This is a genomic window from Streptomyces sp. NPDC051740, from assembly GCF_044453165.1.
GTDB lineage: Bacteria > Actinomycetota > Actinomycetes > Streptomycetales > Streptomycetaceae > Streptomyces > Streptomyces atrovirens.
The window spans coordinates 172,958-287,910 of record NZ_JBITCL010000003.1; the positions used below are offsets into that span (position 1 = coordinate 172,958).

The following is a 114,953-nucleotide window of genomic DNA, read 5'->3' on the forward strand; positions in this document are numbered from 1 at the left end:
GGGGGGGGGGGGGGGGGGGGGGGGGGGGGGGGGGGGGGCGGGGGGGGGCGCGGGGCCCCCGCCCGCCCCCCCCCGCGGGCCCCCCCCCCCCCCGGGGGGGGGGGGGCCCCCCGGCCGGCCGTCGGCGTCCAGGGTCTCCGGCATCTCCAGCCCCGCCCGCGGTCCCTCCGCCATGGCCGGCGCGACCGCGTGGTCGAGCGTCACCATGGGATCGGCGGGCACCATGCGTTCGAGCAGCCGGTGGAACGCCAGGATCTGCGGCCGGTCGGTGTCCTCCGCCCGCTCCGCCTCGTGGTGCACCGCGGCGATCGCCGCCTGGAGCCGGTACGGGCCGGGCGGTGCGGGCGCCTCTCACCGGTGGGTCGGAGCAGCCGGGCGGACCTCGGCATCCGCCTCGCGCTTTGTCGTGACACCCGCAGGTGAGTGGCGGGGCGATGGCGGTTACCCGGCACGGGTGGCCGAGGAAGGGAGCGAGCCGTGCGATTCCAGAGCCGTGCGCATGCCGGACAGGAGCTGGCCGTCAGGATGCTGGAGTGGGCGAGCAGCGGTGATCTCGCGAATGTGACCGTGCTGGCCCTGCCGCGCGGTGGCGTTCCGGTCGGGGCGGAGATCGCCCGGGCGATGCAGGTGCCCCTGGATGTCCTGGTGGTCCGCAAGGTCGGGGTTCCCGGATCCCCCGGGGTGAGTGTCGGGGCGATCGCCGGCGACGATCCCCCGGTCTTCGACCGTACGGGGCTGAGGGCCATGGACCTCTCGGAGGACAGGCTCGGCGCCGAGGTGGCCCGGGCGCGGGTCGAGCTGCACCGGCGGGAGGGTGTCTACCGGGGCGGGCGTCCCGCCCCGGACATCAGCGGTCACAGCATCGTGGTCGTGGACGACGGACTGGTCACGGGGGTCACCGCCCGCGCGGCGCTGCGGCACCTTCGGCGCGGCGGTCCGCTGCGGCTGACGCTGGCGGTGCCGGTGTGCGGTCACGGGACCGCCTCGGCGCTGCGGGACGAGGCCGACGACGTGGTCTCCCTGTACCAGCCGCAGCGGCTGCGATCGGTCGGCGAGTGGTACGAGGACTTCCGCCAGGTCACCGACCAGGAGGTACTGGACGCCCTGCGGGAACTGCACCCGGCCTAGGCACCTCTTGGCCGACGGTGGCCAGCAGGTTCGCGACCAGCGGGTTCGGGTCGTTCCTCCGCCAGGCGACGGCGACGCGGGTGCGGGCGGTACCGGGGGCGAGGGCGCGGAAGGCGACACCCTTGAGGCGGATGCGCCGGATGCTCGCCGGGGCCAGGGAGACACCGAGACCGGTCTCGACCAGGGCGCACACGGTCTGCCATTCCACCGCGTGCTGGGCGATCCGGGGTGTGAAGCCCGCCTCGGCGCACAGACCGGTGATCCGGTCGTGGAGCCGCGGGCCGACTTCGCGGGGCAGGAGCACGAACGGCGAGTCCGCCAACTGATCGAGACGCACGGTGCGCCGGGCGGCGAGCGGGTGGGCCGCCGGCAGGACGGCGACGAACGGCTCGGTCAGGATGGTCCGGAAGCCGATCCCCGTCTCCCCGTCGGGGGGTTCGCGCAGCAGGCCGATGTCGATGGTCCCCTCGCGCAGGGCGGCGGTCTGGGGCGCGGTGGTCATCTCGTGGATGTCCAGGTGCACGTCGGGGAACCGCTGCCGGAAGGTGCGCAGCAGGCCGGGCAGGACGGTCAGGGCGAGGGAGGCGGCGAAGCCGATCCGCAGGCGGCCCGCCCGGCCGCTTCCGGCGGCTCGGGCGGCGGACAGCCCGTCCGTGAGGTCGGCCAGGGCCCGTCGTACGGCGGGGAGCAGTTCGCGGCCGGCCGGGGTGAGGGTGACGCGTCCCGGTTCCCGGTGGAACAGCGGATGCCCGACCTTCTCCTCCAGGCGGCGGATCTGCTGGCTCAGCGGTGGCTGGGCGATGCCCAGCCGGGTGGCCGCGCGGCCGAAGTGCAGTTCCTCGGCGAGTACGACGAAGGCGTGCAGCTGCGGCAGCGGAAGTTCGGGGCGAAGCCCGGGACGCGTCATACGCCCAGGGATATCAGGTCATGCCTCTCCCGGTATTAGACGTATCGATGCTGGTCACATAGCGTCCCGTGTATGACAGAGCGACGTGCGGTCCTCAGCGGCTCGACGTTCGAGGAGCAGATCGGCTACGCCCGTGCCGTGGTCCACGGCGACTGGGTTCAGGTGTCCGGGACGACCGGTTTCGACTACACCACCATGACGATCTCCGACGACGTGGTGGAGCAGGCCGAGCAGTGTCTGCGCAACATCGGGGCCGCGCTGGCCGAGGCGGGGTGTGCCTTCGCCGACGTGGTGCGGGTGCGCTACATCCTGCCCGACCGGGACGACTTCGAGCCCTGCTGGCCGGTCCTGCGCCGCTGTTTCGGCGACGTCAGGCCGGCCGCGACGATGCTCGTGTGCGGTCTGGCCGATCCCCGTATGAAGATCGAGATCGAGGTGTACGCGCAGCGGTCGGCCCGGTGACGGCCGGCCCGGCGTCCCCGGTGTTCAGCTCTCGGCCGGGGTGAGCACGACGAAGTCCGCGCCGAAGGGGTCGAGGCAGACGGCCAGGCGGCCGACGCCTTCCGCGTCCGCCGGGCCCATCTGCACGCTTCCGCCGTTTCCGGTGACCCCGGCCACCGCGGCGTCGCAGTCGGTGACGTGGAAGACCGGGTGCCAGTAGGGCCGCCCGCCCGCCGGGGCGAGGTCCTCCTCGCGGACCTCCATGAGGCCGCCGTGCATCCGCTCCTCGGGCAGTCCGGCCGGGGTGATCAGGGTGTAGGTGCCCGCGCCGCCCGGCATCTCCGTGTCGCTGAACCGCCAGCCGAGGACACCGCCGTAGAACTCCTTGGCGGCCGCCGCGTCACTGGTGTGCAGCTCGGTCCAGGACAGTGAGCCCGGCTGGTCCACCAGGTCGACGCCCTTGCTCTCCCCCGGCTGCCAGACGGCGAACTGGCCACCCAGCGGGTCGCTGTACTGTGCCATCCGGCCCCATTGTTCGAGGTCCATCGGCGGTACCCGCACGGTGCCGCCGGCGCGCTCCACCGCCTGGGTCGTGGCGTCCGCGTCGGCGACGGTGTAGTAGATCATCCAGGCCGGGCGGGCACCCTCCTCGGTGAGCTTGCCGAGCCCGGCGACCATCTTGCCGTCCTTGCGGAACATCCCGCCTTCCATGTCCTCCCCGTCCCCCATGGGCTCGTAGTCCCAGCCGAGGACCGCGCCGTAGAAGGCCGCGGCGGCCCGGACGTCGGGGGACCCGAGGTCGAGCATGCAGGGGGAGCCGGGGGCGAAGTCAGTGGTGATCACCGCGATGTCCTTTCGCTGAGTCCCTTTGGCCTCAGCGTGCCACCGGGCACTGACACTCGCCCCTCGGCTACTCCTTCTCCGCCGCCTCGCGCTTCGTGAACGGCAGCACGAGCCGGGAGGGGTGCGCGGCGTCCCGGTAGATCTTGTGGGTGACGGGGCGGCCGACCGGCAGGTGGAAGGCGTCCGGCGGCAGCAGCGCGTTGTGCGCGTCGGCCGGCGGCTCGTCGTTGGACAGCTCCTCGGCCGGCACCGGGCCCAGAACAGTGTTCACGGTGTTGCTCCCGCCGCTCATGCCTGCCTCACGTGTGCGGGACAGGGGTGCTCGGCACCCTGTGGCTGCAGCGAGACCAGCCATTTGCTTTACATGACGTCAATGAAGTGAACGGCAAAAAGATCGAACGAGCAGTCGAGTAACTGACCATGCACGTCACTCAGGTGAGCTTGTACGAACCATCCGCTTGGCGCATGCAGGGCCGGCCCCTGACGCGTCAGCGGGCCCGGCGGGAGTTGAGCCGGGCGGCCTGGCGTGTCAGGTGGTCGCGCTCGGCGAGGTCGGGTGCCTTGTGGGCCGCCTCGGCGTACAGCCGTGCCGCCGTCGCCGGGTCGCCGTCGCGCTCGTGGAGGTACGCCGCCACCGCGGTGTGGCGCGGCAGGGAGGCGTCCAGCTCCGCGAGCGCCGCCAGCCCGGCGCGCGGTCCGTCGGCCTCGCCGACGGCGACCGCGCGGTTGAGCCGGACGACCGGGCTGTCGGTCAGGCGCGTGAGTTCGTCGTACCACTCGACGATCTGCACCCAGTCGGTCTCCCCGGCGGTGGGCGCGTCGGCGTGGAGGGCGGCGACGGCGGCCTGGGCCTGGAACTCGCCCAGCCGGTCGCGGGCGAGGGCCGCCTGCAGGATCCCGATGCCTTCGGTGATCGCCACGGTGTCCCAGCGGCCGCGGTCCTGCTCCGCGAGCGGCACCAGGCTGCCGTCGGGCGCGGTGCGGGCGGCGCGCCGGGCGTGGTGGAGCAGCATGAGGGCGAGCAGCCCCGCCGCCTCGGGGTGGTCGACGGCGGCCGCGAGCTGCCGGGTGAGCCGGATGGCCTCGGCGGCGAGGTCGACGTCCCCCGAGTAGCCCTCGTTGAAGACCAGGTAGAGGACGCGCAGCACGGTGGCGACGTCGCCGGGCCGGTCGAACCGCACACCGGACACGGTGCGCTTGGCCCGGCTGATCCGCTGCGCCATGGTCGCCTCGGGTACGAGGTAGGCGCGGGCGATCTGGCGGGTGGTGAGTCCGCCGACGGCGCGCAGGGTGAGCGCGACCGCGGAGGACGGCGTCAGCGACGGGTGGGCGCACAGGAAGTAGAGCCGGAGCGTGTCGTCCGCGGCCGGTGCGGGCCCGGGTGCCGGTTCCTCGTCGACGCGGTCCTCACGCCGGCGGCGGGCGGCGTCCGCGCGGGTCGCGTCGAGGAACTTGCGCCAGGCCGTGGTGATCAGCCAGCCCTTGGGATCCCGCGGCGTGTCGGCGGGCCAGACGCGGATCGCCTCGACCAGCGCGTCCTGTACGGCGTCCTCGGCCGCCGCGAAGTCGGCTCCGCGGCGGACCATGACGGCGAGGACGCTCGGGGTGAGGCTGCGGAGCAGGGCCTCGTCCATGGGTGGGGTCACTCCGTGATGGTGGGCGGCACTCCGTAGAACGGGCGCAGCTCCAGCCACTCGTGGATCGGCTTCCCGCCCGCCCCGGGGGCGGCCGACAGTTCCCCGGCCAGCTCGACGGCACGCTCGTGGCTGTCGACGTCGATCACCATCCAGCCGGCGATGAGGTCCTTGGTCTCGGCGAACGGGCCGTCGGTGACCGGCGGGCGCCCCTCCCCGTCGTACCGGACCCATGTGCCCTCGGGGGCGAGCGCCTGGCCGTCGACGAACTCCCCGGTCTTCTCCAGCCGGGCCGCGAAGTCGTTCATGTACTGGATGTGGGCCGAGATCTCCTCGGGCGTCCATTGGTCCATGGGAACGTCGTTGACCGCGGCGGGTGCGCCTCGGTAGTGCTTCAGCAGCAGGTACTTGGCCATGGTGTGCTCCTCGGTTCCGGTGCGGCCATTGTGGTCGCGTTCACCCCGGGGACGGAGCCGGACGCGGGTTCTCGACATCTCCGCCGGAATTTTTTTCCGGGCTCTCGTGCCGGGTCCCGTCAGGTCAGCAGCCGCACCCGGCTCGCGCCGAGTTCGTCGAGCATCTGGTCGCGGGTGAGCTTCCAGTCGGTACGGTGCCAGTGCTGGGCGACGTAGTCGAGCTGGGACACGGCGAGCACGCCCCGGAAGCGGCGCTGGTGGGGCTCGAACCGTCCGGCCGCCGTCAGCCCGTCCTCGATGTCGCCGACGGCCTCCTCCAGCCAGCGCTCGACCAGGTCGGTGAGTTCCGGGTCGATCACCGCGGCGTCGCGGCCGCTGCGGATGATCGGCCGGATGGCCGGCCAGATGTCGGCGGTCCGCCGCAGCCACGCCGTGATCGCGTCCGGCGTCCCCTCGGCGACGGTGGCGACGAGGTCCCGCGCCGTGGAGCCGGGCTCGGGGGAGCGGACGCGCCGCAGCGCCTCGTTGAGCCGCTCGTCGATGAGCGCCTTCATCAGTTCGCTGCGGGAGGGGAAGTACGCGTAGAAGGTCACGCGTGTGGTGCCCGCGGCGGTCGCGATGTCGTCGACCGTGGTGGCGGCGTACCCCTTCGTCTTGAACAGCTCGAGTCCCGACTCCAGCGGCAGGCGCCGGGTCATCCGCTTCTGCGCCTCACGAAGGTCCGCCATGCCGGAGATCCTGACGCCGCCCCGGCACGGAGAGCGCTCACCTTACGTACCGTAAAGCCTTCAGAGGAGCAGGTCGACGGCGAGTCGCTCCCGCAGCCGGGCGGCCGTGATGCCGTACGTCTCCAGGACGCGGACCCCCGTCGGGGCCGGGGGCGAAGACGCCGTGGTCGGTGTAGACGCGGTGGACGCAGGCGGCGCCGGTGAGCGGGCAGGCGCACTCGGGGACGGGCTCGGCGGCGCCGTCGCGGTCGCCCTCAGCGGTGCGGGGGCGGCGTTCACGGCGAACCTGCCGGGCGCGGGCCTGACGCCCGGTGAGGCCGCCGCGGCGGGCGGGCCGATCGCGGTGGACAGCCTGCCGCCCGGCACCCCCGGATCGGCGGCGCACGGTCTCGCCCTGGACGCCCTGGGCAGCGGCTTCGGCACGGCCTACCTGGTGTGCGGGGTGGCGGCGGCCGTCGCCGCGGCCCTGACCGCCTTCGGCATGACCGGGATCCGCGCCCGTCGCTCCTCGGCGGACGAGGCGTCCGGTGTCCTGCCGTCCGCGCCGGACGACAGGACACCGGACCCGGCCGCCGCGTCCTAACCCAGCGGCTCGATACGGATGTTGCGGTAACGGACCTTGTTGCCGTGGTCCTGCAGCCGGATGGCTCCGGCTGCGGGGCCCTCGGCGATTCCGCCACCCGTCGGACTGTCGACGGTCACGTCGTCGTGGATCCTCTTGCCGTTCCAGACCACGGTGACGCGGGCGTCGGCCGTCTTCTCGCCCTCGGCGTCGTAGCGCGCCGCGTGGAAGACGATGTCGTACGACTGCCAGGTCTCGGGTGCCCTGGCGGCGTTCACATCAGGGGCCTTCTTCAGGTAGATCGCTCCCGCTTCGTTGGTGTCGAGTGTGGTGTCGCCGTAGGAGTCCAGGATCTGGAGCTCATAGCGGTCCTGGAGGTAGACGCCGCTGTTGGCGCGGTCCTGGCCCGTCACGTCCGGGGGCAGCTGGGGCAGCCAGTACTCCACGTGCAGCTTGAAGTCGTCGTAGCTGTTCTTGGTGCGGATGTCCCCGCAGCAGACCTCCGTCGCGCCGTCGGTGACGGGCCACTGGACCGGGCGCCCGTCGGTGTGCTGCCACCGGTCGAGGCCGTCGCCGTCGAACAGGCCGACCGGCCTGCCGTGCCGGTCGACGCTGAGGAGGTCGAGGTTGACGTGGCCGGTGTCGCCCTCGTCGTACCGGTAGGCGACGCTGTTGTGCCCGGCGCGCAGCTCCAGTGCCTCGGTCTGTGTCGACCAGGTGTCCCAGTCACCGGTGCTGCGGAACTCGGTCTGCTTCACCTTCTTGCCGTTGACGTACAGGGAGAGGGACTTGGTGCCCTGGAAGGGGTTCGGGCCGTTGGAGTAGCGCAGCCCCAGGTCGTACGTTCCGCTCCTGTCCACCTCGACGTCGAAGGTCGTGGTGGTGCCCTGGGTGCCGTACCGGTCGACGAAGCCGCTGCCGGAGTAGCCCCGGTGGTCGGTGTTGATGCCGGCCGCGCCGGTGAGGGCCGCCTCCTCGGCCTCGTACAGCGGGCCCTGTTCGGGCTGCTTGCCCGGCATGGCGTTGAGGGTGTACCAGGCCTCCGTGCTCCACAGGGTCTCGCCCGACGCCGAGCTGAACGGGCGCGGGGAGCGGACGTGCACGACGCGGCCCGGCTTGAGTCCCTCGACGGCCAGGGTCACCTTCTTGCGGTCGCGCGACAGCTTGGCCGAGGTCACCTCCAGGGTCTCCTCGGCGATCTTGGGTCCGCCGTAGTCGCGCGTCGGGGTGTAGCGCCACTGTTCGGCCTCGTAGTGGCTGACAAGGTTGTCAGCGGTCTCCTGCGACAGCGGCTGGGTGTACTCCAGCTCGAAGCCGCCCTTCTTCACCCGCATGGCCTGGATGTCGAAGGTGTTGCCGCCGTTCGGCGTCAGCTTCTGGAGGCCGTACCTGAGCTTGCCCTCCTGGCCCCAGTTGCCGTCCGCCCCCAGACCGCCCGCGTAGATCGCGCCGTCGGGGCCCATGGTGATCCGGTTGACGCCGGCTTCGAGGCCCTGGGTGAAGCGGAAGACCGCGCCCTGGTACTGGCCCTTGACCTTCTCCAGGTAGGCGCGCTGGAGACCGCCGTAGGTGACGTCACCGAACAGCATCTGCCCCTTGAACCTGCCCTTGGTCAGGTAGAGGGGTGTGCTGGGCGAGTTGGCGATCTCGTTCTGCGGGAGCCAGAGCACCGGCTGGGTCACCGGCTCGGAGTCGAAGGGGCCCGCGGGGTTGGTGTAGTGGTTGAAGAAGCGGTCCTGCTTGATGTGGACCAGTTTCGACGAGGGGAGCCAGCCGCCCTGGTTGTCGGTGGCGAAGATGTCACCGCCGGGACCCCAGCCGATGCCGTTCGGGGTGCGCAGGCCGCCGGCGATGTAACTGACCTCGCCGGTCTTCCTGTCGACCTTGATGGTGGCGCCGCGGCCGGGTGCGGGCTGCGGGTCCGTGGTGGCGCCGCCGTAGTTGATGGCGACGGACAGGTTCAGATAGAAGTAGCCCTTGCGGTACAGCAGTCCGAAGGCGAACTCGTGGAAGTTGCCGCCGTAGGGCCAGGTGGCGATCGTCTTGAACTCGTCCATGACGCCGTCGCCGTCGCTGTCGCCCAGCTCCGTCAGCTCGTGCTTCTGGGAGACGAAGATGGTGCCGTCGACGACCTTGAGGCCCATCGGCTCCTTGAGGCCCTCGGCGATCTTCGTGGCCTTCACCTGGCCCGGACCGGTGGTGCCGGTGACCTCGTCCATGACGTAGACCTCGCCGGCGGTGTTGTCGGTGCCGCCCCAGGTGCTCACCACCAGACGGCCGTCGGGCAGCCAGTCCATGCCGGTGACCTGCGGCTGGAAGCCCTCGGGGCGCAGGTCGGTGAGGGTGTGGTCGGGGCGCACCGAGTTGAGCGGGAGACCGTCCCCCGGCGAGTCCCTGACGCCCTCGCACTCCTTGCGGCCCGGTGCGGTGACGCGGACCACGCCGGCGTCGGTGCTCAGGGCCGCGTTCGGCACGGTCGCGAAGTCGCCCGCGCCCGGCGGCCGCCAGGCCAGGCTGAGCACCTGGTCGCCGCCGCGCTCGAAGTGGTCGATGCGCAACGCGTGCATGCCCTCGGTGAGTTGGACGGTGCCGTCCTTGGGCTCGGCACCGTGCAGCCCGTCGTGGTCGATGACCAGCCGGTCGTCGATCAGCAGCCGTGAGCCGTCGTCGCTGGAGAGCCGGAAGGCGTACGAACCGTCGGCCGGCACATGGATGTTGCCGGTGACCTGGGTGACGAAGTTGTCGCTGAACCCGCCGAAGTCGCCGGTCGTGCTCCAGTCGACGGTCGGCATCAGCTTGTCGACGTTGGGGGTCTGTCCGGGCTTGAGGGTGCAGATCTTGTCGAGCGGGACCTGGACGTCGAAGACGCGCAGGGTGACGCCGGGCTCCTGGGGCGGCACCTCGGCCCGGAGTGCGGCGCCCGGTTGGGCGGACGCCAGGGGGGATCCGTAGATCCCGCCCGCGAGGAACGCGCCAACGAGTAGTCCTGTCAAGCGTCTTCGGGCGCGCCGGTACAGCCGTGCGTCCATGCTTCCTCCTGCTGGGTCGACCGGAGGGCCGGATGACTCCGGTGCCGAATGGGCGATACGCCAACGGTTGCGGCCGACACGCTAGGAGACTTCTGCTCAACCCGTCCATACTTTGTCATCGATGAGTTCAAAGTCCATCCGGTGGGCAGCATTCATCGATGTAATGGGTGTGCCGTGGAACCGGCGTGCGGTTACGGGGAGGGCGGGAGGCGGTAGACCGAGACGTGGGAGCGCGACTCGGCGGTGAACGTGGCGCCGTCCCAGTCCGCGTGCCTGGACTCCAGCTCGAAACCGGCCAGTTGGGCCATGAGGTCGAGTTCGGCCGGCCAGATGTAGCGGTGCGGGCTGCGGAACAGCTCCGCCTGCCGGCCGTCGTCGAAGTGGAAGTGGTGCGACACGACGCGCTGGCGCAGGACGTCGTAGGTGTCCAGGCCGATGTACCTGGGCTCGGACTGCCAGACCGTGGCCGTCTGCCCCGGTGTCAGTTCGCGTAGTTCGGGGACCCAGAGTTCGATCACGAACCGCCCGCCGGGTCCGAGGTGGCGGGCGGCGTTGCGGAAGCACTCGACCTGCTCGGCCTGGGTGAGCAGATTGGAGATGGTGTTGAAGACGAGGTAGACCAGGGTGTACTCACCGGGGGCGGCCGTGGTCGCCATGTCACCGATGATCACGGGGATCGTCGTCCCGTCGGCCTTGGTGCGCAGTTGCTCCACCATCGGCGGGGACAACTCGATGCCGGTGACGGGCACTCCGCGCCCGGTGAGCGGAACGGCCACCCGGCCCGTGCCGATGGCGAATTCGAGCGCCGCCCCGCCCTCGGCGAGCCGGGCGAGGCGGTCCACGGCCGGGTCCAGAACCTCGGGCGCGAACATGCCGGTGCCGGGCGTGTCATAGCGCCGGGCGGTATCGGCGTCCCAGATCTCCTTCTGCTCCATTGCGCCAACGCTCTTCGTCCACAAGGGAGTTGTCCAGCGAATTACGTCAGGGCTTGCGGGCGAGACCACCGTGCTCGCCGATGGGTTCCGGGGCGGGGGTGTCGCCGTCCGGGCGCCAGAGCGGGACGGAGACGACGCCGGGCTCGACGAGGTCCAGGCCCTCGAAGTACGCCGCGATCTGATCGATGGTGCGCAGGTTGTAGGGGACGGCACCGCTCTCGTTGTAGGCGTCCTGGGCCTGCTCGAAGACGGGGTCGATGCCGCGCGAGCCGTCGTTGACGGAGAGGTAGCTGCCGGAGGGCAGGGCGGCCATCAGCCGGGTGACGATGGAACGCGCCCGGTCGTAGTCGGCGATGTGCCCCAGGATGTTGCTGAGGATGAGGGCCGTGGGCCGCTTGAGGTCCAGCGTCTCGGCGGCGACCTCCAGGATGCGGTCGGGGTCCAGGATGTCGGCGTCCACGTACGCGGTCGCCCCCCGGGGGGTGGAGTAGAGCAGGGCGCGGGCGTGGGCCAGGACCATCGGGTCGTTGTCGACGTAGACGATCCGGGACTCGGGGGCGATCCGCTGGGCGACCTGGTGGGTGTTGTCGGCCGTCGGCAGCCCGGTCCCGATGTCCAGGAACTGCCGGATGCCCACCTCGCCGGCCAGATAGGCGATGTTGCGACGCAGGAAGGCGCGGCTGCTGCGGGCGATGGTGACGATCCCGGGGAAGACGGCGGTGTAGGCGTCGCCGGCCTCCTCGTCGACGGGGTAGTTGTCCTTCCCGCCCAGCCAGTAGTTCCAGATCCGGGCCGAGTGCGGCACCGAGGTGTCGATCTTCTGCTGCGCTGATCCGGGTGCTGCGGCAGGGTCGGTCATGAGTACCGTCCGTAGTCGTTCGGGGGCTGTTCCGGCCAACGCACAATCTACGGTCCCACAGCTCGCCGGCGCGGGCTTGTCCGCGGGGAGACAGGGCCGTTTCCCGCCCGGGTCAGCCGGAAGACGCGGGCCCCGTGACGAAACGGGTGAGGTGCTCCGCCGCTCCGCGCGGCAGATCCGCGACGGCCTCCGCGGGCAGCGTCGCGATCACGTCGCGCAGCCGCACGGCCAGGTCCGGGAAGAGGGCCCAGGCCGACGCCGGGGCCTCGACGGCCGTGAGCAGCAGATCCCCCTCGTAGAAGGTCGCGTCCAGCAGCGGCTCCTCCAGCAGCAGAGACACCGCGAACGGCAGCACGTACGGCAGGGCGACGCGCTGCCCGACGAGCATGCGCAGATCTCCCGGCCGGAGTTCACGCAGCGGGACGCGCCGCAACCCGTGCACCGTGCGGATCAGGTGGGTCGCGTCGGCGGCCGGATCCTCCCAGCGGGGCGGATCCAGCTCGTCGAGCGTACGGTCGAGGTGCAGCAGACGGTCCACGGCGACATTCTCGCCGACCGGACCGGCTCCCGGCTCCCGGCTCCCGGCTCCCGGCTCCCGGCTCCCGGCTCCCGGCTCAGCCGAGTTCCACCAGCAGGTCACCGCCCTCCACCTGCTGGATCCGGTTGATGGCCAGCCGGGCGACCGTGCCGGACCTCGGGGCGGTGATCGCCGCCTCCATCTTCATCGCCTCGATCGTGGCCACCGTGGCGCCGGCCGCCACCTCGTCGCCCTCGGCGACCGCGAGGGTCACCACACCGGCGAACGGGGCCGCGACATGGCCGGAGTTGGCGCGGTCGGCCTTCTCGGTGACCGGGACGTCGGAGGCCGCCGCCCGGTCGCGGACCTGGATCGGCCGCAACTGGCCGTTCAGGGTGGACATCACGGTGCGCATGCCCCGCTCGTCGGCGTCGCCCACCGCCTGCAGCTCGATGAGCAGCCGCACACCGGGATCGAGGTCGACGCGGTACTCCGTGCCGGGGCGCAGCCCGTAGAAGAAGTCCTTGCTGTCCAGGACGCTGGTGTCGCCGAAGGACTGGCGGTGCGTCTCGAACTCCCGGGTGGGTCCGGGGAAGAGGAGCCGGTTGAGGGTCGGCCGGCGGTCCTTCACCAGACCGGCGCGGTCGTCGGCGGTCAGTTCCCGGACCGGCTTGGGTTCGGCGCGGCCCCGCAGGGCCTTGCTGCGGAACGGCTCGGGCCAGCCGCCGGGCGGGGTGCCCAGTTCGCCGCGCAGGAAGCCGATGACGGAGTCCGGGATGTCGAACCGGCCGGGCTCCTCCTCGAAGTCCTCCGGGGAGACGCCCGCGCCCACCAGGTGCAGGGCCAGGTCGCCGACCACCTTCGACGAGGGGGTGACCTTCACCGGACGGCCGAGCATCCGGTCGGCGGCGGCGTACATCGCCTCGATGTCCTCGAAGCGGTCGCCGAGACCCAGCGCGATCGCCTGGGTGCGCAGGTTGGAGAGCTGCCCGCCGGGGATCTCGTGGTGGTAGACGCGGCCGGTCGGCGAGGCCAGGCCCGCCTCGAAGGGGGCGTAGACCTTGCGGACGCTCTCCCAGTAGGGCTCCAGGTCGCCGACGGCCGTCAGGTCCAGGCCGGTGGGGCGCCCGGAGTGGTCGGTCGCGGCGACGATCGCCGACAGGGAGGGCTGGGAGGTGGTGCCCGCCATGGAGGCCACGGCTCCGTCGACCGCGTCCGCGCCGGCCTGGACCGCGGCGAGGTAGGTGGCGAGCTGGCCGCCGGCGGTGTCGTGGGTGTGCAGGTGGACCGGCAGGTCGAACTCGCGGCGCAGGGCCGACACCAGGGTCGCCGCGGCGGGGGCCCGCAGCAGTCCGGCCATGTCCTTGACGGCCAGGACGTGCGCGCCCGCCTCCACGATCTGCTCGGCCAGGCGCAGGTAGTAGTCCAGGGTGTAGAGCCGCTCGGACGGGTCGGACAGGTCGGCGGTGTAGCACAGGGCCACCTCGGCGACGGCCGTGCCGGTCCCGCGTACGGCGTCGATGGCGGGCCGCATCCGGGAGACGTCGTTCAGCGCGTCGAAGATGCGGAAGATGTCGATGCCGGTCGCCGCCGCCTCCTGCACGAAGGCGTCGGTCACCTCGGTCGGGTACGGGGTGTAGCCGACGGTGTTGCGGCCGCGCAGCAGCATCTGGAGGCAGATGTTGGGCACGGCCTCCCGCAGGGCGGCCAGCCGCTCCCACGGGTCCTCGGCGAGGAAGCGCAGGGCGACGTCGTACGTGGCGCCGCCCCAGCACTCCAGGGAGAGCAGCCCGGGTAGGGTGCGCGCCACCACGGGGGCGACGGCGAGCAGGTCCTTGGTGCGGACGCGGGTGGCGAGCAGCGACTGGTGGGCGTCGCGGAAGGTGGTGTCGGTGACGCCGGTGACCGGCGAGTCGCGCAGCCGTCGGGCGAAGCCGTCGGGGCCGAGTTCGGCGAGCCGCTGCCGGGAGCCGGCCGGCGGTTCGCCGGCGGGCAGCGGCGGCAGCTTGGTGAGCGGGTCGACGAGCTGGGGCCGCTCGCCGTGCGGCTTGTTCACCGTGACGTCGGCGAGGTAGGTGAGCAGCTTGGTGCCGCGGTCGGCGGAGTGGCGGGCGGTGAGCAGCTCCGGGCGCCGCTCGATGAACGACGTGGTGACGCGTCCGGCCTGGAAGTCCGGATCGTCCAGGACCGCCTGCAGGAAGGGGATGTTGGTGGCGACGCCGCGGATGCGGAACTCCGCCACCGCGCGCCGGGCCCGGCCCACCGCGGCGCCGAAGTCCCGGCCCCGGCAGGTGAGTTTCACCAGCATCGAGTCGAAGTGGGCGCTGATCTCCGTACCGGCGTGGGTGGTTCCGCCGTCCAGACGGATGCCGGAGCCGCCGGGCGAGCGGTAGGCGCTGATCCGGCCGGTGTCCGGGCGGAAGCCGTTGGCGGGGTCCTCGGTGGTGATGCGGCACTGCAGCGCGGCGCCGCGCAGGGTGACGGTCTCCTGCGAGAGCCCGAGGTCGGCGAGGGTCTCGCCGGCGGCGATGCGCAGCTGTGCCTGCACCAGGTCGACGTCGGTGACCTCCTCGGTGACCGTGTGCTCGACCTGGATGCGCGGGTTCATCTCGATGAAGACGTGGTTGCCGTCCCGGTCGAGGAGGAACTCCACCGTGCCGGCGTTGCGGTAGCCGATCTGCCGGGCGAAGTTCACGGCGTCGGCGCAGATGCGGTCGCGCAGCGCGGGGTCGAGGTTCGGGGCGGGCGCGAGTTCGATCACCTTCTGGTGGCGGCGCTGCACCGAGCAGTCCCGCTCGAACAGGTGGATGACGTCGCCCTGTCCGTCGGCGAGGATCTGCACCTCGATGTGGCGGGGTTCGACGACGGCCTTCTCCAGGAACACCGTGGGATCGCCGAACGCGGACGCCGCCTCCCGGGAGGCCGCCTCGATGGCCTCCCTGAGCTGGGTGGGGTCCTCGACGCGGCGCATGCCGCGCCCGCCGCCGCCGGCGACCGCCTTGACGAACACGGGGAAGCCGATGCCGTCGGCGGCGCGGACGAGTTCGTCGACGTCGGTGGAGGGCGCCGAGGAGCCGAGCACGGGCACCCCGGCCTCGCGGGCGGCGGCCACCGCACGGGCCTTGTTCCCGGTCAGTTCCAGGATCCGGGCGCCGGGTCCGACGAAGGTGATGCCGGCCTCTTCGCAGGCCTTGGCGAGTCCGGGATTCTCGGACAGGAATCCGTAGCCCGGGTAGACGGCGTCGGCGTCCGCGCGGCGCGCGGCGCGGACGATCTCCTCGACGGAGAGGTAGGCCCGCACCGGATGTCCCGGTTCGCCGATCTCGTACGCCTCGTCCGCCTTCAGGCGGTGCAGCGAGTTGCGGTCCTCGTGCGGGAAGACGGCGACGGTTCGGGCGCCCAGTTCGTAGCCCGCGCGGAACGCCCGGATCGCGATCTCGCCGCGGTTGGCGACCAGCACCTTGCGGAACATGCTCGATCCCTTCAGCCTGCCGGTGACAAGGACCATCGTGTCGGCGGCAGGTCCGGGACGCCATGTGAGCCGGGCCACTCACACCGGGCGGCCGGGGCGGGACGCCCGGGTCAGGCCTGACCGGTCTCGAAGCGGGAGATGCGGCCGTCGTCGTCGACGGTGAAGGACCACCGGGTGCGCATCTCGCCCCAGGTGTCGTTGCTGTGGCGGGCGAGGAGGCGACGACCGCCGCCGGACTCGTTGTCGACCTCCAGATGCCCGTGGGAGGAGAAGATCTCCCGGTCGATCCACTCGGTGAGGTCACGCTCGGAACCGTCGTCCGCCATGGTCGCGTCGGGCGCCAGCAGCGACAGGAAACCGTCCCGGTCGTGGTTGTTGACGGCTGTGACGAAGGCGCGGACGGCGGGGTCGCTGAGACGGGTGCTCTGAATCGTCATGTCTGCCAGCGTCGTACCGGCCGCCGGGGCCCGCCACCCGCGTCACCCGAACGGCGACCGGTGGCGCGCCGGGCCGGTGGTGGGGGTGCGACGGTGGTCGGGCCAAGCCACTGCTCCGGGAGACGACGTGACCTGTTACGACCGACGTGATCTGGGCCTGCTGCTGCTCCGGCTGGGAACGGGCGGGGTGCTCGCGGCGCACGGCGCGCAGAAGCTGTTCGGCTGGTTCGGCGGGGGCGGCCTCGAGGGCACCGGTCAGTTCATGGAGTCCATCGGCTATGTGCCCGGCAGGGCGAGCGCCACGGCGGCGGGCCTCGCCGAGGCCGGCGGGGGTGTGCTGCTCGCGCTCGGTCTGGCCACCCCGGCGGCGGGCGCCGCGGCGGCCGGCGCGATGGCGGGCGCGTCCGCCGTGCACGCGCCCAACGGCTTCTTCAACCAGGAGGGCGGCTTCGAGTACGCCGCGTCCCTGGGCCTGACGGCCGCCGGACTCGCCGTCACGGGTCCCGGCCGGCTCTCCCTGGACCACGCCCTCGGCCACGCGGTCAACCGGAACTGGATGATCCCGGTGGCCTTCGCGGTGACCGCGGCGGCCACGACGATGACGGTGGGGGCGCGCGTCCGGCGGCTGCGGAAGGCCAAGGAGGGCGAGCAGGAGGCGCTGTTCGAGGAGTAGTCCGACGGGCCTGCGGCCTCAGCAGCCCGTCGGCTCCGCACAGGGACCGCCCTCGGGCAGATGCGTCTCGGCCCACTTGCCGAGTTCCTTGAGCGCGGGTCCCAGCGCCGCGCCCGACTCCGTCAGACGGTAGGTGACCCGCAGCGGTGGTCCCTCGTCGACCTTCCACGCTCAAGGCGTGGCTGGACAGCGTGGTCCTGATGGGCCGCACCGCGGGCGAGAACCCCTCCGTCAAGGGCACCCCGGTCACCGTGATCGCCAGTCGCGGCGGCTCCTACGCGCCGGGCACCCCGCGCGAGGGCTACGAGTACGTCCAGAACTACCTGCGGGCGGTGCTGGTCGACTTCCTCGGCCTCGACCTCGACTTCATCGTCCCGGAGCTGACCATGGCCGCGCAGAACCCGGCGATGGCCGAGCTGATCCCGCTCTTCGAGAGCTCCCGGGAGCGCGCCCACCAGGACGCGGCCATCAGGGCCAAGTCCCTCGCCGAGCGGCTGGCGGCGTAACCCGGCGGCGGCCGGCGGCGCACGGCCCACCGGGCCGGGTCCACCGGGCCGGGTCCACCGGGCCGGGTCCGCCGGGCCGGGTCCACCGGGCCGGGTCCACCGGGCCGGGTCCACCGGGCCGGGTCCACCGGCTCAGGACCGGCGCCGGGCGTCCTCCAGGTAGTGCAGCACGGCCGCGACCCGGCGGTCCGTGCGGTCGGTCGGCGCCAGGTCCAGCTTGGCGAAGATGCTGCGGATGTGTTTGTGGACGGCACCGTCGCTGACGACGAGCCGTTCGGCGATGGCCGCGTTGCCCAGCCCCTCGGCCATCAGGGCGAGCACATCCCGTTCGCGCGGGCTGAGCCGCCGCAGCCGGGCGTCCGGGCGGCTGCGGGTGAGCAGCTGGGCGACGACCTCGGGGTCGATGGCGGTGCCGCCGTCCGCCACCCGGTGCAGCGCGTCGAGGAACTCCTCGACCCGGCCGACCCGTTCCTTGAGCAGATAGCCGAGCCGGGCGCTGCCCTGGGCGAGCAGGTCGGTGGCGAAGGCCTGCTCGACGTAGGCGGACAGGACGAGGACGGCGAGTTCGGGGCGGCGCCGCCGGGCCTCCACGGCGGCGGTGATCCCCTCGTCGGTGTGGGTGGGCGGCATCCGGACGTCGACGATGGCGACGTCCGGCTTCTCCGCGTCCACGGCGGCCAGGAAGGTGCCGGGGTCCTCGGCCGTGGCCACCACGTCCAGGGACTCGGCGCGCAGCAGCAGTGCCAGCCCCTCGCGCAGCAGGGCGTCGTCCTCGGCGATCACGATCCGCATGGCAGGGTCACCTTCAGGGTGGTGGGGCCGCCGGGAGGGCTGGCCAGTTCCAGTGTTCCGTCGTGCGCCTCGGTGCGTCGGCGGATGCCGGTGAGTCCGGACCCGTTCCGCTCGTCCGCTCCGCCGCGGCCGTCGTCGTGGATCTCCACATGCAGCCGGTCGCCCAGGCGGCGCACGACGACACCGGCGTCACGGGCGCCGCTGTGCTTGGCGATGTTGCTGAGGGCCTCGGCGACCACGAAGTACGCCGTCGCCTCCACCGACGCCGCGCACCGCCCTGGCACGTCGGTGTCGACGCGGCAGGGCACCGGGCAGTCGGCCGCCAGGGCGGTGAGGGCGTCGGGCAGACTGCGGTCGGCCAGGACCGGCGGGAGGATGGAGCGGACGACCGCCCGCAGTTCGGCCAGCGCCTGTTCGGCGGCCTCCTGGGCACGTTCGAGGACGGCGTCGGCCTCGGCGGGGTTGCGGGCCAGGGCGCGGCGGGCCGCGCCGAGCAGCACGGTGACCGCGACGATCCGGTTCTGTGTCCCGTCGTGCAACGCCCGCTCGACGCGGCGCAGTTCGGTGGCGTGGGCGTCGAGTGCGGCGGCCCTGGTGGCGGTGAGTTCGGCGACCCGCAGGACGAGGTCGGTTCCGGGGTCCGGGCCGAGCAGCCGCCGTCCGGGCCAGGCCTGGAGCCGGGCGAGCGCGGGGGCGCAGAGCACGATGACGGCGACGAACAGCACGCCGAACAGGGTGACGGACAGGGCGCCGGGCCAGTCCCGCACGGTCCACCAGCCCAGGGCCGCGGTGGACTCGCTCTCCGGCAGGAGGCGCCAGTACAGCGGGAAGGTGATGTCGTGCGCCGCGTTCAGCGGCAGCGTCGCCCCGATCAGTCCGAGGAGCAGCCCGAAGAGGGCGTGCGTGCACACCCAGCGCGCCTCACGGCGCACCGCGCGGTCCGCGAGCGCCGCCCGGAGCCCGGCCGGCGGCTCCGCGGGGCCGATGATCTCCGGTCCCCACCGGGACAGCCGGGCCCGCTCCCGGTCGGCGACGGCCCGCACCGCGTGCAGGGCGGACGGCAGCAGCGACAGGCCCACACCGGCCAGGCAGGCCACCGCCGTCAGGGCCAGCCACAGCGTCGCGAGCAGCGCCAGCAGTCCGGTGCCCATCCCGCCGACGAGGTGTTCCAGGGCGTCCAGCGCGGCCCGCGCACGGGCCGGCACGGCCCCTGGACGCCCCGGCCGTCCGGCCGCCGCCCCGTCGTGAGTCGCCATCGCCCACACCTCCCAGGCGCGGAGGATAGGGCACCGGGTCCCGGGCCCGCCGGGCCATCCGCCCAGTGGTACGGGGCCGAAAGCGCTCCGGGACCGGCGCGGCGTGCTCACTCGCGGATGCCGATGCCCTCGACCGGAGGGGTGCGCAGGAGCCGGCCGACGGGGAGCACCGTGGCGACGAGCGCCAGGGTGACGGTGCCGCCGACGACGACAACCCAGCCGGCGGCCGGAACGTGGGGCACGCGCTGCCCGGCCACGGCGTTGACGACCGAGGTCAGGGTGACGGCCGCGATCGCTCCGCCGATGACGAGCGCCACGCCCAGCAGGCCGGCCTGTTCGGCGTGCACCATCCGCTTCACCTGACGGCGGGTGACGCCGACCAGGCGCAGCAGGGCGAGTTCCCGGGCCCGGGCCAGGGCGGCCATGACGAGCGTGTTGGCGGCGGCCAGGACCGCGTAGCCGACCAGGACGGCGGTGAGCAGCTTGTTCAGCCAGCCGCTGACGGCCAGGTCCTGGGCGATGTCGCCGGTGAGCCGGCCGGTGTCGACCACCGCGGCGGCCGGATACCGGCCGGCCAGATCGGCCAGGGCGGCTCCGGTGTCCGTGCCCGGTGCCGTGCGGACGAGCACCTGGTCGTCGAGTCCGGTGACGGTGTGCCCGGCGAGGGTCTTCGTGTGGAGGGTGACGTCGCCGAAGCCCCAGCCGCGTTCGTACAGGGCGACGACGCGCAGGGTGACGGGTGTGCCGTCGCCGAGCCACAGTCCGGCCTCGTCCCCGAGGTGCCATCCGGCGGCGTCCGCCTGTGCGGTGGACACGGCCACTGTGCCTTCGCGCAGCTCGGCGAGGCTGCCCGACCGGACGTCGAGATCCAGCGTCCGTTCCACGCCCTCAGGGTCGATGCCCTGGGCGGCCACGGTCCGTGCCTCGAGCCCGCCCGGCACGACGACCGAGGTGCGGCGCACCCCGGTCGCGGCGAGCACGCCGGGGACGCGGCGGGCCTCGGCCGTGGCGGAGGCGGGCAGGCCGGCGGCGGCGGTCAGCGCGTGCTGGGCGAGGGTGCCGTCGCGGCTCTGGACGACGGTCTGCCGCTGGAGGTTGTCCTGCAGGAACCAGACGGTGCCGCCGAAGCCGACGGAGAGCACCAGCGCGGTCAGTACGGCGACCGTGCCCCGGGCGTTGGCCCGCAGGTTCGCGGCGGCGAGGTGGCCGCTGTCGCCCCACACCGCCCGCAGCACGGGTCCGAGGAACCGGGCCGCGGCCTGGTTGATCCAGGGCGCGAGGAGTGCGGCCCCGAGGACGAACGTGCAGAGCATGCCCATCGCGGCACCCAGCGCGGTCTGGCCGCCGGTGGCACTGGTGAGACCGGTCAGGGACACCGCGACGGCGAGGCACACCAGGCCGCTCACCAGGCGCGCCCTGCCGCCTGGGCCGCGCTCGACGGCCGCTTCCCCGAGCGCCTCGGTGGGCTTGATCCGGGTGACGCGCAGTGCGGCGATCCAGGCGGCCAGGAGTGCCACGGCGGCGACGGCCACGGTCACGGCCGCGGCGGACAGCGGCCCGCCCCGGACGGTGAACCCTTCGGGTACGAACTCCCGGGACACCAGTTCGCCGCGGATGTACCGCGTGGCGAGCAGTCCGGCCGGGACACCCACGGCGGCGGCGCCCAGGCCGAGCAGGCCCACCTCCGCGAGGAGCATCCGCCGTACCTGGCCCGGGGTGGCCGCGACGGCGCGCAGCAGGGCGAGGTCGCGGCGCCGGTGCCGTACCGACAGGCCGACGGTCCCGGCGACGACGAAGACGATGATCATCGCGGCGTACCCGGCGAACGCGCCGCCGGCCTGGAGGGTGAAGGCCCGTGCGGCGGCGGCCTCGGGCCGGGCGGCCAGTCCGCGTTCGTCACCGGTGTACGTCGTCGCGTCCGCGCCGTCCGCCACCCGGCGCACTCCGGCGAGTACGGCCGAGCGGTCGGCGTCCGGTTCGGTGAGGACGCCGATGGCGTCGAAGCGGTCCGGGTGGGGGTCGAGGCGGGCGGCCCGCGTGTCGGTGAAGAACAGCGCCGCCTCCCCCGGCGCGCCGTCGGTCTCGACCACGCCGCTCACCCGGTAGGGCCGGCTCTCTCCCCCGGTGACGACGCCGATGGTGCCGCCGGGGGCGATCCCGCGGCCGTCGGCGAGCCGGGCGTCGACGGCGATCTCCCCGTCGGCGCGCGGGGGTTCACCGGCCACCAGCCGGTACGGGGCGAGGGCGGCGCTCGCCCAGCCGTGCCCCGTGACCGGCAGGTCCGGGGCCACCGTCGTGGTGACCGGGATCACACGGTCGCCCACCGCACGCGCCACGCCGGGTACTTCGGTCAGCTCGTCGGTCAACTTCCCTGGGACGCTGCCGCGTTCGGGAAGCGCGATGGTGGTGTACTCGGTCTCGCCGAACATCGTCGTGGCCACCCTCAGGTCCCGGTCGGCGACGACGGCGAGCGTGGCGTCATAACGCCCTGGCTGACCCTTGTGGCGCCATCCGGACTCCACGAGCAGGGCGCAGGTCATCAGGACGGCGACGCCGGCGGCGAGCGCGACGAACGTGGCGACGAAGCCGCCCTTGCGGAAGCGCACCGTCCGCGCGGCCAGGTGGAGCACGGCTCAGCCCTCCCGGCTCGCGACGGGCTGCCGGCGGCCGAGCAGTGCCAGGTGTCCGGCGATCCGCTCGGCGCCGGGCTGTGCCATGTCCCGTACGATCCGCCCGTCGGCGAGGACCAGCACGCGGTCGGCGTAGGACGCGGCGACCGGGTCGTGGGTCACCATGACGACGGTCTGCCCGAACCGGTCGACCACCGACCGCAGCAGGGCGAGGACGTCGGCGGCGGTCCGGGTGTCCAGGGCTCCGGTGGGTTCGTCGCAGAAGATCACCTCGGGGCGGGTGACGAGCGCACGGGCGACGGCGACGCGCTGCTGCTGGCCGCCGGAGAGCTGCGCGGGCCGGTGCCGCAGCCGGTCGCCCAGTCCGACCCTCCCGATCACCTCGGCCACCCACGCCGGGTCGGGCCGCCGGCCCGAGAGCCGGGAGGGCAGCAGGATGTTCTGCTCGACGTTCAGCGCGCCCACCAGGTTGAACGCCTGGAACACGAAACCGACCCGGTCGCGGCGCAGTTCGGTCAGCCGCTTCTCGGACATCGACGACAGGTCGGTGGCACCGATCCGTACCGTCCCCGAGTCCGGCCGGTCCAGTCCGGCCGCGCAGTGCAGCAGGGTGCTCTTGCCCGATCCGGACGGTCCCATCACGGCGGTCGCCGTGCCGCGCGTGAACACGGCGCTCACGTCGTCCAGCGCCACGACCGGCTGGTCACCGCCGTACGTCTTGTGCACATGGTCGAGGCCGACGGCGACGTCGGCCGGGGTCAGTGACATGGTGGGGCGCCTTCCGGGGGTGGCTCGTTGCGGTACCCGAACGACGGTAGGAGGCGTGGGGGCCGCCGACCATGCAGCCAGTGACCGGACGATGGTGGTGCAGGCACTACCACCCGGCATGACGTCCGTGGTCGCGCCGTTCACCCAGGCCCGGCGGGGTTTCGGCGGCGAGGAGGTGGGACCGCAGGTCAACGGAAGATCACCTACCGGTCTCGGCGGGCCCGCTCCGTGCCCTCTTCGAGACTCACCTGCAACGCTCCGTACCGCACGTTCCGGCCCGTCGCGCCGTCACAGTCGCTGAAGTCGACGTCAACCGACCGAGGGGACACGGACGATGAAGTGGCACGGGACACGGCGGCCGGCCGGAGCGCTGCTCGCGCTCGCGGCGGCGAGCTGCCTGCTGGCCGGCGGCTGCGGCCCGGGGAGTGACAGCGGCTCCAGGGCGAGCGACGCCTCCTACGACCGCGGGGGTGACGGCTCGGCGCCGCCGCCCGCCCCCGACCGGGGCCCGGGAGGGCGGTACGACGGCGAACGGGGCGAGGGCGAGCAGGACTCCCGCGAGGTCGCCCCCGATCCCGGCAACCTGTCGACCTTCGCGCTGGACGTCGACACCGCCTCGTACGGCTATGCCCGCCGCACCCTCGCCGAGGGCCGGCTGCCGGATCCGTCGACCGTCCGTCCCGAGGAGTTCGTCAACAGCTTCCGGCAGGACTACGGGCGTCCCGGCGGCGACGGCTTCACGGTCACCGTGGACGGCGCCCGCACGGAAGAGGAGGACTGGTCGCTGGTCCGGGTCGGCCTGGCCACCAGGGCCGCCGATCCGGACGGTGAACGCCCGCCCGCCGCCCTGACGTTCGTCATCGACATCTCGGGTTCGATGGCGGAACCGGGCCGCCTCGACCTCGCGCGGGACTCCCTCGCGACCATGACGGACCGACTGCGCGACGACGGCTCGGTGGCCGTCGTCACCTTCAGCGACGAGGCCGAGACCGTCCTGCCGATGACCCGGCTCGGCGGCAACCGGGGCGAGGTCCACGACGCCGTCGACAGCCTGGAGCCGACCGACTCCACCAACCTCGGGGCGGGTGTCGAGACCGGGTACGAGACCGCCGTCGAAGGGCTGCGCGAGGGCGCGACCAACCGGGTCGTGCTCGTCTCGGACGCCCTCGCCAACACCGGTGACACGGACGCCGACGCGATCCTCGAACGCGTCACGGAGTCCCGCCGCGAGTACGGCATCACCCTGTTCGGCGTCGGTGTCGGCAGCGACTACGGCGACGAACTCATGGAAGAGCTCGCCGACGAGGGCGACGGCCACACGGTGTACGTGTCCGGCGAGGAGGACGCCCGCGAGGTGTTCTGCGAGCAGTTGCCCCGCAACATCGAGCTGACGGCCCGTGACGCCAAGGCGCAGGTCGCCTTCGACCCTGAGACGGTCGCCGAGTTCCGGCTCGTCGGCTACGACAACCGGCGGGTCGCCGACGAGGACTTCCGTGACGACCGCGTGGACGGCGGCGAGGTCGGCCCCGGCCACACCGTGACCGCCCTGTACGCCGTGCGCACCCGGCCCGGGGCGGAGGGCCACCTCGCCACGGCCACCGTGCGCTGGCTCGACCCCGACAGCCGCACCCCGCACGAGGAGTCGGGCGACCTGGAGGCCGACGGTCTCGCCGGTTCCGTGTGGAGCGCGCGGCGCGGTCTGACGGTCACCGCGACCGCGGCCTACTTCGCCGACGCCCTGCGCTCCTCCGACCACCGCTACGGCGCGCTGCCGGGCGCCCCCGGACTCGGTGAACTCTCCGAGCGCGCGGGCGACCTGGCGGAGCGGACGGAGGACGAGGACATCCGCGGGCTGGCGGAGGCGATCCGCGCGGCGAACCGACTGGACCGACCCCCGCCCATTGACTGATTCTTACGCACGGGTAAGTTGACTCCAGAGTAAGTAAGTACGACAGCACCAGCACGAGAGCATCAGCCGCGACCGGGAGCCGTCATGGGCGTACGCAGGGATCTGAAACGGGCGATACGACGCGCGGGTCCGGCGAGCCGGACCGGGGCCGAGACCGTCAGGGACGGACACGGCGTCGTGCGTGAGGCCAGTACGGCGGCCCTGGCCCCGCGGCGGACCACCGGCAGCACGGCCGACATCCCGTTCACCAACGCGGCCGAGGCCCCCGACGCGGTGGTGCTGCGGCGCGAGGAGCACGGCACCTGGCGCCCGGTGACGGCGGCGGCCTTCGCCCGGGAGGTCACCGCCGTGGCCAAGGGGCTGATCGCCGCCGGGCTGGAACCGGGCGACCGGGTCGCCGTGATGTCCCGTACGCGCTACGAGTGGACGGTCCTGGACTTCGCGGTCTGGTCCGCCGGCGGCCTGGTCGTGCCGGTCTACCCCACCTCCTCGGCGGAGCAGGTGGAGTGGATCGTCCGTGACTCCGGCGCCCGGTACGTCGTCACGGAGACCGCGCAGAACACGGCAGCCGTCGCCGCCGGCACCGCCGCCCACCCGGAGCCCCCGCGCGTGTGGGAACTGGACACGGACGCCCTCGCCGAACTCACCGCGCTCGGCCGGGACGTCCCCGACGAGGAGGTCACCGAGCGCCGTACGGCCCTGACCCCCGACACCGTCGCGACCGTCTGCTACACCTCCGGCACCACCGGGCGTCCCAAGGGCTGCGTCCTCACCCACGCCAACCTGTACGCCGAGGCCGCCAACACGGTCGAACTGCTGCACCCCGTCTTCAAGGAGGTCACCGGCCAGGTCGCCTCGACCCTGCTCTTCCTCCCGCTCGCCCACGTCCTCGGCCGCACCATCCAGATCGCCTGCCTGCTCGCCCGTATCGAGACCGGCCACTGCCCGAGCATCAAGCCCGACGAACTCCGGCCCGCGCTCAAGGCGTTCCGCCCGACGTTCCTGGTCGGTGTGCCCTACCTCTTCGAGAAGATCCACGACACCGGCCGGGCCACCGCCGAGAAGATCGGCCGGGGCGCCTCCTTCGAACGCGCCCACCGCGTCGCCGTCCGCTTCGGCGAGGCCCACCTCGACAAGTTCCTGGGCCGCGGCAAGGGCCCCGGCCCGGGGCTGTACGCCGCGTGGGCCCTGTACGACCTGCTGGTCTACCGCCGGGTCCGCAAGGAACTCGGCGGGCGGGTGCGCTACGCCATCAGCGGCGGCTCCCCGCTGGAGCGGGACCTCAACCTCTTCTTCTACGCGGCCGGGATCATGGTCTACGAGGGCTACGGCCTGACCGAGACCACCGCCGCCGCCACCGTCGTCCCGCCGCTGGGCCCCCGCCCCGGCACGGTCGGCCTCCCGGTCCCCGGCACCGCGGTCCGCATCGCCGACGACGGCGAGGTGCGGATCAAGGGCGGCATCGTCTTCGGGTCGTACTGGAACGACCCGGCCGCCACCGACGAGGCGCTCGACGACGGCTGGTTCGCCACCGGCGACCTCGGCTCCCTCGACGCGGACGGCTATCTGACCATCACCGGCCGCAAGAAGGACATCCTCGTCACCTCCGGGGGCAAGAACGTCTCCCCGGCCGTCCTGGAGGACCGGCTGCGCAGCCGCCCGCCCGTCGGCCAGTGCCTCGTCGTCGGCGACAACCGCCCCTTCGTGGCCGCGCTGATCACCCTCGACCCCGAGACGGTCGCCCACTGGCTGGCGGTGCGCGGACTGCCCGCCGGCACCCCGATGTCCGAGGTGGTCCGCGACCCGCGGATGCGCGCCGACGTGCAGAAGGCCGTCGACTACGCCAACGAGGCCGTCTCCCGCGCGGAGTCCATCCGTGCCTTCAGCCTGGTCGAGGGCGAGTTCACCGAGGAGAACGGCCTCCTGACTCCGTCCCTCAAGGTCAGGCGGCAGGCGGCGCAGGAGGCCTACGCGGACGAGATCGCGGCCCTGTACTCCTGACCCCCGGGTCCCGCAGGACACGGAGTTGACGCCCTCACCCGCCCCAGGGCGGGTGATTCCGGTCCGTACCGCTCCGCAGTACCACCGTGGGTTCCTGTTTCACGGGCCTCTGCCGACCGGTCGAGGGTCCGACTTACCTGGCCTCCGCAGACCTGACTTTCCGCCCGTCCGGCGGTAGGCCGGGCAACTCCGTTGTCCGGCAGAGCGTTCCTAGCCCGGTTTCCGCGGCCTTCCGGGCCGCCATGGGCAGATACCCTTCACCTCCGCCCTGAAGGGTGGAGCACTGGGCAAACGTTCGACAGCACCCGCCGACGTGGAGCTGTGCCAGCAGGAGAACGGGGAAGAGCGGGCGCCAGGGGCCCGCCGGCGCCGCCCGGGTCAGGGAACGCAGGGTCAGCAGGACCTGGCCGCCGTCATCCCGGCCACGGCGAAACCGCTGCGCCGTCTGACCTCCCACCGCAGCACCGCCTCCCTGGCGGTGTTCCAGGCGTCCTCTCCCCGTCCGATCCTCACGGTCCTCTCGTACCGGCGGAACCCGGACGGGGACGCGGACCGGAGCGGGACCTGCGGGGCGGTGGCGCCGCGGGGGCCGTAGGTGAGACCGTCGTCCTCACCCATGTGCGTCCGTCCTCCGCTCCAGGAAGCCGGACAGACCCGTCAGCAGCCGGTCGACGTCCTCGCCGCTGGTGTAGGGGGCCAGACCGACGCGGAGGCCGCCGGTGTCGCCGAGGCCGAGGCGGTGGGACGCCTCCAGCGCGTAGAAGCTGCCGCTGGGTGCGTGGACTCCGCGTTCCGCCAGGAAGCGGTAGGCGTCCGTGGTGGAGCGGCCGTCGAAGGTGATCAGCAGGGTCGGGGTGCGCCGGGCCGCGCGGGAGTGGACGGTGACGCCGGGGAGGGCCGCCAGGCCCTTCTCCAGGCGGTCGCGCAGGACGCCCTCGTGTTCCTCGATCGCCTCGAACGCCGAGGTGAGCCGTTCACGGCGGCTGCCGCCCGGCCCGGCGCCCAGCCCGGCCAGGAAGTCGACCGCCGCACGGGTGCCCGCGAGGAACTCGTAGGGCAGCGTGCCCAGTTCGAAGCGCTCGGGCACCACGTCCGTGGAGGGCAGCAGTTTGTCCGGGCGCAGTGTCTCCAGGAGTTCGGGGCGGGCGGCCAGGACGCCGTGGTGGGGGCCGAGGAACTTGTACGGGGAGCAGACGAGGAAGTCCGCGCCGAGCGCCTCGATGTCGACCGGGGCGTGTGCGGCGTAGTGCACGCCGTCGACGTACAGCAGGGCGCCCGCCTCGTGCGTGATCCGCGCGATCTCGGCGATCGGGGGCATCGTGCCGATCAGGTTGGAGGCCGCGGTGACGGCCACCAGCCGGGTGCGGCCGGAAACCACGGCGCGGATGTCGTCGGCGGTCAGTTCGCCGGTGGCCGGGTCGAAGTCCGCCCGGCGGACGGTGCTGCCGGTCCGCTCGGCCGCCTGCACCCAGGGGCGGATGTTGGCGTCGTGGTCCAGCCGGGTGACGACCACCTCGTCGCCCGGTGACCAGGTCGCGGCGAGGGTGCGGGAGAAGTCGTAGGTGAGCTGGGTGGCGCTGCGGCCGAAGACGATGCCCGCCGGGTCGGCGCCCAGGAGGTCGGCCATGGCGCGCCGGGCCTCGACGACGACGGTCTCGGCGTTGCGCTCGCCGGGCAGGCCGTCGCCGCGGACCGAGAGCGGCCGGGACAGCGTGGCGGCGATCGCCTCGATGACGGGCAGCGGCGTCTGGGTGCCGCCGGGGCCGTCGAAGTGCGCGGTGCCGACGGCCAGCGCGGGAATCCGGGTGCGCAGTGCGGTGAGGTCGTACGTCACGGGGGGGCCTCCTGTCGGTGCGGAAGGTGGGCGTGCCGGTCAGGCGGACGAGCCGTCGGCCCGCGGCGAGGGCGGCGGGTCGGAGAGCTGTTCGCGCAGATAGTTCCAGACGACCGCGATCAGCGCGGCCACCGGTACGGCGAGCAGGCTGCCGACGATGCCGGAGAGGCCGCCGCCGAGCGTCACCGCCAGCAGGACGACCGCCGCGTGCAGTCCGAGACCGCGGCTCTGGATCATGGGCTGGAACACGTTGCCCTCGAGCTGCTGCACCACGACGATGACGGCCAGCACGAGCAGCGCGTCCGTCAGGCCGTTGGACACCAGCGCGATCAGCACCGCGACGAAGCCGGCGAACAGGGCGCCCACGATGGGCACGAACGCGGACACGAAGGTCAGCACCGACAGCGGCAGCACCAGGGGGACGTCCAGGATCCACAGGCCCAGACCGATCAGTACGGCGTCGATCAGGCCGACGAGCGCCTGGGACCGTACGAACGAGCCCAGGGTGAGCCAGCACCGCTCGGCGACGGCGGGCACGTCCGTGGCGAGCCGGCCGGGGAGCTGCCGGCCGAGCCACGGCAGGAAGCGCGGGCCGTCCTTGAGGAAGAAGAACATCAGGAAGAGGGCCAGTACGGCCGTGACCACACCGCTGAAGACGGTGCTCACACCGGTGACGGCGGTGGTGGCGATGGCCCCGGCGCTGTCCTGGATGCGGGCGGTCGCGGTGTCGAAGGCGCCGGCGATCTGGGCGTCGTCGATGTTCAGCGGCGGCCCGGCGGCCCATTCGCGCAGCCTCTCGACGCCCTCGACGACCCCGTCGGCCAGCTCGCCGGACTCCGACGCCACGGGCACCGCGATCAGCGCCACGGTGCCCGCGGCCAGCAGCAGGAACAGCACGGTCACCAGGGACGCGGCGAGCGCGGGGGCCAACCCGCGCCGGCGCAGGAAACGGGTCGGGGGCCAGGTGAGCGTGGTGAGGAGGAGGCCGATTATCAGGGGCCAGATCACCGACCACATCCGGCCCAGCACCCACAGCACCACCGCCGCCGCGACCAGGACCAGCAGCAGCTCACCGGAGACACGCGCCGACGTGCGCAGCGCGGCGCGGGTTCTCCCCGCGTTCAACGTGGCAGACATGGGGGCACCTTATGGGGCCCGCCGGTCACGGTGATCACCCGGGACCCGCCCGGGATCCGCCCGGGAGGACGTCCGGCGGGGTTCCACCGTGTCGGCCGGGGACGGCCGGGGCCGGTGAGGCAGACTGAGGTCATGGCCGACCTCGATGCCCGCGGGACACCGTCGCGTCGGTTCCCCCCGGCGCCGAAGAGCGTGGCGGAGGCCCGTCGGTTCGTGCGGGCCGCCCTCGGCGGTGCCGCACCGGACCTGGTGGACACGGCTCAGCTGCTGGTCAGTGAGCTGGTCACCAATGTCGTCCTGCACGCCCGCACCGAGGCCGAGGTGACGGCCCGTGTCGACGACGGCACGGTCCATGTGCGGGTCGGCGACCGCCGGCCGGACCGCGGGCTCGTGGTGCACGGATGCCCGCCCTACGCCGGTACGGGACAGGGTCTGCCGCTGGTCGCCCGGCTGTCGTCCCGGCAGGGCGTCGAGACCGGTGCCGGGGGCAAGACGGTGTGGTTCGAGCTGCGGCCCGAGGGGCCGCCCCGGCGCCCGGACGACTGGGAGTCCGCCGCGGCACCCTCCGTCCCGGGAACGACGGTGACGCTGCTCGACGTGCCGGCGCCGCTCTACGCGGCGGCCCAGCAGCACCGGCACGCCCTGCTGCGCGAGGTGACCCTGGCCGTCGCCGCCGGCCACGATCTCGGTGTGCCCCCGGAGGACCTGGCCGTCGCGCTGGACGTGAGCCAGCTGATCAGCGCGTCCGTGACGGCCGCGCTGCGGCGGGAGCCCTCCGGGCAGGCGATCCGCTCACTGCCCCTGTCGGTGCCGCCGGACGCCGAGCCGTCGGTGCAGACCCTGCGCGCGGTGCTCGACCTGGCCGAGGAGGGCGCCCGTGAGGAGCGCCTGCTGACGCTCCCGGCGCTGCCGCGGCAGCGTCTCTTCCACCAGTGGCTGTTCGACCAGATCGTCGGACAGCTGGCCGGGGCGCACCCCACGGCGTGGACGGTGGTGCCCGGGAAGCCGGGCACCAGTCCCTCGGAAATGGTGGCGTGGGACGCCGGGCAGGTGCGGGCGAGCAGGACTCCGACGATCGCCGCCGACGAGCGGAACCGGATCATCGCGGCGAACGGGCCGGCGGCGGATCTGCTCGGCTGGCACGTGGACGATCTCGTCGGGCGTCCGCTCACCACACTCGTCCCGGAACACCTCCGCGGACGGCACGTCGCGGCGTTCACGTCCCTGATGCTCAGCGGGCAGCCCCGGATCCTGGGCCGCTCGGTGCCGCTGCCCGCACTGCACCGCGACGGCCGGCTGGTCCCCGTACGGCTGTTCATCCAGCCGCAGGAGACGGCCGACGGCCGTACCGTCTTCGTCGCCCAGCTCGCCCCGCGGGCGGCGGTTCCCGGCCCCTCCACGGACCTGCCCGGCCGCGTCCGGTCCATGACACGGGAGGAGCCGGAGCGGCTGCCCCCGCCGGCCACCGGTGACCCCGGCCGGGACGCGGACCGGTCCGCGCTGGAGCGGCTGTCGCTGCTGGCCGACACCGCGGCCGCGCTGAGCAACGCCCCGTACCTGGAGGAGGGTCTGGAGCGGGTGGGCCGGATCATCACCCGGCGGCTGGCCGACTGGTGCGCGGTGGACCTGTTCACGGAGAGCGGCCAGGTGGAGCGGGTCTCCCTCACCCACCGCTCGCCCCGCGGTCCCTGGCCCGAGGAGTACGAGGGCCGGCTCCCCCCGGTGTCCGACGCCGCCCGCGGGCCCCTGGCCCGTGCGCTGCGCGGGGCGGGCCCGCTGCTGCTCACCGGGCCGCCGTCGCCCAGCCAGGTCGCGAGCGCCCTGGACGCCCACTACCTGGGGCTGTTCCGGACCATGGGCGCGGACAGCGCGGTCGTCGCCCCGCTGCGGGCCCGCAGACAGATCATCGGCGCCCTCACGGTGGCCCGCCGCGGACGGGAGGCGCCGTTCACGGAAGAGGATCTGCCGCTGGTCCACGACCTGGTGCGCAGTCTCGCCCTGGGCGTGGACAACCTCCGTCTCTACCAGGAGACGCGCAACATCGCCGAACGTCTCCAGCGGTCGCTGCTGCCGAGGCTGCCGGAGGTCGGTCATCTGCGGCTGGCCGCCCGCTACGCCTCCTCCTCCGCCACCGCGCAGGTCGGCGGTGACTGGTACGACTGCTTCGTCCTGCCCGACGGGGACACGGCGCTGGTCATCGGCGACGTCACCGGGCACAACCTGGACGCGGCCATCGCCATGAGCCAGTTGCGCAGCATGCTGCGGGGCATCGCCGTGGACCGTCAGGAGCCGCCCGAGACCGTTCTGCACCGTCTGGACATGGCGAACCACAGCCTCTACCGCGAGTCCACCGCCACCTGTATCTACGCTCTGGTCAAGGGCCACGAGGACGGCCCCTGGGAGCTGGTGCACTCCTCCGCCGGGCATCCGCCGCCGCTGCTCGTCGAACCGGACGGCCGCACCCGCTACCTGGAGGACGGCTCGGGGCTGCTGCTCGGGGTGGACCCGCGGGTGTCCCGTCCCCGGGCCCGGGACGCGATTCCGGCGCATGCGACGGTGCTGCTGTACACCGACGGACTGATCGAACGCCGGGGAGAGCACCTGGACGACGCCATGGAGCGGCTCCGCCGGCATGTCGCGGCGCTGGCCCGGGAGCCGCTCGACGTGCTCTGCGACGAGTTGCTCATCGGGCTGGGCGCCGACAGCGACGACGACATCGCCGTCCTGGCCGTGCGGCCCGTACCGCCGCGCTGACCGCCGTCCTTCGGTGGTCCGGTGGGCGGCGCGTCCGGTCCGCGCGCCGCCACCGGCCCGGTCAGCTGAACGGGTCGAGGGTGAGGGATGCCTGGCTCGGGTTGCCGTCGTGGACGAGCGACTCGTGGTTGCCCACGTCGTCGAAGGCGAAGGCGTACGCCTTGCCGTCGGCCGTCTGCGCGTGGATGGCGCGGGCGTAGTGGTTGGTGACGGGGTCCTGGTAGAAGCCGCCGGAGCCGGAGTCGGGCTGGCTGGGGTTGGTCAGGAGGGTGGAGCGGTTGAACCCGGCGCACAGGGTGCGGGAGATCGGGCCGCGCACCTGGTCGTTGGGGGCGTCGAGCCTCCTGTGGCAGCCGAAGACGGAGGAGCCGTCCGGCTTCTGGAAGCTGGTGACCACGGCTCCCGCGCCGTTGGTGAAGTTCATGACGTCGCCGGAGACCCGGCCGTAGTACTTGACGCCCGGCTGGTCGGTGAAGGGCGTGACCGTCAGGGTGGAGCCGGCGTACTTCTGCCAGACCCGGTTGATGTAGCCGTCCATGACCGACGCCGGCAGGGCGCCCGTCTCCAGTCCGTACAGCGGGGACAGGGCGCGCAGCACGGTGCCGTCGGAGCGGGTCTGGACCAGGCCGGCCCAGCCTCCGGACTGTCCCCTGAGTGTGTTGAGGACCGCGTTGTAGCCGCCGGGCCTGAGCTTGCCGGTGCTCGTCGTGCTGCCGTCGGCGCGCCGCACCCCCACCGAGTAGGGGGCGGAGAACATGTCCACCTGGGTGCTGTTGAGCCACAGGCCCGAGTCGTTGAGGGTGTACTCGGACCAGTTGAAGAGGATGTCGCGGTTGGGGTCCGTCGGGTTCTGCACGGCGGGCTGTACCAGGCCGCCGGTGGTCAGCTTGAAGACGAGTTTCCGGCCGTAGGAGAAGTAGACGCGGCCGGAGAACCTGGGGACGCGGATGGTCGTGGACTGTCCTGCCGCCGGGCCCGCTATCGAGGCGTCGGGTGCGGGGGTGGGCGGGTTGCCGCCCGCGGGCCAGGGGTGGAACGTGCCGCTCGCGTCGGCCCAGCCCTGTCTGCCGGTCGACAGCTGGGTGCCGAGGTTGTAGACGTACACCTGCTCGCCGCGGCCCGAGTTGTTGGTGATCTTCAGGGGGATGGTGTCCGGGACCGCGGCGGCGTGGGCGGGTGCCGGCACTCCGGTGGCGAGCAGTGAGCCGCCGAGCACCGTGGCGATGCTCAACCCCACCGCCATGGCCCGGCGTTTGAGTGTGCGCAGCATGCTCCTTCTCCGTTCAACTGTGGGGGGAGTCGTTCTGAGAGCGCTCTCAGAATCTCGTCCTGGTATGGACCTGTCAACGGTTTGGGAGTCCGGTACGCCAGGTGCAGCCGCCCGCCCCTGGGGCGGAAGCCGCGCCGCGCGCAGTCGAGCGACGGGCCGGCCCCGTGCCGCTTCTCGTGGCGGGGCATCCCGGCCCGCCACCTCGGCGGCAGCCGGTTCCTGATGCCCTTCAGGGCTTTCGCGCGGGAGGCGGTGAAGTCACGGATGGTCCGCCGCTGCGGCACCGAGGCACCCTCGGCCGCCACGGTGTCACCCCCACGGGCCCGGGTCGGCACCCCGTCCGGCCGGGCCGGACCACACACCTCACCCTCGGCGTGCGCCTTCCGGGAACGCGCCACGCGCTCGTTCCACAGCCACCGGCTCCGCCCCCACTCCCGCTCCAGCCCCGCACGGGCGGTGGCCGACACCCGCGACCGACAGGAGGTGAGCCTCCCGAAGACGACAGGTGAGGCGGGGATTCACTTGCCTGCGGCGGGCGTCCGGCGCAGGCTGGTCGCATGGGTGCGGCCCCGACACTCATCGCCTCCGTACAGCGTGCCTTCCGGCTGCTGGAGGCGGCGAGCGCCCATCAGAACGGCGCGCCGGCGAAACAGCTGGCACGGGAGACGGGTCTGCCCCTGGCCACGGCCTACCACCTGCTGCGCACGCTGGTGCACGACGGGTATCTGCGCAAGCTGGACGACGGCGGATTCGTCCTGGGCGACCGGTTCCGGACCCTGCCCACGGCGAGCCGGGAACAGGCGCTGCTCAGCCGGGTCAGGCCGGCGCTCGCCGCGCTCCGGGACGAGCTGTCCACCGCCGCCTACCTCACCTTCTACGAGGACGGCGAGATCCGCGTCGCCGAGATCGTCGACAGCCCCCGCACCCCGCGGGCCGAACTCTGGGTGGGGTTCGAGGACGCCGGGCACGCCACCGCGCTGGGCAAGTCGGTGCTCCGGGAGCTCGACGACGAGGCACGCAAGGAGTACCTCTCCCGGCACCCCCTCAACGACCTCACCCCGCGGACGATCACCACGGCCGAGGAATTGGTGCGCCGGCTGGAGAGCAGCGCCCTGGCTCCGGCCGTCGCCGACCTGGAGGAGTACTCCCTGGGCACCGTCTGCATCGCGGTGCCGGTCTACAGCGGAAACACCCTGGGCTCGCTCGGCGTGTCCATGCGCAAGGACCGGCTGCACCGGCTGGACGAGGTCCGCGAGTACCTCCTGCCCGTGGCCGGGCGGGTGACCCGGGGCCTGTCGCTCACTATCTGAAAAGCGCACCCTTGTGACGTTCGCGACGATCATTTTTCCTGATTAAGTCAGACATTACGGCTGCGCGCACGCCGCGCAAAGGTGAGGACTGCGGACGACACATGAGTCACGCCCGTCAGCATGGACGCGACCACTGGCCGATGCGGCAGTACAAGCGGGGGGCCCGCCACACGTGGTCGCCCCGGGCACGGGCCGTCGCGCACTGGGCCGCCGGCACGCCGGCACTCTCCGTACTGATCGTCTTCCTCGTCGTGTTCGTCGACCTCGTCGGCGGAACGGGCAAGGTCTGGCTGCCGCTGCTCGCCGCCGGGCCGGCGCTGGCGGCGGCCACCAGCCGGCCGGCCGGGGTCCTCGGGGTGGGTCTCCTCGCTTCCCTCCTCGGCGCGGCGATCGGCGCCCGGCACGGCATGGCGGCCTCGGAGCTGGCCGTCGTGCTCGCCGCGCTGGTGACCGTCGCCCTGGCCGGCACGCTCGCCAGCGCCCTGCGGGAACGCCGCGAGCGGGTGCTCGCCGCCGTCCGTTCCGTCGCGGAGACCGCGCAGCACGCCCTGCTCAAGCCGGTCCCGGAGACCGTCGGCCCGTTCCAGGCGGCGGTCCACTACAGCGCCGCCGCGGCGGAGGCCCGGATCGGCGGCGACCTCTACGCCCTCATCCCCACTCCGCACGGGGTCAGGATGATCGTCGGCGATGTGCGCGGCAAGGGGCTGCCGGCCGTGGGGACGGCCGCCCTGGTGCTCGGTGTCTTCCGGGAGGCCGCCTACGACGAGCCCGATCTGCTGGACGTGGTCTGCAGGATCGAACGGAGTCTGGCCCGCAACCTCGGCCACGACGACTTCGTCACCGCCGTGGTCGCCGGGTATCCGGAGCCGGGGCGGCTGGAGGTGGTCAACTGCGGGCACGCTCCCCCGCTGCTGGTCCGCGGCACCGAGGTGGTGCCGGTGGACCCCGTCAGCCCGGCGCCGCCCCTGGGGCTGCGCGCCCTGTCGGGCGAGTCCCCCGGCCTTCAGGTGGTGTCCTTCACCGAGGGGGACCAGCTGCTGTTCTACACCGACGGGGTCACGGAGGCCCGTGACGCCGGCCGTGCGTTCTACCCGCTGGCCGAGGGGCTGGCCCGGCACCTGTGCGACGAGCCGGCCCGCACGCTCGCCGCGCTGCACCAGGAGCTGCTGGACCACGTGGGCGGCCGGCTGCACGACGACGCGGCGCTGCTCCTGCTGCGCAAGCCCGTCGCCACCGCCGGGGCGGCGGACGCGGGTTCCCCCGTCGTCCTGCCGCTCACGGCGCGGCCGGAACCGGGCGTCGGCGGCGCCTTCGACGACCGCGAAGGCGCCGCCTAGGGCGGCCGGTCCGTCAGGGCCGCTGGGCGGCGATCATGCGCCGGTACCAGTGGTAGCTGTCCTTCGGGGTGCGCTCCTGCGTGCCGTAGTCGACCCGGACGATGCCGAAGCGCTTGTCGTAGCCGAAGGCCCACTCGAAGTTGTCGAGCAGCGACCACACGTAGTAGCCGCGCACGTCCACGCCCGCGTCGATCGCGGCCCGCAGCGCGGTGAGGTGGTCGCGCAGGTACGCCACCCGGTCGGTGTCGTGCACGGCGCCGTCCGCGCTCACCTCGTCGTCCTCGGAGGAGCCGTTCTCGGTGATGTGCACCGGCGGCAGGGCGTCGCCGTACTGCTCCTTCAGGTCCACCAGGAGGTCGGTGAAGGTGTCCGGGGCCACCGGCCAGCCCATCGCGGTGTGCCGGACGCCGGGCATCGGCGTCTCGGCGTAGCGGTTGTCGGTCGCCACGCGCAGGGCGGGGTCGCCCTCGCGGTACGGGGCGTCGGCGACGACGATCGGGCGGTAGTAGTTGATGCCGAGGAAGTCCAGCGGCTGACCGATCAGCTCCAGGTCGCCGTCGCGGCGGAAGTCCTGTGCGGTGATCAGCTCGCCCCAGGTGTCCTCCTCGGTGTCCGGGTAGCGCCCGGCGAGGATGGGCTCCGTCCACACCAGGTTGTGCAGGGTGTCGGCGCGTACGACGGCCTCACGGTCGGCGGCGGAGTCGGTGGCGGGCAGGTGGTGGTCGAGGTTGAGGGTGATGCCGGCCTCGCGGACCCCGGCGGACCGGAGCGCCTGGACGGCGAGTCCGTGGCCGACCAGGAGGTGGTGGGCGGCGGCCAGGGCGCCCCGGCCCTCGCGGGCGCCCGGCGCGTGGCGGCCGACGGAGTAGCCGAGGAAGGCGCTGCACCACGGCTCGTTGAGGGTGATCCAGCGGGGCACCCGGTCGCCCAGGTGCTCGGCGACGACGGCCGCGTACTCGGCGAACCGCTCGGCGGTCTCCCGTACCCGCCAGCCGCCCCGGTCCTCCAGGGCCTGCGGGAGGTCCCAGTGGTAGAGGGTGGCGGCCGGCTCGATGCCGGCGGCGAGGAGTTCGTCGACCAGACGGGAGTAGAAGTCCAGGCCCTTGGGGTTCACCGGGCCGGTGCCGTCGGGCACGATGCGCGGCCAGGCGATCGAGAAGCGGTACGAGCCGACACCGAGGTCGCGCAGCAGGGCCACGTCCTCGGGGTAGCGGTGGTAGTGGTCGCAGGCGACGTCACCGGTGTCGCCGTTCGCGACCAGGCCGGGGGTGTGGCTGTAGGTGTCCCAGATCGACGGGCCGCGGCCGTCCTCGTACGCCGCGCCCTCGATCTGGTACGAGGCGGTCGCGGCGCCGAAGACGAAGCCGGGCGGGAAACCGGGAAAGTCGCTCATGTGTTCAGGTCCATCTCGAGACGTGCGGTGATCACTTGACGGAGCCCCCGGTGATGCCGGCGGCGATGTACTTCTGGGCGAGGACGAGCAGGATCGCGGCCGGGACGGCGGAGAGCACGGACGCGGCCATGACCGCGCCCCAGTCGCCGACGTGGGCGCCGATGTACTGGTAGATGCCGAGCGTGATCGGCTTGACGTCGTCGGTGGTGTTCAGGGTGAGCGCGAACATGAAGTCGCTCCACGAGAACAGGAACGCGAACAGGCCGGAGGTGATCAGCGAGTTGCGGCTCATCGGGAGCACCACCCGCAGGAAGACCCGTACCGGGCCGGCGCCGTCGATCTCGGCGGCCTCGATGACCTCGCCCGGGATGGACACCATGAAGGAGCGCATGAGGACGATGGAGAACGGGATGCCGAGCGAGGCGTCCGCGAGCATCAGGCCGAAGTAGGAGTTCACCAGGCCCAGGTCGACGTACGAGTTGTAGAGGGCGTTGGCGATGACGATGCCCGGCACCATCTGGGTGATCAGGGTGCCGAAGACGATCGTGCGCGAGCCGCGCAGGCCGAACCGGGCCAGGCCGTAGGCCGCCGGGGCGGAGATCGCCAGGCAGATGGCGACGGCGCCGAACGAGACCAGCAGGGAGGTCAGCAGGTGACCGCCCTGGTCGGTGACGGCCTTGGAGAACCCGGAGAGGTCCAGGCTGCCCGGCACCGGGTCGACCTGGAGCAGGCCGGACTCGGGCTGGAGTGCCGTGTTGAGCATCCAGTACAGCGGGAAGAGCATCACGCCCAGGACGAGTACACCGGCGACGGTGGAGCCCCAGCGGTGCCGGGACGCGGTGGGAGTGTCGGCGGCCATGTCGGTCACTTCCCCTCGGTGCGGTTGGCCCGCAGGTAGAACACCGCGAACACCGCGGAGATGAGAATGAGGACGTTGCCGACGACCGCGCCGGCGCCGAAGTCCAGCTCCACGAAGGAGTTCTGGTAGGTGAGCGTGCCCAGGGTCTGGGTGGCGTCGGCGGGTCCGCCGTCGGTGAGGGCGAGGATCAGGTCGAGGATCTTGACCGTCGACATGAAGCCCAGCACCAGGACGACCGTGATCACCGGCTTGAGCATCGGCAGGGTGATGGAGCGGAAGGTCCGCCAGGCCGAGGCGCCGTCCAGGGCGGACGCCTCGTACAGCTCCTTGGGGATCTCCTGGAGGCCGCCGTAGAGGATGACCATGTTGAACGGGATGCCGATCCAGATGTTGACCAGGATCACCGACAGCAGCGCCATGTCGGGGCTGGTCAGCCACGGGGTCTGACCGCCCAGGCCCACGGTGTCGAGGAAGGTGTTCAGTACGCCGGTGTCCTGGTCCAGGATGCGGCGCCACACGATGCCGGACACCACCATGGGCACCAGCCAGGGCAGCAGGATCAACGACCGCAGGACACCGTTCAGGGGGAACCTGCGGTTGAAGAAGACGGCGAGGGCGAGGCCGATGCAGAACTGGCCGAGCAGGGAGCCGGCGGTGAAGACGAGGGTGTGCCACAGGGCCTTGCCGAACAGGACGTCCTGGAAGACGGACGACCAGTTGTCGGTGCCGTTGAACGGGGCCTCGCCGGTGAAGAACGTCTTCGGCGTGTAGTGCTGGAAGCTCATCACGATGTTGCGGACGAGCGGGTAGCCGAAGAACAGCAGCATGAAGACGACGGCGGGGGCGACGAAGCCCCACTGGGCGAGCCTGCGGCGCAGGCGCTGCCGGCCCGGGTCCGGCGCGGCGGCCTTGCCGGACGTCTCGGCTGACGCCACGGCGGTGACGGTGGACGTGGTCATGGGCGCGTACCTCAGTTCCCGCTCGTGACGCGCTGCTGGGCGCGCCGCAGGGCGGTTTCGCTGGACTGGCCGGTCAGGGCGGACTGGAAGGCGCTCTGCAGGGCGAGCGACACGCCCGACCAGCCGGCGCCGAGCTTGGCGGTGCGGGACCGGGCGGCGGCGACCTGGTCGGCCAGCGCGTCCAGCTCTGGCACCTCCTCGCGCCACTTCGCGGCGGCCTTCTCGTTGGCCGGGACCATCCAGCTGTTCAGGGCGTAGGTGAGCTGTTCCTTCTCGCTCGCCAGACAGTCGACGATCCGGCCGGCCGTCTTCTCGCGCTCGGCGTCACCGGTGTTGGGCACGGTGAGCACCGCGCCGCCGAGCGGTCCCACCGAGTCGGCGCCCGCCTCGGGGACGGGGATCTGCGCGATCTCCCAGTGCAGCGACTTCTTGGTGTTGAGGGTCTCGACCTGCCACGGGCCGTTGATCATCATCGCGGCGTTCCCGGCCATGAACTGGTCGTTCACATCGGCCTGCGTCCAGTTGACCGTGGACCTGGACAGCGACCCGTCCTGGAGCAGCGCCTTCCAGTAGTCGAGCGCCCCGACGACCTGAGGGCTGTCGAGATCTGTCTCGTCACCGCCGTTGGACCACATGAACGGCGTGAACTGGAAGACGCCGTCCTCGGCGCCGCCCGCGCTGAGCGCCACGCCGTACCGGTTGCCCTCGGTGAGCTTCTCCGCCGCCCGGCGCAGTTCGTCCCAGGTGGTGGGCACCTGTACGCCCGCCTCCTCCAGGATGTCCTTGTTGTAGAAGAGCGCGAGGGTGTTCACGGAGCGGGCCGCTCCGTAGTACGTGCCCTTGTACGAGCCGAAGTCGACGATGCCCTCGGGGACGTCGTCGGTGGCGAGACCCAGGGTGCGCAGGTCGACGAGGCCGCCGGCGTCGGCGAAGGTCGGCATCTCGGAGGCGTCGAACTGCACGATGTCCGGCAGCGACTTCGACGAGGCCATGCGCAGGGCCTTCGTCATCACCTGCGAGGCGGGGACGCTCTGCTGCTCGATGGTGACGCCCAGCTGCTCGCCGCAGCGGGCCATCGCCTCGGCGTCCCAGCGGTGGTAGGTCTCGTCGGTCGAGGAGTTCATCACGGTGTACACGTCGCTGTCGCGCTGCTGTGCGCAGCCGGTCAGCGCCGCTCCGGCGATGAGGGCGGAGACGGCGGCGAACGACGTGACGGCTCCGCGCGAACGTCCGCGCGCGCGGTGTGCGGCAACCGGAGGATGTGCTGTCACGGTGGGTGCCCTTGCGTGGGGACCGGCTCAACGTGCGCTGAGCTGGTGACTCGTTCAGGAGGCAGGTGAAGCGCTTCGACTTGGGGCGGCTCTCGCCGAGGTGTTGCCTGGCGCTGCACCGGGTGTAATTTGTTTTGCCTGATTACTAATACGCCAGCGGAAGCGGGTCGCGCTAGCCCCCCAGCGATACGATCTGCTTGCGCCAAGGCGTGACAGGTTCTGCGTCTCCTGTCATAGTTCCTGGTCAGAAGCTTCCTTCCGAGCCTCTGCCGACCTCCCCCTCCGAGGAAGACCATGAAATTCACTGACGGCTTCTGGCGCATCCGCGACGGTGTCCAGATCTCGTACGCCACCGAAGTGCGCGATGTGCGCCCGGAATCGAAGCGCTTCACCGGCTACGCCGCCGTGAAGAAAGTGACACGCAGGGGCGACACCCTCAACGCGCCGCTGATCACGGTCGAGTGCTTCTCCCCCGCCGAGGGCGTGATCGGCGTCCGGGTCACCCACCACGCGGGCAAGTACCGGCCGGGTCCCGACTTCGCCCTCACCAAGGAGGCGGACGGCGCGGGGACGGTACGCCAGGACGGCACCGTCACCGAGCTGACCAGCGGCCCCCTGACCCTGCGACTGGACGGGGACGGCCCCTTCGGGCTCTCCTTCCACGACGCGGACGGACGCGAACTGACCCGCGCCGACGCCAAGAGCACCGCCTTCGCCACCACCGGCGAGGGAGCCCACCATGTGCTGAGCCGGCTGTCGCTCGGCGTCGGCGAGCAGATCTACGGCCTGGGCGAGCGCTTCACCCCGTTCGTCAAGAACGGCCAGACCGTCGACGTCTGGCAGGCCGACGGCGGCACCAGCAGCGAGCAGGCCTACAAGAACATCCCGTTCTACCTCTCCTCCCGCGGCTACGGCGTCTTCGTCAACCATCCCGGCGCCGTCTCCTTCGAGATCGGCTCCGAGTCCGTCGGGCAGGTCCAGTTCAGCGTCGAGGACCAGGCGCTGGAGTACTACGTCGTCGCAGGCCCCACCCCGAAGGACGTCCTCGGCCGCTACACGGCCCTCACCGGACGCCCGGCCCTCCCGCCGGCCTGGTCGTTCGGCCTGTGGCTCAGCACCTCCTTCACCACGTCGTACGACGAGGCGACGGTGACCTCGTTCGTCGACGGCATGGCCGAGCGCGGCATCCCGCTGTCGGTGTTCCACTTCGACTGCTTCTGGATGCGCGAGTACCAGTGGTGCGACTTCCAGTGGGACCCGGACGTCTTCCCCGACCCGGAGGGCATGCTGGCCCGGCTCAAGGAGAAGGGCCTGCGGATCAGCATCTGGATCAACCCGTACATCGCCCAGAAGTCCCCGCTCTTCGACGAGGCCGCCGCCCTCGGGCACCTGGTGCGCCGCCCGAACGGCGACGTGTGGCAGTGGGACCTGTGGCAGGCCGGCATGGGCCTGGTCGACTTCACCAGCCCCGACGCCCGCACCTGGTTCCAGTCGAAGCTCAAGCCGCTGCTCGACCAGGGCGTGGACACCTTCAAGACGGACTTCGGCGAGCGCATCCCCACCGATGTCGTCTGGCACGACGGCTCCGACCCGGAGCGGATGCACAACTACTACACCCACCTGTACAACCGGACGGTGTTCGAGCTCCTGGAGAAGGAGCGCGGGCAGGGTGAGGCGGTGCTCTTCGCCCGGTCCGCGACCGCCGGCGGCCAGCAGTACCCGGTGCACTGGGGCGGCGACTGCTGGGCGTCCTTCGAGGCGATGGCCGAGTCGCTGCGCGGCGGCCTGTCCCTGTCGCTGAGCGGGTTCGGCTTCTGGAGCCACGACATCGGCGGCTTCGAGGGCACACCCGTCCCCGAGGTGTTCAAGCGCTGGCTCGCCTTCGGCCTGCTCTCCTCGCACAGCCGGCTGCACGGCTCCACGTCGTACCGGGTGCCGTGGGAGTTCGGCGACGAGGCGGTCGACGTCGCCCGGCGGTTCACCCTGCTCAAGCACCGCCTGATGCCGTACCTGTACGGCGCCGCCGCCGAGGCCCACCGCACGGGCGTCCCGATGATGCGGCCCATGGTGCTGGAGTTCCCCCGGGATCCGGCGTGCCGCCCACTCGACCGCCAGTACATGCTGGGCCCCGACCTGCTGGTCGCGCCGGTGTTCAGCGAGGACGGCGAGGTGGAGGTCTATCTGCCCGAGGGCACCTGGACCCACCTGCTGAGCGGCGAGCGGGTCACCGGCCCCTGCTGGCGCACCGAACGGCACGGCTACGACAGCCTTCCGCTGTACGTCCGTGAGGGCGCCGTGCTGCCGCTGTCCGGCGACGACTCCCGGCCCGACGGCGACTGGCTGGACGCTCCGGTCCTGCTCGTGCACCCCCCGGCCGCGGCCGACTACGCGGCCGAGGTCACCGTGCCGGACACGGCGGGGCTGCCGGCCGCGACGTTCCGGGTCCGGCGGGACGGCGACGTCCTGCGGGTCACGGCGTCCGGGACCGACCGGCCGTTCACGGTGCGCGTGCCCGGCGGGGCCGAGGCACAGGGCTCGGGCGAGGTGACGCTGCCGCTGGGATGACGGGATCACGTATCCGGGTGACTGCCCGGGCCGTGGCCGGGTCCCGCCAGGGGGGTCGGTGAGAGGACCGCGGGTTCCTCACCGGCCTCCAGCAGGGTGTCCGCCGAGCCCACGATCAGCGGGTCCGGCTTGCCCAGGGCCTCGTGGTCCTTCGCCGGGTAGTCGCAGCGGTCGAGGAGACTGCGCATGGCCTCCAGCCGTCCCCGGCGCTTGTCGTTGTTCTTCACGACCGTCCACGGCGCGTGGGGCGTGTCCGTCGCCCGGAACATCTCGATCTTGGCCTCGGTGTAGTCGTCCCAGCGGTCGAGCGAGGCGAGGTCCATCGGCGTCAGCTTCCAGCGGCGCACCGGATCGACCTGGCGGATCGCGAACCGGGTCCGCTGCTCGGCCCGGGAGACGGAGAACCAGAACTTCACCAGCATGATGCCGTCGTCGGTGAGCAGCCGCTCGAACATGGGCGCCTGCTGGAGGAACTGGCGGTACTCGGCCTCCGTGCAGAAGCCCATGACCCGCTCGACGCCCGCGCGGTTGTACCAGGAGCGGTCGAAGAAGACGATCTCGCCGCAGGACGGCAGATGGGCCACATAACGCTGGAAGTACCACTGGCCCGACTCCCGCTCGGTCGGCTTCTCCAGGGCGACCACGCGGGCACCGCGGGGGTTGAGGCGTTCCATGAACCGCTGGATGGTGCCGCCCTTGCCGGCCGCGTCCCGTCCCTCGCAGAGCACCACGATGCGCTGACCGGTGTCCTTCACCCACCGCTGCATCTTCAGCAGTTCGATCTGCAGGATGCGCTTGGTGCGGTCGTACTCCGCCCGCTTGATCCTGCGGTCGTAGGGGTGGTTCTCCCGCCAGGTCTCGATCGGGGTGCCGTCGGCGTCGAGCAGCACGGGCCGCTCCGGGCGCCGGGCGTCCACCTCCAGCCCGTGCAGCAGATCGTCGCCGTTCCCACCGGCCCCGGCCTCCGTCCGACCGTCCGGCACGTCCGCGTGTTCGGCCGTCACGTCGTCTCCCGCCTTCTCACGAGTGCGTTATCAGAAGCGTATGCCCAACGGGCGGTTCGCGGTGATTCGACCACTGTTGCGGGGAAGGAGCAGGCGGAGCGTGTGCGCGGGCAGCACCTTCGGTCCGTGTTCGGGCATCGCATGCAGGCACTGGTACCCAGGTGGAGGAGAGACACGACGTGCAGATCGATCTCAAGGGCCGTACGGCGCTGGTCACCGGTTCCACCCAGGGCATCGGTGCGGCGATCGCCACCGGGCCGGCGCGGGCGGGCGCCCGGGTCGCGGTCAACGGGCGCTCCACCGAGCGCGTACGGGACAGCGCCGCCGCCCTCGAACGGGAGGTGCCGGGCGCCGACGTCGTACCGGTCGCTGCGGACGTGACCACCGAGGCGGGCGCCGGGCAGGTCGCCGAGGCGCTGCCGCGGGTGGACATCCTCGTCAACAACCTCGGCGTCTTCGGTTCCGCGGACCCGCTGGAGATCACCGACGACGAGTGGCGGCACTACTTCGAGGTGAACGTCCTGGCCGCCGTGGGGCTGACCCGGCTGTTCCTGCCGGGGATGACCGGGCGCGGCTGGGGGCGCGTCCAGTACATCGCCAGCGACTCGGCGATCGTCACCCCCGCCGAGATGATCCACTACGGCATGTCCAAGACGGCGCTGCTCGCGGTGAGCCGGGGTTTCGCCAAACAGGCGGCGGGCACGGGCGTCACGGTGAACTCGGTCATCGCCGGGCCCACCCGCACCGGCGGTGTGGAGGACTTCGTCCACGAACTGGTGGACCGCGGTCTTCCGTGGGACGAGGCGCGGCGTGCCTTCATGCGCGAGCACCGGCCGCAGTCGCTGCTGCAACGGCTGATCGAGCCGGAGGAGATCGCCCACACGGTCGTCTACCTCGGCTCCGACCAGGCCTCCGCGACGACCGGCGGGGCGCTGCGGGTCGACGGCGGCTACGTCGACCCGATCCTGCCCTGAGAGCGGGCTGTGGTCAGCGCAGCAGCTGGACGAGGGCGAGGGTGCCGATCGTGACGATGAGGGCGCGCAGCACCGCGGGGCTGAATTTGCGGCCGGTCCTGGCGCCGAGCTGGCCGCCGAGGGCGGAACCGACCGCGATGAGCGCGACGGCCGTCCAGTCGAAGTCGGCGACGAAGACGAAGAAGGCCGCGGCGACCGTGTTGACGATCGCGGCGAGCACGTTCTTGACGGCGTTGAGGCGTTGCAGCGGCTCGTCGATGAGCAGGCCCATCAGGGATATGTAGATGATGCCCTGCGCGGCGGAGAAGTAGCCGCCGTAGACGCTGGCCAGGGCCAGGCCGGCGGACAGCTGCCATCCGCCGTCGGGGCGGGAGGAGTGTCCCTTCGCGCGGCGGCCGCGCACCTTCTTGCCGATCAGGGGCTGGAACGCGACGAGGACGAGGGCGAGCCCCACCAGGGTCGGCACGATGGTCTCGAACGCCTCGGCGGGCAGGGCCAGCAGGAGCGTCGCGCCGCAGAGCCCGCCCAGCGCGGCGCCGACGCCGAACTTGCGGACGCGCCGGCCCTGGCCCGCGAGTTCCCTGCGGTAGCCGATGGCGCCGCTGACGGAGCCGGGGATCAGTCCGAGCGCGTTGGAGACCGTGGCGGTGACGGGGGACAGCCCGGTGGCGAGGAGCACGGGGAAGGTGACCAGCGTCCCCGAGCCGACGACCGCGTTCATGGCGCCGGCGCCGACGCCCGCCGCGAAGACGCCGGCCATCTCCGGCGGCGTCACGCCGTGGCTCCGGTCGCGTCGTCGCCGCCCGAGGGCGCCCGGTGCCGTTCGTGGTCCGAGGAAACGTTCATGTGAGGACGCTAGCCCGCTCGCCCTTCGGTGATCACCGAAGGGTCAGGAGAGACGCGCCACACCCGCGTGGATGCCGCTGTCCTCGGGCGGCGGCGCCGGGACGGTCCGGAACCACTCCGGCGCGGTCACCGGGCCGGGGCCGACGAGGTCCGGGCCGTCGAAGAAGCGGGCGGCCTCGGCACGGGTGCGGAGATCCGGGCGGCTGCCGGCACGGGCGTACTCCGCCGTGACCCGCCCGGCCGGCCGGCTCGGAGTGGAGGTCGTAGGCGGCGTGCGACAGCACGAGGAGACTGCCCGGCGGCAGCGCGGACCACGGTTCGCCGACGATGCCGAGGGGTCCTGGTCGTCGAGGAGCCAGTCGTGGACCCGTGCCGGGTGCGCCTTGCCGGTGTCGGTCCGCGGAGGGCGGGAGGGCGTGCCCATCGGCTGCTTCCGTCCCGGGAAGCGGACCGGGCGTGCCTGACGGTCATCAAGTCTCGCACGTCAACTGGTCTACGTAGGGAGGGAGTTCGGTGGTCAGGCGGTTACCGGCGGCGGTGCCGTGCTGGCGCGCCGCACCAGCCGGGTCGGGACGAGGGTGGTGCCCCGCTCGGGACCGTCCTGGCGCACCTTGCTCAGCACCGCCTGGACGCAGAGCCGGCCCACCTCGGCGAAGTCCTGGTGGAGGGTGGTCAGCGGGGGCAGGAAGGAGGACGCCTCGGGGATGTCGTCGAAGCCGATGACGCTGACGTCCTCGGGCACGCGCCGGCCGCGTTCGTGCAGGGCGCGCAACAGGCCCAGCGCCATCTGGTCGTTGGCGGCGAAGACGGCCGTGCACTCGTTCCTGGCCGCGAGTTCGAGGCCGGCCCGGTAGCCCGATTCCGCCGACCAGTCGCCCCGGACGAGGGGCGGCGGCACCCGTCCGGCCTCGGTGAGGGCCGCGCGCCAGGCGTCCGTACGACGCTGCGCGGCGAACGAGTCCTCGGGGCCGCCCAGATGCCACACCGTGCGGTGGCCGAGGCCGAGCAGGTGCTGGACGGCGGCGCGGGTGCCGCCCGCCTGGTCGGTGTCGACGACCGTGTAGTGGTCGCCGGCGTCGGAGTCGACCACCACGACCTGGACGTGCGGGGGCAGGGTGACGGTCGCCGCGTCCAGGAGGTGGACCTCCATGATGACGATCACGGCGTCGACGGCGAGTTCCTCCAGCCGGGAGAACGCCCCGCGCACCTCGTCCTGGGTGGGTACGGCGACCGGCAGCAGCGTCACCGCGTAGCCCTCGCGCGCGGCGGAGGTGGCGATCGCCTCCAGGGTGCGGACGTTGCCGGTGGTGGACAGGGTGAAGGTGATGACGCCGATGGTGCGGAACTCGCCGCGTTTGAGGGCGCGGGCCGCGCTGTTGGGCCGGTAGCCGAGTTCCTTCATCGCGGCCAGCACCTGACGGCGGGTCTCCTCGGTGACCCCCGCGTAGCCGTTGGAGACACGGGAGACGGTCTGCGAGGAGACTCCCGCGAGCCGGGCCACGTCCGCCATGGAGGCCGTGGTGCGGGCACCGCCCCGGGTGCGGCGCGCGGCGCCGCCGGTCGTGGCGTCGGCAGCCTCGGCGGGGCCGGGTGCGTCCGCCGGCGTTCTCTCGGCCGTGTCCACTCGCCGTCAGCCGCCTTCCTGTCACCGCTCGCGTCACGGTTTCCCAAGGGACCCTTGACCGTTCTCAGGAGGGCGGTGTAAACATTCCGCCATCCGATGTTTACGTAAACATAACAGCTCCCCGGCGCTTCGCGGCAGTCGATGTTTACGCAAACATCATGTGCAGGGGGCATGCCGTCCGGCTCACGCGCCGGGCGGCGGCCGGTCCGGAACGGTGACGAGCGAGGAACGACATGACGACGCTGCAACCGCCGGTGGCCGCCGAGGCGCGGCCGGCCCCGCCCCCGGCGAGACGGGACCGCCGCTCCTGGACGGGGTGGGGCTTCATCGGTCCCTTCGTGGCCGTGTTCGCCCTGGTCTTCCTGGCACCGATCGCGTACTCGATCTATCTGAGCCTCTTCCGCGACCAGCTCATCGGCGGGACCACCTTCGTCGGCCTCGACAACTACGAACAGGCGCTCCAGGACGACCGGTTCTGGGCGGCCCTCGGCCGGGTCTCGCTCTTCCTCTGCGTCCAGGTGCCGATCATGCTCGGCATCGCGCTGCTGGTGGCCCTGGCCCTGGACAGCGGCCGGCTCTACGGCAAGGGCTTCTTCCGCATCACGATCTTCCTGCCGTACGCGGTGCCCGCCGTGGTCGCCACCCTGATGTGGGGCTTCATGTACGGCACGAAGTACGGCCTGGTCGGCGACATCAACGGGGCGTTCGGCGTCTCGCTGCCCGACCCGCTCTCCTCCGACCTGGTGCTGGCGTCCATCGGCAACATCGTCACCTGGGAGTTCGTCGGCTACAACATGCTGATCTTCTACTCGGCGCTGCGCGTCATACCGAACTCCCTGTACGAGGCGGCGGAGATCGACGGCGCCGGACAGATCCGCGTGATCACCGCGATCAAGCTGCCCGCGATCCGGGGCGCCCTGGTCATCGCGACGATCTTCTCCATCATCGGCAGCTTCCAGCTGTTCAACGAGCCGAACATCCTGCGTCCGCTCGCCCGCAACGCCCTCACCACCGACTACACGCCGAACTTCTACACGTACTCGCTGTCCTTCAACGGCCAGCAGCACAACTACTCCGCGACGGTGGCCATCATCATGGGCCTGATCACGATGGCGATCGCCTACGTCGTGCAGCTGCGCGGCATGCGCAAGGGAGCGTGACCCGATGAGCAGCCCTCTCACCACCGCCTCCCCGGCCGCACCCGCCAAGGCCTCCGGTACCGGCCGCAGCACGCCACGGCTGCGCGGGACGCGCAGGCACTCCGCCGACAAGCCCAGGCGCAGCGTGCTGCTGACCGTGCTGACCTCTCTGGTCGTCGTCTACACCGTCGTGCCGCTGACCTGGCTGATCGTCAACGCCACCAAGACGCAGGCGGGTCTGGCCGACTCGTCCGGGATGTGGTTCGCCGACGACTTCGCGCTGTGGGACAACATCCGCGACACGTTCACCTACCACGACGGCATATTCACGCGCTGGCTGCTGAACACCCTGCTGTACGTGGTGCTGGGCGCCGGCGGGGCCACCCTCCTCGCGGTCCTCGGCGGTTACGCGCTGGCGAAGTTCGACTTCCCCGGCAGGCGCGGCGTCTTCGCCACGGTCATCGGCGCGGTGGCGGTCCCCGGCACGGCCCTCGCGGTGCCCACCTTCCTGATGTTCAGCAAGATGGGCCTGACCGACACCCCGTGGGCGGTGATCATCCCCTCGCTGGTCTCGCCGTTCGGCCTGTACCTGATGTGGGTGTTCGCCACCGAGGCCATCCCCACCGAACTCCTCGAGGCAGCCCGCATCGACGGGGCCGGCGAGGCGCGCACCTTCTTCACCGTCGCCCTCCCGCTGCTCGCCCCCGGCATCGTGACCGTGCTGCTGTTCACCACGGTCGCCACCTGGAACAACTACTTCCTGCCGCTGATCATGCTCAAGGACCCGGACTGGTACCCGCTGACGCTCGGTCTGAGCGCGTGGAACTCCCAGGCCGAGACCGTCGGTGGCGAGGTCATCTTCAACCTGGTGATCACCGGTTCGCTGATCACCATCCTGCCGCTCATCGCCGCGTTCCTGCTGCTCCAGAAGTACTGGCAGTCGGGTCTCGCCGCGGGCAGCGTCAAGGAGTGACCGCGCGGCTCCCGGCCGCCCCCTCAGCCCCGCCCCCCGCACCACCACCCTCGTCCCCGTCCCACCCACGAAGAAGTGGAAGCACCCTCATGCGCAGAAACACCGGCCGCCTGCTGCGCGGCATCGCCCTTCTGTCCGCCGTGGCCCTGGGCGCCACCGCCTGCGGCGGCTCCGACGACGACTCCACCGACAAGGCGGTCTCCGCCTCGGACGTCCAGGCGGCCCTGAAGAAGGGCGGCACGGTGACGGTGTGGGCCTGGGAGCCCACGCTGAAGACGGTCGCCGCCGATTTCGAGAAGAAGTACCCGAAGGTCAAGATCAACCTCGTCAGCGAGCGGTCGGGCGACAAGCACTACACCGCGCTGTCGAACGCGATATCGGCCGAGAAGGGCGTCCCGGACGTCGCGCAGGTCGAGTACTTCGCGGTGAACCAGTACGCCCTCGGCAAGGGCCTCACCGACCTGGCCCCCTTCGGCGCCGACAAGCTGGCCTCCGCGTACACGCCCGGTCCGTGGAACGCCGTGAGCGAGGACGAGGCGGTCTACGGCCTGCCGATGGACTCCGGCCCGATGGCGATGTTCTACAACAAGAAGGTCTTCGACAAGTACAAGATCGCCGTCCCGACCACCTGGGACGAGTACGTCGACGCCGCGCGCAAGCTGCACAAGGCCGACCCCAAGGTCTACATCGCCAACGACGCCGGCGACGCCGGCTTCACCACCAGCCTGCTGTGGCAGGCCGGTTCGCGTCCGTACAAGGTCGACGGCACCAACGTGAAGATCGACTTCAGCGACGCGAAGGCCAAGAAGTACACGGACACCTGGCAGAAGCTCATCGACGAGAAGCTCCTCGCCCCGGTCTACGGCTGGACCGACGAGTGGTACAAGGGCCTGGGCGACGGCAGCATCGCCACCCTGACCATCGGTGCCTGGATGCCCGCCAACTTCGTCAGCGGCGTGCCGAACGCGGCCGGCGACTGGCGCGCGGCCCCGATGCCGGCCTGGACCAAGGGCGACAAGGCCAGCGCGGAGAACGGAGGCAGCTCGCTGACCCTGCCCTCGCTCGGCAGGAACAAGGAACTCGCCTACGCCTTCGTGGAGTACGCGAACTCCGGTGACGGCGTCCGGACCCGCGTCGAGGAGGGCGCCTTCCCGGCGACCAAGGCGGAACTGCGGTCCGCGGAGTTCCAGAGCACCAAGTTCGACTACCTGGGCGGTCAGGAGGCGAACAAGATCTTCGCCGAGTCCGCCGCGAACGTCGCCAGCGACTGGTCGTACCTGCCGTTCCAGCAGTACGCCCACTCGGTCTTCAACGACACGGTCGGCAAGGCCTACGTCTCGGACACCACGCTCGCGGACGGTCTGAAGGCCTGGCAGGACGCCTCGGTCAAGTACGCCGAGGAGCAGGGCTTCACCGTCGAGAAGTAGCACACGCCGGGCGGCGCGCACCATCCCGCGCGCCGCCCGACGCCCCCACCCGGAAGGACCGCCATGATCTCCACCCTCCTGTCCCGCACCGGCGGGGCGGACGGTGACCCCGCCCCCCGTCTCGTCTACGGCGCCGACTACAACCCCGAGCAGTGGCCCCGCACCGTGTGGGAGGAGGACGTCCGGCTGATGCGCGAGGCCGGCGTGAACCTCGTGTCCGTGGGGATCTTCTCCTGGGCCCGGCTGCAACCGGCCGAGGACACCTGGGACTTCGCCTGGCTCGACGAGGTGATGGACCTGCTGCACCAGGGCGGCGTCGGCGTCGACCTCGCCACCGCCACCGCCTCCCCGCCGCCCTGGCTCACCACGGCCCACCCGGAGATCCTCCCGGTCACGGCCACCGGCGAGACGCTGTGGCCGGGGGCGCGCCAGCACTGGCGCCCCACCTCGCCCGTCTTCCGCCGGTACGCGCTGCGCCTGGTCCGGGAGCTGGCGACCCGGTACGCCGGTCACCCGGCGCTCGTCGCCTGGCACGTCAACAACGAGCTGGGCTGCCACAACGTCTACGACTACTCCGACGACGCGGCCCGCGCCTTCCGGGACTGGCTGCGCTCCCGCTACACCACGCTGGAGGCGCTCAACACCGCCTGGGGCACGGCCTTCTGGTCGCAGCGGTACACCGACTGGGAGCAGATCCTGCCGCCCCGGCTGGCCGCCTCCCACCCCAACCCCACCCAGCAGCTCGACTTCAAGCGGTTCTCCTCGGACGCGCTGAAGGACCATCTGCGCGCCGAGCGGGAGATCCTGCGGGAGCTCACCCCGGACGTCCCCGTCACCACCAACTTCATGGTGATGGGCGGCACCAAGGGCATGAACTACCCCGACTGGGCCGACGAGATCGACTTCGTCTCCAACGACCACTACGTGCACCCCGGCCCGCAGGACCGCGACGAGCTGTCCTTCTCCGCCAACCTCACCAGCGGCATCTCCGGCGGGCGGCCCTGGTTCCTGATGGAGCACTCCACCAGCGCCGTCAACTGGCAGCCCGTCAACGTGGCCAAGCGCCCCGGCGACCTGACCCGCGACTCGCTGCTGCACGTCGCCCACGGCGCCGACGCGGTCTGCTTCTTCCAGTGGCGGCAGTCGGCGGCGGGTGCCGAGAAGTACCACTCGGCGATGGTTCCGCACGCCGGTGCGGACAGCGAGCTGTTCCGCGCGGTGACCGCCCTCGGCGCCACCCTCAAGGACCTCGCCCCGCTCGCCGGGTCCGAGCGGGAGCCCGCCCGGGTCGGCATCCTCTACGACTGGGAGTCGTGGTGGGCGAGCGAGCAGGACTCCCACCCCACCTCCCTGCTCGACTACCGGCAGGAGGCGCTCGACTGGTACTCGGCGCTCCTCGCCCTCGGCGTCCGCGCCGACCTCGTCACCACCCGGGCCGATCTGCACCGCCACCAGGTGCTGATCGCCCCCGTGCTGCACGTGGTCCCGGCCGACCTGGCGAAGACCCTCACCCGGTACGCCGAACAGGGCGGCCATCTGATCACCACGTACTTCTCCGGTGTCGTCGACGAGCACGACCACGTCTGGCTCGGCGGCTATCCGGGCGCCCTGCGGGACCTGCTCGGCATCCGCGTCGAGGAGTTCGGGCCACTGCTCGCCGGTGACCGTGTGGAGCTCGACGACGGCACGACCGGCGTCCTGTGGACCGACCGGATCACCGTGACCGGCGACGGGACGGAGGTGCTGGCCCGCTACCGCACCGGCGAGCAGTCGGGCCGGCCCGCCGTCACCCGGCGGCCGACGGGCGGGGGTTCCGCCACGTACGTCTCCACCCGGCTCGGTGTCGAGGGGCTCACCTCGCTGCTGCCCCGGCTGCTGGAGCGGGCCGGGGTGGAGAGCGAACTGCCCGCCTCGGTACGCGGGTCGGTCGAGCCGGTCGTACGCCGGGGTGCCGAGGGCCGGTTCCTGTTCCTGGTGAACCGGACCGACGACACCGTCGCGGTGCCCGGCCTCGACGGGGAGGTGCTCGTCGGCACCACCGGCGCCGACGGCGTCCTCACGCTCGGGCCCCGCGCGGTCGCCGTACTGCGGCAGCCGGCCGCCTGACACCCGCCCCACCACTCCCCGGAACGGCACGCACCCGTTCCGGGGGCCGTCCCCTCCCGCCGGCAGCGACCGCGGCCGGAGGTCCACCGAAGCGCGACCACACCTCACCGTTGGGAGCACACCGATGGCACGCCGCACCCGCAACAGACGGCTCCTCACGGCCGCCGGGCTCACCGCAGCCCTGGCCACCGGGGCCGCCCTGATCCCCGGGCCGACGTCCGCCGCCGCCCAGGCAGCGGACATCCCCTCCGTCACCGTCCGGCCCGACCCCTCCTACCAGCAGGAGGAGTTCGAGGGCTGGGGCACCAGCCTCGTCTGGTTCGCCAACGCCACCGGCGACTACCCGCCGGAGATCCGCGAGAAGCTCGCACGGCTCCTGTTCGGCGACGACGGTCTCGCCCTGAACATCGCCCGCTACAACGTCGGCGGCGGCAACGCCCCCGACGTGAAGGACTACCTGCGCGCCGGCGGCGCGGTCGAGGGCTGGTGGAAGGCGCCCGCGGGCACCACCCGCGAGGACACCGGCTGGTGGGACGCCGAGGACCCCGCCGACTGGAACGAGAACGCCGACGCCACCCAGCGCTGGTGGGTGGACCGCATCAAGAAGGACATCACCCACTGGGAGACCTTCAGCAACTCCCCGCCCTGGTTCATGACGGTCAGCGGCTATGTGTCCGGCGGGTTCGACGCCACCGCCGACCAGCTGAAGACCGAGTCGGTCGACGACTTCGCCGCCTACCTGGCGGGCGCCACCAAGCGGCTGGAGAAGGCGCACGGCATCGAGGTCGACACCGTCGACCCCTTCAACGAGCCGAACACCAACTACTGGAGCACCCGCCTCGGCGCGGACGGCGAACCCGTCGGCGGACGCCAGGAAGGCGCCCACATCGGCCCCGGACTCCAGGAGAAGGTGCTCCACGCGCTCGCCCCGGCGCTGAAGAAGGCGAAGACCAAGGCGGAGATCTCCGCCATGGACGAGACCAACCCGTCGATCTTCGCGCAGAACTGGAACACCTACTCGCCCGAGACGCGTGACCTCGTCGGCCAGATGAACGTCCACACCTACGGCACCGGTCAGCGCACCACCGTGCGCGACATCGCCAAGGCCGAGGACAAGCGGCTGTGGATGAGCGAGGTCGAGGGCGACTGGGGCGACGGACAGAGCTTCACGGACATGCGTCCCGGTCTCGGCCTCGCCCAGCGCATCGTCGACGACCTGCGTGAACTGGAACCGCGCGCCTGGGTGTTCTGGCAGCCCGTCGAGGACCACGACAACATGAAGCCCGGCGGCGAGTCCGCCAAGGGCGGCAACTGGGGCGAGATCCAGCTCCCCTTCAGCTGCACCTCCGAGGACACCCTCGAGACCTGCCCCATCCACACGAACACCAAGTTCGACACCGCCCGCAACTTCACCCACTTCATCAAGCCGGGCGACCGGCTGATCAAGGTGGACGACACCTCCAGCGCGGCGGCGGTGACGAAGAACGGCAAGGGCGCCTCACTCGTCCACGTCAACAGCACCACCGAGGCCCGCAACGTCACCCTCGACCTGTCCAAGTTCCGCACCGTCAGCCGCGACGCGACCGTCACCCCTGTGGTGACCAGCGCCGACGGCAAGCTGGAGCGGCACCGGGCCGTCAAGGTCACCGACCGCGCGGCCACCTTCGCCGTGCCCGCCCAGTCGGTGACGTCCTTCGAGGTCAAGGGCGTCTCCGGCGTCGCGAAGGACGCCCCGCTGCTGCGCAAGGGCCACACCTACACCCTGACCGGTGTGCAGAGCGGCAAGGCGGTCACCGTCGCGGACGACGGCACGCACCTCGTCATCGGCACCGGTGACGACTCGGTCTCCCAGCGGTGGCGGTTGAGCGCGGTGCGCCCCGACGACGGCGTGCGGGAGCGCTACGAGTTCACCAACCCGGTGGACGGCGAGCGGCTGACCGTACGGGACGACGTGCCGGTGGCCGAGCCCGACACCGGAAAGCGCGACCCGGCCGCCGAGTGGATCCTGTCGTCCACGGGCGACGGCACCTGGACCCTGGTCAACGCGGCCACCGGGCGCCTCCTGGAGGTCGGCGGACAGGCCACGCACGAGGGTGCGGCGGTCACGACGTGGCAGCCCAACTCCGGTTCCAACCAGCGCTGGACGGTCACGGACGTCACGGACTGACCGATCCGCCCGCATCCGGCCGCACCACCGCCCGGTGGTGCGGCCGGACCGCTTCCACGACCCCCATGGAGAACCAGTGGCACACGACGACGCCGAGCGCGAGGTGCGCCGCCGCATGGCGGCCCACGAGCTGTACACCGACTCGGCGCCCGGCCTCGGACCGCTCGAGGAACAGCGGCTGCGCGGCAAGGAACTCGCCGCCGAGTACAACGGCACCGGACCGCGCGACGAGGAGGCCCGCCGCGCCCTGCTGGGCGAACTGCTCGGCTCGGTGGGCCGGGGCGTGTGGATCGAACCGCCGTTGCACGTCGCCTACGGCCGTCATGTGCACCTCGGCGACGACGTGTACGTCAACTTCGGCCTCACCCTGGTCGACGACGTCGAGGTCTTCGTCGGCGACCGCGTGATGTTCGCACCCCATGTCACCATCAGCACCACCGGCCATCCCGTCCACCCCGAACTGCGCCGGGACGGCAGCCAGTTCTCGGCGCCGGTGCGCATCGAGGACGACGTGTGGGTCGGGGCCGGCGCGGTGATCCTGCCCGGGGTGACCGTCGGGCGGGGCTCGGTCGTCGGCGCGGGCAGTGTGGTGACCGCCGATGTGCCGCCGATGACCGTCGTCGCCGGGACCCCGGCCCGCGTACTGCGGCCGATCACCGACGCGGACCGGGAGTGGACGTACCGGCCGCCGGGTACCGCGCGGAGCTGAGCGCGCGCCCCGGCGCCGTGGCTCCTCCTCCCCCGGCCGTCCCTCCGGCTGCCCGTTCTCGGCCGTCTGCGCCCGCCACGGCTTCGGCCACCGTTCACCGGGTCCGGGCCCGCCGCCGCCGGCCGTCCGGCGGCGGGCCGCCGGTCCGCGCGGACTACCGGCGGCTGCGCACCAGCACGTACAGGAAGTACGGCGTTCCGATCACGGCCGTCATCAGGCCGGCGCCCAGCTGGGCGGGGGCGATCACGGTGCGGCCCAACAGGTCGGCCGTGCACACCAGTACGGCGCCGAGGAGCAGCGCGACCGGCAGGACGCGGGTGTGCCGCCGTCCGACGAGGGCGCGTGCCGCGTGCGGGGCGACCAGGCCGACGAAGCCGATGGTGCCCGCGGCGGCGACGGCGGTGGCGCTGAGCAGCACGCTCAGCACGAGGAAGCCCAGCCTTCCACGCCCCAGGTCGAGTCCGAGCAGCCGGGGGGTGTCCTCGTCGAGGGAGACCAGGTCGAGTTCCCGGTGCCGTACGCCGGCCACCGCGACGCCGACGGCGAGGACGGCCGCGAGGGGGAGGACGTCGGGCATGGTCCGGCCGTACGTGGAGCCCGACAGCCAGGTGAGGGCCTTGGTCGCGTTGAACGGGTCGGTGAGCACGATCAGCAGGCTGATCAGGGCCGTCGTCGCGGTCGCGGCACCGATGCCGACGAGCACCAGCCGGTTCTGCTGGTAGCCCCCGCGCGCGGCGAGGCCGAACACGACGACCGCGGTGACCGCGGATCCCGCGAAGGCCGCCCCGGCGACGCCCCACCCCCCGACGACGGGGACCGTCGTCACGAGGATCACCGCGCCGAGCGCGCCACCGCCGGAGACGCCCAGGACGGCGGGTTCCGCCAGCGGGTTGCGGGTGACGGCCTGCACCAGGGTTCCGGCCAGCGCGAGCGCCGCCCCGGCGAGGAGCGCGGCGGACACCCGGGGCATACGGGTGTCCAGCACGAAGGAGACGGTCCTGCCCGCCCTGCCCTGCGCCCAGTTGACCACGTCGCCCAGCAGCAGCTTGCTGTCGCCCAGCAGGACGGCGGCGACGGCGACGCCGACCAGGACGACCGTCAGCACGGTGAGCGTGGTGAGGAAGACGGCGCGGCTGCGGATGCGGAGCTTGTCCGGCGCGGCGGCGCCGGCGGTGTCGCGGAGCCGGGCCGCCATCACCACCAGGAACGTCGCACCGACGAGGCTGGTGACCACGCCGGTGGGGACGGCGACCGCGGTGTCCGCGTCGACGAACGTCCGCAGCAGCACGTCCGCCCCGAGTACCAGCGCGGCGCCGACGAGGCCCGCGACCGGCACGCCCGCCCGCAGCCGCCGCAGCCCCCGGACCCGGCGGGCGAGCGGGCGGGCGAGGGCCGGGGCGCACAGGCCGACGAAGCCGATCGGGCCGGCCAGGGTGACGGCCGCAGCGGAGAGCAGGGTCGCCAGGACGACGGCCGTGACGCGGGTGGCCCGCACCGGGACGCCGAGTCCGCGGGCCGCGTCGTCGCCGAGGGCGAGGGCGTCGACCCGGCGGGCGATGAGCAGCAGGCCGGCGAGTCCGGCGACGGCGACGGGCAGCATCTGCAGGACACCGTCGAAGCCGTTCTGGCCGATGTTGCCCTGGTTCCACTGGTAGAGGCCCTCGGTCTGCTGCGGGAACAGCAGGAGCAGCCCCTCGGTGACGGCGGTGAGCCCGAGGGCGAGCGCGGTACCGGCGAGCACCAGCCGTACGGTGCCGGCGCCGAGCCCCGACAGTCCGAGGACGACGGCCGCCGCCGCGAGCCCGCCGGCGAAGGCGATGCCCGAGGAGGCGAGCAGCGGCAGGGACACGCCGGTGACGGCGGCGATGCCGAGGGCGAAGTAGGAGCCCGCGTTGACGGCGAGGGTGTCCGGGGAGGCCAGGACGTTGCGGCTGACGGCCTGCAGGGCGACGCCGGCCATGCCGAGGGCCGCGCCCACGAGGAGCCCGGCGGTCATGCGGGGCAGCCGTGAGGCGATGACGACGGACGCGTCGGCCGGGTCGGCCCGTCCGGTGAGGGCCTTGAGGACCTCGGCCGGGCCGACCGCGGCGGTGCCCTGGGTGATGTCGACGACGGCGAGGGCCGCGACCAGGAGCACGAGCGCGGTCGTCACCGCGGCCGCGCCGGTCCGGGACGACACCGTCGCCGGACGGGCGGTGGGAGTGGTGGCGGTGACGGCCATCGCGCTACTTCGTCAGCGAGGCGACGAGGGAGTCGGCGTACGCCTCCATCGAGCCGGTGCCGCCGAACATCCAGATGCCGTCGTCCAGCCGGTGGACGTCACCGGACTTCACGAACGGCAGGGACTTCCACACCGAGTTGTCGGCGAGCTCCTTGCCGAAGGGGTCGCTGGCGGCGTCGCCGTCGTTGCCGATGTAGGCGAAGTGCACCTTGCCCAGGTCGGTCAGTCCCTCGACGTCGGTGGCGGCCAGGCCGTAGGCCTCGTCGCCCTTCTGCTTCCAGGCGTTCTTCAGTCCGAGCCGCTCGTTGACGGCGCCGATCAGCGAACCGGAGGTGTAGGGGCGCAGGGAGACCTGGTTGGAGGCGACGTAGCCGTCGGCGAAGGCGATCTCCGCGCCGTCCAGGCCGGCGTCGGCGAGGGCCTTCTGCCCCTCGGCGAGCTTGGCGTCGAAGTCCTTCTTCAGCGTGGCCGCGCGCTCGGTGGTGCCGGTGGCCTCGGCGATGAGGTCGACGCTCTTCAGCATCTGCCCGATCGGGTCGGCGGCGTCGGCGGACTTCACCCCCAGGACCGGGGCGACCTTGCGCAACTGCTCGACGACGTCGGGCTGCAGGTCGGTGGTGGCGACGATCAGGTCCGGCTTGAGCGAGGCGATGGTGTCCATGCTGGGCTCGCCGCGGGTGCCGATGTCCGTGGGCTCGTTCTTGAGCGGGACGGCGGCGTCCCAGGTCTTGTAGCCCTTGACGTCGGCGACGCCCACCGGGTCGACGCCGAGGGAGACCAGGTGCTCGACGACGTTCCACTCGGTGCCGACGACCTTCTTGGCGGGGCCGTCGAGTTCCACCTTCGCGCCGGTGGCGTCGGTGAGGGTGATGGCCTGCGCGGACTCCTTGGCGCCGGCGTCGTCGGCGGCGGGTTCGGTGGTGCCGCAGGCCGCCAGCAGGAGGGTGGCGGCGGTGGCCAGGGGCGCGGTGAGCAGGAGGCGTCTCATGAGGTGGTGCCGAGCCTTTCGCTTCGGGTGTGGTGACGGCCGAGGGCGCGGGTGCGCAGCCGGCCGGTGAGGGGGTCGGTGTCGACCTCGATCCGGATGCCGTAGACCTCGGTCAGGCGCTCCGGGGTGAGGACGTCCTCGGGCGGGCCCTCGGCGACGACGCGTCCGGCCGCGAGGAGCACGATCCGGTCGGCGACGGCCGCCGCCTGGTCGAGGTCGTGCAGGACGACACCGACGGCGATGCCGTGTTCGTCGGCCAGGTCGCGCATGAGGTCGAGGAGTTCGACCTGGTAGCGCAGGTCGAGGTAGGTGGTCGGTTCGTCGAGGAGGAGGACGCCGGTCTCCTGGGCGAGACAGCCGGCCAGCCACACGCGCTGGAGCTGTCCTCCGGAGAGGTGTTCGGCTCCGCGGTCGGCGAGTTCGGCGACGCCGGTGAGGGCGAGGGCGCGGTCCACGGCGGCGCGGCCGCCGGGGTCCGTGCCGCCCCATCGGCCGCGGTGCGGGTAGCGGCCGAACTCGACGACGTCCCGCACGCTGAGACCGCTGGGGGTGGGGCGTCCCTGGAGCAGCAGGGCGACGCGGCGGGAGAACTCCCGGGGGCCCAGGGCCAGCGCGTCGATGCCGGCGTCGATCGTGAGCGTGGCGCTCCGCGGCCGTTGCAGCCGGGCGACGGTGCGCAGCAGGGTCGACTTGCCGCTGCCGTTCGGACCCACCAGGGCGGTCACTTCGCCGGGCCGCAGGGTCAGCGCCGCGTCGTGCACGACGTCGGTGCCGTCGTACGCCACGGTCACGTCGGTGGCCGACAGTTGATGGCCGCGCGGGCTCAGGGCCGCCTCTTCAGCAGGAATCACAAGGCAAGGTTAGCCTACCCTTAATTCCCGTTATCAGGGGGTGACCTGGGAGAAAGCCGGAACGGGTTGGTGCCGGTCCGTCAGAAGGCGTAGCGGATATCGAGCCAGGGTGTGTGCCGGGTGGCCAGTTCACGCAGGTCCGCGAGGGCGCGGCGCTTGATGTCGGCGCGGTAGCGGAGGTTGAGGGCGCCGTTCTGGGAGCGTTTGGTCTCCTGCGCGGCGGGCTGCCACAGCACGTCCTCGCCGCGCGGATGCCAGCGGAGGTTGACCTCGTGCAGGTCCGCGTTGTGGGTGAGCATGATGACTTCGGCGCGGGCCTGCCGCTTCACGCGCTCGGGCAGTACGTCGTCCATGTGCCGCAGCAGCCCGGTCCAGGCGTCCTGCCAGCCGGGGCGGACGACGACGGGTGAGAGGTTGAAGTGCACCTCGTAACCGGCGTCGAGGAAGTCCGCGGCGGCGGCGATCCGTTGGTCGACCGGGCTGGTGCGCAGGTCCAGCAGGCGCGAGTCGTCGGCCGGCATCACCGAGAACCGGATACGGGTGCGGCCGCGCGGGTCGAGCTCCAGCAGGTCGGGGTTGACGAACTTGGTCGCGAAGGACGCCTTCGCGGTGGGCCAGTCGCGGAAGGCGCGCACCAGGTCGGCGGTGTTGTCGCAGACGAGGGCGTCGACGGAGCAGTCGCCGTTCTCCCCGATGTCGTACACCCATGCCTCGGGGTCGCACTGGTTGGGCTCCGGTTTGGGGCCCTGGGCGGCGACGTGGCGGCCGAGGTGGGCGATGATCCGGTCGATGTTGGTGAAGAGGGTGATCGGGTTGGCGAAGCCCTTGCGGCGGGGGACGTAGCAGTACACGCAGGACAGGGCGCAGCCGTTGGACGGGCCGGGGGCGATCCAGTCGGCGGAGCGGCCGTTGGGGCGGGTGGTGAGCGTCTTCTTCACGCCCAGGACGAGGGTCTCGCGCTTGATCCGCATCCAGCGGCCGGCGCTGCCCTCGTTGCCGTGCAGCTCGGGGATGCGCCAGTGGGAGTCCGTCTCGATCAGCCGGGCCCCGGGGAACCGGGCGAGGATCTGCCGCCCGCGGGGCGAGGCGGCGGCGGCCGGTTCGGCGTGGATCTCCCGGATCGCGAGAAGCCGGCGCGCCTGCGCGGAGTCCCGGAAGGCGGAAACGGACGGCGCCGGCCCGGCCGCCGGTGCCGGCAGCTCGTCGATACCGAAGAGCGGCTCCTGGGAGCCGGGGGGCGGGGACGGATGGTGGCGCATGTACGGGTCGGCTTCCCGGGTGCGGAGACGGTACGGAACGCCCGCCGACCGGTTTCCACGGAACCCGGCAGGTGAGGGCCGTCCTCCCCACTGTACGGCGACGGGGCCGGCCCCCACCGCCGGGCGGACCGTGGAAGCGCCGACGCCCGGCCACGCCCGCCGCGGGCAGCCGTCCCGCGGGCCGGCGGGAGCCCCCTCCCCCGCGCGAGCGGGGAAGGGGGGCACGGCCTGCAGCACCGGCGCCCCAAGGTCCGGCCGCGACCGCCGTGAGCGGTCGGCCCGCCGTGGGCGGCTGTCCACCGCGGGCAGTCCTCCCACCGCGGGCAGTCCTCCCGCCGTGAGCGGTCGGTCCACCGCGGGCAGTCCTCCCGCCGTGGACAGCCGCCCCACCGTGGACAGCCGCCCCGCCGTGGACAGCCGCCCCACCGTGGACAGCCGCCCCACCGTGGACAGCCGCCCCGCCGTGGGCAGTCGTTCCGCAGGGCGATGGGGGTCCCCCGCTCGAGCGAAGCCGCACGTGGGGGAGGGTGGGCACGGCCTGCGGCGTCGGTGCGCTTTCGGACCGGGTCGACGGGGGTGTTCCCGTCGTAGCCGGGTGTCAGGCGCGGGTCGTGAAGCGTTCCCAGACCCGGTGTGAGGCCAGCAGCTCGCGGACCTGGCCGAGGACGGTGGGGCCGGAGTCGGCGACCACGATGCCGGGGGCGTCGGTGGGGACGCCGGACGCTTCGAGGGCGGCTTCGCCGCCCGCCCACGCGCCGATCGCCTTGCCGTGCCGGAACGCCTCGGTCAGCAGCAGCCCGATCCGCGGGTCGACCGCCGTCCGCTGTGCGGCGGAGGCCGCGCCCTTGCCGTCGCGCACGCCGACCGTGTCGTCGCCCATGGCCGGCACCCCGGCCAGCAGTACGGCGTCGAACTCGACGGAACGCGCGGTGACGTAGCTGCGCTGGACCGTCAGGGCCGAGTCGTCCGGGCCGAGCGTGCCGCCGGTCGGCGCCACGACCAGCGGGACCATGCCCGCCTCGAGCACCGCGTCGCGCACCGCGTGGACGCCTTCGAGGTCGCCGTCCGGGCCGGCGACGATGCCGATGACACGGCCGTCCACCGGCCAGGTCCCTCCGATCTGGGAGAGGGCCGGGCTCGGTTCGACGTCGGCGAGCGGGACGGTGGGCTCGGGCGCGGGCAGGCCGAGGCCCTCGGCGACACCGGCGCACAGTTCGGGGTCGATGTTGGCCAGGACCTGGAGGGTCCGCACCCTGATGGCCTCTTCGTAGCACTTGCCCAGCTCGAAGGTGTACGCGCCGATGATGTGCTCGCGCTCCACCGGGCTCATGCTCAGCCAGAACCGGCGGGGCTGGCTGAAGTGGTCCGCGAACGACTCCGGCGCCTCGCGCACCTTCCGCCCCTCCGGGACGGTCACCGGCGCCTCGATGAACGCGCCCGTGTCCGCGCCCGCGGTGAACGGGCAGCCGCCGTCGAGGGAGTTGGGCCGGTAGGGGGCCACGCCGCGGTGCACGGCGGTCTGGTGCATGCCGTCGCGCAGCATGTCGTTGACCGGGGCGTGGGGGCGGTTGATCGGCAGCTGCGGGAAGTTGGGGCCGCCCAGGCGCGTGATCTGGGTGTCCAGGTACGAGAACAGCCGTCCCGCGAGCAGCGGGTCGTCGGTGACGTCGATACCGGGCACGAGGTGACCGACGTGGAAGGCGACCTGCTCCGTCTCGGCGAAGAAGTTGGACGGGTTCCGGTTGAGGGTCATCAGGCCGACCGGCTGCACCGGGGCGAGCTCCTCGGGCACGATGTTCGTCGGGTCCAGCAGGTCGATGCCCTCGAAGGTCTGCTCCGGGGTGTCGGGGAAGGTCTGGATGCCCAGCTCCCACTGCGGGTGGGCGCCCGCCTCGATGGCGTCGGCGAGGTCCCGGCGGTGGAAGTCCGGGTCGACGCCGTTGATCGTCTGCGCCTCGTCCCACACCAGGGAGTGCACGCCCAGCTTGGGCTTCCAGTGGAACTTCACCAGTGTCGTGGCACCCTCCGCGTTGACCAGCCGGAAGGTGTGGACGCCGAAGCCCTCCATCATCCGGAAGGAGCGCGGGATGCCGCGGTCGCCCATGAAGAAGAGGGTGTGGTGGGTCGCCTCGGTGTGCAGGGAGACGAAGTCCCAGAAGGTGTCGTGCGCGCTCTGCGCCTGTGGGATCTCCCGGTCCGGGTGCGGCTTCGCGGCGTGGATGACGTCGGGGAACTTGATGGCGTCCTGGATGAAGAAGACCGGGATGTTGTTGCCGACCAGGTCGAAGACGCCCTCGCTGGTGTAGAACTTCGTGGCGAAACCGCGGGTGTCGCGCACGGTGTCGGCGGACCCGCGTGAGCCGACCACGGTGGAGAACCGTACGAACACCGGCGTCTCGACGTCCGCGGCGAGGAACCCCGCCTTGGTCACGGAGGCCGCCGTGCCGTAGCTCTGGAAGACCCCGTGCGCGCCCGCGCCGCGGGCGTGGACCACGCGCTCCGGGATGCGCTCGTGGTCGAAGTGCATGATCTTCTCGCGCAGATGGTGGTCCTGGAGCAGTACGGGGCCGCGCGGACCCGCCTTGAGCGAGTGGTCGGTGTCGTACAGCCGGGTGCCCTGCGCGTTGGTCAGATAGCTCCCGGACTGCGCCACCCTGGCCTGGTCGGCGCCGGTGGGCTGGCCGGTGGGCGACACGGTGGCCGGGCCGCTCTGGTCCGGCTTCGGCGGCAGCGGATCGCGGGGCTCGGTCGGCTCGGCCACGGACGGCGGCTGGGAGCCCGGCCGTCCGGGAATGCCGTCGGCCGGGGCCGATCCGTCGTCCTGCAGCTTATCGGTGATCTTCTTCGCTGCCCGCTTGACGGGGTTGGCCTCGCTCATGGGGTGACACTCCTCCGCTTCAGACCGGCCACGGACAGGGTGGCCGTGCGTTCAGTTGCCGACTGCGGGCGGCCCGAGGGGACAAAGCACCCGGGAAGGGCATCGGGCGTCGCCAACGTCTCACGGCGGGCACGCCCTCGCAGCGGACACCCGCCGTTGGGGTGAGATCCCCGCCCCGGAGCACCGCGCTCCGCACCTCGGCACACCCGCACTTCCCCCTCCGCCCTCCCCCACCGGATCCGACCGCCCCGCCCGCGTACCCCCGGCCCGACGGTCAAGGCATGCGGATTCGGTCCGGCGCGCCACCCCGCCGACGGGCACCCGCTCACCCATTCATGTCCGAAGGCCTGCCCGCGCGATGTCTCACTACTTAAATCAAATCCTGAACTAAGCGGTCGCGGGGCCGTGTCCAGTCCTCCGGCATGCCCTCACGCACGCGTCGTCAACGACACGGGCGCGCCCACCTCGGGGACCGACACCGTCCCGTCCAAGGTCACGCGGTTCCCCTGGGCGTGACAGTGCCCCGCGCCGGATTCAGAACAGCCGCCCCTGCCCGTCGGGGGCGGTCCTGCGCGGGGTACGGCGCGGGCCGGGGCCCCGCACCGGGGCCTCCTCCCCGAACAGCGGCGCCGTGCCGCACTCGTCCGGCTCGGCCGGCACCACGACGGGGCCGGTTCCCACGTTGAGGCACAGCGGGGCGTCGAGGTCGAAGTCCCCGGGCGTCATGTCCGTCCAGTCGCGTTCCCGACGCTCACTCACCGACGCTCCGCTCCCCGTTCATCCGGCCAGGTTATCGGTCGTCCGGCACCCCGAGAACGGCGTGCTGCCCGGTGTCACCCGACGGTGAGACGCAGGTCACACTCCTGTTCCGGTCGCACGAGGCGGAGCCCGTCCGTCAGTGCCGTGTCACCACGGGAGACGACCGGGGAGATCATCGTGGAAGCGCGCCTCGACTTCTTCACCAGCCCCCTCGCGGCCAGGGGGCTGAAGCACATCGACTCGGCGGGCAGGGCGGTGGCGGACTCCGGGCTGCCGGGCGCCACCCAGGAACTGGTGAAGATCCGCGCCGGCCGGATCAACGGCTGCGGCTTCTGCACCGACATGCACACCAAGGACGCCGCCGCGGCCTGGTCGCCGCCTGGCGGGAGGCCACGGTCTTCACCGGGGCGGAGCGCGCCGCGCTGGAGCCGACGGAGCAGGGCACCCGGCTCGCCGACGCGGCCGGCGGCGTCGGCGACGAGGCCTGGGCGAACGCCGCCGAGCACTACGACGAGGACCGGCTCGTCGCCCTGGTCTCGCTGATCGCCGTCATCAACGCCTACAACCACGTCAACGTCATCAACCGGCAGCCCGCCGGCGACTACCGGCCCGGCCGCGCCCGCCCCGGCCCACGACGGGCCGGGACGGGCGTCCGGTCAGGCCTCCGCGCGCTTCGGCAGCCGCCAGCCGGGCCGCGGGAAGTGGCAGGTGTAGCCGTCCGGGTAGCGCTGGAGGTAGTCCTGGTGCTCCGGCTCGGCCTCCCAGAAGGGGCCGGCCGGCACGACCTCGGTCACCACGGCGCCCGGCCACAGCCCCGAGGCGTTCACATCGGCGATCGTCTCCTCGGCGACGCGCTTCTGCTCGTCGTCGACGTAGAAGATGGCGGAGCGGTAGCTCGTCCCGATGTCGTTGCCCTGCCGGTTCTTCGTGCTCGGGTCGTGGATCTGGAAGAAGTACTCCAGGATCGTGCGGTAGTCGGTGACGGCGGGGTCGTAGGTGATCTCGATCGACTCGGCGTGGGTGCCGTGGTCGCGGTACGTCGCGTTCGGCACGTCACCGCCGCTGTAGCCCACCCGAGTGGCCAGCACACCCGGGAAGGTGCGGATCAGCTCCTGCATGCCCCAGAAGCAGCCGCCCGCGAGCAGCGCCCTCTCCTCGTTCGTCGTCATCTTCGTCTCGCCCTTCTCCCACGTGTCCTGCGGCGTTCATCGGTGAGAACCGCACCGGCGACCCCATTGTTCCGGTTGTGCCGCCGCCTTCGGACAGCGGGCCGGGCAGCGGTGTACCGGCGAGTTCGCGCCTGTCCGGGTACGGCTCGTCCGCGACCGCACCGGGCGGGCGGCCACCCCGCACGAGGGCGGACGCGGACCGTTCCCCGTCGTGCGGTCCGCCGGACGCCGGGGCGCGCGGTGCACGGCGGACGGCGAGGTCGTCCGGACGGAACAGCCGTCCTCGGCCGGGAACGGCGAGTGGGCCGCGGGCCCGGCGGGCTCAGGCGAGCAGCGAGATGCGGGCCGTGATGCTCTTGCCGGCCGGCTCCTGCCGTACGTCCAGGGCCTGGGCGACGGCCATCACGATCTCCAGTCCGTGCTGGCCCACCCGGCCGGGGTCCGCGTCCCGGGCCACCGGCGGCGCGGGGTTGCCGTCCCGGACGACCACCTCGACGGCGTCGCCGGCCACCCGCAGGTCGAGGCCGACGGGACCCGGGGCGTACTTGCGGGCGTTGGTGACCAGCTCGCTGACCACGAGCTGGGTGATCTCCACCACGCGGGCCGACACCGCCAGGCCGTCCTCCGCCCGTGCCCGGGTCAGGAACGCGGCGGCGAGGTGGCGTGCCTGGGCTATCCAGGCGCCGTCGTCGTCCAGGGCGTACGAAGCCCGCAGCCGTGGCGCCCCTGGCACCGTGTCCCCCTCGTCGACTGGAACTGGTTCCATCCGGTCCGCCCTCACTCACCGATCACACCGCGCGACTACCCGCATCGCTCTCCCGCACGCCACCGAAGTGTGACAGGTGCCTCCGACATCTCAGCCCGCCAGGTGCCGTTCCAGCCAGTCGGCGGCGGTCCGGCGGAACAGGCGCCGGTTGTCGGAGCGGCGGAAGTCGTGGCCCTCGTGGCGCAGCAGGAGGCGTTCCGCCTCCAGTCCGCGCTCCCTGGCGGCCCGGACGAACTGCTCGGACTCCCCCGGAGGCACGTTGGTGTCGTGCTCGCCGTGCACGGCGAGGACCGGGACCCGCAGGGCGTCGATCCGGCTCATCGGCGACAGCGCGCGCAGCAGTTCCCGGTCGTGTTCCGGGTGGCCGTACTTGTGGGCGGCGGACTGCGCGATCCAGGGCTCGGTCCCGGCGAAGAAGGTGGTGAGGTCCGACATGCCGCAGACCGCCACGCCGGTGCGGAACAGGTCCGGGTGCCACACCAGGGACGCCATCACCAGGTAGCCGCCGTACGACCGGCCCATCACGGCCATCCGCCGGGGATCCGCGAGGCCCCGCACCATCACGTGCGCCGCGCAGTCCGCGACGTCGTTGATCGCGTCGAAGCGCCCCGTGCCCAGGTCGGCGTCGACGAAGGAGCGGCCGTGACCGGAGGAGCCGCGGACGTCGGGCGCGAAGACGTCCAGTCCCCTGCCGAGCAGTTCGAGGTAGAGCGGGTCGAGCACCGGGCGTTCCTGTTCCTCCGGTCCGCCGTGCAGGTGCAGGACGCACGGTGCCGGTTCGCCGGGCGAGCGGCCCGGGGCACGGTAGTACCAGCCGCCCAGGACCAGGCCGTCGCGGGCCACGGGGCTCATGGGCATCGGGCGCGCCGGCGTGCGGCCTTCGGGGAACGCGTCCTCGTCGCGCGAGGACCACGGGGTGCGCAGGGGCAGTCCGTGCGGCAGCCACCACACTCCGGGATGGCGCCGGGATCCGGACAGCGCGACGACGGGGACGTCGGGGTCGGCGGTGGGCTCGATGCGCGTGACCACCTCGTGGGGCAGCCCGACGGCCCGTGCGGCACCGGCGGAGGCGGACCGGGACGACGGGACGCCGGCCGGGAGGCCGGGCGACCGGGCGGCGGTCAGCTCGGTCACCTCCAGTTCGCTGACTCCGCGCACGTTCCACGCCAGCATCGCGCTGCGTCCGTCGCGCCCCAGGGCGAGCAGCTCCAGGCCGCAGTCGGGGCGCTGGGCGGCCACCGTGGTGCCGAGCAGGTGTCCCCGCGGATCGAGGTGCGCGGCGACGAGGGCGGCGTGTTCGCGGTCGCCGTCGCTGCGCAGCCACACGGTGCCGGCGTCCGGTGAGAAGCCGCCGATCCACGGGTCGCCGTCGGCGACCGGCAGCGCGCAGGTCACCACGCGGTCGCCGGTGCGGACGACGAGGGCCTCGCGGCGTCCGCGGGGGCCCCGGTACACCAGGGCGAGCCTGCCGTCCCGGCTGAGGTCGCACACGCGCTGGTTGGCCGCGCCGCGTTCGCTCGCCAGCAACACGGGGGCGCTCATGCCCTCGGGATCGACGAGATAGGCGGAGAGGGCCCTCGGTTCCGGTTCCCCGGCGGACGTCGTCCGGTCACCGTCGACGGCCCCCGTGGTGGGCCCGGGCCGCGGTGCGCCGGGTTCCAGCAGCACGGCACGCCCGTCGCGGCCCGCCCGGGCGGGGCGGGAGACGCCGTCCGCCCCGGGGCGGGCGGCGAAGGGCCGCCCGGGCGGGGCGGAATCGGTGACGGTCACCGCGACCGCCGAGCCGTCGTGCTGCCAGCAGCCCAGGCGTGCGGAGGTGCCCGGTTCGCCGCCGGCCAGCAGGCGCCGTCCGGTGCCGTCGGGGCGTACGCACAGGACGCTGGTGAGCTCGCCTCCGTCCGGCGCCACGGTGTAGGCGATCCAGCGCCCGTCCGGGGACCAGGACACCTCCGCGACCGGGTTCGGGTCGGCGTCGAGCCGGCGCACCTCCTCGCCGGCCACGGGGGCGGTCCACAGCTGTGGCACCCCGGCCCGGTCGCAGATGAAGGCGACGTGCCCGCCGCCGGGGTCGGCCGAGGGGTACCAGCAGCCGTGGACGGCCGGGGGCGGTACGTCGTACGGCGTCGAGGTGTCGGCGAGCGGGCCGGGCGCGGGTGCGGGAAGCGCCCGCGTGGTGGCGTCGGTGCGCGTCTCCATGGGCGTCAGCGGATCCCGTGCGTCTGCAGCCATGTCTCCAGCAGCGCGATCTGCCACAGCGTGTTCGCCCCTCGCCTGGTCCGGTGCGCGTTGGGTGCGGCGAGCAGTTCGGCGACGTACTCCTCGCGGAAGACGCCGCGGGCCCTGGCCTCGGGAGCGGTGAGGGTCTCGCGGACCCGCTGGAGGACGGGCCCGGCCATGTGCCTGATCGCCGGGACGGGGAAATAGCCCTTGGGCCGGTCGACGACCCGGCGCGGCAGGACCTTGCGGCCGGCGGCCTTCAGGACGCCCTTGCCGCCGTCCGCGAGCTTCAGCCCGGGCGGGCAGGCCGCGGCCAGCTCGACCAGTTCGTGGTCGAGGAACGGCACCCTGGCCTCCAGGCCCCAGTCCATCGTCATGTTGTCGACCCGCTTGACCGGGTCGTCGACCATCATCACGAGCGTGTCGAGGCGGAGATCGGCGTCGAGCGCCGTCTCGGCGCCCTGGGCCGCCATGTGCGCGCGCACGAATTCGGCGGAGACGTCACGGCCGGGCAGCAGGTCGGGGTGGACCATGGCCGCGAGGTCGGCGTGCGAGCGGTCGAAGTAGGTGTCGATGTACGCCTCGGCGGCGCGCGGGCGCGGCACGTCCGCCATCCGCGCGTACCAGTCGTACCCGGCGAACACCTCGTCGGCGCCCTGGCCGCTCTGCACGACCTTGACCTCCTTGGCCACCTGCTCGGACAGCAGGTGGAAGGCCACCACGTCATGGCTCATCATGGGCTCGCTCATGGCCCGGACGGCCCCGTCCAGGGCGCCGGCGACCCGGTCGGAGGGGACCATCAGCTGGTGGTGGCGGGTGTCGAAGTGCCGGGCCACGAGGTCGGAGTAGGGGAACTCGTCGCCCTCCTCGTCGCCCTCGGACTCGAAGCCGACGCTGAAGGTCGCGAGGTCCTGCTGGCCCTCGCCGGCCAGCAGGGCCACGATCAGGCTGGAGTCCAGACCGCCCGAGAGCAGCACTCCGACCGGCACGTCGGCGACCATGCGGCGGCGTACGGCGGTGCGCAGGGCGTCCAGCACGGTGTCGGTCCAGTCGTCGGCGTCGAGGCCGGCGTGCTCGGGGCGGCGGGTGTGGACGGGATGCCAGTAGCGGTGATCACGGTGGGTGCCGTCGGGCTCGACGACCCGCACCGTGGCCGGGGGCAGCTTGCGCACGCCCTTGAGGACGGTGTGGGGCGCGGCGACGGTGGCGTGCCAGCTGAGGTACTGGTGCAGTGCGACGGGATCCAGCGAGGTGTCGACGCCACCGGCCGCGAGCAGCGCGGGCAGGGAGGAGGCGAACCGCAGGCGTTCGGTCGTGCCGGACAGGTAGAGCGGCTTGACGCCCAGCCGGTCGCGGGCCAGGACGACACGCCCGGTGTCCTGCTCGACGACCACGAAGGCGAACATGCCGTGGAAGCGCTCGACGCAGTCGGTGCCCCACTGCAGGTAGGCCTTGAGCACCACCTCGGTGTCGGACTGCGAGAAGAAGCGGTGGCCGAGCGCGTGCAGTTCGTCCCGCAGCTCGCGGTAGTTGTACACGCAGCCGTTGAAGACCCCGGCGAGACGGGCACGCGGGTCGGTCATGGGCTGGGCGCCGCTGTCCGACAGGTCGATGATCTTCAGCCGGCGGTGTCCGAGGGCCACGGGCCCCTGGGACCACAGGCCGCGTCCGTCGGGGCCGCGCGGCGCCAGGCGGTCGGTCATGCGCTCCAGCGCCGCGATGTCCGGCTGCCCGCCGTCGAACCGGATCTCCCCGCAGAGGCCGCACATCAGTGGTCCCTCCTTTCCCTCGGGTTCCGGTCCTGGGACGGGGGCGAAGGGACGTGCGTACTGCTGGACATGACGGTGTGACCCTCTCCTTGGTCAGGGGATGGCGGATGCGCAGGGGGCGGCCGAGGGGCCGGCGGCCCGTCCGGATCAGCCGGGTGTGCCCGGTGTCGTCGCCGAGTGGACGCGGGCCGGGGTCCGGCCGGGGCCGCGCGGGGCGTCCGGGGGCCGGTGACGGCGGACGGGGGCGCTGGGCGCGAGGCGGTCGCCGCGGGTCTCGGCGACCAGCATGTCGACGCCGGCGAGCAGGTCCCGGGCCTCCCGCCGCAGCCGGTGCGCCGCGCCGCCCGTCGCGAGGACCTCTTCGAGCAGCGTGCGCACGGTGGCGAAGTCGCCGGACGCCTCCAGCGCCGGGCGCAGCCGGTGCAGCATCCCGCGCACCACCATGGGGGCCGGAGTCGCGCGGCGGGTCTCCGGATCGACGAGCCGGCCTTCCAGTCCCGAGCGCGCGGCACGCCAGGTGGCGGCGCGCAGCCACTCGTGGTGTCCGTCGCACCCGCGGCCCGATCCGCGCTCCAGACGGTCGCAGGCGTCGCGCACCAGCGCACGGAACAGCCCGGCGACCAGCACCACGGTCTCGGCGCGCGGGCAGGCGTCGCAGACCCGCAGCTCCAGCGTGCGCTGGTGGGCCGACGGCCGTACGTCGTGGTAGAGCATCCCGGGGTCGCTGATGACGCCCGAGCCGATCAGCTCCGTCATCGCGGCGTCGTAGTCGGCGGCGCTCCCGTAGCACCCGGCGGGGCCCGCGGTCGGCCACCGCTGCCACAGCATGGTGCGCCAGCTGGCGTATCCGGTGTCGGAACCGAACCAGAACGGTGAACTGGCCGACAGGGCCAGCAGCGGCGGCAGCCAGGGCGACACCAGGCACATGGCGCGTACCGCGGTGTCCCGGTCCGGCACGTCGACGTGCACCTGGGCGCTGCAGATGAGCTGTTCGTCGGCGACCCGGCGGTAGTCGTCGGCCATGCGCCGGTAGCGGGGATCCGCGGTGACGTCGTGGAAGGCGGCGTCGGCCAGCGGAACGGTGCCCGCGGCCACGACGGCCAGGCCCAGGGAGGAGGCCGCCGCGTCCAGCCGGCGCCGGCTGCCGGACAGGTCCGCGAAGAGGGCGTCCAGCGTGTCGTGGACCCGGCTGTTGCTCTCCACGGCCGACCGCTGCAGCTCGCTGCCGAACCCGGATCCGCCGAGCCGGCCGAGCAGCTCGTCGGCACGTGGCACGAGCCGGCCGCTCTCCACGTCCAGGACGTGAAACTCTTCCTCTGCTCCGATGCGCACCGTCACCGCTGGTCCCCTTGCCCTCGTTCCGTGCCGTCTCCGCACGGCTCCTGGGATCACCTGCGGTGGATTCGGCACGTCCCGGGTGCCCCGGATGCGACGGACGCAATCGGCTCGCGGCCCCCCGCGCTCGAACGAGCGGCCGGACTTCCGGAGGAGAGGTAAGTCCCCTGCCCGGCTAGGCGTCGCGAATGTCGAATACTTGATCGAGGCCGGTCATGTTCAGCAGGCGCCGCATGTTGACCGACACGGCCACGAGAACGAGCCGGGCGTCGACCGAGACGACGTGGTTGCGGACGGCGATCAACGCGGTGATGCCGCTCGAGTCGCAGAACGACAGTTTGCCCAGGTCCACCGCCAGGAGCCGCCCGGCCGGCAGAGCGGCCTCCCGCGCGGCGTGGCGCAGTCGCTGCGCGTTGGTGTGGTCGAGGTCGCCGGCGACCTCGAGGACGAGAGCGGCGGGCGTGGGGGACGCGGTGATCGTCAGAGATGTCGTCACGAGGTTCGGAATCCGGTGTCGGTGCGGGCGGGCGGGCCGATGGCGAGCAGGGCGGTGTCGTCGTCCAGACCATCGCCGAAACCTTTCAGCAGGTCCGTCAGGGCGTGAACCACGCGGTGGGGACCCGAGGGGGCGAGGCCGGCGGCGAAGGACTCCAGGGCCTCGTAGCCGTACAGCTCCCGGTCGGGGCCGATACGCGCCTCGGTGAGGCCGTCGGTGTACAGCAGCAACGTGTCGCCCGGGTGCAGGGTGGTGCCGACCGGGACGAACTCCGCCCCGGGAAGAGCTCCGACGAGCATGCCGCCCCGGGTCGACAGATACTCCACCCGGCCGTCCGCGCGCAGGACCAGCGCGGGAGGGTGGCCGCCGGAGGCCAGGCGGACCTCCACCGTGTCCCCCGCGCGTTCCAGGACACCGGACACCACGGTGCAGTACCGCGGATCGTCACCGGTGTACCGGTCCCGCAGGACCGTGTCGAGCACATGCAGGTTGGCGACGGGATCGGAGTCGTGGAGCACGGTGGCGCGCAGGGTGTGGCGGATCAGCGAGGTCAGCGCGGCGGCCTGCGGCCCCTTGCCGCACACGTCGCCGAGGAAGAACGCCGACCGGTCGCCGTCGAGCGCGAACAGGTCGTAGAAGTCGCCGCCCACCTCCATCGGGGAGGCCGTGTGGTAGTGGCAGGCCGCCTCCACACCGGGTATGTCGGGCAGGTCCGCGGGCAGCAGACTGCGCTGGAGCACGGCCAGCGCCTCGCGCAGCGCCTCGCGGTCGGCCTCGGCCTGCCGGCGGGCCTCCTCGGCCGCGCGGCGGGCGCGCAGCAGCTCCTCCTCGTAGGCGCGCCGGTCCGTGGCGTCGAAGACGGTGGTCCGGATCAGCAGCGGCTCACCGTCGTCGCTCTTCTTGACGGTCGAGGTGATCAGCACCGGCAGCCGGGAACCGGATGCGCCCTTCATCTCCAGGGCGATGCCGCCGAGGCGCCCCTGCATGCGCAGCAGGGGGGCAAAGTGCGTCTCGTGGTAGAGCCTGCCGCCGACGGTGAGCAGGTCGCTGAAGCGCATCCGGCCCACCACCTCGTCGCGGGACAGACCGAGCCAGCCCAGCAGGGTCGCGTTGATCTTGGCGATGGTGCCGTCCATCAGGGTGGACAGGTAGCCGCACGGCGCCGACTCGTACAGCTCCTCGGCCGAGTCCTCCAGCAGCGCGCTGAAGGCCGCGCGCGTGCCGGGCACGCCCGTGCCCGGCTCCTCCGAACCACCTGCCCCCCGGTTCATCGGCCGAGGGCCGACACGAACGCGCGGATCGCCGCGGCGGTGGCCTCCGGGGCGCTCAGCTGGGGGCAGTGACCGGTGGCGTCCAGAGTGACCAGTTCGCTGCCGGGAATCGCGGCGTGGACGTACGCCCCGACCTCCGGAGGTGCGATGACGTCCTGTTCGCACTCCAGGATCAGCGTGGGCACGGTCACGCCCGCGAGATCCTCGCGGCTGTCGGACAGGAACGTCGTGCGCGCGAAGACCCGGGCGATGTCCGGGTCGGTGGCGCAGAAACTGTTGGTGAGCTCCTCGCCCAGCTCGGGCCGGTCCGGGTTGCCCATGATCACCGGAGCCATGGTCGCCGACCAGCCCAGGTAGTTGGACTCCAGGGACTCCAGGAGCTCGTCGATGTCCTCCGCGCTGAAGCCGCCGCGGTAGCCGTCCTCGTCGATGTAGCACGGCGACGGGCACACCATGACCAGGGAGCCGATCCGGTCCGGGGCCGCGGCCCGGGCCAGCACGCCGGCCATCGCGCTCACGGAGTGGCCGACCACGACCGCGTCCCGGAGGTCGAGCTCCTCGCAGACCTCCACCACGTCACGGGCGTAGCCCTCGAGGGAGGAGTAGCGCTCCTCCCTCCAGGCCGACAGGTCGGAGCGGCCCGCGCCCACGTAGTCGAAGAGCACCACCCGGAAGTCCTGGGCCAGTGCGGGTTCGACGAGGCGCCACATGTTCTGGTCGCAGCCGAATCCGTGCGCCAAGACCACCGTGCGGCCGGAGGCGCGCCCGGTCACACGGATGTTGTTCCTGCGGTGGATGCTCATCCGCCCATGCTCGCACGCCGGGCGGGGAAACCGTCGGCGAGCCTCAGGGGCGGTCGTCGTCCGCCGGGGCGCCCGGGGGCGCGGCGCCGGTCCTCGCCTCCAGCGCGCGCAGCACGGCCACCATGTCCTCGCCCCCGTGGCCGGCGGCCACGGTCTCGTCGAAGAGGGTGTGGCAGACGTCGAGGAGCGGGGAGGCCAGGCCGGCCCTGCGGGCGGCCTGGGCGATCAGGCGGTTGTTCTTCAGCACGTCCGCGGCGGCCGCCTGGACCGCGAAGTCACGGGCGAGCAGCTTGGGCGCCTTCATCCGGGAGACGGCGCTGGCCATCGGGCCCGCGTCCAGGACGTCGAGGAAGCGGCGGCGGTCGAGCCCGTGCCGGTCGGCGAAGTGGAACGCCTCGGTCAGGCCGGTGACCTGGGTGATCAGGAACAGGTTCACCGAGAGCTTCATCAGCAGTGCGCCCGGCACCGCACCGCAGTCGAACGTCTCGCGGCACATCGGGGCGAGCAGGGGCCGCACGGCCGTCGCGGCGCGGGCGTCGCCCGCCAGCATCGCGACCAGCCGCCCCTGTTCCGCCGGGACCCGGGAGCCGGAGACCGGGGCCTCGGCGTAGGCGCCGCCCGCCGCACGGACGGCGTCCTCCAGGGCTGCCGAGTACTCCGGCGAGGTCGTGCCCATGTGGACGACGGTGCGTCCGGCGACGCGGGCGGCGAAGTCCGGGGTGCCGCGCCCCAGCACCGCGTCGACGGCCGTCTCGTCGGCCAGCATCAGGATCACGGTGCCGGCCTTCCGGAAGACCTCGCCGGCGCTCCCGGCCACCTCGGCCCCGGCCTCGCGCAGGGGGGCGCACCGGCCGCGGGTGCGGTTCCAGACGACGAGGGGCGTTCCGGCGCGGACGAGGTTGAGCGCCATGGGCCGGCCCATGACTCCGAGTCCGATGAAACCCACGCGCACGACGCACCGCCGTTCCCGGGCCGCGCCGAGGCGGCGTCTCGCCCTATGACCGCTGTCATAGTAGCGGCCGCCATGACGGCGGTCATAGGGTGGGGGCGGGAGAATCGCGGCGTGGCGGGAGGGCGCGATGGCGGTGTCCGGACGGGGACCGCGGGAGCGGATGGTCTTCAGCGCGGCCCAGCTCATCCGGCGCGACGGGGTCGCCTCGACGGGGATGCGCGAGGTGGCCGCGCACGCGCGGGCGCCGCGCGGATCGCTCCAGCACTACTTCCCGGGCGGCAAGGAGCAGCTCGTCAACGAGGCGGTGGGATGGGCGGGCCGGTACGCGGCCGGGCGCGTCGCCCGGTTCCTCGCCGCGCTGCCCGAGCCGACGCCCGGCGGGCTGTTCGCGCAGATGGTCCGGCAGTGGACCGACGAGTACGCGAGCACCGGCTTCGGGGGCGGCTGCCCGGTCGCCGCCGCCACGGTGGACTGCGCCGGGTCCACCGCGTCGACCCGCGAGGCCGTGTCGGCCGCCTTCGCCGGATGGACCGGCGCGGTGGCCCTGGCCCTGTCGGACATGGGCGTCCCCGCCGAACGCGCCCGGCCCCTCGCCACCCTGATGATCAGCTCGCTGGAGGGGGCGATCCTCATGGCCCGCGCCGAGCGGGACGTCCGCCCCCTGACGGCGGTCTCCCGCGAACTCGGCCCGTTCCTGGACTCGGCGGTGGACGCGACCGGCTGACGCCGTCTTTTACTAGAGTGAGCGCGCCAGTATCCGGTGATCCGTGGATCAGTGAGGTAATCGCGCATCATGTCGACCGAAACGTTTGAGTTCCAGGTAGAGGCCCGTCAGCTGCTCCAGCTGATGATCCACTCGGTCTACTCGAACAAGGACGTCTTCCTCCGTGAACTCGTCTCCAACGCCTCCGACGCGCTCGACAAGCTGCGTCTGGCCAAGCTGCGGGACGACTCGCTCGACGCCGACGTCTCCGACCTGCACATCGAGCTCGAGACCGACAAGGACGCCCGCACCCTCACCGTGCGGGACAACGGCGTCGGCATGTCGTACGACGAGGTCGGGCAGCTCATCGGCACGATCGCCAACTCGGGCACCGCCCAGTTCCTGCGGGAGGCGCAGGAGGGGGCCGGGACGGAAGGGCTGATCGGCCAGTTCGGCGTCGGCTTCTACTCGGGCTTCATGGTCGCGGACGAGGTCACCCTGCTCACCCGGCGCGCGGGTGAGGGGCAGGGCACCCGGTGGACGTCGCGCGGCGAGGGCACGTACACCCTGGAGCGGGTCGACGACGCGCCGCAGGGCACCTCGGTCACCCTGCACCTCAAGCCGGCCGACCCCGACAACCAGCTGCACGACTACACCTCGGTGTGGAAGATCAAGGAGATCGTCAAGCGCTACTCGGACTTCATCACCTGGCCGGTCCGGCTCGTCGGGGAGACGGGCGAGGACGGCGCGGCGGCCGGGCCCGAGACGCTGAACTCGATGAAGGCGCTGTGGGCGCGCTCGCGCGAGGAGGTGTCCGAGGAGGAGTACCACGAGCTGTACAAGCACATCGGCCACGACTGGCGCGAACCGCTGGAGACCATCCAGCTGCAGGCCGAGGGCACCTTCGAGTACCAGGCCCTGCTGTTCGTCCCGTCGCACGCCCCGCACGACCTGTTCACCCAGAACTTCAGGCACGGTCTGCAGCTGTACGTGAAGCGCGTCTTCATCATGGACGACTGCGAGGCGCTGCTGCCGCCGTACCTGCGGTTCGTCAAGGGCGTGGTCGACGCCCAGGACCTCTCGCTGAACGTGTCCCGCGAGATCCTCCAGCAGGACCGGCACATCCGGATGATGCAGCGCCGGCTCACGAAGAAGGTGCTGGCGTCGGTCAAGAGCATGATGACCGGTGACGCCGAGCGGTACGCCACGTTCTGGCGGGAGTTCGGCGCGGTGTTGAAGGAGGGCCTGGTCACCGACCCCGACAACCGTGACGCCCTCCTCGCGGTGACCTCGTTCGCGACCACGCGCGGGGACGACGGCACGACCACGCTGAAGCAGTACGTGGAGCGGATGCCGGACGGACAGGACGGCATCTGGTTCATCACCGGCGAGTCCCGGGAGAGCATCGACAACTCCCCGCACATGGAGGCGTTCCGGGAGCGCGGCATCGAGGTGTTGCTGCTCACCGATCCCGTCGACGAGGTGTGGGTCGACGCCGTGGGCGAGTACGAGGGCAAGCGGCTTCGGTCGATCGCCAAGGGCGAGGTCGACCTCGGCGCACGGGAGGACGACCAGAGTGAGGGCGAGCGGGAGCAGCAGGCCGAGGAGTACGCGGGTCTGCTCGGCTGGATGCGGGAGCGGCTGGACGAGGACGTCAAGGAGGTGCGGCTGTCGACGCGTCTGACGGTGTCCCCGGCCTGCCTCGTCGCCGACGCGGACGATCTCACGCCGGCGCTGGAGAACATGTACCGGGCCATGGGCCAGGAGGTGCCGCGCGCCAAGCGCGTCCTCGAGCTCAACCCGGATCACGCGCTGGTGAAGGGTCTGAACGAGGCGTACGGGGAGCACGAGGACCGCTCGGAGCTCACTGACACCGCCGAACTCCTGTACTCCTTGGCCGTGTTGGCGGAGGGAGGCCGACCGAAGGACCCGGCGCGCTTCGTGCGGCTGATGGCGGACCGGCTGGAGCGCACCCTGTGACGTGCCCGTGATCACAGGTGTGCCGGTTCGGCCGGCCCCGGTCTCCGGGCGGCCGCCCGGAGACGCCGGCCGCGGCGGGTCGCTCCCCACGGCTTGAGGACCGAGATCACCGTCATGAAGACGGAGGCGGTCAGGGAGACGACCGGCCCCATCAGAACGTCGCCGCCGTCGGGCAGCGGATGCCCGGCGGCCACGGCCGCCGCCTTCACGCCCGGCCGCAGTGCGAAGGCCGTGGCGGTGGTCGTGGCCGGGGTGAGCCAGAAAGTGGTCCAGACCCGGCGGTGCCTCGCCGGCCCCCAGGACGTGCCCGGGGACAGGACGAGACCGCTGAGGAGCGTCAGGAGGGCGAGGGACAGCAGGAGCCGGTCCGCGAAGAGCTTCATGGCCCGGACGGACGCCTCCACCACGGCCGCGGACCCGCTGGTGTTCGCGGTGACGCCGAGCTCGAGCAGTCCGGCGGTGAGTCCGAGCCGGCCCGCGGAGGCGAGGACGTGGACGACGAGGTGGGCCCGGCGTACGGGGCGGCTGGGTTTCACACGGCCCACGGTGCCGGGCCCGGGCGGCGCGGACATCCGACGGCGGGAGCAACCGCGCGTACGGACGTCGGCGTACGCCGGACGCGGTCAGCGCCCGCGCAGCCGGCCCACCCCCGTCAGGGCGCGCCGGGCCGCCTCGGCCAGCCGGGGGTGGCCGCGCACGAAGCGGCGGGCGGTCCGCGCCGGCTCCCGGCCCAGCCGGTACGCGGCCCCGCCCGGTCCCGGACGTACCACGGTACCTTCGTAGACCGGGAGTTCGCGGGTCTTGAGGGAGTCCTTGTAGCGGGCGGGGCCGCTGCCCAGGTCGACGGTGCGGATGCCGTCGGCGGCAGCCGCCTGGAGCATCCGCAGGTGCAGCACCAGTCCGGGCGAGTACCGGCCGTGGTCACGGTCGTACGCGGGGAACCACCAGGACAGCACGGTGGCCGAGCGCAGGCCGAAGTGGGCGGCCACGGGGCGGCCGCCCGCGTACAGCACGGAGAGCAGTCCGCGGCACTCGGGATCGTCGCCGTGCGCCAGCAGGTCCACCAGCCGGGTGATCCACTGCTGGGCGAACCGGTCCCGGCGGCCCGTCCGCCGGTACTGGGCGGATTTCCAGCGCATCAGCGCCCGTAACGCCTCGGGGTCCCGTGCGTCGTACACGAACCGCACCTCGCCGACCTGCCGGGCGAGCCTGCGTTCCTTGGCCAGGGTCTGCTTGAGGAAACCGGGGGAACGGACGCGCAGCCCGTCGGTGTAGTGCTCGTATCCCCGGTCGAGGTCGACGACCGGGCTCGCGAGTTCCTCGACGGCGTGCGGTACGAAGAGGTGCTGACCGGCCTCCAGGTTGTCGAACTCCCACGAGGAGAGCGCGCAGGCCGCGAGCAGGGTGCGCGGGTCGAGCCGGAGGCCGGGGCGCAGGACGGCGCCCTGGCTGTCCGACACCCCGAGCCCGATGGCCCGGCCCCGGCCCAGCGGCCCCTTCTCGTACGGGAGGAAGCCGACGGGTGTCCCGTCGTCCTGCAGTACGGCCACCCTGGCGCCGGACCTGACCTGTCCGACGGCCGTCGTGAACACCGGGTCGAGAAACGGGTTCTCCGGTGCGCCGGACTCGGCGCGCAGGTCTCTCCACGTCTTGTGCTCGCTCGGCCCGAGCTCGTCGGGCCGCACCACGAGAACGCGCTTTCCGTACATGTGTGTGCCTCCTGTGTCGTCACGGTTTCCGGGACACGAGAAGGCCTGCTCGTCACCGTGGACCGGCTCGGGGAGCACGCGGCGGGCGGGACCCGGCCGCACGGCGCAGGCCTCGGGCGGTACCGCGGTCGCTCAGCAGCGGAATGTCTGCAGGCCGGCGGCGCTGGGGGCCGGACCGGCCGGGCCCCGGTCCGGTGGCGGTCCCACCGGGTACGGCCGGGGAGCGGATCGTCGCCGCACGCCGGCCGTCGGGTGGGCGGGGCCGGCCGCTCCGGCCGCCCCCGAGGCCCTCGGCGGGCGGGCGAGGGGCCGGTGGAGCGAGGTGCCGTCCTCGCCGGGCAGGGGTTCGCCGACGGCCTCGGGCATGTCGGCGGGCCCGGGAACAGCCCCGGCCGGACCGTGCTGCTGTGCGGCGGGGTGCGCCGGGGCGGGCCGGTCCGCCGCCGGTGCCGGGGAGCACAGGGTCCAGAGCAGCATCGAGGCCAGCAGTACGACCGCTGCCGCCGCCCGTCGAGACCGCACCGGTCACCCCTTCGGCATGCGTCCGGCGGGGGTGGGTACACCGGGTCGGCGCCGGGCGGGCCCCCACGCATGTGCGCCCGGCACGTCTTCCAGTAGCGCCGAGCGCGTCCCGCTCCGTCAAGCCCCCCGCGTCGCGAGGCGGCGCACTCGGTGCGCACCGGCCGCGGTGTCTCCCGCGGGCCCCGCACTTCGCGCCGGGGTGCGCGTCCCGGCGGGTGGCGAGGACCGCCCCCCTCCGTCCATCTGTCCGTCCGTTCGGGCGGGCTCCTGCCGCCAGGATGATGTTTCGGCCGAAGCCGCGGCGTGCCCCCCGCCTGCTCCGGGCACCTGTGATCGGTGACTTCCCCCGACTACCTCTTCACCCTGCTCGGGGCCGGTGCCCTCGGCGCGGCCCTGCTGCCCCGGCTGGTGGCCCGCAGACCACTGTCCCTCCCGCTGGTGTTCCTCCTCTGCGGAGTCGCCCTCCAGCTGCTGCCCCTGCCCATGCCCGAGATCGACCCGGTGGCGGACCGGACGTGGGTGGAGCACGTCACCGAGATCTGTGTGATCGTCTCCCTCATGGGCGCCGGTCTCGCCCTGAACCGGCCGTTCGGCCGCCGGCGCTGGCGGGGCACCTGGCGGCAGCTGGGCGTCACCATGCCGTTGACCATCGCGGCCGTGGGCCTCCTGGCCTGGGGCCTGCTCGACTGGCCGCCGGTCGCCGCGCTGCTGCTGGCGGCCGTGCTGGCGCCGACCGATCCGGTGCTCGCCTCGGAGGTGCGGGTGGGCGCGCCCACCGACTCCGAGCACGACGAGGACGAGGTGCGCTTCACGCTGACCAGCGAGGCCGGGCTGAACGACGGTCTCGCCTTCCCCTTCGTCATGGCGGCCGTCGCGCTCGCCGCCGCGGGCGGACGTCCCACCGGCGACGGGATCGCCCACTGGGCGCTGGTCGACGTGCTGTACAAGTGCGCGGTGGGCGTGTCCGCGGGGCTCGCCGTCGGCGCGCTGCTCGGGTGGCTGTTCTTCCGGGCGGGCCGGCGGGTGATGCGGCTGTCCGAGCACCGGGAGGGGTTCGTCGCCATCGGCGCCACGTTCCTCGCCTACGGGGTGACGGAGCTGCTGCACGGCTACGGCTTCGTGGCCGTGTTCGTCACCGCCTGCCGGATCCGCGGGGCGGAGCGCGCCCACGGCTACCACGTGGTGCTGCACGATTTCGTGGAGCAGGTGGAGCGGCTGCTGACCGCCGCACTGCTGTTCCTGCTCGGCGTGTTCGTCGCGCAGGGCGGTCTGGCGTCGCTGACCTGGCAGGGGGCGGCCGTGGGTCTGCTGCTGCTGTCGGCGGTCCGGCCGCTGACGGCGTGGGCCGCCCAGTTCGGCACGTCCGCCGGACCGCGGGAGCGGGTGGTGATCGCCTTCTTCGGGATCCGCGGCATCGGCTCGCTGTTCTACCTGGCCCACGCGCTCGGCACCCCCGGTTTCGGCGTCCCGGCCGAGCAGTTGTGGGCGGTGGTGACCTTCACGGTGCTGGCGTCCGTCGTACTGCACGGGGTGAGTGCCACCCCCGTCATCTCACGCCTCGACCGGCTGCGGGCCCACCGGGCCCGGGCGGGCGGTACGAAACCGGAGCCGGACGAGGACGATGTGGCGGGCGAACGCCTCTGACCGCTCCTCCTCCCTGAGGGAGGGTGACTCCCGCCGAGGGCAAGGGAATTGGGCCCTGCATTGGCATAGACCTGACACCACTCGGCTGGTTAAGCTCTGCTCAACTCAGGCTGAGAGCGCTCTCACACTGCGGTTGTTCCACCCCCACCTTGCTGGAACGACGAAGGGCACCTTCCATGAGACGCACCCGACTCACGCATACCGGCGTGGCCGCTCTGCTCATGATCGGCAGCTGGACCGCCGCCGGTACCCTGCCGGCCTCGGCGCAGGACGCCCCCGGCTCCCCCGCCGCCCGCGCCGCCGACTCCGCGCCCGCCTCCGACGGTCTGCTCCAGGCGATGCAGCGGGACTTCGGACTGACCCGCGCCGAAGCGGAGGAGCGGCTGGCCGCCGAACGCGAGGCCACCGCGCTCGCGCCCGAGGCCCGTAGGACCGCCGGACCGGCGTACGGCGGCGCCTGGTTCGACGCGAAGAGCGAGAAACTGACCGTGGCCGTCACCCCGGACGCCGACGCCTCGACGGTACGGTCCCTGCGCGCGTCCGGCGCGGCCGTCCGCACCGTCGAGCACAGCGCCCGGCAGCTCGACGCGGCCAAGTCCCGTATCGACCGCCTCGACGCGCCCTCGGGCGTCAGCAGCTGGGCCGTCGACCCGGCCGCCAACACGGTCGTCGTGAACGTCGTCGCCGACAAGCGCGCTGACAACGATGTCCGCTCCTTCGTGGACGAGGCCCGCGAGGCCGGCCCGGTCACCGTGCGGACCGTGGGGGCCGCGGCGGAGACCTTCGCCGCCGGGACGGTGGGCGGCGACCCGTACTACACCGGCAACGTCCGCTGTTCCATAGGCTTCTCGGTGCACGGCGGCTTCGTCACCGCCGGGCACTGCGGCGGCGTCGGCGGCCAGGTCAGGGGCTGGGACGGCTCGTACATCGGCAACTTCCAGGGCTCCTCGTTCCCGGGCAACGACTACGCCTGGGTGAACGTGGGCAGCGGCTGGTGGACGGTGCCGGTGGTGCTCGGCTGGGGCACGGTGTCGGACCAGCTGGTGCGCGGCTCGGCGGAGGCGCCGGTCGGCGCCTCGATCTGCCGCTCCGGCTCCACGACCCACTGGCACTGCGGCAACGTGCTGGCCAAGAACGAGACGGTCAACTACAGCCAGGGCGCGGTGTACCAGATGACGAAGACGAGCGTCTGCGCCGAACCGGGTGACTCGGGCGGCTCCTTCATCAGCGGCGACCAGGCGCAGGGCGTCACCTCCGGCGGCTGGGGCAACTGCTCCGGTGGGGGCGAGACCTGGTTCCAGCCGGTCAACGAGATCCTCAACCGCTACGGGCTGACCCTGCACACGGCCTGACCGGTCACCACGCGGGAGCGGGCCCCGCCGGGCGACCGGCGGGGCCCGCTCCCGTGTGCGCCCGGCACCTCCCGCGAAAGTTACCGTGCCGTAACTTACTCATGGGTTACCGACGGTAAGTAAGCGCTGCTAGTTTCCGGTTCACCTTCCTGGAGCAGAGCGAGGAGTGAGCCGTGAGCCGCATCAGCAGCGTGCTGACCACCGTGGTCGCCACGACCGCCTGTGTCTGCGTGTCCGCGCCGCCCGCCGCCGCGAGCGACCCCGTGGTGTCGCGGGGCGTCACCATCCCCGCCTTCTACACCCCGCCCGCCGAACTGCCCGCGGGCGACGGCGTACTGGTCCGCCACGAGCCACTGCGTCTCGGACTGAGCCTGCCCGGCCTGGACGGCCGCACCCTGCCCGGCACCGCGACCCGCCTGATGTACACCTCCACCGACTCCAGCGGGCAGCCGGTGGCCGTCACCGGGGCCTACATCGAGCCGTCCGCCGGCTGGAAGGGCGACGGTCCGCGTCCCCTGGTGGTCGTCGGCTCCGGAACCATGGGCCAGGGCGACCAGTGCGCGCCCTCGCTGGCCCTGCAGAACCCGCTGACCCTGACCGGGGAGACGCTGTCCGTCGGATACGACAACCTGGCCGTCTACCGGATCCTGGCCACCGGCGCCGCCGTCGTGGTGACCGACTACGTCGGGCTCGGGGCGACCGACCGGCTGCACACCTACGTCAACCGGCTCGACCAAGGGCACGCCATGCTGGACGCGGCCCGCGCGGCCCGCTCCGTGCCGGGCGCGTCGGTCACCGCCGACTCGCGCGTGGGCCTGTACGGCTACAGCCAGGGCGGCGGGGCCAGCGCGTCCGCCGCCGAACTGCACTCCGCCTACGCGCCCGAGGTGAACCTCGTCGGCACCTACGCCGGCGCGCCGCCCGCCGACCTGACGGCGGTCATGAAGGGCATCGACGGCAGCGCCCTGGCGGCCGCGCTGGGCTGGTCGATCAACGGTTTCGCCCAGGCGGAGCCCGCGTTGAAGGAGGTCGTCGACCAGCACGTCAACGCCACCGGCCGAAGCGCCCTCGACGACATCGGCACCAGCTGTGTCGGGGACGCGATCCTCAGCCACGGCTTCACCAAGAGCACCAAGTGGACGAAGGACGGCAGCTCGCTCGCCGACGTCATCGCCGACGAGCCGGACGCCCGGGCCGTCCTCGACGAGCAGCGCATCGGCAGGCTCGAGCCCACCGGACCGGTCCGCCTGGTCACCGGCGTCCAGGACGACATCGTGCCGCACGCACAGGCCCGTCAACTGGCCCTGGACTGGTGCCGCAAGGGCGCCGACGTCACCTACAGGGCCGTCGCGCTGCCCAACCTCGGCGACAAGATCCTCACCAACCACCTCGTACCGCTGCTCACCGACCAGGGTGACGCGGTGGAGTGGCTGACCGACCGGCTCGAGGGCGAGCCGGCGCGCTCCAACTGCTGGACCATGCCGGTCCAGCCCTGAACCGCCGGCAACGCGGCGAGCCCCGTCCCGAAGTTCCGGGACGGGGCTCGAACGGAGCGCCGGGCAGGCCTTGCACCTGCATCTCCCCGCAGGAAGCGGGGCGTCTTTCCTTGGACCACCAACGCAGAGTCGGGCTTGGGAGATTTCCGTCGCCGTGACCTGGGACAACCATAGCGGTGATCGCCTCAGTAGTCACATCGGTTCACATCCGTCCCAGGAGTGCCCCGGCGGGAGCTCCCTCGAAGTTCCGCTCGACCTGCGCCTTCTCCGCCGCGCTCGGATAGGGGTTGGTGCACGAGGTTCCGGCGCTGGCGCCCGACATCAGGCTGGAGCAGGGGCCGGGCTTGCGGTCCGGCAGGCCCAGCATGTGGCCGAGTTCGTGGGCCGCGATACGGATCGTGGAGTGGCCCTGGTCCACGGCCTGGCGTCCGATGTGGACGGTGCCGTTGCCCATCGAGGTGGGGACGGAGCGGGGCCAGCCGTCGTCCGCCACGATCCGCACGTCGGCGCGCTGCCCGGACGCGGCCGGACGCAGCTCGACGGTCTCGACGCTCTCGTTCCAGATCGCCGCTCCCCTCTCGACCGCGGCCTTGAACTCCGCGGCGCCGCTCGCGTCGTAGGTGACCACGTCGTCGGCCACCTGGCGCTGGGCCGTTCCGACGGACGAGACGGGCGCGACGGCCACGGCCGGGCCGTTGAGCAGCGGGCCGGACAACACGAGTACCGCGGCCAGGCCGCCGGTCAGCGTACGGACTCTCATGGTCGGTCTCCTTGTGGGGGCGGGCGGTTGCGCTCATGCCGCTTCCGCTTTCGCCTGCCCGCCGGCACGGACTCCAATCCGTCGTCGCGGCCACCCGCCGATTCAGAAGCCGCGCTGCTGAATTCCATGGAAGGGATCGGTTGGACTTCCCGATCGGGCGGGGGCACTGTGGCAAGGATCGACACCGTCCCACGGGACACCCCCACTCGCGTCACCGGAGAACCGCCGATGAACCACATCGCCCGCCCCGAGCGTTACGACGGCACCATGCGCTACCGGCGCACCGGCCGCTCGGGACTCGACCTCCCCCTGCTGTCCCTGGGCTACTGGCACAACTTCGGCGACGACAGGCCCTTCGAGACGCAGCGCGAGATCGCCCTGCGCGCCTTCGACCTGGGCATCACCCACCACGACCTGGCGAACAACTACGGCCCGCCCTACGGCTCCGCCGAGATCAACTTCGGCCGGCTGATGAAGCGGGACCTCGCGCCGTACCGGGACGAGCTGGTGGTCTCCACCAAGGCCGGCTGGGACATGTGGCCCGGCCCGTACGGCCAGGGCGGCGGCTCCCGCAAGTACCTGCTGGCCTCGCTGGACCAGTCGCTGAAGCGCATGGGCCTGGAGTACGTGGACATCTTCTACTCGCACCGGCTGGACACCACCACTCCGCTCGAGGAGACGATGGGCGCCCTCGACACGGCGGTCCGCCAGGGCAAGGCGCTCTACGTCGGCATCTCCTCGTACGACGCCGAGCGCACCCGCGAGGCCGTGGCGATCCTCCGGGACCTCGGGACCCCGCTGCTGATCCACCAGCCGTCGTACAACATGCTGAACCGCTGGATCGAGACGGACGGCCTGCTGGACGTGGCCCAGGAGGAGGGCTTCGGGGTCATCGGCTTCACGGCGCTCGCGCAGGGGATGCTGACCGGGCGCTACCTGGACGGCGTCCCGCGGGACTCGCGGGCGGCGGCCGGCAAGTCGTTCGACGCCGAGTGGCTGACCGACGGCATGCTGCACCGGCTGCGCGCCCTGAACGACATCGCGGCCCGGCGCGGACAGACCCTCGCGCAGATGGCGCTGGCCTGGGCGCTGCGGGACCCGCGGGTCACCTCGCTGGTCATCGGCGCGTCCCGCGCCGAGCAGCTGGAGCAGAACGTCGCCGCGCTGGAGAACCTCGACTTCGGCGCCGAGGAGCTGGCCGAGATCGACGAGTACGCCACCGAGGGCGGCGTCGACCTGTGGCGCGAGGCCCGGCTGGGCACGCTGGGCTGAGCCGGGGGTGGCGCCGTCAGGTGTGCGCCGCCGTGAAAGGGGAACTGCGGTGCGGTGAGCCGCTTGGCCCCCTCACCGTTCGGACGGCCGTATGCAGACCTTCCTGCCGTACCCCGACTTCTGCGAGTCGGCGCTGGTGCTGGACCGGCGCCGGCTGGGCAAACAGCGGGTGGAGGCGATCCAGGTGCTGCGCGGCCTGATCGTGCCCGGCTACGGGTGGCGCCGCCATCCCGCGGTCCGCATGTGGACCGGCTACGAGGAGGCCCTGGTGCGGTACGGCCTGGAGATCTGCCGGGTCTGGCGCGACCGGGGCCACCAGGACAGCTGCGCCGCCACCCTCGTCGCCGACCTCGCCGGGGTGCGGCCCGGAGCGCCGGTACGCGGTCAGCGGGAGCTGGCCGGGGCCGGTGAGCTGCCGCCCTGGCTGGGGGACGACGCCGTGCACCGCAGCCACCGCTCGGCGCTGGTCCGCAAGGACCCGGCCGTCTACGCGGACCTCTTCCCCGGGGAACCGGACGACCTGCCGTACGTCTGGCCGTCGTCCGACCGCGATCCGGAGACGGCCGCCGGCTGACCCGCCCGCGTCGGGCAGGGGGCCTCGCCTCCCCGTCGCCTTCCGGGCGGGCGCGACCGCACCGCGTCGCCTTCCGGGCGGGCGCGACCGCACCGCGTACGCGGAGAGTCCGGGCAGCGCACGGGCCGCCCGTACGAACCGTGGGCCCGGGCGCACGACGCCCCGACGCCCCCTTCCGGGGTCCGCCGGGGCATCCGGACGGTGCGGGCCGTCAGTGCGAGGACAGGTACTCCTCGACTCCCGGTGCCGCGTGCGCGTCCTCCGCGTTCACCACGCCGCCGACCGCCTCGGCGTCGGGCTTGAGCACATACGTCTCGACGCTCGCGGGACGGTCGACGTCGGAGAAGTTCTGCGGGGTGCCGAGGCCGGTGTCGGCGTTCGTCTGCGAGCGGTGCGCCTTGACGACGTCCTCACGGGTGAGACCGCCCGCCTCGCAGGCCTTCTTCAGGTCGGCGCCCATGAGCTGGGCGGCGTTGTACCCGGACAGCACACCGGAGTCGACCGGCGAGTCCGGGTACTTCTTCTGATACGACGCCACCATGTTCTTCACGCCGGGCAGGTCGGAGCTGACCGCGGGCGCGGCGCTCACGATGTTGAGCATCGCCGCCAGGGCGGGCGCGGCGGGGGTCTTCATGAGCTGGGGCGCGAAGCCGGGGGCGCTGCTGACGACGGGGACCTTCAGACCGCGGGAGGCGGCGACGCCGACGAGGGAGGCCGTCTGCGCGGGTCCGGCGCTGATCAGGACGGCCTTCACGCCCTCCTTGCGCAGGGCCGAGACCTGGGCGGACAGGTCGGTGTCCGTGGCCTTGATCTTCTGCCCGGCCACCTTCAGCCCGGCCTTCCCGGCCGCCCAGGTGGACCCTTCCAGCGCGTTGGCGCCGTAGTCGCCCTCGAAGTAGACGTGACCGATGGTGTCGCCCTTCTTCAGGCCCTTGGCGCGGGTGAGGAACTCGACGGCGGCGATCATGTCGACGTCGTAGGTGGTGCCGAGGACCTGGATGGCGTCCTTGCCGAGCAGGGAGGCCGCCCAGGCCTGCGGGAAGGTGAGCACCTTGTCCCGCTCGATGTCGTCGAGCAGCGCGGCGACCACCGGGGAGCCGATGACCTGGGGCAGCGCCACGACGTCCGGGGCGATGTCGGCGTAGGCGGTGACCGCCTTCTGCACGTCGTAGCCGTGGTCCTTGACGACGATCTCCACCTTGCGGTCGCAGATGCCGCCCTTGGCGTTGGTCTCCTCGGCCCACATCTGCTGGGCCTGCACGATGCTCTTGCCGAGGGTGGCGTAGGGACCGGTCAGGTCGGTGAGGGCGCCCAGCCTGATGGTGTCGGCGCCGACACCGGGTCCGGTGCGGACGCCGTCGGCGGCCTCGCCGCCCTTGTCGCCGTCGTCCGCCTTGGAGCTGCATCCGGTGGCCGCGAGCAGCAGGGCGAGGGCGCCGGCGAGGACGGTCCCGGCGGTGCGGTGCCGGTCGCGGCGGGTGCGGTGCGTGGTGTTCACGGAGTGTGCTCCTTGGGTCGTGCGGCCGGTTGCGGAGGCGAGGGGACGACGGTGTGCGGGGCGGGGGTACGGGATCGGCGGCGCCGTACGCGGTCCCGTACCCGGCGTGCCAGGCCGTGCAGACCGTCGGGGGCGTACAGCAGGACCAGGACGATCGCCGCGCCGTAGAGGTAGCGGGCCGCCTCGGTGGGGCCCACGGCGCCCTCGGCGGAGCCCGGGGCGGTCACCAGCGGGAGCTGGTCGGCGTACCGGGTCATCAGCAGCGGCAGGGCGGTGACGAAGACGGCGCCGGCGGTGGCTCCGGCGACGGAGCCGAGGCCGCCGATGACGATCATGGCGAGGTAGTCGACGGAGAGCGCGAGGGAGAAGTAGTCCGGGACGACGCGGCGGAAGGCGAGCGCCAGGAGCACTCCCGCGAGGCCCGCGTACATCGACGACACCACGAAGGCCGCCGACCGGTGCCGGGCGACGTCGACGCCCATCACGGCGGCCGCGGTCTCGCTGTCGCGCAGGGCGGCCAGCGCCCGGCCGGGGCGTGAGCGCAGCAGGCCGCGGGCGGTGAACCAGGTGAACGCGAACAGGGCCAGGCCCAGGAACCACAGCCGTTCCTCCGCGCCGAACGGCACGCCGAGGACGGTCAGTTCGGGGTCGCTCTGAGCGAAGGTGAACCCGCCGAGGGTGAGCGGGGGCACGGAGCGGCCGTTGAAGCCGCCGGTGACGGAGTCGGCGGTCAGCAGGACGTGGTGGCCGAGGAAGACCAGCGCGAGGGTGGCGATGCCCAGGTAGATGCCCTTGACCCGGGCGGCGACGGGGCTGAACAGCCCGCCGGCCGCTCCCGCGAGCAGGACCGCGAGGAGCCCGGCGAGGGCCGGGGGCAGTCCGGGCCCGGGTTCGCCGGCCAGCCAGGTGTAGCCGTAGGCGCCGACGGCGAGGAAGAAGGCGTGGCCGAGGGAGAGTTGTCCCGCGGTGCCGCTGAGCAGGGCGAGGCCGGTGGCGCCGATGGCGGCGGCCATGGCGAACAGGCCGATGCGCAGCCAGAAGGCGTCCAGGTAGAACGGCGGCAGGCACAGGAGGACGGCGAGCAGCAGGAGCGGGGCCCGGCGGCGGGTGAGGGCGGCGCGGAGTCGGTCAGACACGGGCCGCTCCCTTCGCGCCGAACAGCCCGGTGGGCCGTACGAGAAGGACGAGCAGCATCACCGCGTACGGGGCGACGTCGCCGAATCCCTCGCCGAGGACGTGCAGTTCGGACTGGTAGCCGACGGCGAGCGCCTCGGTCAGGCCGATGATCAGGCTGCCGGCGAGGGCGCCGGCCGGGGAGGCGAGGCCGCCGAGGATCGCGGCGGGGAAGGCGTTGAGGGCGATCTGCCCGGTGGTGCGTTCCAGTCCGGGCGCGGGGAACGCGGCGAGGAACACGGCGGCCAGCGCGGCGAGCGCGCCCGCCAGGCACCAGGCGCCCGCGCGGACCCGGCCGAGCCGTACGCCCATGAGCGCGGCGGCCTCCAGGTCCTCGGCCGCCGCCCGCAGGGACAGCCCCCAGGAGGTGAACCGGAAGAGCGCGAACACTCCGCCGATGACCACGGCCGACACCACGATCGCGGCGAGCCGGCTGTCGGCGACGGTCACCGGGCCCAGCTCGGTCACCGCGTCGCCCCACGGGTCGCCCAGGGACAGCAGGTCGCCGCCGATGCGCCGGGAGAGATCGGTGAGCAGGACGATGTCGATGCCGATGGTGACGATGGTCTGCACGTGCGCCGAGTGGGCGTCCTGGCCGCCGCGTTGCAGCAGGAACCGGTCGAGCGCGCCGGCGAGGGCGGCCGTGGTGAGGATCGCCAGGGCGAGCGCTCCGGCGAAGCCGAGGTCGTCGTGGAGTACGGCGGTGAGGTAGCCGCCGAGCAGGAGCAGCGAGCCGTGGGCGAAGTTGAGGACGCCGGAGGCCTTGAAGATGACGACGAAGCCGAGGGCGACCAGCGCGTAGACCGCGCCGAGTGCCAGTCCGCCGAGGATGTTGTCGAGGAATGCCGTCATGCCGCGTCCTCCCCGGTCGCGTCGGTGCCGAGGTAGGCGCGCAGCACCTCGGGGTCCTGGCGGACCTCGTCGGGGGTGCCGTGGGCGATGGGCTTGCCGAAGTCGAGCACGGTGACGTCGTCGGCGAGGCGCATGACGAGGCCCATGTCGTGCTCGACGAGGACGATGGACAGGCCGAGTTCGGCGCGGAGTTCGCCCACCACCTCGGCGGTGCGGGCGCGTTCGGCGGCGTTCATGCCGGCCACGGGTTCGTCGAGGAGCAGCACACGGGGTTCCAGGCAGAGGGCGCGGGCGAGTTCGACGCGCTTGCGGTCGCCGTACGACAGCAGGGCGACGGGACTGTCGAAGTGGTCACCCAGGCCGGTGAGTTCGGCGATCTCGCGGGCTCTGGCGAGGTGTTCGCGCTGTTCCCGTACGGCGCTCGGCAGGCGCAGCGCGCTCGCGGCGAACCCGGCGTGGGACAGGGCGTGGCGGCCGAGCATCAGGTTGTCGGCGACGGTGCCGTGGGTGGTGACGATGTTCTGGAAGGTGCGGGCCACGCCGAGCGCGGCGATGCGGTGCGGGGCGAGACGGGTCAGCTCGGTGTCGCCGAGCGTCACCGTGCCGGCGGCCGGGCGGCACAGGCCCGACAGCACGTTGAAGCAGGTCGACTTGCCGGCGCCGTTGGGTCCGATGAGCGCGTGCACCGAGCCGGGGGCGACGGTGAAGGAGACGCCGTCGAGGGCGGTGAGTCCGGCGAAGCGCACGGTGACGTCCCGTACGTCGAGCACGGGCGGTGCGGCGGTGGTGCGGCCGGTCACGCCGCCCCCTGGTCCTCGGCCGACTCGCCCAGGTAGAGGCGGCGTACGGCGTCGGTGCGGGCGAGTTCGTCGGCGGGGCCGGACAGGCGGGTCTCGCCGACCTCCAGGACGTGCGCGTGGTCGGCGAGGGAGAGCGCCATGCCGGCGTTCTGCTCGACGAGGAGTACGGCGGTGCCCTGGGCGTTGATCTCGCGGATCACCTCGGCGATGCGGTACACCATCTGCGGGGCGAGGCCGAGGGAGGGCTCGTCGAGGAGCAGCAGGCGCGGGGCGGCCATCAGGGCGCGGCCGATGGCGAGCATCTGCTGTTCGCCGCCGGAGAGCAGGCCTGCGGCCTGGTGGGTGCGTTCGGCGAGGCGGGGGAAGAGCGTGAAGACCCGGTCGCGGGCCTCCTGGACCTGGGCACGGCCGCGCCGGCCGAGGCCGAGGCCGCCGGAGCGCAGGTTCTCGTCGACCGAGAGTCCGGCGAACACCCGTCGTCCCTCGGGGACCTGGACGACTCCGGCGCGTACCGCCGCGACGGGGTCCTTGCCGTCGAGCACCGTGTCGCCGTAGCGGACGCGGCCGGCCGTGATCGCGCCGCGGTGCAGGCGCAGCGTGCCGGAGACGGCGCGCAGCAGGGTCGTCTTGCCGGCGCCGTTGGCGCCGAGCAGGGCGACGACGGTGCTGGGCGGCACGGTCAGGGACACGGAGCGGAGGGCGGACAGTGCGCGGCCGTAGGTCACGTCGACGTTCTCGACGTGCAGCGCGGGCGGGCTGTCCGGTGGTGCTTCGGGCATCACGGCTCCTCGGGGCCGGGCCGCGCGGGGCGGCGGCGGCTTCGGGGGAAGGGGTGCTCACGACAGCACGGGGGCGGGCGGGCGGTACAGGTTTCGGCGCCCGTACGCTGCGGCGTACCAATGGGGGCGGGCGGGGGTTGTGCGGGTGCCCATGCGGGCCCGTCGCGGCGGCACCGGGGCTGGGGCGCAGGGGCGGGGTGTCACTCGCCGCCTCTGGCACGGGTGCCGCCGCGCCCACCCGTGCCGCCCCGGCGGCACGACTGCCCACGGCTGGGGAGACGGGCGGCACGACTGCCCACGGCTGGGCAGACGGGCGGCACGACTGCCCACGGCTGGGGAGACGGGCGGCACGACTGCCCACGGCTGGGGAGACGGGCGGTGCGGCTGCCCACGGCTGGGGAGACGGGCGGTGCGGCTGCCCACGGCTGGGGAGACGGGCGGTGCGGCTGCCCACGGCTGGGGGGCTGGTTGTTGTCAGGTGAGGAAGGCGCGGGCTGTCAGGGCCAGGGTGATTTCGACCAGGTCGGTGGGGCGGGAGAGGGAGCGGCCGGTGAGTTGTTCGTAGCGGCGGATGCGGTTGAGGACCGTGTTGCGGTGGCAGTAGAGGCGGCGGCTCGCCCGCTGGGCCGAGCCGTCGCAGGCCAGCCAGGTGGCCAGGGTGTCCAGCAGGACCTCCGCGTCGGCGGGTTCGAGGTGGGCCAGCGGGCCGAGCAGCCGCTCGGCCAGCGCGGAGCCGAGCCCGGGACTCGACACCACCAGCGCCGCCGGCAGGTGCTCGGTCAGGTGGACCGTGCCGCCCTGCTCGGGGCACAGGCTCAGCGCGGTGTCCGCCAGCCGCCGCGCCTCCCCCACCGCGGACAGCCCCTCGACCGCGCTGCTGACGCCCACCCGTACCCCCGCCGCCTGCTCCTTTGGCACCACGGGCTCCGTACCGTCCTCGACCAGGACGATGCCGTGATCGGCGTCCACTCCCGTGTGCCAGTGCACGCGCACACCCGGAGCGAGGGCCGCTTGGGCACCGGGACAACCGGTGGACCCGCCGCCGGCGACCGCGACGACCACGTACCGCCCGTGCTCGGGCAGCTCCAGCGCCTGCGCGGCCTCGGGCAGGTCGGCGATCCTGCTCGTGCCGTCCAGCAGGGCCGCGGCCAGCAGACGCACCCTGTTCTCCCTCCGCCACGCCAGCTGCCGCTCGGTCTGCCGGTAGGCGTCCGCGACGAGGGTGCAGTGCTCGTCGACGAAGTTCCACACGTCGGACGCCACGTGCACCAGCAGCCGTACGTCCTCGGGCGCCGTCCGGGACGTCTCGTCGACCAGGCCCTGCCACACCAGCGAGCCGCCCAGCCGGAAGGCGTGCAGCAGGGCGTCCAGCGGCAGCCCCTGCTCGGCGCGCGTGGCGCCGATCTTCCAGGTGCAGCGCCGCGCCGCGTCCCGGGCGCCCCGCGGGTCGAGCAGGGAGGAGATGCTGTGCCGCAGCGAGCGGTGCACCTCCTGCCAGGTCGTGGTGGCGTCCCCCTCCACCGCGGCCCGGTAGGCGGGCTCCTGCTCCTGCAGGACGGCGACCAGCCCGTCGGTGAGCTGGGGCAGGTCGTCCAGCAGGACGCGGGCGGCCCGGTGCAGCACGCGCAGCGCGTCGGCGTCGATCAGCGACCGCACGCGCGGCGTCCGGGGCCGCGGAGCGGGCGCGGGTCCAGGACGCGGCAGGGTACGTGGCCGTACGGCGTGTTGCATCGCGTGTCTCCCCCAGGGTCGGCTTCCCGGCGGCGCCCGTGCGGCGGCGGTCCCCGTACCGGCGCCCGGCCGGTACGGGGGAGCCCGTGGGCCGGCCGCCATCGGACTCGTCCTGCCCCGAAGGATGACATACCGTCCGGTCGGTCCCTAGGGTTGTGCACCGGTCTTTTCCGCCTGCCCGACGAGGCGGACCAGCTCGACGCGGGAACGGACCCCCAGGGTGGCGAAGATGTTCCGCAGGTGGTAGTCGACGGTGCGGGTGCTGACGGACAGGCCCAGGGCCACCTCCCGGTTGGTGGCGCCCTCGGCGACGCGCCGTGCGATACGCAGCTGCTGCGGGGTCAGCCGGGACAGCTCCCCGGTCCCCGGCCGGCCGGGAGCCGCGCCGCCCGCCCGCGACTCGGCGGCGGCCTGCTGCGCCCACGGGTGCGCGCCGCAGCGCTCGAAGCCCATCAGTGCCTCCCCGAGGCGGTTGCGCGCCTCGCGCAGCCGGCGTCTGCGCCGCAGCCACTTGCCGTAGAGCAGTTCCGTGCGGGCCCGTTCGAAGTCCCCGGCCGTCTCCTCATGACGGTCCAGGGCGCGCAGGTACAGGGTGTCGGCCGCGTCCGGGGCGGCCAGGAGGGCGCGGCAGCGCAGGAGTTGGGCGGGGGCCTGCGGGTCGGCTCCGCAGGCGGCCCACAGGGCGAAGTCCTCGACGGCCGCGGCCGCGTGCTCGGGGCGTCCGGCGAGTGCGGTGGCCTCCACGAAGCAGGGGACGGCGAGCATCCACACCGCGAAGTGGCCGCGGCGGGCGCCGGGGCGGACCAGGGGGCCCAGCCGGTCCGCGGCCTCGCGGGGACGTCCGGCGCCGAGGTCGGCGCGGGCCGCGGCCCACTGTGCGAGCGTCGCGGCCTGCGCGAGCCCGTGCCGGCGGGCGGTGCGCAGGGCCGCGGCGACGTGCTCGGCGACGATCTCCCGCTCCCCCTCGATGGACGCGGCGAGCGCCAGTACCGCGTGGTGGTGGGCGGCCGTGTTGCGCTGTCCGGTCCGCGACGCGGTGCGCAGTCCCTCCTCGGCGTGGGTCCGGGCGAGCTGGTGGTGTCCGGCGCGCAGTTCGGCGTAGGCCAGGTACTCCAGCGCCCTCGGTTCGAGGGCGGCGCAGCCGAGGGTGCGGGCCGCGGCGAGTGCCCGTGCGCCGGCGCGGCGGGCTGCGGTCACGTCACCGAGCATGAGCGCGGCGGAGGCGGACCGCAGGAGCGGCTCGGGGTCGTCGCCGGACAGCCCGTGCTCGACCACCCGCCGCAGCGGGCCGGCGGCACGGTCGAACCGTCCCAGCAGCACGGCCCGCATCCCGTCCCGGTGGTCCCGGAGCGGCCCGGAACCCCCGGGGACGGCACCACGCGCGTCACCACCGACAGTCCACCCGTCAACCGGCACCCCTGCCCCGGAGCCGCCCCGGCCACCACCCGGCCCGGACACCTCCGCCCCACCGACGGCCCGCCCCGACGCCCCCACCCCGGAACCACCCGAACCGGACACCGCCACCCCACCGAGGACGTCCCCGACGTCCACCCGGCCTCCGGCCCCGGGGCCGACATGCGCGGAGGGCTCGGTCGCGGGTGCGGCGCCGACGGCAACGGCGTGGGCCGGGGGCCCGGCGGACGGTGTCTCCGCAGGAACGGCGGCCGGGGACTTCGAGGCCGGTGCGGGGCCGGTGAGGGCGTGGAGGCAGGAAACGGGGTCACCGGCGGCCCAGGCCGCGTCCGCCGCCGCCAGGGTCGCCGTACCGGCCGCCTCGTGGTCGGCCCCGGCGAGCAGACCCGCGGCCAGCAGGAAGGACTCGCGGGCGTCGTCCACCGGCCCGTCGGCGAGGAGCACCGCGCCCCGCAGGAGTTCCGCGCCGCCGCGTACGGAGGCGGGGGCCGGGTGGCTCCGGGCGGCGTCGAGCAGGCGCAGCGCCTCGGGCGAGTGCCCGGTGAGCAGGGCCGAACTCGCGGCGGCGGTGTAGCGGTGTGCCCGCTCCGCCCCGTCCGCCGTCAGTTCGGCGGCGCGGGTGAGCGCCCTGCGGCGCAGGGCAGGTGACGGTACGGAGGCCGCCGCCGCAGCGAGTTCGGCCGCGAGGCCGGGGGCGGGGGCGGGGCCCGTGACGCTCCAGGAGCGGTGCAGCAGCGCGAGGACGCCGTCCGCACCGGTGCCCGCCAGGCACGCGGCCAGTGCGCGGTGCGCGGCACGGCGCCGTTCGGGCGGCGCGCCGGCGTACACCGCCCTCCCCAGCAGCGCGCTGCGGAACCGCAGGCGGCCCTCGGCCAGGACCAGCGCCTCGGGCAACGGCCGCACCGCGCCGGCCCCGGCCGCCCGCCGTACGAGGTCCGCGTCGGCCTCCGGTTCCCCCGTCGCGCGTACGGCGGCCGCCGTGGTCAGCAGCAGGCCGGCCCGGTCCGGCGGCAGGCCGGTCAGGCACCCGCCGGCCACCGCGCCGAGGACCTCCCCGTCGGCCAGCGGCCGGGGCAGCGCCCGGCCTCCGCCGAGCTGGGCGGGCGACAGCCGGCGGATCAGCGCCAGCAGCAGCGCGGGGTTGCCCTCCGCCGCCGTCACCAGCTCCTCGCGCACACCGGGGTCGGCGGCACCGCCGGTCACGTCGTCGACCACACGGGCCGCGTCCCCGGGTGTCAGCGGGTCCAGCCGCAGCACGGGCAGTGCCGCCAGCTCCCGGTCGACGGGCCGGTGTCCGGGAACCGTGAGGAGCAGTCCCGCCCGGACCCCCGCCGCACGCACCCGCGCGGCGGCGTGCCCCAGCGCGGCGCGCGACGCGGTGTCCCACAGGTGCGCGTCGTCCACGCACACCAGGAGCGGCGACGCGCCGGACGCCGCGCGCAGGACGTCGAACAGTACCTCCCCCGCCGTACCGTCCCCCGCGGCCCGCACGGTACGGCCGGCAGCACGCAGCAAGGTGTGCAGGCCGCTGAGCGGCGGTGCGCCGCGGCCGGGTTCGGCGCGTACGTGCCACACCGGTCCGGCGCGGAAGGAGCCGGCGGCGTGCTCCAGGAACGCCGTACGGCCGCAACCGGGTTCACCGGTCACGACGTGGACGCCGCCGTCGGTGCGCAGCCCGTCCGGCAGCCGGTGGATCGCCTGGCGCCGCGGGGTCGTCTGTCCGGTCATTCACTCGACGTTACTCACGCGTAAGGTCGAGTGGAGGGGGCGCGTCCACGAGTGTGCCGGAGCCCAGGGCCCCCGGCGTCCGGCGGTGCGCGCGCACAACGCCGGTGGCGGTCCGCGTCGTACGCGGACCGCCACCGGGTGGTCGTTCGGCGGGAGCCGAGGACCTCAGGAGGTGTGCGGGCAGTTGCCCCGGGACTCCTCGACCGTCAGGCTCGGCCGGGGCAGCGGGCACAGGAACTGCTCGTAGCGGGTGTCGTTGTCGATGAACCGCTTCAGCCAGGAGACGCTGTACTTCGCGATCGTCGTGTTCGACGAGTTGGGCGTGAAGTGGGTGGCGCCGTTCAGCTCGATGTAGGCCCGGTCCAGGGAGGACGGCAGGCCGGTGTAGAGGGGCTCGGCGTGGCTGGAGACCGGGGCGACGGTGTCGCCGTCGGCCCCGAAGAGGAGGGTGGGGGTCCTGACCTCGGGCCAGGTCTTGTCGAGGTTCCAGGGCGTCAGCGGGATCGCCGCCTGGAGTGAGGGCCGGTCCTTGGCGGCTTCGAGGGTTCCGCCGCCGCCCATCGAGTGGCCCATGACGCCGAGCCGGCCGCTGTCGATGCGGCCGCGGACCGCGCTGCGTTGGGTGAGGTAGTCCAGCGCGGCGAGCAGCTGGTCACCGCGGGAGGCGGGCTGGTCCAGGGTGGTGTTGGTGTCGATGGTGAACACCACGAAGCCCTGGGAGGCCAGGCGCGGGCCCAGCCAGGCGATGGAGGACTGGTAGGCGGTGAAGCCGGGCGAGATGGCGATCGCCCCGAAGGTGCCGTCGGCGGTGCTGGTCGGGTAGTAGATGGTGCCTCCGCCGAAGCCGGTGACGGAGAGCGAGGAGACGGAGGTCTCCGACACGGCGTAGGGGCCGCGCAGTGCCTCGATGCTCGATTCGGTCGGTGCCGGGCCGCGCTCGTAGGGGTTGTCGGCGGCCTGGGCGCCGGGGCCGTTGAGGGTGGTGAGGCCGACGACGGCGGCGACGGCCGCGGTCAGTGCGGCGAACCTGCCGGTCCCGCGCCTGCTGCTGTGGGGGTGCTGCTGCACGACGAGTGGTCCTCTCTGTCGCGGCGGGCCGCCCGGCCGGTGCACGGGGATCACGGCGTGGTGGGGGCCGTGCCCCGGCCGGGGCGTCGCCGATTGACTGGCGGTGCCACTGTCGGAGAGGAGGGGGCCGGCGCGGATCGGCAATCTCACCGGTCTCGTGCGCCGCGCCGGGCGTCCCGGGTGCCGGGTCGCGGGGCTTCGCGACGGGCTCGGGCACCCCTCGGGCATCCGGGGGCAGCCGTGTCCGCGCGCACGGCGTGACGGCGTGAAGCGGGGGTACACGGACAGGCGCGGTCACCGTCGGAGTCGGCGCCGACGGTGACCGCGGTGCGTGGAGAGCATCCCCGCGGCGGTCGCGCGGAGTCCCTCGCGCCGCGTCGTGGACGTGGGCCCGGCCGCCGGCCCGCTCGAACCGGGCGGGATCGGCCGGCAGCCGTTCGTCCTCCGGCGGTCCCGCGCGCCGCGGGAACTCCACCGCGTTCCGGTCGGGGTTCGCGGGGCCGGCGATCTCACCGCGCACGGTCACCCGCCGTCCGCCCGACCCGCGCGACGGATGCGCCACGACCGGCGCCTTCGTCGTCCTTCCGGGACCCGGCCGGCACCGCCGGTATGCGTTCCGGCCCCGCACATCACCCGACTGGCTCACCGGACGAGCCGTCCGGACCCGGGGCGTGCTCGTATGGAAGCGGCCTCCATGCCTACCCGGAGGGAGCTGGGAATGCACGAGATGTGGTGCGGTGCAGACACTTCGGGAGAGCTGGTGTGGCATGTCCTCACGTCGGACAAGTCATCCACGCTCTGCGGAGTGGAGAAGCAGGACGAGTCGACTCGTCGGCACATGACGGACCGGCACTGCTTCTCCTGCATGAAGACGTTCCAGGACGTCGTCGAGGCGAGCTGAGGCCGGACGGCGTCCGGCTCACTGAACCGGCCCGGGCATGCGCCCGGGCCGGTTCAGTGGCAGGGGTGGTGGGTCTCCAGCCGGCAGAAGCAGGACGACTCGACGGGTACGTCCGCCAGCGCGGTCGCCCGCTTGAGCTGCTGGGCGACGATCGCCGCCTCCCCGGTCCTGCCGGTGCGCAGCAGGCACTCGTGGAACCCGTGCAGCGCCCAGACGTTGCCCGGGTGCTGCAGGGGCCGGGGCAGGGTGTCGTCGAGGCCGAGGTCGGCCCGGTACACGGCTTCGGCCTCCTCGATGCGGCCCCGCTCCAGCAGCAGCGCCCCGTAGGCGTGCCGGGTGGGCTGCATCCAGCCCCAGGGCTCGTCGTAGGGCAGGTTGTCGTCCAGCTCGACCGAGCGTTCCAGCGCGGCGAAGGCGGTGTCGTACTCGCCCTTGCGGTAGGCGAGTTCGCCGTCCAGCATCGCCGACGCGACGGCGAGGATGTCGTGGCAGGTGTTGTTGAACAGCATCCGGGTCCCGGGGACGCGGCGCACGGCCGCGCGGAAGGCGGTCCGCTCCGCCTCGGCCCCGTCGGTGGCGCCGGTCGCGGCGAGGGCGACGCCCCGTGCGTAGTGGAGCATGGCGGTGGTCACACGGTACAGCTCCGGGTCGGCGGGGAGCGGCAGCGTCAGGATGTCGTCCCAGCGGCCGAAGCGGATCAGGACGTGGACGCGCATCGCCAGGAACCCCTCCAGCCAGTCGGCCATGGGCGGGCTCTGCACCCGGAGGAGTTCCTCGGGGACGGCGGCCTCGAGCCGCGCGGCGGCGTCCAGGGCCACCTCCGACTGGCCGGCGAACATGGCGCCGTAGATCCGGAAGTGGTGGTTGTGGGCGCGGTAGAGCGTGTAGAAGTTCATGGCGCCGGCCCGCTCGAGGTACTTCTCGTCGGCGGCGACGGCGGCGGTGTTGTCCGAGACGACCCGGCGGTAGTCGCCGCACAGCACTTCCAGGTGCGAGGGCATGTGGAGCAGGTGCCCGGCGTCGGGCACGGCGCCGCGCAGCCGGTCGGCGACGGTGAGGGCCGCCTCCGGCGTGGGGGACATCTCCATCAGGTGGACGTACAGGTGGAGGACGCCGGGGTGCCGGGTGCCCGCGGCGGTGGCGAGGGCGCCGTCGAGGACGGCCTTGGCCTCCAGGGTGCGGGCCCCGTCGGCCGGACGGCCGGTCCTGAGGTCCCACAGCCGCCAGGGGGTGATGTTCATCAGGGCGTCGGCGCAGAGCGTGGCCACGTCCGGGTCGCCGGGGGCGTTCTCGTACACGGTGAGCATCCGGTCCGCGTAGGGCTCGTTCCACACCGAGCAGTCCTCGGCGGCCTCCGCCTGCGGGTAGCGGGCGCGCAGGGCCTCGATGAGGGCCCGCTCGACGGGGGTGGCGTGCGCGGCCTTCTCGTGCGCCCGCTCCACCGCCCGGTGGGTGCGCGCGACGGTGCCGGCGAGTTCGTCGCCGTCGAAGGCCTCCCAGGGTTTGTTGTAGTTGGGGCCGAGGGCGTAGGCGATGCCCCAGTGGGCCATGGCGCAGTCCGGGTCGGCCTCGGCCGCCTTCCCGAAACAGGCGACCGCCTCCTCGTGGTTGAAGGCGTACGTCCACACCAGCCCGCGGTCGAACCAGAGCTGGGCGTCGGCGGAGGAGGTCGTCACGGGCCGGCGGTGGTCGCCGAGGTCGTAGTAGTCGTCCATGCGTGCCTCCCGGGGCAGCGGGCGTCCGACAGGGACGAAACCGACGATAGCGGGGCACACACGTCGGCGCAGGCTTCCCCGGGGACCGCCACCCGTGCCGGTTACGCGCTGACGAGGAGCTGCGGCGACAGCACCTTGATCATCGTGTTGGTCCAGCGCATCTGGCGGAGGGTCTGCGGATGGCAGGAGGAGACCAGCTCCAGCAGCTCCCGGTCCCGGGTGGCCTGTGCCGCCTGGGCGAGCATCTCCCAGTGGAGCGAGCTGCGCGAGGCGGCCAGGTGCAGGTCGCGCAGGTCGCGCAGGAGCAGCAGGCCCGTCTCCGGGCGGCGGCCGAGGGCCTCCGAGGCCTTCTCCCGCAAGGTGGCGAGCGGCCCGGGGGAGGGATGGGCGCGGGGGCCGGAGAGATGGACGCCGTGGCCGGGGCCGAGGGCGGCGAGCCGTGTGGCGTGCTCCCGGGACCAGCGGGCGACGTCGGTGGCGACGTGGTGGAACTCGTGCTCGGTGCGATGGCGTCCGGCGGCGGCCAGCAGGTCCTGTTCCAGGTCCCGTTCGTCGTCGTGCAGGAGGCGGAGTGTGATGCCGATGCCGCTCATGAGCCGCTCCCCGCCGTCCCGGTGCCCGTGCCCTGCCGTGTGTCCCGGCGGGCGACCAGCGTGACGCGGGCCGCGGCCGTCTTGAACAGGGGTTGTTTGGAGAGGGGGTCCCAGTCGGTGACGGTGGTCTCGTTGGCGGCCCGGCCGGGCCGGTCGTCGGGCGGCCGGTGGCCCTGTGGGGTGTCCCAGTAGCCGTAGTGGAAGGGCACGAACACCACGCCGTCGCGGATCGCGGTGGTCCGCAGCCGGGCCCGCATCGCCCCGCGCGCGGTGGTGACCTGGACCAGGTCGCCGTCGGCCAGGCCCTGCGCGGCGGCCTCCGCGGGTGAGATCTCCGCCCACACGTCCGGCGCGGCGGCGTTCAGCTCGGGCGCGCGGCCGGTCTTGGTGCGGGTGTGGAAGTGGTACACGGTGCGGCCGGTGATGAGCTGGAGGGGGTACTCGGGTGAGGCGTCCTCGTGCGGCGGGAGGTATTCCGCGGCCTTGATCACCGCCTTGCCGTCCGGATTGAGGGAGCGGTACTCGACCGGGGTGACGGTCGCGCCGGTGACCATGTCCTTGCCGTAGCTCTCGCACCGGTCGGGGTGGGCGTGGTCGATGCCGTCGGCGTAGAGGCGGGCGGTGCCGTCGGGGGCGTCCTCGGTGCAGGGCCACTGGATGCCGCTGCCGTGCCGCAGTTTGTCGTAGCCGAGTCCGGTGTAGTCGCAGGGGCGTCCGGCGCTGCACCGCTGCCAGGCGGCGAACGCGCCCTGCGGGTCCCGCCAGCCGATCAGCGGCCCGCCGTCCTTGTCGCGGAAGTCCATGCGGGCGGCGAAGTCGAGGAAGATGTCGAGGTCGGGCCGGGCCTCGCCGGGCGGTTCGACGGCCTTCTCCGACAGGTGCACGGTGCGGTCGGTGTTGGTGAAGGTGCCGGTCTTCTCGCCCCAGGTCGCGGCCGGCAGGACGACGTCGGCGAGCTGGGCGGTCTCGGTGAGGAACAGGTCCTGCACCACCACGAACAGCCGCTCCTGGGCGAGGATCGAGCGGATCCTGGAGAGTTCGGGCAGGGAGACGGCCGGGTTGGTGCCGGTGATCCACAGCATGCCCAGCGAGCCCTGCTCGGCGTAGCGGAAGATCTGCATCGCGTGGGTGGGCGGGCCGTAGTGCGGGATGGCGTCCGGCTCGACGTTCCAGATCTCGGCGAGCTCCGCCACGTGCGCGTCGTTCTGCCAGTTGCGGAAGCCCGGCAGGTCGCCGTTGGCGCCGCATTCGCGGGTGTTCTCGGCGGTGGGCTGGCCGTTCATCTGCAGCAGTCCGCAGCCGGGGCGGCCCAGCATGCCCCGGATCAGATGCAGGTTGTTGACCTGGACGGCGGCGGCGGAGGCCTGGTGGGACTGGTAGACGCCCTGCAGGACGGTGGACAGCAACCGCTGTGCGCCGCCGAGGAGTTCCGCCGCCCGTTCGATCTGCGCGGCGGGGACGTCGCAGATCTCCGCGGCCCACTTCGGGGTGCACTCCTCGACGCGGGCGGCGAGTTCGTCGAAACCGACGGTGTGCGCGTCGATGTAGGCGCGGTCGGTCCGGCCGGTGCGGATGATCTCGTGCAGCAGGGCGTTGAGCAGCGCGACGTTGGTGCCGGGGCGCGGCGCCAGGTGGACGTCGGCACGCTGGGCGACGGGGGTGTACCGGGGGTCGACGCACAGCAGCCGGGGCGGGTCGGAGCCCTCCAGCCGGTCCAGGATCCGCATCCACAGCACGGTCTGGGTCTCCGCCACGTTGTGTCCGAACAGGGCGATGGTGTCGGCGTGGTCGACGTCCTCGTACGAGCCGGGCTGGCCGTCGGAGCCGAAGGTCTCCTTGAGGGCCTCGGCGGCCGTCGCCGTGCACAGGCGGGTGTTGCCGTCGAGGTGGTTGGTGCGGATGCCGACGTGGGCGATGAGGGCGAGGGTGTAGTACTCCTCCAGGAAGAGCTGTCCGGTGGTGTAGAAGCCGACGGCGCCCGGACCGCGTTCGTCCAGCAGGTTCTTCGTGCGGGCCGTGATCCGCTCCATGGCGGTGTCCCAGTCCGACTCCACCAGCCTCCCGTTCTCCCGCACGAGGGGCCTGGTCAGCCGGTCCGGTGAGTGGTTGGCCTGCCAGCCGTAGAGGTCCTTGGGCCCGAGCCGGCCGCGGTTCACCCGGTCGACCGCGCGGCCCCGTACGCCCACGATGCGCCCGTCGCGCACCGCGATGTCCAGCGCGTCGCCGTTGGAGTGCAGGATGGAGGCGGACCGCACCCAGCGCTCCACGTCCTCCTCCGCGACCCCTTCCGCCAGGTGCGTGTCGGTGCGGACCGGCCAGGGGGTGCCGGGCGCGTAAGGGGTGCGCGGACCCCAGGGATCGGCGATCCGGTCCGTCGAGCTGTCCAAGGTCCGACCTCCCACGGGGAAACGGCGACGCCCCGCGAGTACCCCCTCTCCGGAGCGCAAGCACTCACCCTAGGCATCCAATAGGACACCATGAGTTATTTCGGGCGACCGGCGCGTCATTCCCTCCGGGCGACGTTCGCCGACGGGCTGGCACGCCGCCTTCGCGGCTCCCTAGGATGTACTCCCTGTCCAGCCAGTCCAGTTGGCGCCGCCCGCAGGGGGAACGATGCACACCGGTAAGCAGCTGTCCACCGAGATCGACGCGACCGTGCCGACGGCGGCGCGCATGTACGACTACTACCTGGGCGGCAAGGACAACTACGCGGCGGACCGTGCCGCGACCGAGGAACTCGACAAGGTGGTGCCCAGCACCCGCCGTCTGGCACTGAACAACCGGCGCTTCCTCCAGCGGGTGGTCCGCACCCTCACACAGGAGTACGGGATACGGCAGTACCTCGACCACGGTTCCGGCCTGCCCACCCAGGACAACGTCCACCAGGTCGCGCAGCGCATCGACCCGACCACCCACGTGGTGTACGCCGACAACGACCCGATGGTGCTGGTGCACGGCCGTGCCCTGCTGGAGCAGGACGAGCGCACCGTGGTCATCCAGGCCGACATGCGCGACACCGACGGGATATTCGGCCACCCGGAGACCCGGCGGCTGATCGACTTCTCGGAGCCGGTCTGCGTGCTGTTCAACTCGGTCTTCCACTGCATCCCGGACGACGACGCCGACGGTCCGCTCGCCCTGGCCCGCCGGGTGCGCGAGCGGCTGGCACCGGGCAGCTTCATGGTGATGTGCCAGCTCGTCAGCGAGGACGCCGAAGTCCGTGAGTTCGTCACCGACTTCATGGACCGGGCGACCCGGGGACGCTGGGGCCGGGTGCGCGAGCCGAAGGACGTCGAGTCGTACTTCGAGGGCCTGGAGGTCCTGGAGCCGGGTCTGGTGGAGGTGTCCACCTGGCGTCCGGACACCGAGGTGGCCCCCCGTCAGCTCACCCAGGAGTGGATCGAGTTCGGCGGTGTGGGCCGGCTCCCGCTGTAGCCCCTGACGCCGCGACGCCCCCGCCGGACCGTTCGGGTCCCGCGGGGGCGCCGGCGTGTCCGCGCCCGCCGCTACGCCGTGGCGTAGCGCTCCTTGACCGTCCTGCGGAGCAGTTCCACCGAGTCGCGCGGTTTGAGCGCCTCGTCGGCGAGGCGGTCCAGCGCGATCCGGTACTCCTCCGTCTCGTCGAGGTCCTCGAGGAAGTTGGCGCTCCTGATGTGCTCCAGGTAGACCACGTCGGGCAGGTCGAGCCCGCCGAAGCGCAGATAGGTCACGGGGATGGCGGGCGCCGACGCGTTCGTCACGTCCAGCGGCACGATCTGCACCGTCACGTTGGGCCGCTCGGCCATCGCCACCAGGTGCTCGAGCTGCTCGCGCATCACCGCGGGGCTGCCCAGGACGCGCAGCAGGACCGACTCGTCGATGACGGCCCAGATCTGCGGCGCGGCCTCGCGGGTCAGCAGTTCGGCGCGGCGCATGCGCAGTTCGACCCGGCGCTGCACCTCGCCGGCCGGGGCGTTCGGCAGCCCCCGCTCGACCACCGCGCGGGTGTAGGCGGCGGTCTGCAGCAGTCCGGGGACGTACTGGATCTCGAAGGTACGGATGGTGGCGGCGGCCTCCTGGAGCCCGACCAGACGGTCGAACCACTCGGGCATCAGCCGCTTGTCGTACCGCTGCCACCAGCCCGGCTCCCCGGCCCGCAGGAGCAGCTTGAGCAGCACCGAGGCCTCGTACTCGTCGGTGCCGTACAGCGTCAGCAGTGCCCGGACATCGCCCTCGGTCGGCGGGCGGCGGCCCTTGCCGGACTCGATGCGGGACAGCTTCGCCGGGCTGAAGCCGACGGAACGCGCCGCCTGGTCCTGGGACAGTCCGGCGTCGTCACGGAAGCCCGCCAGCTGCACGCCGACCAGCATCTTCAGCAGGGTCGGAGCGGGCTCGGGCCTGTCCAGATAGGGTTCCAGACGGGAGATTCGATGCGACGCGGCGGACATCCTGACTCCCAGCAGACCGGCACAAGGGCGCTTTACACTATCGCATCTGACTTTCCCTCACCGCATCCGCGTGCGAAAAGCCCCGAGGAAGTGGCGAGTCGAGCTCCGCTTCACCGGCACCGGCCCGGGCGGCCGGTGCCGGTCCGGTGCGGGCTTTCAGACCAGGTGGTCGAACTCGCCGTCCTTCGCGCCGGCCAGGAACGCGGCCAGCTCCGCGGCCGTGTAGACGAGGGCGGGGCCGTCGGGGTCGCGGGAGTTGCGCATCGCGATCCCCCCGTCGGTCAGCAGGGCCACCTCGACACAGTTGCCCTCGGCGTTGCTGTGCCGGCTTTTGATCCAGCGGACGTCCAACTGGCTGGCCCGCACTCCGTTGCGCACTCCTGGCACCGCCGTCTCCTTGCTGTTCCCGTGTCTCCCGGTGCGCGGCCCGGGTGGTCCGGGCCGCGCACCGGGAAAAAATCTCGCGCAATTTCTCGTGCAATTGCACGCGAGCGCTGTCAGCGTGGATAATAGCTGCGGCGTCAACCCCTGTGCTGACGCCTCGTCCTGACGTCGCATCAGGGAGATGCCGTGTCATCACCTGCGCATCCGTTACTCCGGCCACCGGCCGCCGCCATGACACGGACGAGTGGCCGCGGCACGGTGACGGCAGGTCCGCGCCGGCCGCTCCCGGTGGCGCCGTACGGACAGCCGCTCCCGGCACCGGAGCCGGCCCGCCCCGCGTCCGCCCCGGTCACGCCGCGCCTCACGCGCGGCCGGAAGAGGCTCACGCGGGCACGGTCCTCCACCTGTGACACCCCGCGCGCCCGGCCGTCCGGCCACCACCGCGACGACACCACCCTTCTGACCACCGGGTCAGGGGGTGCCGCCCGGATCACACCGCGGACACGGGGCCCGGCACGCACTCCCCCGGCCGCGTCGCCCTCCGTCGCCGGCTCCCCCACGCTCGACCGCGCTCGCGCGGGAGGGACCCCCGTCGCGTCGACGCCCTCCTCCGCCTCACGGTCACACGCACCGGACCCCGCCCACCGGCGCTCACAAGGCGCCGCGGATTCCCCGCGCCCCGATCCGGACAGCGCTCCCGGCCGCCATCGCCGTGACGCACGTGGCACCGCGGTGCGCGGGTGCGCCGGACATCCGGCGCGGGTTCCGCCCGGAGCCCGCGCACCCGCCGCTCACCGTCTCCACGCCCGACGACCGCCCGTCCGTCCGCGCACCCGGTGCCGCCCCACCCCTCCGGCGGGCAGGACGGTACGGACCCGGTCGTCGAACCGACCCCCCATCTGACACGACTGCCGCGGAAAGGCACCCACGCCATGCGCAGCGCTTCTACGGAACAGCCGAGCAGCGAGCGCCCTGTGCGCCACACGTCCCCCACCGGAGTGGCACGGACCACGCCCCTCACGGCACTGTCCCGCGTGCCGTGGGCCGACATGCAGGACTCCACCGGCTCGGCGGCGGCCATCCCCCTGCTGCTGAACGGCATCGCCTGGGGGGACACCGGCACCGCCCGCGCCGCACTGGAGGATCTGCGGAAACGGATCTGCCAGTACGGCTTCGTCACGGAACAGGCGACCGCCGCCACGGTCCCCTTCCTCTGGGAACTGGCCCAGCTTCCGTACGTCACCTGCCGGGCCGGGATCATCCAGCTGCTCAAGGCCATCGCCGACGCCCGGCAGTGGGAGAGCACCGCCGCCGCGTACCCCAAGCTGCTCAGCCGCCGGGAGAACCCGGTGGTGTGGGAGCGGGCCGCCCGGCAGGCGGTGCGCGCCCGGCGCGGCGACCTGAACCGGCTGCTGGCCGAGCCGGACACCGAGATCGCCCGCGCCACCACGGAGCTGGCCCGCGCCCTGGCCGACTGAGCCGGGTTTCCTGAAACGGACACAGCCCGGGGTGGCCCGGTCGAGAGAACGCGCGCGACCTTCGGGGGACGAGTCGCGCGCCGGGGGGAGGGTCGCGCGCGGTCAACGGGGGACGGCCGCGCGCGACCCGGGGGAACCTGTGACGCGACGACCCGCCGGTCGGGCGGGTGCCGTCCCTCGCCTCGCGTGGCACGGCAGTGTAGACATGGCACATGGTCCGACTCATGGGTCGATCCCGGCCCCGGTCGTCCCTGCGGCCCGGTGCCGCGGCGTCCGCCCGGAGCCGGCGGGACGCGGACGGCCGCTCCCGGTGGCATCCGGCGGCGGAGCTGCGGTCGGTGCTGAGCGGACGCAGCGTCGCCGGACAGGTGTTCGTGCTGTATCTGGTGATCGTGCTGCTGCTGGTCGTGGCCGCCGTCGTGGCGCTGGTGCTCCAGGTACGGCGGGACAGCACGCGGGAGGCCCGCAACCGCTCGCTCGCCGTCGCGGAGACCTTCGCGAACGCACCGGGCATCGTCGAGGCGCTGGGGTCCCCCGACCCCACGGCCGTGCTCCAGCCGCATGCCACGGCGGCCCGCGAGCAGGCGGACGTCGACTTCATCGTCGTCATGAACACCGACGGCATCCGCTACACGCATCCCAGACCGGACCGCATCGGCAAGGAGTTCGTCGGCACCATCGGGCCCGCGCTGGCCGGTGAGCCGGTGGTGGAGGAGATCGAGGGCACCATCGGACATCTGGTGCAGGCGGTGGTGCCGGTGAAGGACGCCGGCGGCGAGGTGGTGGGCCTGGTCTCGGCCGGCATCACGACCGAGCACGTCGGCGGGGCGGCGGAGGACCAGCTGCCCCTCGTCCTGAGCGCGGCGCTCGCCGCGCTCGCCCTGGCGACCGGCGGCGCGGCCCTGGTGAGCAGACGGCTGCTGCGCCAGACCCATGGGCTGGGCCCGCGCGAGATGACCCGGATGTACGAACACCACGACGCGGTGCTGCACGCGGTGCGCGAAGGAGTGGTCATCGTCGACGGGGACGGGACGCTGATGCTCGCCAACGACGAGGCGCGCCGGCTGCTCGGCCTGCCGGAGGACGCCGAGGGCCGGCCCGTGCCGGACATCGGCCTGGACCCCGGCACCGCCGAGCTGCTGTCCTCGGGCCGCGTCGTCACGGACGAGGTGCATCTGGTGGCCGACCGGCTGCTGGCGGTCAACCAGCGGCCCATCGACCGGGCCGGCGGCCCGCCCGGCAGCGTGGCCACGGTCCGCGACTCCACCGAGCTGCGCGCCCTGTCCGGCCGGGCGGAGGCGTCACGTGAGCGGCTCAACATGCTGTACGACGCGGGGGTGGGCATCGGGACGAGCCTGGACGTCACCCGTACGGCCGAGGAACTCGCCGAGCTGGCCGTGCCGCGGTTCGCCGACTTCGTCACGGTGGACCTGTTCGAGTCGGTGCTGGCCGGCGGTCACCCCGAGGCGGCCGGCGTACTGCGCCGCGCGGCGTCGGCGGGGATCGGCGCGGACGCCCCGCTCTACCCCGAGGGAGAGCAGATCCGCTTCGTCGCGTCGTCCCCGCAGGGCGTCAGCCTCGCCACCGGCCGGCCGGTCCTGGAGCCCCGGCTCGACGAGGCGCCCGGCTGGCACGCACAGGACGTGGAGCGCTCCGGGCAGGTCATGGAGTACGGCATCCATTCGCTGATCACCGTGCCGCTGCGGGCCGGGGCGCTGGTGCTCGGAGTGGTCAGCTTCTGGCGTTCGCGGAAGACGGAACCGTTCGACACCGAGGAGCTGGCTCTCGCGGAGGAGCTGGTCGCCCGGGCCGCGGTCTCCATCGACAACGCCCGCCGTTACACGCGCGAGCACAGCATGGCGGTGACGCTCCAGCGGAGCCTGCTGCCGCGCACCCTGCCCGAGCAGAGCGCCCTGGAGATCGCCTACCGCTACCTTCCCGCGCAGGCCGGGGTGGGCGGGGACTGGTTCGACGTGCTGCCGCTGTCCGGCGCCCGGGTCGCGCTCGTGGTCGGCGACGTCGTCGGCCACGGCCTGCACGCGGCGGCCACGATGGGGCGGTTGCGCACGGCGGTGCACAACTTCTCCGCCCTCGACCTCCCGCCCGACGAGCTCCTGACCCTGCTCGACGAGCTGGTCGGACGCATCGACCAGGACGAGGCGCAGGACGAGCAGAGCGCACCGGTGACGGGGGCGACCTGTCTGTACGCGGTCTACGACCCGGTCTCCCGGCGCTGCACCGTGGCCCGGGCGGGCCATCCGCCGCCGGCCGTGGTCCGCCCGGACGGCGGTGCGGAGTTCTGGGACGTGCCCGTCGGCCCCCCGCTGGGGCTCGGCGGTCTGCCGTTCGAGTCGGTCGAGCTGGAACTGCCGGAGGGCAGCCGGCTCGTCCTCTACACCGACGGGCTGGTCGAGGACCGCGGGCACGACATCGACGTCGGCCTGGAGCGGCTGCGCGAGGCGCTGTCCCGGTCCGGCGGCTCCCCCGAGGACACCTGCAGGGTCGTACTGGAGTCCCGGCGCCCGGCGCGGGCCGGTGACGACATCGCGCTGCTCGTGGCGCGGACGCGGGCGCTGCCCGCCGGCCGGATCACCCAGTGGCCGGTGCCGCCGGACCCGGCGGCCGTCGGCGAGGTGCGGGCGGCGGTCACCCGGCAGCTGGCCGAGTGGGGGCTGGAGGAGCTGACGTTCGGCACGGAGCTGATCCTGAGCGAGCTGGTCACCAACGCGCTCCGCTACGGCGGCACCCCCATCCAGGTGCGGATGCTGTACGACCGCAACCTGATCTGCGAGGTGTACGACAGCAGCAGCACCTCACCCCATCTGCGGTACGCGACCATGACGGACGAGGGCGGGCGCGGCCTGTTCCTGGTGGCTCAGCTCGCCGAACGCTGGGGCACCCGCTACCTGCCCGCCGGCAAGGTCATCTGGACGGAACAGCCCGTCCCCTGAGGCGTGAGCGCGAGCCATAAGGTCAGTCGGGGAGACCTCATAAGAGAGGCTTATGAGCCCATAGACCGGACCCGCGTACCAGGTAAGGCATGCCTCAGTCTAGGCTTCCAACCGAGTCGCCTGTCATCGCTCGAAGGGAACCTGACCATGCCCCGCCCCCTGCGGGTAGCCATCGTCGGATCCGGCCCCGCCGGGATCTACGCCGCCGACGCCCTGCTCAAGTCCGACGTGGCCGCCGAACCGGGCGTGTCCATCGACATCTTCGAGCGGATGCCTGCGCCGTTCGGACTGATCCGGTACGGTGTCGCCCCCGACCACCCGCGGATCAAGGGCATCATCACGGCCCTGCACCAGGTGCTCGACAAGCCGCAGATCCGTCTGTTCGGCAACGTCGACTACGGCACCGACCTCCACCTCGACGATCTGCGCGCGTTCTACGACGGTGTGATCTTCGCCACCGGTGCCACGGCCGACCGCGCGCTGGACGTGCCGGGCATCGACCTCGACGGCTCCTACGGCGCCGCGGACTTCGTCTCCTGGTACGACGGCCACCCTGACGTGCCGCGCACCTGGCCGCTGGAGGCCGAGAAGGTCGCCGTGCTCGGCGTCGGCAACGTCGCCCTCGACGTGGCCCGCGTCCTGGCCAAGACGGCCGACGAGCTGCTGCCCACCGAGATCCCGGCGAACGTGTACGAGGGCCTGAAGGCCAACAAGGCGCTGGAGGTCCACGTCTTCGGCCGTCGTGGCCCGGCGCAGGCGAAGTTCAGCCCGATGGAGCTGCGGGAGCTGGACCACTCCCCCAACATCGAGGTGATCGTCGACCCCGAGGACATCGACTACGACGAGGGCTCGATCGCGACCCGGCGCGGCAACAAGCAGGCCGACATGGTCGCCAAGACCCTGGAGAACTGGGCGATCCGCGATGCCGGCGACCGTCCGCACAAGCTGTTCCTGCACTTCTTCGAGTCGCCCACCGAGATCCTCGGCGAGGACGGCAAGGTCGTCGGCCTGCGCACCGAGCGCACCGAACTCGACGGGACCGGCAACGTCAAGGGGACCGGCGAGTTCAAGGACTGGGACGTCAGCGCGGTCTACCGGGCCGTGGGCTACCTCTCCGACAAGCTCCCCAAGCTGCCGTGGGACATCGCTTCCGGCACGGTCCCGGACGAGGGCGGGCGCGTCATCCAGGAGACCGGCGAGCACCTGGAGTCCACGTACGTCACCGGCTGGATCCGGCGCGGTCCGGTGGGCCTGATCGGCCACACCAAGGGCGACGCCAACGAGACGGTGGGGAACCTGCTGGCGGACTACGCGGCCGGCCGGCTCCAGACCCCCGGCTCGCCCGACCCGGAGGCCGTGGACGCGTTCCTCGCCGAGCGCGGCGTCCGCTTCACCACCTGGGACGGCTGGTACCGCCTGGACGCCGCGGAGAAGGCACTGGGCGAGCCGCAGGGCCGTGAGCGCGTGAAGATCGTGGAGCGCGAGGACATGCTCCGCGAGAGCGGCGCCTGATCCCCTGCCCCGCGAGGGCTCACCACCGCGCGCCCGTCCGGTCCGCTCCCCGGACCGGACGGGCGCGCGCGTGTGTCAGTCCGGGAGGGCCAGGCGGTCCGTCTCGCCGGGCTGGAGGCGGACCGTGCGGTCCGGGAGGTGGACCTCGATCGGGGAGCGGCCGGAGGAGGGCACGGCGATCTCCAGCAGACCGTGTTCCAGCCGCAGCCGGACACCCCAGTGGCCGTGGTAGCGCAGGGTGAAGCCGTAGGAGGAGAGTTCGGGCAGGGGCACCGGGTCGAGCCACAGGGCTCCGCCGCGGGTCTCCAGACCGGTCAGTCCGCGCTGGACGAGGTCGAGGGTGCCGGCCATGGCGCCGAGGTGGATGCCCTCCCCGGTGGTGCCGCCCTGGATGTCGGCGATGTCCGCCCGCAGGGCCTCCTGACAGAACTTCCAGGCGTCCGCGCGCCGGGCCCGGGCCAGCACCCAGCCGTGGACCAGGCCGCTGAGGGTGGAACCGTGGCTGGTGCGGTGGAGGTAGTGGTCGACCGTGCGCCGCCAGGTCCGTTCGTCCAGGTTCGTCCCCAGCCTGCGGAAGATCCCCTGGAGTTCGGCGGGCGAGAAGAGGTAGCCCAGCATCAGGACGTCCGCCTGCTTGGAGGCCTGGTACCGGTTGACGGAGTCGCCCTCGGCCTCCAGCAGCCGGTCCAGGCGCCGGATGTCGCCGTACCGGTGCCGGTAGCCCCGCCAGTCGAGTTCGGCGAGTTCGCCGTAGCCCTCGAACTGGCTGATGACGCCGTGGTGGAGGGGGACGTGGAGGGTGCGGGAGACCTCCTCCCACTTCTCCAGCTCCCTCGCGTCCAGACCGGTCCGCTCGGCGAGTTCACGGCGGCGCGGCTCGGGCAGACCGCGCAGCACGTCCAGGGTGCGGGCGAGCACCCAGGCGGCCGTGACGTTGGTGTACGCGTTGTCGTCGAGGCCCGGTTCGGTGGCGTCCGGGTAGGCGTCGTGGTACTCGTCGGGGCCGACCACGCCCTTGATCCGGTAGCGGCCCAGACGGTCGTCGAAGGTGGCGGAGTCCGCCCAGAAGCGGGAGACGTTCAGCAGCATCTCGGCGCCCTTGGTGTGCAGGAACTCCTGGTCGCCGCTGGCCTCGCAGTACTGCCATACGTTGTACGCGATCGCCGATCCGACGTGGTGCTGGAGGTCGGAGTGGTCGGGCAGCCAGCGGCCGGAGCGGGGGTTGAGGTGCAGCTGCTGGGCCTCCTCCCGGCCGTCGCTGCCGCTCTGCCAGGGGTACATCGCGCCGTGGTGCCCGGCGTCCCGGGCGGCGGTGCGGGCGCGCTCCAGCCGCCGGTGGCGGTGGTGCAGCAGCGCGCGGGAGATCTCGGGGAAGTGCAGGTTGAGGTACGGCAGGACGAACAGCTCGTCCCAGAAGACGTGCCCCCGGTACGCCTCGCCGTGCAGTCCCCGGGCCGGGACACCCACGTCCAGGTCCGCGGTGTGCGGGGAGAGGGTCTGCAGGACGTGGAAAAGGTGCAGCCGCAGGATGCGGCCCGCCTCGCCGGGCACGTCCAGCTCGGCCCGGCGCCACAGCTGCTCCCAGGCCGTCAGGTGCGGCGGGAGCAGCTCGTCGAAGCCGCCCGCCCGGACCACCCGGTCGACGGCGGCGTGCAGCGGGTCGCTGATCGCGGGATCGTGGGAGGTGTGCAGGGCGACGATCTTGTCGACGGTGACGGTGTCCCCGGCGGCCAGGTCCAGACGGGTGCTCTGCAGGGCGCGCGGGCGGTCGTGCCGGTTCGTGACGGGAGCGGGCGCCGTCAGCCGGGCGGCGAGCGCGATCCGGATGTCCGAGGTGCGGGTGCGGCAGCGCAGCCACACCGTGTCCGCGGCGGTCGTGCCGGTGAGCACATGGGTGAGATGACGGCCGTCCAGGTCCCGGTAGCGCGGCACCCCGGCGTTGGTGACGTCGCCGTCGAGCGCGGCCTCGGTCTCCAGGGGGCCGGAGAAGCCCTCGGCGGTGAACTCGGTGCGCAGGCCCGCCAGATGGGGGTCGGCCATGTGCACGAAGCGGTGCTGGCGCACCAGGAGCGTCCGTCCGGCGCCGAGGCCGTACCGCGTCCT

General features: G+C 72.9%; 89 protein-coding genes and 4 pseudogenes (1 of these 93 cut by a window edge). 30 read left to right on the plus strand and 63 right to left on the minus strand.

Features of this window, described 5'->3' with window-relative positions; genetic code table 11:
* Positions 1 to 114: 114 nt before the first annotated feature.
* Positions 115 to 339 (minus strand): annotated as a pseudogene (locus ACIA6T_RS06520) (RNA polymerase sigma factor); the annotation flags it as partial.
* Positions 340 to 477: 138 nt separating this feature from the next.
* On the opposite strand from ACIA6T_RS06520, the gene ACIA6T_RS06525 reads away from it, so the two are divergent.
* A complete protein-coding gene (locus ACIA6T_RS06525; protein WP_399445430.1) occupies positions 478 to 1,128 on the plus strand; it encodes a phosphoribosyltransferase in 651 nt (216 codons plus the stop codon).
* Here the strand turns inward: ACIA6T_RS06525 and ACIA6T_RS06530 are convergent.
* On the minus strand, positions 1,079 to 2,035 hold the full coding sequence (locus tag ACIA6T_RS06530) for a LysR family transcriptional regulator (protein ID WP_399445431.1): 957 nt from the start codon (positions 2,033 to 2,035) through the stop codon (positions 1,079 to 1,081). The two genes, ACIA6T_RS06525 and ACIA6T_RS06530, sit on opposite strands and share 50 nt — an antisense overlap.
* Before the next feature lie 72 nt (positions 2,036 to 2,107).
* On the opposite strand from ACIA6T_RS06530, the gene ACIA6T_RS06535 reads away from it, so the two are divergent.
* Positions 2,108 to 2,497 (plus strand): RidA family protein, encoded by a 390-nt coding sequence (locus ACIA6T_RS06535; RefSeq protein WP_399445432.1) that lies wholly within the window; start codon positions 2,108 to 2,110, stop codon positions 2,495 to 2,497.
* A 24-nt stretch (positions 2,498 to 2,521) separates the two neighbouring features.
* Here the strand turns inward: ACIA6T_RS06535 and ACIA6T_RS06540 are convergent, their stop codons facing one another.
* From ACIA6T_RS06540 to ACIA6T_RS06560, 5 genes are all read right to left on the minus strand, one after another.
* Positions 2,522 to 3,319 carry a VOC family protein gene (locus tag ACIA6T_RS06540; protein WP_399445433.1) on the minus strand — a complete coding sequence of 266 codons (798 nt, stop codon included), beginning with the start codon at positions 3,317 to 3,319 and terminating at the stop codon, positions 2,522 to 2,524.
* 67 nt (positions 3,320 to 3,386) lie between these two features.
* Entirely contained in the window at positions 3,387 to 3,590 is a 204-nt protein-coding gene (locus tag ACIA6T_RS06545; RefSeq protein ID WP_399445434.1) for a hypothetical protein, read from the minus strand.
* Positions 3,591 to 3,807: 217 nt separating this feature from the next.
* Positions 3,808 to 4,953, minus strand: coding sequence for an RNA polymerase sigma factor (locus ACIA6T_RS06550; protein ID WP_399445708.1), 1,146 nt, complete (start codon positions 4,951 to 4,953; stop codon positions 3,808 to 3,810).
* A gap of 8 nt (positions 4,954 to 4,961) precedes the next feature.
* Positions 4,962 to 5,369, minus strand: a complete 408-nt coding sequence (locus ACIA6T_RS06555; RefSeq protein ID WP_399445435.1) for a YciI family protein — start codon at positions 5,367 to 5,369, stop codon at positions 4,962 to 4,964.
* 119 nt (positions 5,370 to 5,488) lie between these two features.
* On the minus strand, positions 5,489 to 6,097 hold the full coding sequence (locus ACIA6T_RS06560; RefSeq protein WP_399445436.1) for a TetR/AcrR family transcriptional regulator: 609 nt from the start codon (positions 6,095 to 6,097) through the stop codon (positions 5,489 to 5,491).
* A gap of 163 nt (positions 6,098 to 6,260) precedes the next feature.
* On the opposite strand from ACIA6T_RS06560, the gene ACIA6T_RS06565 reads away from it, so the two are divergent.
* The gene (locus tag ACIA6T_RS06565; protein ID WP_399445437.1) at positions 6,261 to 6,680 is read left to right on the plus strand and encodes a hypothetical protein; all 420 of its coding nucleotides are present in this window, start codon (positions 6,261 to 6,263) and stop codon (positions 6,678 to 6,680) included.
* On the opposite strand, the gene ACIA6T_RS06570 is transcribed toward ACIA6T_RS06565, so the two are convergent.
* The 6 genes from ACIA6T_RS06570 to ACIA6T_RS06595 all read right to left on the minus strand — a co-directional run bounded on the left by ACIA6T_RS06570 (position 6,677) and on the right by ACIA6T_RS06595 (position 15,908).
* The gene (locus tag ACIA6T_RS06570; protein WP_399445438.1) at positions 6,677 to 9,688 is read right to left on the minus strand and encodes a family 16 glycoside hydrolase; all 3,012 of its coding nucleotides are present in this window, start codon (positions 9,686 to 9,688) and stop codon (positions 6,677 to 6,679) included. The two genes, ACIA6T_RS06565 and ACIA6T_RS06570, sit on opposite strands and share 4 nt — an antisense overlap.
* A gap of 191 nt (positions 9,689 to 9,879) precedes the next feature.
* On the minus strand, positions 9,880 to 10,623 hold the full coding sequence (locus tag ACIA6T_RS06575) for a class I SAM-dependent DNA methyltransferase (protein WP_399445439.1): 744 nt from the start codon (positions 10,621 to 10,623) through the stop codon (positions 9,880 to 9,882).
* A gap of 46 nt (positions 10,624 to 10,669) precedes the next feature.
* Positions 10,670 to 11,482 (minus strand): SAM-dependent methyltransferase, encoded by an 813-nt coding sequence (locus tag ACIA6T_RS06580; protein ID WP_399445440.1) that lies wholly within the window; start codon positions 11,480 to 11,482, stop codon positions 10,670 to 10,672.
* Positions 11,483 to 11,594: 112 nt separating this feature from the next.
* Positions 11,595 to 12,020, minus strand: a complete 426-nt coding sequence (locus tag ACIA6T_RS06585) for a contact-dependent growth inhibition system immunity protein (protein WP_399445441.1) — start codon at positions 12,018 to 12,020, stop codon at positions 11,595 to 11,597.
* A gap of 76 nt (positions 12,021 to 12,096) precedes the next feature.
* Complete coding sequence (locus ACIA6T_RS06590; protein WP_399445442.1) at positions 12,097 to 15,471, minus strand: pyruvate carboxylase; 3,375 nt, start codon at positions 15,469 to 15,471, stop codon at positions 12,097 to 12,099.
* 110 nt (positions 15,472 to 15,581) lie between these two features.
* Entirely contained in the window at positions 15,582 to 15,908 is a 327-nt protein-coding gene (locus ACIA6T_RS06595) for a nuclear transport factor 2 family protein (protein ID WP_399445443.1), read from the minus strand.
* 127 nt (positions 15,909 to 16,035) lie between these two features.
* Here ACIA6T_RS06595 and ACIA6T_RS06600 point away from each other — a divergent pair, with 127 nt between their 5' ends.
* A complete protein-coding gene (locus ACIA6T_RS06600) occupies positions 16,036 to 16,581 on the plus strand; it encodes a DoxX family protein (RefSeq protein ID WP_399445444.1) in 546 nt (181 codons plus the stop codon).
* Between the two features lie 18 nt (positions 16,582 to 16,599).
* On the opposite strand, the pseudogene ACIA6T_RS06605 reads toward ACIA6T_RS06600, so the two are convergent.
* A pseudogene (locus ACIA6T_RS06605) lies at positions 16,600 to 16,746 on the minus strand (winged helix-turn-helix transcriptional regulator); the annotation flags it as partial.
* Between ACIA6T_RS06605 and ACIA6T_RS06610 the strand changes: the two are divergent.
* A pseudogene (locus ACIA6T_RS06610) lies at positions 16,743 to 17,087 on the plus strand (NAD(P)H-dependent oxidoreductase); the annotation flags it as partial. The pseudogenes ACIA6T_RS06605 and ACIA6T_RS06610 sit on opposite strands and share 4 nt — an antisense overlap.
* Positions 17,088 to 17,219: 132 nt before the next feature.
* On the opposite strand, the gene ACIA6T_RS06615 reads toward ACIA6T_RS06610, so the two are convergent.
* From ACIA6T_RS06615 to ACIA6T_RS06630, 4 genes are all read right to left on the minus strand, one after another.
* Positions 17,220 to 17,879, minus strand: coding sequence for a response regulator (locus ACIA6T_RS06615; protein ID WP_399445445.1), 660 nt, complete (start codon positions 17,877 to 17,879; stop codon positions 17,220 to 17,222).
* On the minus strand, positions 17,867 to 19,135 hold the full coding sequence (locus ACIA6T_RS06620; RefSeq protein ID WP_399445446.1) for a sensor histidine kinase: 1,269 nt from the start codon (positions 19,133 to 19,135) through the stop codon (positions 17,867 to 17,869). Before ACIA6T_RS06620 ends, ACIA6T_RS06615 begins: the two co-directional genes overlap by 13 nt.
* A gap of 107 nt (positions 19,136 to 19,242) precedes the next feature.
* Positions 19,243 to 21,765 (minus strand): FtsX-like permease family protein, encoded by a 2,523-nt coding sequence (locus ACIA6T_RS06625; protein WP_399445447.1) that lies wholly within the window; start codon positions 21,763 to 21,765, stop codon positions 19,243 to 19,245.
* 3 nt (positions 21,766 to 21,768) lie between these two features.
* Positions 21,769 to 22,533, minus strand: a complete 765-nt coding sequence (locus tag ACIA6T_RS06630; RefSeq protein WP_399445449.1) for an ABC transporter ATP-binding protein — start codon at positions 22,531 to 22,533, stop codon at positions 21,769 to 21,771.
* Between the two features lie 334 nt (positions 22,534 to 22,867).
* Between ACIA6T_RS06630 and ACIA6T_RS06635 the strand changes: the two genes are divergently transcribed.
* Positions 22,868 to 24,442: a von Willebrand factor type A domain-containing protein gene (locus tag ACIA6T_RS06635; protein ID WP_399445450.1), complete on the plus strand. Its 1,575-nt coding sequence runs from the start codon at positions 22,868 to 22,870 to the stop codon at positions 24,440 to 24,442.
* 84 nt (positions 24,443 to 24,526) lie between these two features.
* Positions 24,527 to 26,443, plus strand: coding sequence for an AMP-dependent synthetase/ligase (locus tag ACIA6T_RS06640; protein ID WP_399445451.1), 1,917 nt, complete (start codon positions 24,527 to 24,529; stop codon positions 26,441 to 26,443).
* A 393-nt stretch (positions 26,444 to 26,836) separates the two neighbouring features.
* Here ACIA6T_RS06640 and ACIA6T_RS06645 read toward each other — a convergent pair whose 3' ends face one another.
* Genes ACIA6T_RS06645 through ACIA6T_RS06655 form a run of 3 tightly spaced genes read right to left on the minus strand, consistent with a single transcriptional unit; the run spans position 26,837 to position 29,414 of the window.
* Positions 26,837 to 27,061 (minus strand): DUF1990 family protein, encoded by a 225-nt coding sequence (locus ACIA6T_RS06645; protein ID WP_399445452.1) that lies wholly within the window; start codon positions 27,059 to 27,061, stop codon positions 26,837 to 26,839.
* Positions 27,054 to 28,277: a cysteine desulfurase-like protein gene (locus tag ACIA6T_RS06650; protein WP_399445453.1), complete on the minus strand. Its 1,224-nt coding sequence runs from the start codon at positions 28,275 to 28,277 to the stop codon at positions 27,054 to 27,056. The genes ACIA6T_RS06645 and ACIA6T_RS06650 overlap by 8 nt, the downstream gene beginning before the upstream one ends.
* Positions 28,278 to 28,316: 39 nt before the next feature.
* Positions 28,317 to 29,414, minus strand: a complete 1,098-nt coding sequence (locus ACIA6T_RS06655; protein WP_399445454.1) for an AI-2E family transporter — start codon at positions 29,412 to 29,414, stop codon at positions 28,317 to 28,319.
* A gap of 132 nt (positions 29,415 to 29,546) precedes the next feature.
* Here ACIA6T_RS06655 and ACIA6T_RS06660 point away from each other — a divergent pair, with 132 nt between their 5' ends.
* Entirely contained in the window at positions 29,547 to 32,168 is a 2,622-nt protein-coding gene (locus ACIA6T_RS06660) for a SpoIIE family protein phosphatase (protein WP_399445455.1), read from the plus strand.
* Positions 32,169 to 32,229: 61 nt separating this feature from the next.
* On the opposite strand, the gene ACIA6T_RS06665 is transcribed toward ACIA6T_RS06660, so the two are convergent.
* Positions 32,230 to 33,438: a glycoside hydrolase family 64 protein gene (locus tag ACIA6T_RS06665; RefSeq protein WP_399445456.1), complete on the minus strand. Its 1,209-nt coding sequence runs from the start codon at positions 33,436 to 33,438 to the stop codon at positions 32,230 to 32,232.
* Between the two features lie 557 nt (positions 33,439 to 33,995).
* Between ACIA6T_RS06665 and ACIA6T_RS06670 the strand changes: the two genes are divergently transcribed.
* Together ACIA6T_RS06670 and ACIA6T_RS06675 are read left to right on the plus strand one after the other, a co-directional pair.
* A complete protein-coding gene (locus ACIA6T_RS06670) occupies positions 33,996 to 34,748 on the plus strand; it encodes an IclR family transcriptional regulator (RefSeq protein WP_399445457.1) in 753 nt (250 codons plus the stop codon).
* Between the two features lie 101 nt (positions 34,749 to 34,849).
* Positions 34,850 to 36,085: a PP2C family protein-serine/threonine phosphatase gene (locus tag ACIA6T_RS06675; RefSeq protein ID WP_399445458.1), complete on the plus strand. Its 1,236-nt coding sequence runs from the start codon at positions 34,850 to 34,852 to the stop codon at positions 36,083 to 36,085.
* Positions 36,086 to 36,098: 13 nt separating this feature from the next.
* Here the strand turns inward: ACIA6T_RS06675 and ACIA6T_RS06680 are convergent, their stop codons facing one another.
* Genes ACIA6T_RS06680 through ACIA6T_RS06695 form a run of 4 tightly spaced genes read right to left on the minus strand, consistent with a single transcriptional unit; the run spans position 36,099 to position 40,567 of the window.
* Positions 36,099 to 37,478 (minus strand): GH1 family beta-glucosidase, encoded by a 1,380-nt coding sequence (locus tag ACIA6T_RS06680; RefSeq protein ID WP_399445459.1) that lies wholly within the window; start codon positions 37,476 to 37,478, stop codon positions 36,099 to 36,101.
* A 31-nt stretch (positions 37,479 to 37,509) separates the two neighbouring features.
* On the minus strand, positions 37,510 to 38,337 hold the full coding sequence (locus tag ACIA6T_RS06685) for a carbohydrate ABC transporter permease (protein ID WP_399445460.1): 828 nt from the start codon (positions 38,335 to 38,337) through the stop codon (positions 37,510 to 37,512).
* 5 nt (positions 38,338 to 38,342) lie between these two features.
* Complete coding sequence (locus tag ACIA6T_RS06690) at positions 38,343 to 39,296, minus strand: carbohydrate ABC transporter permease (protein ID WP_385196917.1); 954 nt, start codon at positions 39,294 to 39,296, stop codon at positions 38,343 to 38,345.
* Between the two features lie 11 nt (positions 39,297 to 39,307).
* Positions 39,308 to 40,567, minus strand: coding sequence for an ABC transporter substrate-binding protein (locus tag ACIA6T_RS06695; RefSeq protein WP_399445461.1), 1,260 nt, complete (start codon positions 40,565 to 40,567; stop codon positions 39,308 to 39,310).
* A gap of 294 nt (positions 40,568 to 40,861) precedes the next feature.
* Between ACIA6T_RS06695 and yicI the strand changes: the two genes are divergently transcribed.
* Positions 40,862 to 43,132, plus strand: a complete 2,271-nt coding sequence (gene yicI, locus ACIA6T_RS06700) for an alpha-xylosidase (RefSeq protein WP_399445462.1) — start codon at positions 40,862 to 40,864, stop codon at positions 43,130 to 43,132.
* 5 nt (positions 43,133 to 43,137) lie between these two features.
* Here the strand turns inward: yicI and ppk2 are convergent, their stop codons facing one another.
* Positions 43,138 to 44,115, minus strand: coding sequence for a polyphosphate kinase 2 (ppk2, locus tag ACIA6T_RS06705; RefSeq protein ID WP_399445709.1), 978 nt, complete (start codon positions 44,113 to 44,115; stop codon positions 43,138 to 43,140).
* A gap of 200 nt (positions 44,116 to 44,315) precedes the next feature.
* Between ppk2 and ACIA6T_RS06710 the strand changes: the two genes are divergently transcribed.
* Positions 44,316 to 45,110, plus strand: coding sequence for an SDR family NAD(P)-dependent oxidoreductase (locus ACIA6T_RS06710; protein ID WP_399445463.1), 795 nt, complete (start codon positions 44,316 to 44,318; stop codon positions 45,108 to 45,110).
* Between the two features lie 13 nt (positions 45,111 to 45,123).
* Here ACIA6T_RS06710 and ACIA6T_RS06715 read toward each other — a convergent pair whose 3' ends face one another.
* From ACIA6T_RS06715 to ACIA6T_RS06725, 3 genes are all read right to left on the minus strand, one after another.
* Positions 45,124 to 45,870, minus strand: a complete 747-nt coding sequence (locus ACIA6T_RS06715) for a sulfite exporter TauE/SafE family protein (RefSeq protein ID WP_399445710.1) — start codon at positions 45,868 to 45,870, stop codon at positions 45,124 to 45,126.
* Between the two features lie 129 nt (positions 45,871 to 45,999).
* Complete coding sequence (locus ACIA6T_RS06720; RefSeq protein WP_399445464.1) at positions 46,000 to 46,380, minus strand: SAM-dependent methyltransferase; 381 nt, start codon at positions 46,378 to 46,380, stop codon at positions 46,000 to 46,002.
* A 93-nt stretch (positions 46,381 to 46,473) separates the two neighbouring features.
* Entirely contained in the window at positions 46,474 to 47,466 is a 993-nt protein-coding gene (locus ACIA6T_RS06725) for a LacI family DNA-binding transcriptional regulator (RefSeq protein ID WP_399445711.1), read from the minus strand.
* Between the two features lie 347 nt (positions 47,467 to 47,813).
* On the opposite strand from ACIA6T_RS06725, the gene ACIA6T_RS06730 reads away from it, so the two are divergent.
* From ACIA6T_RS06730 to ACIA6T_RS06755, 6 genes are all read left to right on the plus strand, one after another.
* On the plus strand, positions 47,814 to 48,740 hold the full coding sequence (locus ACIA6T_RS06730; protein WP_399445465.1) for a carbohydrate ABC transporter permease: 927 nt from the start codon (positions 47,814 to 47,816) through the stop codon (positions 48,738 to 48,740).
* A 4-nt stretch (positions 48,741 to 48,744) separates the two neighbouring features.
* Complete coding sequence (locus ACIA6T_RS06735) at positions 48,745 to 49,692, plus strand: carbohydrate ABC transporter permease (RefSeq protein WP_399445466.1); 948 nt, start codon at positions 48,745 to 48,747, stop codon at positions 49,690 to 49,692.
* Between the two features lie 89 nt (positions 49,693 to 49,781).
* Positions 49,782 to 51,119: an ABC transporter substrate-binding protein gene (locus ACIA6T_RS06740; RefSeq protein WP_399445467.1), complete on the plus strand. Its 1,338-nt coding sequence runs from the start codon at positions 49,782 to 49,784 to the stop codon at positions 51,117 to 51,119.
* Between the two features lie 63 nt (positions 51,120 to 51,182).
* Positions 51,183 to 53,225, plus strand: coding sequence for a beta-galactosidase (locus ACIA6T_RS06745; RefSeq protein WP_399445468.1), 2,043 nt, complete (start codon positions 51,183 to 51,185; stop codon positions 53,223 to 53,225).
* A gap of 124 nt (positions 53,226 to 53,349) precedes the next feature.
* Positions 53,350 to 55,392 carry an RICIN domain-containing protein gene (locus ACIA6T_RS06750; RefSeq protein WP_399445469.1) on the plus strand — a complete coding sequence of 681 codons (2,043 nt, stop codon included), beginning with the start codon at positions 53,350 to 53,352 and terminating at the stop codon, positions 55,390 to 55,392.
* A gap of 115 nt (positions 55,393 to 55,507) precedes the next feature.
* A complete protein-coding gene (locus ACIA6T_RS06755) occupies positions 55,508 to 56,101 on the plus strand; it encodes a sugar O-acetyltransferase (RefSeq protein ID WP_399445712.1) in 594 nt (197 codons plus the stop codon).
* A 154-nt stretch (positions 56,102 to 56,255) separates the two neighbouring features.
* On the opposite strand, the gene ACIA6T_RS06760 is transcribed toward ACIA6T_RS06755, so the two are convergent.
* The 6 genes from ACIA6T_RS06760 to ACIA6T_RS06785 all read right to left on the minus strand — a co-directional run bounded on the left by ACIA6T_RS06760 (position 56,256) and on the right by ACIA6T_RS06785 (position 65,057).
* A complete protein-coding gene (locus ACIA6T_RS06760) occupies positions 56,256 to 58,322 on the minus strand; it encodes an iron ABC transporter permease (protein ID WP_399445470.1) in 2,067 nt (688 codons plus the stop codon).
* A gap of 4 nt (positions 58,323 to 58,326) precedes the next feature.
* Entirely contained in the window at positions 58,327 to 59,310 is a 984-nt protein-coding gene (locus tag ACIA6T_RS06765; RefSeq protein ID WP_399445471.1) for an ABC transporter substrate-binding protein, read from the minus strand.
* On the minus strand, positions 59,307 to 60,161 hold the full coding sequence (locus tag ACIA6T_RS06770; RefSeq protein ID WP_399445472.1) for an ABC transporter ATP-binding protein: 855 nt from the start codon (positions 60,159 to 60,161) through the stop codon (positions 59,307 to 59,309). The genes ACIA6T_RS06765 and ACIA6T_RS06770 overlap by 4 nt, the downstream gene beginning before the upstream one ends.
* A gap of 80 nt (positions 60,162 to 60,241) precedes the next feature.
* Complete coding sequence (locus tag ACIA6T_RS06775; protein ID WP_399445473.1) at positions 60,242 to 61,420, minus strand: spore photoproduct lyase family protein; 1,179 nt, start codon at positions 61,418 to 61,420, stop codon at positions 60,242 to 60,244.
* A gap of 598 nt (positions 61,421 to 62,018) precedes the next feature.
* Positions 62,019 to 64,298 carry a catalase gene (locus tag ACIA6T_RS06780; protein WP_399445474.1) on the minus strand — a complete coding sequence of 760 codons (2,280 nt, stop codon included), beginning with the start codon at positions 64,296 to 64,298 and terminating at the stop codon, positions 62,019 to 62,021.
* Between the two features lie 534 nt (positions 64,299 to 64,832).
* Complete coding sequence (locus ACIA6T_RS06785; protein WP_399445475.1) at positions 64,833 to 65,057, minus strand: hypothetical protein; 225 nt, start codon at positions 65,055 to 65,057, stop codon at positions 64,833 to 64,835.
* Positions 65,058 to 65,234: 177 nt separating this feature from the next.
* On the opposite strand from ACIA6T_RS06785, the pseudogene ACIA6T_RS06790 reads away from it, so the two are divergent.
* Positions 65,235 to 65,674: pseudogene (locus tag ACIA6T_RS06790) on the plus strand (carboxymuconolactone decarboxylase family protein); the annotation flags it as partial.
* Between the two features lie 39 nt (positions 65,675 to 65,713).
* Here ACIA6T_RS06790 and msrA read toward each other — a convergent pair.
* From msrA to ACIA6T_RS06835, 9 genes are all read right to left on the minus strand, one after another.
* Positions 65,714 to 66,226 carry a peptide-methionine (S)-S-oxide reductase MsrA gene (gene msrA / locus ACIA6T_RS06795; RefSeq protein WP_399445476.1) on the minus strand — a complete coding sequence of 171 codons (513 nt, stop codon included), beginning with the start codon at positions 66,224 to 66,226 and terminating at the stop codon, positions 65,714 to 65,716.
* A gap of 322 nt (positions 66,227 to 66,548) precedes the next feature.
* Entirely contained in the window at positions 66,549 to 66,992 is a 444-nt protein-coding gene (locus ACIA6T_RS06800; RefSeq protein WP_399445478.1) for an ATP-binding protein, read from the minus strand.
* 90 nt (positions 66,993 to 67,082) lie between these two features.
* Entirely contained in the window at positions 67,083 to 69,221 is a 2,139-nt protein-coding gene (locus tag ACIA6T_RS06805) for a S9 family peptidase (protein ID WP_399445479.1), read from the minus strand.
* On the minus strand, positions 69,194 to 70,978 hold the full coding sequence (locus ACIA6T_RS06810) for an N-acetylglutaminylglutamine amidotransferase (protein WP_399445480.1): 1,785 nt from the start codon (positions 70,976 to 70,978) through the stop codon (positions 69,194 to 69,196). Before ACIA6T_RS06810 ends, ACIA6T_RS06805 begins: the two co-directional genes overlap by 28 nt.
* A gap of 147 nt (positions 70,979 to 71,125) precedes the next feature.
* Positions 71,126 to 72,316 carry a glutamate--cysteine ligase gene (locus ACIA6T_RS06815; RefSeq protein WP_399445481.1) on the minus strand — a complete coding sequence of 397 codons (1,191 nt, stop codon included), beginning with the start codon at positions 72,314 to 72,316 and terminating at the stop codon, positions 71,126 to 71,128.
* A gap of 172 nt (positions 72,317 to 72,488) precedes the next feature.
* The gene (locus ACIA6T_RS06820) at positions 72,489 to 72,809 is read right to left on the minus strand and encodes an STAS domain-containing protein (RefSeq protein WP_399445482.1); all 321 of its coding nucleotides are present in this window, start codon (positions 72,807 to 72,809) and stop codon (positions 72,489 to 72,491) included.
* The gene (locus ACIA6T_RS06825; protein WP_399445483.1) at positions 72,806 to 74,080 is read right to left on the minus strand and encodes a PP2C family protein-serine/threonine phosphatase; all 1,275 of its coding nucleotides are present in this window, start codon (positions 74,078 to 74,080) and stop codon (positions 72,806 to 72,808) included. Before ACIA6T_RS06825 ends, ACIA6T_RS06820 begins: the two co-directional genes overlap by 4 nt.
* On the minus strand, positions 74,077 to 74,883 hold the full coding sequence (locus tag ACIA6T_RS06830) for an alpha/beta fold hydrolase (RefSeq protein WP_399445484.1): 807 nt from the start codon (positions 74,881 to 74,883) through the stop codon (positions 74,077 to 74,079). Before ACIA6T_RS06830 ends, ACIA6T_RS06825 begins: the two co-directional genes overlap by 4 nt.
* Positions 74,884 to 74,926: 43 nt before the next feature.
* Positions 74,927 to 75,835 carry an NAD(P)-dependent oxidoreductase gene (locus ACIA6T_RS06835; RefSeq protein ID WP_399445485.1) on the minus strand — a complete coding sequence of 303 codons (909 nt, stop codon included), beginning with the start codon at positions 75,833 to 75,835 and terminating at the stop codon, positions 74,927 to 74,929.
* Between the two features lie 127 nt (positions 75,836 to 75,962).
* Here ACIA6T_RS06835 and ACIA6T_RS06840 point away from each other — a divergent pair, with 127 nt between their 5' ends.
* Both ACIA6T_RS06840 and htpG read left to right on the plus strand, forming a co-directional pair.
* Positions 75,963 to 76,559: a TetR/AcrR family transcriptional regulator gene (locus ACIA6T_RS06840; RefSeq protein ID WP_399445486.1), complete on the plus strand. Its 597-nt coding sequence runs from the start codon at positions 75,963 to 75,965 to the stop codon at positions 76,557 to 76,559.
* A 69-nt stretch (positions 76,560 to 76,628) separates the two neighbouring features.
* Positions 76,629 to 78,518, plus strand: a complete 1,890-nt coding sequence (gene htpG, locus ACIA6T_RS06845; RefSeq protein ID WP_399445487.1) for a molecular chaperone HtpG — start codon at positions 76,629 to 76,631, stop codon at positions 78,516 to 78,518.
* An 11-nt stretch (positions 78,519 to 78,529) separates the two neighbouring features.
* Here htpG and ACIA6T_RS06850 read toward each other — a convergent pair whose 3' ends face one another.
* The 3 genes from ACIA6T_RS06850 to ACIA6T_RS06860 form a co-directional block, all read right to left on the minus strand.
* On the minus strand, positions 78,530 to 79,090 hold the full coding sequence (locus ACIA6T_RS06850) for a DUF2269 domain-containing protein (protein WP_399445488.1): 561 nt from the start codon (positions 79,088 to 79,090) through the stop codon (positions 78,530 to 78,532).
* A gap of 51 nt (positions 79,091 to 79,141) precedes the next feature.
* On the minus strand, positions 79,142 to 80,227 hold the full coding sequence (locus ACIA6T_RS06855) for a GNAT family N-acetyltransferase (protein ID WP_399445489.1): 1,086 nt from the start codon (positions 80,225 to 80,227) through the stop codon (positions 79,142 to 79,144).
* A gap of 132 nt (positions 80,228 to 80,359) precedes the next feature.
* Positions 80,360 to 80,749, minus strand: coding sequence for a hypothetical protein (locus ACIA6T_RS06860; protein ID WP_399445490.1), 390 nt, complete (start codon positions 80,747 to 80,749; stop codon positions 80,360 to 80,362).
* Positions 80,750 to 81,085: 336 nt separating this feature from the next.
* On the opposite strand from ACIA6T_RS06860, the gene ACIA6T_RS06865 reads away from it, so the two are divergent.
* The 3 genes from ACIA6T_RS06865 to ACIA6T_RS06875 all read left to right on the plus strand — a co-directional run bounded on the left by ACIA6T_RS06865 (position 81,086) and on the right by ACIA6T_RS06875 (position 85,241).
* A complete protein-coding gene (locus ACIA6T_RS06865; RefSeq protein WP_399445491.1) occupies positions 81,086 to 82,393 on the plus strand; it encodes a cation:proton antiporter in 1,308 nt (435 codons plus the stop codon).
* A gap of 176 nt (positions 82,394 to 82,569) precedes the next feature.
* On the plus strand, positions 82,570 to 83,745 hold the full coding sequence (locus ACIA6T_RS06870) for a S1 family peptidase (protein ID WP_399445492.1): 1,176 nt from the start codon (positions 82,570 to 82,572) through the stop codon (positions 83,743 to 83,745).
* Between the two features lie 173 nt (positions 83,746 to 83,918).
* The gene (locus ACIA6T_RS06875) at positions 83,919 to 85,241 is read left to right on the plus strand and encodes a lipase family protein (RefSeq protein WP_399445493.1); all 1,323 of its coding nucleotides are present in this window, start codon (positions 83,919 to 83,921) and stop codon (positions 85,239 to 85,241) included.
* A 202-nt stretch (positions 85,242 to 85,443) separates the two neighbouring features.
* Here the strand turns inward: ACIA6T_RS06875 and ACIA6T_RS06880 are convergent, their stop codons facing one another.
* Positions 85,444 to 86,001 carry a snapalysin family zinc-dependent metalloprotease gene (locus tag ACIA6T_RS06880; protein ID WP_399445494.1) on the minus strand — a complete coding sequence of 186 codons (558 nt, stop codon included), beginning with the start codon at positions 85,999 to 86,001 and terminating at the stop codon, positions 85,444 to 85,446.
* A gap of 228 nt (positions 86,002 to 86,229) precedes the next feature.
* Between ACIA6T_RS06880 and mgrA the strand changes: the two genes are divergently transcribed.
* Together mgrA and ACIA6T_RS06890 are read left to right on the plus strand one after the other, a co-directional pair.
* On the plus strand, positions 86,230 to 87,273 hold the full coding sequence (gene mgrA / locus ACIA6T_RS06885) for an L-glyceraldehyde 3-phosphate reductase (protein WP_399445495.1): 1,044 nt from the start codon (positions 86,230 to 86,232) through the stop codon (positions 87,271 to 87,273).
* 91 nt (positions 87,274 to 87,364) lie between these two features.
* Positions 87,365 to 87,847: an MSMEG_6728 family protein gene (locus tag ACIA6T_RS06890; RefSeq protein WP_399445496.1), complete on the plus strand. Its 483-nt coding sequence runs from the start codon at positions 87,365 to 87,367 to the stop codon at positions 87,845 to 87,847.
* A 211-nt stretch (positions 87,848 to 88,058) separates the two neighbouring features.
* Here ACIA6T_RS06890 and ACIA6T_RS06895 read toward each other — a convergent pair whose 3' ends face one another.
* From ACIA6T_RS06895 to ACIA6T_RS06945, 11 genes are all read right to left on the minus strand, one after another.
* Entirely contained in the window at positions 88,059 to 89,345 is a 1,287-nt protein-coding gene (locus tag ACIA6T_RS06895; RefSeq protein ID WP_399445497.1) for an ABC transporter substrate-binding protein, read from the minus strand.
* A complete protein-coding gene (locus tag ACIA6T_RS06900; RefSeq protein ID WP_399445498.1) occupies positions 89,342 to 90,481 on the minus strand; it encodes a branched-chain amino acid ABC transporter permease in 1,140 nt (379 codons plus the stop codon). The genes ACIA6T_RS06895 and ACIA6T_RS06900 overlap by 4 nt, the downstream gene beginning before the upstream one ends.
* Positions 90,474 to 91,370: a branched-chain amino acid ABC transporter permease gene (locus ACIA6T_RS06905; protein WP_399445499.1), complete on the minus strand. Its 897-nt coding sequence runs from the start codon at positions 91,368 to 91,370 to the stop codon at positions 90,474 to 90,476. The genes ACIA6T_RS06900 and ACIA6T_RS06905 overlap by 8 nt, the downstream gene beginning before the upstream one ends.
* Positions 91,367 to 92,170: an ABC transporter ATP-binding protein gene (locus ACIA6T_RS06910; protein WP_399445500.1), complete on the minus strand. Its 804-nt coding sequence runs from the start codon at positions 92,168 to 92,170 to the stop codon at positions 91,367 to 91,369. The genes ACIA6T_RS06905 and ACIA6T_RS06910 overlap by 4 nt, the downstream gene beginning before the upstream one ends.
* Positions 92,167 to 92,949, minus strand: coding sequence for an ABC transporter ATP-binding protein (locus tag ACIA6T_RS06915; RefSeq protein WP_399445501.1), 783 nt, complete (start codon positions 92,947 to 92,949; stop codon positions 92,167 to 92,169). Before ACIA6T_RS06915 ends, ACIA6T_RS06910 begins: the two co-directional genes overlap by 4 nt.
* A gap of 474 nt (positions 92,950 to 93,423) precedes the next feature.
* Positions 93,424 to 94,680, minus strand: a complete 1,257-nt coding sequence (locus ACIA6T_RS06920; RefSeq protein WP_399445502.1) for a helix-turn-helix domain-containing protein — start codon at positions 94,678 to 94,680, stop codon at positions 93,424 to 93,426.
* Positions 94,681 to 94,827: 147 nt separating this feature from the next.
* On the minus strand, positions 94,828 to 97,821 hold the full coding sequence (locus ACIA6T_RS06925; protein WP_399445503.1) for a LuxR C-terminal-related transcriptional regulator: 2,994 nt from the start codon (positions 97,819 to 97,821) through the stop codon (positions 94,828 to 94,830).
* Positions 97,822 to 97,986: 165 nt separating this feature from the next.
* Positions 97,987 to 98,889 (minus strand): alpha/beta hydrolase family protein, encoded by a 903-nt coding sequence (locus ACIA6T_RS06930; RefSeq protein ID WP_399445504.1) that lies wholly within the window; start codon positions 98,887 to 98,889, stop codon positions 97,987 to 97,989.
* 954 nt (positions 98,890 to 99,843) lie between these two features.
* Positions 99,844 to 101,505 (minus strand): hypothetical protein, encoded by a 1,662-nt coding sequence (locus tag ACIA6T_RS06935; RefSeq protein ID WP_399445505.1) that lies wholly within the window; start codon positions 101,503 to 101,505, stop codon positions 99,844 to 99,846.
* Between the two features lie 101 nt (positions 101,506 to 101,606).
* On the minus strand, positions 101,607 to 102,098 hold the full coding sequence (locus tag ACIA6T_RS06940) for a hypothetical protein (RefSeq protein ID WP_399445506.1): 492 nt from the start codon (positions 102,096 to 102,098) through the stop codon (positions 101,607 to 101,609).
* The gene (locus ACIA6T_RS06945; RefSeq protein WP_399445507.1) at positions 102,095 to 104,485 is read right to left on the minus strand and encodes a molybdopterin oxidoreductase family protein; all 2,391 of its coding nucleotides are present in this window, start codon (positions 104,483 to 104,485) and stop codon (positions 102,095 to 102,097) included. Before ACIA6T_RS06945 ends, ACIA6T_RS06940 begins: the two co-directional genes overlap by 4 nt.
* Before the next feature lie 226 nt (positions 104,486 to 104,711).
* On the opposite strand from ACIA6T_RS06945, the gene ACIA6T_RS06950 reads away from it, so the two are divergent.
* Entirely contained in the window at positions 104,712 to 105,533 is an 822-nt protein-coding gene (locus tag ACIA6T_RS06950; RefSeq protein ID WP_399445508.1) for an SAM-dependent methyltransferase, read from the plus strand.
* A 71-nt stretch (positions 105,534 to 105,604) separates the two neighbouring features.
* Here the strand turns inward: ACIA6T_RS06950 and ACIA6T_RS06955 are convergent, their stop codons facing one another.
* Both ACIA6T_RS06955 and ACIA6T_RS06960 read right to left on the minus strand, forming a co-directional pair.
* Positions 105,605 to 106,525, minus strand: a complete 921-nt coding sequence (locus tag ACIA6T_RS06955; protein WP_399445509.1) for a helix-turn-helix domain-containing protein — start codon at positions 106,523 to 106,525, stop codon at positions 105,605 to 105,607.
* Between the two features lie 156 nt (positions 106,526 to 106,681).
* Entirely contained in the window at positions 106,682 to 106,912 is a 231-nt protein-coding gene (locus tag ACIA6T_RS06960; RefSeq protein ID WP_399445510.1) for a DUF397 domain-containing protein, read from the minus strand.
* Between the two features lie 929 nt (positions 106,913 to 107,841).
* On the opposite strand from ACIA6T_RS06960, the gene ACIA6T_RS06965 reads away from it, so the two are divergent.
* The 3 genes from ACIA6T_RS06965 to ACIA6T_RS06975 all read left to right on the plus strand — a co-directional run bounded on the left by ACIA6T_RS06965 (position 107,842) and on the right by ACIA6T_RS06975 (position 112,850).
* Positions 107,842 to 108,387, plus strand: coding sequence for a hypothetical protein (locus ACIA6T_RS06965; protein ID WP_399445511.1), 546 nt, complete (start codon positions 107,842 to 107,844; stop codon positions 108,385 to 108,387).
* A gap of 224 nt (positions 108,388 to 108,611) precedes the next feature.
* Positions 108,612 to 111,338, plus strand: a complete 2,727-nt coding sequence (locus tag ACIA6T_RS06970; protein ID WP_399445512.1) for a SpoIIE family protein phosphatase — start codon at positions 108,612 to 108,614, stop codon at positions 111,336 to 111,338.
* 147 nt (positions 111,339 to 111,485) lie between these two features.
* Entirely contained in the window at positions 111,486 to 112,850 is a 1,365-nt protein-coding gene (locus ACIA6T_RS06975; RefSeq protein ID WP_399445513.1) for an FAD-dependent oxidoreductase, read from the plus strand.
* A 75-nt stretch (positions 112,851 to 112,925) separates the two neighbouring features.
* On the opposite strand, the gene ACIA6T_RS06980 is transcribed toward ACIA6T_RS06975, so the two are convergent.
* Positions 112,926 to 114,953, minus strand: the 3' portion of a protein-coding gene (locus tag ACIA6T_RS06980; protein ID WP_399445514.1) for a glycoside hydrolase family 65 protein. It continues 342 nt past the right edge of the window; 2,028 of the gene's 2,370 nt are visible here — the last part of the coding sequence; its start codon lies beyond the right edge, outside the window; the stop codon is at positions 112,926 to 112,928.

Coding starts and splice junctions, on each gene's coding strand:
- ACIA6T_RS06530 (WP_399445431.1), bottom strand. CDS start 2,035: ATGACGCGTCCCGGGCTTCGCCCCGAACTTCCGCTGCCGCAGCTGCAC.
- ACIA6T_RS06535 (WP_399445432.1), top strand. CDS start 2,108: ATGACAGAGCGACGTGCGGTCCTCAGCGGCTCGACGTTCGAGGAGCAG.
- ACIA6T_RS06550 (WP_399445708.1), bottom strand. CDS start 4,953: ATGGACGAGGCCCTGCTCCGCAGCCTCACCCCGAGCGTCCTCGCCGTC.
- ACIA6T_RS06555 (WP_399445435.1), bottom strand. CDS start 5,369: ATGGCCAAGTACCTGCTGCTGAAGCACTACCGAGGCGCACCCGCCGCG.
- ACIA6T_RS06560 (WP_399445436.1), bottom strand. CDS start 6,097: ATGGCGGACCTTCGTGAGGCGCAGAAGCGGATGACCCGGCGCCTGCCG.
- ACIA6T_RS06570 (WP_399445438.1), bottom strand. CDS start 9,688: ATGGACGCACGGCTGTACCGGCGCGCCCGAAGACGCTTGACAGGACTA.
- ACIA6T_RS06575 (WP_399445439.1), bottom strand. CDS start 10,623: ATGGAGCAGAAGGAGATCTGGGACGCCGATACCGCCCGGCGCTATGAC.
- ACIA6T_RS06580 (WP_399445440.1), bottom strand. CDS start 11,482: ATGACCGACCCTGCCGCAGCACCCGGATCAGCGCAGCAGAAGATCGAC.
- ACIA6T_RS06590 (WP_399445442.1), bottom strand. CDS start 15,471: ATGTTCCGCAAGGTGCTGGTCGCCAACCGCGGCGAGATCGCGATCCGG.
- ACIA6T_RS06595 (WP_399445443.1), bottom strand. CDS start 15,908: ATGACGATTCAGAGCACCCGTCTCAGCGACCCCGCCGTCCGCGCCTTC.
- ACIA6T_RS06615 (WP_399445445.1), bottom strand. CDS start 17,879: ATGCGGATCGTGATCGCCGAGGACGACGCCCTGCTGCGCGAGGGGCTG.
- ACIA6T_RS06620 (WP_399445446.1), bottom strand. CDS start 19,135: ATGGCGACTCACGACGGGGCGGCGGCCGGACGGCCGGGGCGTCCAGGG.
- ACIA6T_RS06630 (WP_399445449.1), bottom strand. CDS start 22,533: ATGTCACTGACCCCGGCCGACGTCGCCGTCGGCCTCGACCATGTGCAC.
- ACIA6T_RS06635 (WP_399445450.1), top strand. CDS start 22,868: ATGAAGTGGCACGGGACACGGCGGCCGGCCGGAGCGCTGCTCGCGCTC.
- ACIA6T_RS06640 (WP_399445451.1), top strand. CDS start 24,527: ATGGGCGTACGCAGGGATCTGAAACGGGCGATACGACGCGCGGGTCCG.
- ACIA6T_RS06645 (WP_399445452.1), bottom strand. CDS start 27,061: ATGGGTGAGGACGACGGTCTCACCTACGGCCCCCGCGGCGCCACCGCC.
- ACIA6T_RS06655 (WP_399445454.1), bottom strand. CDS start 29,414: ATGTCTGCCACGTTGAACGCGGGGAGAACCCGCGCCGCGCTGCGCACG.
- ACIA6T_RS06660 (WP_399445455.1), top strand. CDS start 29,547: ATGGCCGACCTCGATGCCCGCGGGACACCGTCGCGTCGGTTCCCCCCG.
- ACIA6T_RS06665 (WP_399445456.1), bottom strand. CDS start 33,438: ATGCTGCGCACACTCAAACGCCGGGCCATGGCGGTGGGGTTGAGCATC.
- ACIA6T_RS06670 (WP_399445457.1), top strand. CDS start 33,996: ATGGGTGCGGCCCCGACACTCATCGCCTCCGTACAGCGTGCCTTCCGG.
- ACIA6T_RS06675 (WP_399445458.1), top strand. CDS start 34,850: ATGAGTCACGCCCGTCAGCATGGACGCGACCACTGGCCGATGCGGCAG.
- ACIA6T_RS06680 (WP_399445459.1), bottom strand. CDS start 37,478: ATGAGCGACTTTCCCGGTTTCCCGCCCGGCTTCGTCTTCGGCGCCGCG.
- ACIA6T_RS06685 (WP_399445460.1), bottom strand. CDS start 38,337: ATGGCCGCCGACACTCCCACCGCGTCCCGGCACCGCTGGGGCTCCACC.
- ACIA6T_RS06690 (WP_385196917.1), bottom strand. CDS start 39,296: ATGACCACGTCCACCGTCACCGCCGTGGCGTCAGCCGAGACGTCCGGC.
- yicI (WP_399445462.1), top strand. CDS start 40,862: ATGAAATTCACTGACGGCTTCTGGCGCATCCGCGACGGTGTCCAGATC.
- ACIA6T_RS06715 (WP_399445710.1), bottom strand. CDS start 45,870: ATGGCCGGCGTCTTCGCGGCGGGCGTCGGCGCCGGCGCCATGAACGCG.
- ACIA6T_RS06720 (WP_399445464.1), bottom strand. CDS start 46,380: ATGGGCACGCCCTCCCGCCCTCCGCGGACCGACACCGGCAAGGCGCAC.
- ACIA6T_RS06725 (WP_399445711.1), bottom strand. CDS start 47,466: ATGGCGGACGTGGCCCGGCTCGCGGGAGTCTCCTCGCAGACCGTCTCC.
- ACIA6T_RS06730 (WP_399445465.1), top strand. CDS start 47,814: ATGACGACGCTGCAACCGCCGGTGGCCGCCGAGGCGCGGCCGGCCCCG.
- ACIA6T_RS06735 (WP_399445466.1), top strand. CDS start 48,745: ATGAGCAGCCCTCTCACCACCGCCTCCCCGGCCGCACCCGCCAAGGCC.
- ACIA6T_RS06740 (WP_399445467.1), top strand. CDS start 49,782: ATGCGCAGAAACACCGGCCGCCTGCTGCGCGGCATCGCCCTTCTGTCC.
- ACIA6T_RS06745 (WP_399445468.1), top strand. CDS start 51,183: ATGATCTCCACCCTCCTGTCCCGCACCGGCGGGGCGGACGGTGACCCC.
- ACIA6T_RS06750 (WP_399445469.1), top strand. CDS start 53,350: ATGGCACGCCGCACCCGCAACAGACGGCTCCTCACGGCCGCCGGGCTC.
- ACIA6T_RS06755 (WP_399445712.1), top strand. CDS start 55,508: ATGGCGGCCCACGAGCTGTACACCGACTCGGCGCCCGGCCTCGGACCG.
- ACIA6T_RS06760 (WP_399445470.1), bottom strand. CDS start 58,322: ATGGCCGTCACCGCCACCACTCCCACCGCCCGTCCGGCGACGGTGTCG.
- ACIA6T_RS06765 (WP_399445471.1), bottom strand. CDS start 59,310: ATGAGACGCCTCCTGCTCACCGCGCCCCTGGCCACCGCCGCCACCCTC.
- ACIA6T_RS06775 (WP_399445473.1), bottom strand. CDS start 61,420: ATGCGCCACCATCCGTCCCCGCCCCCCGGCTCCCAGGAGCCGCTCTTC.
- ACIA6T_RS06780 (WP_399445474.1), bottom strand. CDS start 64,298: ATGAGCGAGGCCAACCCCGTCAAGCGGGCAGCGAAGAAGATCACCGAT.
- msrA (WP_399445476.1), bottom strand. CDS start 66,226: ATGACGACGAACGAGGAGAGGGCGCTGCTCGCGGGCGGCTGCTTCTGG.
- ACIA6T_RS06800 (WP_399445478.1), bottom strand. CDS start 66,992: ATGGAACCAGTTCCAGTCGACGAGGGGGACACGGTGCCAGGGGCGCCA.
- ACIA6T_RS06805 (WP_399445479.1), bottom strand. CDS start 69,221: ATGGCTGCAGACGCACGGGATCCGCTGACGCCCATGGAGACGCGCACC.
- ACIA6T_RS06810 (WP_399445480.1), bottom strand. CDS start 70,978: ATGTGCGGCCTCTGCGGGGAGATCCGGTTCGACGGCGGGCAGCCGGAC.
- ACIA6T_RS06825 (WP_399445483.1), bottom strand. CDS start 74,080: ATGAACCGGGGGGCAGGTGGTTCGGAGGAGCCGGGCACGGGCGTGCCC.
- ACIA6T_RS06830 (WP_399445484.1), bottom strand. CDS start 74,883: ATGAGCATCCACCGCAGGAACAACATCCGTGTGACCGGGCGCGCCTCC.
- ACIA6T_RS06840 (WP_399445486.1), top strand. CDS start 75,963: ATGGCGGTGTCCGGACGGGGACCGCGGGAGCGGATGGTCTTCAGCGCG.
- htpG (WP_399445487.1), top strand. CDS start 76,629: ATGTCGACCGAAACGTTTGAGTTCCAGGTAGAGGCCCGTCAGCTGCTC.
- ACIA6T_RS06850 (WP_399445488.1), bottom strand. CDS start 79,090: ATGTCCGCGCCGCCCGGGCCCGGCACCGTGGGCCGTGTGAAACCCAGC.
- ACIA6T_RS06855 (WP_399445489.1), bottom strand. CDS start 80,227: ATGTACGGAAAGCGCGTTCTCGTGGTGCGGCCCGACGAGCTCGGGCCG.
- ACIA6T_RS06870 (WP_399445492.1), top strand. CDS start 82,570: ATGAGACGCACCCGACTCACGCATACCGGCGTGGCCGCTCTGCTCATG.
- ACIA6T_RS06880 (WP_399445494.1), bottom strand. CDS start 86,001: ATGAGAGTCCGTACGCTGACCGGCGGCCTGGCCGCGGTACTCGTGTTG.
- mgrA (WP_399445495.1), top strand. CDS start 86,230: ATGAACCACATCGCCCGCCCCGAGCGTTACGACGGCACCATGCGCTAC.
- ACIA6T_RS06890 (WP_399445496.1), top strand. CDS start 87,365: ATGCAGACCTTCCTGCCGTACCCCGACTTCTGCGAGTCGGCGCTGGTG.
- ACIA6T_RS06905 (WP_399445499.1), bottom strand. CDS start 91,370: ATGACGGCATTCCTCGACAACATCCTCGGCGGACTGGCACTCGGCGCG.
- ACIA6T_RS06915 (WP_399445501.1), bottom strand. CDS start 92,949: ATGCCCGAAGCACCACCGGACAGCCCGCCCGCGCTGCACGTCGAGAAC.
- ACIA6T_RS06920 (WP_399445502.1), bottom strand. CDS start 94,680: ATGCAACACGCCGTACGGCCACGTACCCTGCCGCGTCCTGGACCCGCG.
- ACIA6T_RS06925 (WP_399445503.1), bottom strand. CDS start 97,821: ATGACCGGACAGACGACCCCGCGGCGCCAGGCGATCCACCGGCTGCCG.
- ACIA6T_RS06935 (WP_399445505.1), bottom strand. CDS start 101,505: ATGGACGACTACTACGACCTCGGCGACCACCGCCGGCCCGTGACGACC.
- ACIA6T_RS06940 (WP_399445506.1), bottom strand. CDS start 102,098: ATGAGCGGCATCGGCATCACACTCCGCCTCCTGCACGACGACGAACGG.
- ACIA6T_RS06950 (WP_399445508.1), top strand. CDS start 104,712: ATGCACACCGGTAAGCAGCTGTCCACCGAGATCGACGCGACCGTGCCG.
- ACIA6T_RS06955 (WP_399445509.1), bottom strand. CDS start 106,525: ATGTCCGCCGCGTCGCATCGAATCTCCCGTCTGGAACCCTATCTGGAC.
- ACIA6T_RS06965 (WP_399445511.1), top strand. CDS start 107,842: ATGCGCAGCGCTTCTACGGAACAGCCGAGCAGCGAGCGCCCTGTGCGC.
- ACIA6T_RS06970 (WP_399445512.1), top strand. CDS start 108,612: ATGGGTCGATCCCGGCCCCGGTCGTCCCTGCGGCCCGGTGCCGCGGCG.
- ACIA6T_RS06975 (WP_399445513.1), top strand. CDS start 111,486: ATGCCCCGCCCCCTGCGGGTAGCCATCGTCGGATCCGGCCCCGCCGGG.